This window comes from Streptomyces sp. NPDC007205, from assembly GCF_040634095.1.
Classification (GTDB): Bacteria; Actinomycetota; Actinomycetes; order Streptomycetales; family Streptomycetaceae; genus Streptomyces.
Map to the genome: position 1 here is coordinate 54,638 of NZ_JBEYEW010000005.1, position 113,395 is coordinate 168,032.

General features: G+C 72.1%; 99 protein-coding genes, 6 pseudogenes and 1 riboswitch (2 of these 106 cut by a window edge). Of the genes and pseudogenes, 50 read left to right on the forward strand and 55 right to left on the reverse strand.

The genetic code is table 11. From position 1 onward, the window contains the following. Positions 1-62 carry the start of a hypothetical protein gene (locus ABZ624_RS11255; RefSeq protein WP_360085385.1) on the reverse strand. It extends 118 nt beyond the left edge of the window, so the window shows 62 of its 180 coding nt (coding positions 1-62); the start codon lies at positions 60-62; its stop codon lies off the left edge, out of view. Positions 63-416: 354 nt separating this feature from the next. On the opposite strand from ABZ624_RS11255, the pseudogene ABZ624_RS11260 reads away from it, so the two are divergent. Beyond that, positions 417-761: pseudogene (locus ABZ624_RS11260) on the forward strand (DUF6807 family protein); the annotation flags it as partial. Beyond that, positions 758-1,006, forward strand: a pseudogene (locus ABZ624_RS11265) (cupin); the annotation flags it as partial. The pseudogenes ABZ624_RS11260 and ABZ624_RS11265, both read left to right, overlap by 4 nt. Positions 1,007-1,035: 29 nt before the next feature. Here the strand turns inward: ABZ624_RS11265 and ABZ624_RS11270 are convergent. Then, positions 1,036-1,506: a helix-turn-helix domain-containing protein gene (locus ABZ624_RS11270; protein ID WP_360085388.1), complete on the reverse strand. Its 471-nt coding sequence runs from the start codon at positions 1,504-1,506 to the stop codon at positions 1,036-1,038. A gap of 124 nt (positions 1,507-1,630) precedes the next feature. On the opposite strand from ABZ624_RS11270, the gene ABZ624_RS11275 reads away from it, so the two are divergent. Further along, positions 1,631-2,806: a thiolase family protein gene (locus ABZ624_RS11275; protein ID WP_360085391.1), complete on the forward strand. Its 1,176-nt coding sequence runs from the start codon at positions 1,631-1,633 to the stop codon at positions 2,804-2,806. A gap of 39 nt (positions 2,807-2,845) precedes the next feature. Here ABZ624_RS11275 and ABZ624_RS11280 read toward each other — a convergent pair whose 3' ends face one another. Then, entirely contained in the window at positions 2,846-3,613 is a 768-nt protein-coding gene (locus tag ABZ624_RS11280; RefSeq protein WP_360085394.1) for a TVP38/TMEM64 family protein, read from the reverse strand. A 98-nt stretch (positions 3,614-3,711) separates the two neighbouring features. Then, positions 3,712-4,863 (reverse strand): glutathione-independent formaldehyde dehydrogenase, encoded by a 1,152-nt coding sequence (locus ABZ624_RS11285; RefSeq protein WP_360085397.1) that lies wholly within the window; start codon positions 4,861-4,863, stop codon positions 3,712-3,714. Between the two features lie 126 nt (positions 4,864-4,989). Between ABZ624_RS11285 and ABZ624_RS11290 the strand changes: the two genes are divergently transcribed. From ABZ624_RS11290 to ABZ624_RS11310, 5 genes are all read left to right on the forward strand, one after another. Further along, the gene (locus ABZ624_RS11290; protein WP_360086075.1) at positions 4,990-5,157 is read left to right on the forward strand and encodes a hypothetical protein; all 168 of its coding nucleotides are present in this window, start codon (positions 4,990-4,992) and stop codon (positions 5,155-5,157) included. 100 nt (positions 5,158-5,257) lie between these two features. Then, complete coding sequence (tuf, locus tag ABZ624_RS11295) at positions 5,258-6,442, forward strand: elongation factor Tu (RefSeq protein ID WP_360085400.1); 1,185 nt, start codon at positions 5,258-5,260, stop codon at positions 6,440-6,442. 32 nt (positions 6,443-6,474) lie between these two features. After that, positions 6,475-7,320 carry a fused MFS/spermidine synthase gene (locus ABZ624_RS11300; RefSeq protein ID WP_360085403.1) on the forward strand — a complete coding sequence of 282 codons (846 nt, stop codon included), beginning with the start codon at positions 6,475-6,477 and terminating at the stop codon, positions 7,318-7,320. 156 nt (positions 7,321-7,476) lie between these two features. After that, positions 7,477-7,677 carry a hypothetical protein gene (locus ABZ624_RS11305; RefSeq protein WP_360085406.1) on the forward strand — a complete coding sequence of 67 codons (201 nt, stop codon included), beginning with the start codon at positions 7,477-7,479 and terminating at the stop codon, positions 7,675-7,677. Positions 7,678-7,799: 122 nt separating this feature from the next. Then, entirely contained in the window at positions 7,800-10,367 is a 2,568-nt protein-coding gene (locus ABZ624_RS11310) for a discoidin domain-containing protein (protein ID WP_360085409.1), read from the forward strand. 59 nt (positions 10,368-10,426) lie between these two features. Here the strand turns inward: ABZ624_RS11310 and ABZ624_RS11315 are convergent, their stop codons facing one another. Beyond that, positions 10,427-11,443, reverse strand: a complete 1,017-nt coding sequence (locus ABZ624_RS11315; RefSeq protein ID WP_360085412.1) for a hypothetical protein — start codon at positions 11,441-11,443, stop codon at positions 10,427-10,429. Between the two features lie 92 nt (positions 11,444-11,535). On the opposite strand from ABZ624_RS11315, the gene ABZ624_RS11320 reads away from it, so the two are divergent. The 8 genes from ABZ624_RS11320 to ABZ624_RS11355 all read left to right on the forward strand — a co-directional run bounded on the left by ABZ624_RS11320 (position 11,536) and on the right by ABZ624_RS11355 (position 31,043). After that, positions 11,536-11,994 carry a DUF4442 domain-containing protein gene (locus ABZ624_RS11320; RefSeq protein WP_360085415.1) on the forward strand — a complete coding sequence of 153 codons (459 nt, stop codon included), beginning with the start codon at positions 11,536-11,538 and terminating at the stop codon, positions 11,992-11,994. A gap of 393 nt (positions 11,995-12,387) precedes the next feature. Continuing rightward, positions 12,388-14,481: an RICIN domain-containing protein gene (locus ABZ624_RS11325; RefSeq protein WP_360085418.1), complete on the forward strand. Its 2,094-nt coding sequence runs from the start codon at positions 12,388-12,390 to the stop codon at positions 14,479-14,481. Positions 14,482-14,868: 387 nt separating this feature from the next. Further along, positions 14,869-22,050, forward strand: a complete 7,182-nt coding sequence (locus ABZ624_RS11330; protein ID WP_360085421.1) for an SDR family NAD(P)-dependent oxidoreductase — start codon at positions 14,869-14,871, stop codon at positions 22,048-22,050. A 2-nt stretch (positions 22,051-22,052) separates the two neighbouring features. Beyond that, a complete protein-coding gene (locus ABZ624_RS11335) occupies positions 22,053-27,596 on the forward strand; it encodes a beta-ketoacyl synthase N-terminal-like domain-containing protein (RefSeq protein WP_360085424.1) in 5,544 nt (1,847 codons plus the stop codon). A gap of 86 nt (positions 27,597-27,682) precedes the next feature. Beyond that, complete coding sequence (locus tag ABZ624_RS11340) at positions 27,683-27,997, forward strand: acyl carrier protein (RefSeq protein WP_360086037.1); 315 nt, start codon at positions 27,683-27,685, stop codon at positions 27,995-27,997. Between the two features lie 3 nt (positions 27,998-28,000). After that, on the forward strand, positions 28,001-28,801 hold the full coding sequence (locus ABZ624_RS11345) for an alpha/beta hydrolase (protein ID WP_360085427.1): 801 nt from the start codon (positions 28,001-28,003) through the stop codon (positions 28,799-28,801). Beyond that, positions 28,798-29,979: a glycosyltransferase gene (locus ABZ624_RS11350; protein WP_360085430.1), complete on the forward strand. Its 1,182-nt coding sequence runs from the start codon at positions 28,798-28,800 to the stop codon at positions 29,977-29,979. Before ABZ624_RS11345 ends, ABZ624_RS11350 begins: the two co-directional genes overlap by 4 nt. Beyond that, entirely contained in the window at positions 29,976-31,043 is a 1,068-nt protein-coding gene (locus ABZ624_RS11355) for a class I SAM-dependent methyltransferase (RefSeq protein ID WP_360085433.1), read from the forward strand. Before ABZ624_RS11350 ends, ABZ624_RS11355 begins: the two co-directional genes overlap by 4 nt. Before the next feature lie 8 nt (positions 31,044-31,051). Here the strand turns inward: ABZ624_RS11355 and ABZ624_RS11360 are convergent, their stop codons facing one another. Further along, a complete protein-coding gene (locus ABZ624_RS11360; protein ID WP_360086040.1) occupies positions 31,052-32,056 on the reverse strand; it encodes a lysylphosphatidylglycerol synthase transmembrane domain-containing protein in 1,005 nt (334 codons plus the stop codon). A gap of 260 nt (positions 32,057-32,316) precedes the next feature. On the opposite strand from ABZ624_RS11360, the gene ABZ624_RS11365 reads away from it, so the two are divergent. Further along, positions 32,317-32,961, forward strand: a complete 645-nt coding sequence (locus ABZ624_RS11365; RefSeq protein ID WP_360085436.1) for a DedA family protein — start codon at positions 32,317-32,319, stop codon at positions 32,959-32,961. 90 nt (positions 32,962-33,051) lie between these two features. Here the strand turns inward: ABZ624_RS11365 and ABZ624_RS11370 are convergent, their stop codons facing one another. Further along, the gene (locus ABZ624_RS11370) at positions 33,052-33,579 is read right to left on the reverse strand and encodes a gamma carbonic anhydrase family protein (RefSeq protein WP_360085439.1); all 528 of its coding nucleotides are present in this window, start codon (positions 33,577-33,579) and stop codon (positions 33,052-33,054) included. Between the two features lie 109 nt (positions 33,580-33,688). Between ABZ624_RS11370 and ABZ624_RS11375 the strand changes: the two genes are divergently transcribed. Then, the gene (locus tag ABZ624_RS11375; RefSeq protein WP_360085442.1) at positions 33,689-34,453 is read left to right on the forward strand and encodes an acyltransferase; all 765 of its coding nucleotides are present in this window, start codon (positions 33,689-33,691) and stop codon (positions 34,451-34,453) included. Position 34,454: 1 nt separating this feature from the next. On the opposite strand, the gene ABZ624_RS11380 is transcribed toward ABZ624_RS11375, so the two are convergent. Beyond that, on the reverse strand, positions 34,455-35,312 hold the full coding sequence (locus tag ABZ624_RS11380) for a DMT family transporter (protein ID WP_360085445.1): 858 nt from the start codon (positions 35,310-35,312) through the stop codon (positions 34,455-34,457). Positions 35,313-35,409: 97 nt separating this feature from the next. On the opposite strand from ABZ624_RS11380, the gene ABZ624_RS11385 reads away from it, so the two are divergent. After that, complete coding sequence (locus ABZ624_RS11385) at positions 35,410-35,982, forward strand: XRE family transcriptional regulator (RefSeq protein ID WP_360085447.1); 573 nt, start codon at positions 35,410-35,412, stop codon at positions 35,980-35,982. A 94-nt stretch (positions 35,983-36,076) separates the two neighbouring features. Here ABZ624_RS11385 and ABZ624_RS11390 read toward each other — a convergent pair whose 3' ends face one another. Further along, the gene (locus ABZ624_RS11390; protein ID WP_360086043.1) at positions 36,077-37,120 is read right to left on the reverse strand and encodes a cation diffusion facilitator family transporter; all 1,044 of its coding nucleotides are present in this window, start codon (positions 37,118-37,120) and stop codon (positions 36,077-36,079) included. Between the two features lie 124 nt (positions 37,121-37,244). Between ABZ624_RS11390 and ABZ624_RS11395 the strand changes: the two genes are divergently transcribed. Beyond that, positions 37,245-37,607, forward strand: a complete 363-nt coding sequence (locus tag ABZ624_RS11395; protein WP_360085450.1) for a metalloregulator ArsR/SmtB family transcription factor — start codon at positions 37,245-37,247, stop codon at positions 37,605-37,607. Here ABZ624_RS11395 and ABZ624_RS11400 read toward each other — a convergent pair. From ABZ624_RS11400 to ABZ624_RS11410, 3 genes are all read right to left on the reverse strand, one after another. Further along, the gene (locus tag ABZ624_RS11400; protein ID WP_360085453.1) at positions 37,601-38,824 is read right to left on the reverse strand and encodes a 4-hydroxybenzoate 3-monooxygenase; all 1,224 of its coding nucleotides are present in this window, start codon (positions 38,822-38,824) and stop codon (positions 37,601-37,603) included. The genes ABZ624_RS11395 and ABZ624_RS11400 overlap by 7 nt on opposite strands. A 66-nt stretch (positions 38,825-38,890) precedes the next feature. Continuing rightward, positions 38,891-40,531, reverse strand: a complete 1,641-nt coding sequence (locus tag ABZ624_RS11405) for an APC family permease (protein ID WP_360085456.1) — start codon at positions 40,529-40,531, stop codon at positions 38,891-38,893. Positions 40,532-40,746: 215 nt separating this feature from the next. Further along, positions 40,747-41,154: a CoA-binding protein gene (locus ABZ624_RS11410; RefSeq protein WP_360085459.1), complete on the reverse strand. Its 408-nt coding sequence runs from the start codon at positions 41,152-41,154 to the stop codon at positions 40,747-40,749. 143 nt (positions 41,155-41,297) lie between these two features. On the opposite strand from ABZ624_RS11410, the gene ABZ624_RS11415 reads away from it, so the two are divergent. From ABZ624_RS11415 to ABZ624_RS11435, 5 genes are all read left to right on the forward strand, one after another. After that, on the forward strand, positions 41,298-42,149 hold the full coding sequence (locus tag ABZ624_RS11415; RefSeq protein ID WP_360085462.1) for a hypothetical protein: 852 nt from the start codon (positions 41,298-41,300) through the stop codon (positions 42,147-42,149). Beyond that, complete coding sequence (locus ABZ624_RS11420; protein ID WP_360085465.1) at positions 42,146-42,688, forward strand: histidine phosphatase family protein; 543 nt, start codon at positions 42,146-42,148, stop codon at positions 42,686-42,688. The genes ABZ624_RS11415 and ABZ624_RS11420 overlap by 4 nt, the downstream gene beginning before the upstream one ends. A 149-nt stretch (positions 42,689-42,837) precedes the next feature. After that, on the forward strand, positions 42,838-43,464 hold the full coding sequence (locus ABZ624_RS11425; RefSeq protein ID WP_360085468.1) for a YigZ family protein: 627 nt from the start codon (positions 42,838-42,840) through the stop codon (positions 43,462-43,464). Between the two features lie 106 nt (positions 43,465-43,570). Continuing rightward, complete coding sequence (locus ABZ624_RS11430; RefSeq protein ID WP_360085471.1) at positions 43,571-44,734, forward strand: exonuclease SbcCD subunit D; 1,164 nt, start codon at positions 43,571-43,573, stop codon at positions 44,732-44,734. Next, entirely contained in the window at positions 44,731-47,730 is a 3,000-nt protein-coding gene (locus ABZ624_RS11435; protein ID WP_360085474.1) for an SMC family ATPase, read from the forward strand. The genes ABZ624_RS11430 and ABZ624_RS11435 overlap by 4 nt, the downstream gene beginning before the upstream one ends. A gap of 21 nt (positions 47,731-47,751) precedes the next feature. Here the strand turns inward: ABZ624_RS11435 and ABZ624_RS11440 are convergent, their stop codons facing one another. Both ABZ624_RS11440 and ABZ624_RS11445 read right to left on the reverse strand, forming a co-directional pair. Continuing rightward, positions 47,752-49,326 carry a S53 family peptidase gene (locus ABZ624_RS11440; protein WP_360085477.1) on the reverse strand — a complete coding sequence of 525 codons (1,575 nt, stop codon included), beginning with the start codon at positions 49,324-49,326 and terminating at the stop codon, positions 47,752-47,754. 46 nt (positions 49,327-49,372) lie between these two features. Further along, positions 49,373-50,701 carry an alkaline phosphatase family protein gene (locus tag ABZ624_RS11445; protein ID WP_360085480.1) on the reverse strand — a complete coding sequence of 443 codons (1,329 nt, stop codon included), beginning with the start codon at positions 50,699-50,701 and terminating at the stop codon, positions 49,373-49,375. Positions 50,702-51,049: 348 nt separating this feature from the next. Between ABZ624_RS11445 and ABZ624_RS11450 the strand changes: the two genes are divergently transcribed. Further along, positions 51,050-51,565, forward strand: coding sequence for an immunity 21 family protein (locus tag ABZ624_RS11450; protein ID WP_360085483.1), 516 nt, complete (start codon positions 51,050-51,052; stop codon positions 51,563-51,565). A gap of 17 nt (positions 51,566-51,582) precedes the next feature. Here ABZ624_RS11450 and ABZ624_RS11455 read toward each other — a convergent pair whose 3' ends face one another. The 6 genes from ABZ624_RS11455 to ABZ624_RS11480 form a co-directional block, all read right to left on the reverse strand. Next, positions 51,583-52,821 (reverse strand): cytochrome P450, encoded by a 1,239-nt coding sequence (locus ABZ624_RS11455; protein ID WP_360085486.1) that lies wholly within the window; start codon positions 52,819-52,821, stop codon positions 51,583-51,585. Between the two features lie 34 nt (positions 52,822-52,855). Beyond that, complete coding sequence (locus tag ABZ624_RS11460; protein WP_360085489.1) at positions 52,856-54,247, reverse strand: FAD/NAD(P)-binding oxidoreductase; 1,392 nt, start codon at positions 54,245-54,247, stop codon at positions 52,856-52,858. Then, positions 54,237-54,485, reverse strand: a complete 249-nt coding sequence (locus ABZ624_RS11465) for a ferredoxin (protein WP_360085492.1) — start codon at positions 54,483-54,485, stop codon at positions 54,237-54,239. Before ABZ624_RS11465 ends, ABZ624_RS11460 begins: the two co-directional genes overlap by 11 nt. 145 nt (positions 54,486-54,630) lie before the next feature. Continuing rightward, entirely contained in the window at positions 54,631-55,308 is a 678-nt protein-coding gene (locus ABZ624_RS11470) for a hypothetical protein (RefSeq protein WP_360085495.1), read from the reverse strand. Between the two features lie 741 nt (positions 55,309-56,049). Further along, entirely contained in the window at positions 56,050-57,741 is a 1,692-nt protein-coding gene (locus ABZ624_RS11475) for a DUF885 domain-containing protein (RefSeq protein ID WP_360085498.1), read from the reverse strand. Between the two features lie 52 nt (positions 57,742-57,793). Continuing rightward, a complete protein-coding gene (locus ABZ624_RS11480; RefSeq protein WP_360085500.1) occupies positions 57,794-58,279 on the reverse strand; it encodes an Lrp/AsnC family transcriptional regulator in 486 nt (161 codons plus the stop codon). A 60-nt stretch (positions 58,280-58,339) separates the two neighbouring features. Here ABZ624_RS11480 and ABZ624_RS11485 point away from each other — a divergent pair, with 60 nt between their 5' ends. Then, positions 58,340-59,539 (forward strand): PLP-dependent transferase, encoded by a 1,200-nt coding sequence (locus ABZ624_RS11485; protein ID WP_360085503.1) that lies wholly within the window; start codon positions 58,340-58,342, stop codon positions 59,537-59,539. A gap of 113 nt (positions 59,540-59,652) precedes the next feature. Here ABZ624_RS11485 and ABZ624_RS11490 read toward each other — a convergent pair whose 3' ends face one another. From ABZ624_RS11490 to ABZ624_RS11505, 4 genes are all read right to left on the reverse strand, one after another. Further along, on the reverse strand, positions 59,653-61,089 hold the full coding sequence (locus ABZ624_RS11490) for a GNAT family N-acetyltransferase (protein ID WP_360085506.1): 1,437 nt from the start codon (positions 61,087-61,089) through the stop codon (positions 59,653-59,655). 132 nt (positions 61,090-61,221) lie between these two features. Next, complete coding sequence (locus tag ABZ624_RS11495) at positions 61,222-62,805, reverse strand: alkaline phosphatase D family protein (protein WP_360085509.1); 1,584 nt, start codon at positions 62,803-62,805, stop codon at positions 61,222-61,224. Positions 62,806-63,359: 554 nt separating this feature from the next. Then, the gene (locus tag ABZ624_RS11500) at positions 63,360-64,190 is read right to left on the reverse strand and encodes an alpha/beta hydrolase (RefSeq protein WP_360085512.1); all 831 of its coding nucleotides are present in this window, start codon (positions 64,188-64,190) and stop codon (positions 63,360-63,362) included. Positions 64,191-64,294: 104 nt separating this feature from the next. Continuing rightward, complete coding sequence (locus ABZ624_RS11505; RefSeq protein WP_360085515.1) at positions 64,295-64,948, reverse strand: NAD(P)-binding domain-containing protein; 654 nt, start codon at positions 64,946-64,948, stop codon at positions 64,295-64,297. A 122-nt stretch (positions 64,949-65,070) separates the two neighbouring features. Between ABZ624_RS11505 and ABZ624_RS11510 the strand changes: the two genes are divergently transcribed. Both ABZ624_RS11510 and ABZ624_RS11515 read left to right on the forward strand, forming a co-directional pair. Next, positions 65,071-65,958, forward strand: coding sequence for an RNA polymerase sigma-70 factor (locus ABZ624_RS11510; RefSeq protein WP_360085517.1), 888 nt, complete (start codon positions 65,071-65,073; stop codon positions 65,956-65,958). A gap of 192 nt (positions 65,959-66,150) precedes the next feature. After that, positions 66,151-66,912 carry a GntR family transcriptional regulator gene (locus tag ABZ624_RS11515; RefSeq protein ID WP_360085520.1) on the forward strand — a complete coding sequence of 254 codons (762 nt, stop codon included), beginning with the start codon at positions 66,151-66,153 and terminating at the stop codon, positions 66,910-66,912. Between the two features lie 133 nt (positions 66,913-67,045). Here ABZ624_RS11515 and ABZ624_RS11520 read toward each other — a convergent pair whose 3' ends face one another. Next, positions 67,046-68,203: an ROK family transcriptional regulator gene (locus ABZ624_RS11520; protein WP_360086046.1), complete on the reverse strand. Its 1,158-nt coding sequence runs from the start codon at positions 68,201-68,203 to the stop codon at positions 67,046-67,048. Positions 68,204-68,732: 529 nt separating this feature from the next. Here ABZ624_RS11520 and ABZ624_RS11525 point away from each other — a divergent pair. After that, positions 68,733-69,173, forward strand: a complete 441-nt coding sequence (locus ABZ624_RS11525; protein ID WP_360085523.1) for a hypothetical protein — start codon at positions 68,733-68,735, stop codon at positions 69,171-69,173. On the opposite strand, the gene mug is transcribed toward ABZ624_RS11525, so the two are convergent. Both mug and purB read right to left on the reverse strand, forming a co-directional pair. Next, entirely contained in the window at positions 69,151-69,675 is a 525-nt protein-coding gene (mug, locus tag ABZ624_RS11530; protein ID WP_360085526.1) for a G/U mismatch-specific DNA glycosylase, read from the reverse strand. The two genes, ABZ624_RS11525 and mug, sit on opposite strands and share 23 nt — an antisense overlap. A gap of 44 nt (positions 69,676-69,719) precedes the next feature. Continuing rightward, positions 69,720-71,162: an adenylosuccinate lyase gene (purB, locus tag ABZ624_RS11535; RefSeq protein ID WP_360085529.1), complete on the reverse strand. Its 1,443-nt coding sequence runs from the start codon at positions 71,160-71,162 to the stop codon at positions 69,720-69,722. Between the two features lie 898 nt (positions 71,163-72,060). Between purB and ABZ624_RS11540 the strand changes: the two genes are divergently transcribed. Next, positions 72,061-72,384, forward strand: a complete 324-nt coding sequence (locus ABZ624_RS11540; protein ID WP_360085532.1) for a hypothetical protein — start codon at positions 72,061-72,063, stop codon at positions 72,382-72,384. 492 nt (positions 72,385-72,876) lie between these two features. Here ABZ624_RS11540 and ABZ624_RS11545 read toward each other — a convergent pair. The 3 genes and pseudogenes from ABZ624_RS11545 to ABZ624_RS11555 form a co-directional block, all read right to left on the reverse strand. Beyond that, positions 72,877-73,443, reverse strand: a pseudogene (locus ABZ624_RS11545) (ISKra4 family transposase); the annotation flags it as partial. Between the two features lie 445 nt (positions 73,444-73,888). Continuing rightward, on the reverse strand, positions 73,889-74,338 hold the full coding sequence (locus ABZ624_RS11550; protein ID WP_360085535.1) for a hypothetical protein: 450 nt from the start codon (positions 74,336-74,338) through the stop codon (positions 73,889-73,891). 69 nt (positions 74,339-74,407) lie between these two features. After that, positions 74,408-78,385 carry a nucleic acid/nucleotide deaminase domain-containing protein gene (locus tag ABZ624_RS11555; RefSeq protein WP_360085538.1) on the reverse strand — a complete coding sequence of 1,326 codons (3,978 nt, stop codon included), beginning with the start codon at positions 78,383-78,385 and terminating at the stop codon, positions 74,408-74,410. Between the two features lie 763 nt (positions 78,386-79,148). Here ABZ624_RS11555 and ABZ624_RS11560 point away from each other — a divergent pair. After that, a pseudogene (locus tag ABZ624_RS11560) lies at positions 79,149-79,376 on the forward strand (ISKra4 family transposase); the annotation flags it as partial. Positions 79,377-79,642: 266 nt separating this feature from the next. Here ABZ624_RS11560 and ABZ624_RS11565 read toward each other — a convergent pair. From ABZ624_RS11565 to ABZ624_RS11595, 7 genes are all read right to left on the reverse strand, one after another. Next, the gene (locus ABZ624_RS11565; protein ID WP_360085541.1) at positions 79,643-80,491 is read right to left on the reverse strand and encodes an SGNH/GDSL hydrolase family protein; all 849 of its coding nucleotides are present in this window, start codon (positions 80,489-80,491) and stop codon (positions 79,643-79,645) included. A 73-nt stretch (positions 80,492-80,564) separates the two neighbouring features. Beyond that, positions 80,565-81,584 (reverse strand): hemolysin family protein, encoded by a 1,020-nt coding sequence (locus ABZ624_RS11570; protein ID WP_360085544.1) that lies wholly within the window; start codon positions 81,582-81,584, stop codon positions 80,565-80,567. Beyond that, positions 81,581-82,924: a hemolysin family protein gene (locus ABZ624_RS11575; RefSeq protein ID WP_360085547.1), complete on the reverse strand. Its 1,344-nt coding sequence runs from the start codon at positions 82,922-82,924 to the stop codon at positions 81,581-81,583. Before ABZ624_RS11575 ends, ABZ624_RS11570 begins: the two co-directional genes overlap by 4 nt. Positions 82,925-83,076: 152 nt before the next feature. Further along, entirely contained in the window at positions 83,077-83,502 is a 426-nt protein-coding gene (locus ABZ624_RS11580; RefSeq protein ID WP_360085550.1) for a GNAT family N-acetyltransferase, read from the reverse strand. A 45-nt stretch (positions 83,503-83,547) separates the two neighbouring features. After that, positions 83,548-84,435 (reverse strand): LLM class F420-dependent oxidoreductase, encoded by an 888-nt coding sequence (locus ABZ624_RS11585; RefSeq protein WP_360085552.1) that lies wholly within the window; start codon positions 84,433-84,435, stop codon positions 83,548-83,550. A gap of 78 nt (positions 84,436-84,513) precedes the next feature. Further along, on the reverse strand, positions 84,514-87,081 hold the full coding sequence (locus ABZ624_RS11590; protein ID WP_360085555.1) for an ABC transporter permease: 2,568 nt from the start codon (positions 87,079-87,081) through the stop codon (positions 84,514-84,516). 4 nt (positions 87,082-87,085) lie between these two features. Next, positions 87,086-87,928, reverse strand: a complete 843-nt coding sequence (locus ABZ624_RS11595; protein ID WP_360085558.1) for an ABC transporter ATP-binding protein — start codon at positions 87,926-87,928, stop codon at positions 87,086-87,088. A 117-nt stretch (positions 87,929-88,045) separates the two neighbouring features. Between ABZ624_RS11595 and ABZ624_RS11600 the strand changes: the two genes are divergently transcribed. Together ABZ624_RS11600 and ABZ624_RS11605 are read left to right on the forward strand one after the other, a co-directional pair. Next, positions 88,046-88,288, forward strand: coding sequence for a toxin-antitoxin system HicB family antitoxin (locus ABZ624_RS11600; protein ID WP_360085561.1), 243 nt, complete (start codon positions 88,046-88,048; stop codon positions 88,286-88,288). Between the two features lie 4 nt (positions 88,289-88,292). After that, a complete protein-coding gene (locus tag ABZ624_RS11605; RefSeq protein ID WP_360085564.1) occupies positions 88,293-88,667 on the forward strand; it encodes a fic family toxin-antitoxin system, toxin component in 375 nt (124 codons plus the stop codon). Here ABZ624_RS11605 and ABZ624_RS11610 read toward each other — a convergent pair whose 3' ends face one another. The 4 genes from ABZ624_RS11610 to bioB form a co-directional block, all read right to left on the reverse strand. Beyond that, entirely contained in the window at positions 88,668-89,372 is a 705-nt protein-coding gene (locus ABZ624_RS11610) for a class I SAM-dependent methyltransferase (RefSeq protein ID WP_360085567.1), read from the reverse strand. A 76-nt stretch (positions 89,373-89,448) separates the two neighbouring features. After that, positions 89,449-90,165 carry a dethiobiotin synthase gene (gene bioD / locus ABZ624_RS11615; protein ID WP_360085570.1) on the reverse strand — a complete coding sequence of 239 codons (717 nt, stop codon included), beginning with the start codon at positions 90,163-90,165 and terminating at the stop codon, positions 89,449-89,451. A gap of 2 nt (positions 90,166-90,167) precedes the next feature. Further along, a complete protein-coding gene (locus ABZ624_RS11620) occupies positions 90,168-91,466 on the reverse strand; it encodes an adenosylmethionine--8-amino-7-oxononanoate transaminase (RefSeq protein ID WP_360085573.1) in 1,299 nt (432 codons plus the stop codon). Continuing rightward, complete coding sequence (bioB, locus tag ABZ624_RS11625; protein ID WP_360085576.1) at positions 91,459-92,688, reverse strand: biotin synthase BioB; 1,230 nt, start codon at positions 92,686-92,688, stop codon at positions 91,459-91,461. The genes ABZ624_RS11620 and bioB overlap by 8 nt, the downstream gene beginning before the upstream one ends. A 148-nt stretch (positions 92,689-92,836) precedes the next feature. Between bioB and ABZ624_RS11630 the strand changes: the two genes are divergently transcribed. Beyond that, positions 92,837-93,964: an 8-amino-7-oxononanoate synthase gene (locus ABZ624_RS11630; RefSeq protein ID WP_360085578.1), complete on the forward strand. Its 1,128-nt coding sequence runs from the start codon at positions 92,837-92,839 to the stop codon at positions 93,962-93,964. Between the two features lie 97 nt (positions 93,965-94,061). On the opposite strand, the gene ABZ624_RS11635 is transcribed toward ABZ624_RS11630, so the two are convergent. Beyond that, positions 94,062-94,283, reverse strand: coding sequence for a DUF397 domain-containing protein (locus tag ABZ624_RS11635; RefSeq protein WP_360085580.1), 222 nt, complete (start codon positions 94,281-94,283; stop codon positions 94,062-94,064). Between the two features lie 9 nt (positions 94,284-94,292). Further along, positions 94,293-95,153 carry a helix-turn-helix transcriptional regulator gene (locus ABZ624_RS11640; protein WP_360085583.1) on the reverse strand — a complete coding sequence of 287 codons (861 nt, stop codon included), beginning with the start codon at positions 95,151-95,153 and terminating at the stop codon, positions 94,293-94,295. A 213-nt stretch (positions 95,154-95,366) separates the two neighbouring features. Between ABZ624_RS11640 and ABZ624_RS11645 the strand changes: the two genes are divergently transcribed. After that, positions 95,367-95,825 (forward strand): ATP-binding protein, encoded by a 459-nt coding sequence (locus ABZ624_RS11645; RefSeq protein ID WP_360085586.1) that lies wholly within the window; start codon positions 95,367-95,369, stop codon positions 95,823-95,825. A gap of 233 nt (positions 95,826-96,058) precedes the next feature. Then, the gene (locus tag ABZ624_RS11650; RefSeq protein ID WP_360085589.1) at positions 96,059-96,292 is read left to right on the forward strand and encodes a hypothetical protein; all 234 of its coding nucleotides are present in this window, start codon (positions 96,059-96,061) and stop codon (positions 96,290-96,292) included. A 7-nt stretch (positions 96,293-96,299) separates the two neighbouring features. Here the strand turns inward: ABZ624_RS11650 and ABZ624_RS11655 are convergent, their stop codons facing one another. From ABZ624_RS11655 to ABZ624_RS11665, 3 genes and pseudogenes are all read right to left on the reverse strand, one after another. Beyond that, positions 96,300-96,773 (reverse strand): C40 family peptidase, encoded by a 474-nt coding sequence (locus ABZ624_RS11655; RefSeq protein WP_360085592.1) that lies wholly within the window; start codon positions 96,771-96,773, stop codon positions 96,300-96,302. 3 nt (positions 96,774-96,776) lie between these two features. Continuing rightward, a riboswitch (cyclic di-AMP (ydaO/yuaA leader) is annotated at positions 96,777-97,005 on the reverse strand. A 350-nt stretch (positions 97,006-97,355) separates the two neighbouring features. Beyond that, positions 97,356-97,568, reverse strand: a pseudogene (locus ABZ624_RS11660) (hypothetical protein); the annotation flags it as partial. 25 nt (positions 97,569-97,593) lie between these two features. After that, complete coding sequence (locus ABZ624_RS11665) at positions 97,594-97,722, reverse strand: hypothetical protein (RefSeq protein ID WP_360086077.1); 129 nt, start codon at positions 97,720-97,722, stop codon at positions 97,594-97,596. A gap of 65 nt (positions 97,723-97,787) precedes the next feature. On the opposite strand from ABZ624_RS11665, the gene ABZ624_RS11670 reads away from it, so the two are divergent. From ABZ624_RS11670 to ABZ624_RS11705, 8 genes are all read left to right on the forward strand, one after another. Further along, the gene (locus ABZ624_RS11670; RefSeq protein WP_360085595.1) at positions 97,788-98,102 is read left to right on the forward strand and encodes a type II toxin-antitoxin system Phd/YefM family antitoxin; all 315 of its coding nucleotides are present in this window, start codon (positions 97,788-97,790) and stop codon (positions 98,100-98,102) included. Between the two features lie 226 nt (positions 98,103-98,328). Further along, the gene (locus ABZ624_RS11675) at positions 98,329-98,631 is read left to right on the forward strand and encodes an urease subunit gamma (protein ID WP_031160134.1); all 303 of its coding nucleotides are present in this window, start codon (positions 98,329-98,331) and stop codon (positions 98,629-98,631) included. Positions 98,632-98,642: 11 nt separating this feature from the next. Beyond that, on the forward strand, positions 98,643-98,954 hold the full coding sequence (locus ABZ624_RS11680; protein WP_360085597.1) for an urease subunit beta: 312 nt from the start codon (positions 98,643-98,645) through the stop codon (positions 98,952-98,954). Beyond that, on the forward strand, positions 98,947-100,668 hold the full coding sequence (locus tag ABZ624_RS11685; RefSeq protein WP_360085600.1) for an urease subunit alpha: 1,722 nt from the start codon (positions 98,947-98,949) through the stop codon (positions 100,666-100,668). Before ABZ624_RS11680 ends, ABZ624_RS11685 begins: the two co-directional genes overlap by 8 nt. A 10-nt stretch (positions 100,669-100,678) precedes the next feature. Then, a complete protein-coding gene (locus ABZ624_RS11690; protein WP_360085603.1) occupies positions 100,679-101,353 on the forward strand; it encodes an urease accessory UreF family protein in 675 nt (224 codons plus the stop codon). A gap of 86 nt (positions 101,354-101,439) precedes the next feature. Next, on the forward strand, positions 101,440-102,117 hold the full coding sequence (gene ureG / locus ABZ624_RS11695) for an urease accessory protein UreG (protein WP_360085606.1): 678 nt from the start codon (positions 101,440-101,442) through the stop codon (positions 102,115-102,117). After that, positions 102,114-102,872, forward strand: a complete 759-nt coding sequence (locus ABZ624_RS11700) for an urease accessory protein UreD (protein WP_360085609.1) — start codon at positions 102,114-102,116, stop codon at positions 102,870-102,872. The genes ureG and ABZ624_RS11700 overlap by 4 nt, the downstream gene beginning before the upstream one ends. A gap of 150 nt (positions 102,873-103,022) precedes the next feature. Beyond that, complete coding sequence (locus tag ABZ624_RS11705) at positions 103,023-104,618, forward strand: alpha/beta hydrolase (RefSeq protein ID WP_360085612.1); 1,596 nt, start codon at positions 103,023-103,025, stop codon at positions 104,616-104,618. A gap of 91 nt (positions 104,619-104,709) precedes the next feature. Here the strand turns inward: ABZ624_RS11705 and ABZ624_RS11710 are convergent, their stop codons facing one another. The 4 genes and pseudogenes from ABZ624_RS11710 to ABZ624_RS11725 all read right to left on the reverse strand — a co-directional run. Further along, positions 104,710-105,732 carry an NAD(P)-dependent oxidoreductase gene (locus tag ABZ624_RS11710; RefSeq protein WP_360085615.1) on the reverse strand — a complete coding sequence of 341 codons (1,023 nt, stop codon included), beginning with the start codon at positions 105,730-105,732 and terminating at the stop codon, positions 104,710-104,712. Positions 105,733-105,790: 58 nt separating this feature from the next. Beyond that, positions 105,791-106,540: a lysophospholipid acyltransferase family protein gene (locus ABZ624_RS11715; RefSeq protein WP_360085618.1), complete on the reverse strand. Its 750-nt coding sequence runs from the start codon at positions 106,538-106,540 to the stop codon at positions 105,791-105,793. A gap of 403 nt (positions 106,541-106,943) precedes the next feature. Beyond that, complete coding sequence (locus ABZ624_RS11720; RefSeq protein WP_360086049.1) at positions 106,944-107,222, reverse strand: VOC family protein; 279 nt, start codon at positions 107,220-107,222, stop codon at positions 106,944-106,946. Between the two features lie 16 nt (positions 107,223-107,238). Further along, positions 107,239-107,577: pseudogene (locus ABZ624_RS11725) on the reverse strand (helix-turn-helix domain-containing protein); the annotation flags it as partial. Here ABZ624_RS11725 and ABZ624_RS11730 point away from each other — a divergent pair. Together ABZ624_RS11730 and ABZ624_RS11735 are read left to right on the forward strand one after the other, a co-directional pair. Then, positions 107,576-108,007: a DUF4267 domain-containing protein gene (locus ABZ624_RS11730; protein ID WP_360085621.1), complete on the forward strand. Its 432-nt coding sequence runs from the start codon at positions 107,576-107,578 to the stop codon at positions 108,005-108,007. The pseudogene ABZ624_RS11725 and the gene ABZ624_RS11730 overlap by 2 nt on opposite strands. A 416-nt stretch (positions 108,008-108,423) precedes the next feature. Next, on the forward strand, positions 108,424-108,600 hold the full coding sequence (locus ABZ624_RS11735; protein ID WP_360086052.1) for a recombinase family protein: 177 nt from the start codon (positions 108,424-108,426) through the stop codon (positions 108,598-108,600). A gap of 62 nt (positions 108,601-108,662) precedes the next feature. Here ABZ624_RS11735 and ABZ624_RS11740 read toward each other — a convergent pair whose 3' ends face one another. Together ABZ624_RS11740 and ABZ624_RS11745 are read right to left on the reverse strand one after the other, a co-directional pair. Next, entirely contained in the window at positions 108,663-109,592 is a 930-nt protein-coding gene (locus tag ABZ624_RS11740) for an ADP-ribosylglycohydrolase family protein (protein ID WP_360085624.1), read from the reverse strand. A 350-nt stretch (positions 109,593-109,942) separates the two neighbouring features. After that, the gene (locus tag ABZ624_RS11745) at positions 109,943-110,383 is read right to left on the reverse strand and encodes a VOC family protein (RefSeq protein WP_360085627.1); all 441 of its coding nucleotides are present in this window, start codon (positions 110,381-110,383) and stop codon (positions 109,943-109,945) included. Between ABZ624_RS11745 and ABZ624_RS11750 the strand changes: the two genes are divergently transcribed. Beyond that, positions 110,382-110,513 carry a hypothetical protein gene (locus ABZ624_RS11750; protein WP_360085630.1) on the forward strand — a complete coding sequence of 44 codons (132 nt, stop codon included), beginning with the start codon at positions 110,382-110,384 and terminating at the stop codon, positions 110,511-110,513. The genes ABZ624_RS11745 and ABZ624_RS11750 overlap by 2 nt on opposite strands. A 154-nt stretch (positions 110,514-110,667) precedes the next feature. On the opposite strand, the gene ABZ624_RS11755 is transcribed toward ABZ624_RS11750, so the two are convergent. Further along, a complete protein-coding gene (locus ABZ624_RS11755) occupies positions 110,668-110,868 on the reverse strand; it encodes a DUF1918 domain-containing protein (protein ID WP_360085633.1) in 201 nt (66 codons plus the stop codon). Between the two features lie 571 nt (positions 110,869-111,439). Further along, positions 111,440-111,919 (reverse strand): hypothetical protein, encoded by a 480-nt coding sequence (locus tag ABZ624_RS11760; protein WP_360085636.1) that lies wholly within the window; start codon positions 111,917-111,919, stop codon positions 111,440-111,442. Between the two features lie 189 nt (positions 111,920-112,108). Here ABZ624_RS11760 and ABZ624_RS11765 point away from each other — a divergent pair, with 189 nt between their 5' ends. Further along, positions 112,109-112,690, forward strand: a complete 582-nt coding sequence (locus tag ABZ624_RS11765; protein ID WP_360085639.1) for a hypothetical protein — start codon at positions 112,109-112,111, stop codon at positions 112,688-112,690. Between the two features lie 462 nt (positions 112,691-113,152). Further along, positions 113,153-113,341: a hypothetical protein gene (locus tag ABZ624_RS11770; protein ID WP_360085642.1), complete on the forward strand. Its 189-nt coding sequence runs from the start codon at positions 113,153-113,155 to the stop codon at positions 113,339-113,341. Positions 113,342-113,363: 22 nt separating this feature from the next. Here ABZ624_RS11770 and ABZ624_RS11775 read toward each other — a convergent pair whose 3' ends face one another. After that, a protein-coding gene (locus ABZ624_RS11775) for a glycosyltransferase (RefSeq protein ID WP_360085645.1) crosses the window boundary here: on the reverse strand, positions 113,364-113,395 show its end. It continues 724 nt past the right edge of the window; the window shows 32 of its 756 coding nt (coding positions 725-756); its start codon lies off the right edge, out of view; the stop codon is at positions 113,364-113,366.

A 113,395-nucleotide genomic window follows, 5' to 3' on the forward strand; every position in this document is an offset into this window, starting at 1 on the left:
ATCTGCTCGTTCACCTCGGCAGCAGAGCGCACGGAACCAGAGGGCAGGGAATGGGGGGACATGCGGACAGCCTAGGGGCGCACCCTGACAGTGCGCTACCACCCGGCTACAGGGAAGGTATGGGGTTGGTCACCGTCGCCCGCCCGCCGCGCCCTCAGTCGCTCCAGACCACGAGGCATATGCCTCGCCGGTGCCGAGCGGAAGAGGGTGCGAGTCGCGGTGAAGTGCCCGGCCGGGCGGCCCTCTACGTCACCGGTAACGGGATGGAATGCGCAGGTCGCGGCGGCTGCGGAGGAGCGGGGAGCGGCTGCGCGAGAAGAGCGGGCGGGTCGGGTTCGCACCGGGGCCGGGAGATGTCCGAAACAGCGGCGCCCGCCGCTCACTCGCGACTCCGCCGCGTGCGGGCTCAGAACGTCCGCCGAGACCCGGAGGTCCACGACGTCGACCTGGGCTCCGGCACCTGGGCGCTCACCTGGACCGGCGCCGTCACCAACCGCCGTGCCGAGCCGCTCCGCTTCGGCAGCCCGACCACCGCGGGGCGCGAACCGGCGGGCCACACCGGTCTGTTCTGGCGCGGCCCGCGCGCCTTCCGGGAGGGGCGGATCGTCGGCCCGTGGGGGAGGGGCCCTCCCTGATGGGCACCCAGGCGCCGTGGCTCGCGTACTGCGGCGAGCGCGACGGCAGCGACGGCCACGCCACGCTCGTCTCCGCCCGCCCCGGAGAACGACCACTCCGGCGCGGGCGGAACCCACCCCGCCCACAGGCCGAGCGGGAGCGGGCCGCCCGCGCTCGGCGGGACCTGGCCCTGGAGGGGTACCGGGCGCTGCGCGAGGCCTCCGGCCCCGAAGTGCCGGCTGCCTTCCATCGGGCCGCCGCCGCGCTGGTGAGGCCCCGGATCGCCGAGTGGCGTCAGCGGTGGGGGAGCGGTGCACTGGCGGCGGCCGAGGCCACCGGGCGGCATCCGGAGCGGCTGGCGGCGGGTGACCCCACCCATCTCGCTGAGGCCTTCTTCGTGGCTGGTCGCTCACCCAGGCGTCACGCCGCCGTTGGGCCCGTGATCGTCCACCCCGGCGCCTGCGGATGGGCCGTGAGGTCCTCGTGGCGTACCTCGTCGCCGCAGGCCCGGCAGGTGACGACCGGGACCAGTTCGTTGCCGCAGATGTGCTCGACGGCCATGGGCAGGTCGGTGCCCTTGCGGAGATGGCGGTCGCCCCACTCCTTGAGCGTCATCAGGACCGGCTCCAGCTCCAGTCCCGCCTGGGTGGCCCGGTACTCGAAGCGCTGCGGGCGCTCGCTGTAGACGCGCTTGGTGAGGATCCCGGCGTCCACGAGCCGGCGCAGCCGGGCGGCCAGGATGTCGCGCGGGGCGCCGATGTTGCGCACGAGCTGGTCGAAGCGGCCGTTGCCCAGGCACACCTCGCGCAGGACGAGCAGGGAGTACTTCTCGCCGACCAGCGCGAGGGCGTCGGCGATGGAGCAGGGGCGCGGATCTCTCGTGGCGGCCATGAAGGCCAGTCTAGATGAGGGTTTGATTTTCCAACCCGCAGGGCTATCGTGAGTTTGGATTTCCTACTCACTGGTAGCTGCCGTGGTCCGCCGCGGCAGCCAGGCGGCCAAGGAGGCCCCCGCCATGCGCGACGCAGTGATCGTCGAAGCCGTACGCACCCCCATCGGCAAGGGCAAGCCGAACGGCTCCCTCGCCCACGTCCACCCCGTCCAGCTGCTCGCCCACACCCTGCGCACCCTGGTCGAGCGCTCCGGTGTCGACCCGGCACTGATCGACGACGTCATCGGCGGCACCGTCGACCAGGTCGGCGAGCAGGCCATGAACACCACCCGGTACGCCGTCCTCGCCGCCGGCTTCCCCGAGACGGTCCCGGCGACCACGGTGGACCGCCAGTGCGGCTCCTCCCAGCAGGCCGTGCACTTCGCCGCGCAGGGCGTGATCTCGGGTGCGTACGACCTCGTGGTCGCCTGTGGCGTGGAGTCGATGAGCCGGGTGCCGATGTGGTCCAACGTGCCCGCCGGAAAGGACCCCTTCGGTCCGGGCGTCGCCGAGCGCTACCCGGAGGGCCTGGTCCCGCAGGGCATCAGCGCCGAGCTGATCGCCGCCAAGTGGTCCCTCACCCGCGCGAGGATGGACGAGTTCGCGGTCTCCTCGCACCGGAAGGCCGCCGCCGCGTGGCAGGCCGGTCTCTTCGACGCCGAGGTGGCGCCGCTGGACGGCGTCGCCCGCGACGAGTGCGTACGGCCCGGCAGCACCCCGGAGATCCTCGCCGGCCTCAAGCCCGCCTACCACGACCCCGGCTTCGGCGAGCGCTTCCCGCAGATCGAGTGGAACGTCACCGCGGGCAACGCCAGCCCCGTCAACGACGGCGCCTCCGCCGTGCTGATCACCTCCGGCGACATCGCGGCCCGTCTGGGCCTGCGGCCGCTCGCCCGTCTGCACAGCTTCGCCGTCACCGGCTCCGATCCGCTGCTGATGCTCACCGGGGTCATCCCGGCCACCGAGAAGGTGCTCCACCGGGCCGGACTGCGGCTGGACGACATCGACCTCTTCGAGGTCAACGAGGCGTTCTCCAGTGTGGTCCTGGCCTGGCAGCAGGAGACCGGCGCCGACCTGGCCAAGGTCAACGTGCACGGCGGCGCCATCGCCCTCGGCCACCCGCTCGGCGCCAGCGGCACCCGGCTGACCACCACCCTGGTCCACGCGATGCGGGAGCGCGGCGCTCGCTACGGGCTGCAGACCATGTGCGAGGCGGGCGGGCTGGCCAACGCGATGGTGCTGGAAGCCGTTCGCGGGTAGGGCCGCTTTGTACCGTCGGCCGGCTGCCGCGCCGTACGCCTACCGTGAACGCAGATGGTGCCGCTTGCGCCAGGCGACCACCGAGCCCGCCAGCGCCGGTACGGCGATACCGGCCATCGCGATCAGGAAGGCGGGGGACGTCGGCGCCGAGGCGCGGGCGCCGGCCACCGCGTAGGCGGCGGTGTTCGGGACCGACCCGAGGGCGGTGGCCAGCAGAAACGGCCACCATCGCATCCGGGAGACGGCGGCGCAGTAGTTCGCCGCCCAGAACGGCACGCCCGGGAAGAGCCGGGCCACCAGCATCGACCGGAATCCGTGCCGGCTCAGCTGCCCGTCGGCCGCCTTCAGCCAGCGGCCCCGCAGCAGCGGGCGCAGCGCGTCCTGTCCGAGCACCCGGCCCAGCCCGAACGCCACGCCCGCACCGAGCACCGTGCCCGCCAGCGCCGTCCACAGCCCCAGCTGCGAGCCGAACAGCGCGCCCGCCGCCAGGTTGAGCAAGGGCCGCGGTACGAACGCCACGGTGCACAGCCCGTACCCCCCGGTGAACACCACGGCCGCCGCGGCCCCGCCGAGCTGCGGCGGCGAGCCGTGTGCCAGCAGCCGCTGCGGCTCGAAGGCCAGCACACACGCGGCGGCACCGGCGAGCAGGGCGGCCAGCAGCGACAGCCGGACATACGGATGGACCAGCGCCCGCCCGCAACGCCCGGTGAACCCGACGCGGGACGGGGGCGGCACGGCAACGGCGAGCTCCGTGGCGGCGACCCGGGGAGAGGCCGTGGCGGTGCCAGAACGGTGGGCATCGAGCATCCGGTGACACTAACCGACCAGCGTGTGTGATCGCCGTCAAGAGCGTCGCATCGAAGCGGGCCCGGGCGCCCATGGCACCCGGACCCGTCGCTCATGCCTCACGCGGCGAGCGCGTGGCCGGGGTGGAGTACCACCTTGGTGTAGCCCTCGATCCGCTTGTCGAACTTCTCGTACGCCTGCGGTGCCTGGTCCAGCGGCAGCTCGTGCGAGACCACGAAGCTGGGCTTGGCCCGCCCGGCGATGATCATGTCGCGCAGCTGGCGGTTGTACCGCTTGACGTTGCACTGACCGGTGCCCATCTGCTGGCCCTTCTCGAACATCTTGCCGATGGAGACCAGCAGCTGGCCGTGCTTGGCGTGCTCGTCGGGGCCGCCGGGGTCCGAGGGCACGTACAGGCCCGGTATGCCGAGCATGCCGGTGGGACGTACCGTCATGACGAGCTCGTTGAGGACGATGGCCGGTTCCTCGTGGCTGGCGTCGTGTGCCTGGGCCTGGTAGCCGACGGCGTCGACGCCCTTGTCGGTTCCCTCACCTCCGGTCTGTTCCTTGATCTGTTCTGCCGGGTCGCCCTTGGTGAAGTCGATGGGGATGGCTCCGATCTCCTCCGCCTTGGCGAGCCGCTCGGGCACCCGGTCGACGGAGAAGACCTTCGCCGCACCGCGCAGCAGCGCCGAGTAGGCGGCCATCAGCCCCACCGGTCCGGCGCCGAAGACGGCCACGCTCTCACCGGGGGAGACCTGGGCGAGTTCGCACCCGTGGTAGCCGGTCGGGAAGATGTCGGCGAGCAGCACGAAATCGGTCTCGAACTCCTCGCCCGGCGGCAGCTTCAGGCAGTTGAAGTCGGCGAACGGCACGCGCAGCAGCTCGGCCTGGCCGCCCGTGTACGGGCCCATCGCCACATAGCCGTAGGCCCCGCCCGCGAATCCGGGATTGACCGTCAGGCAGAAGCCGGTCTTGCCGGCGAGACAGTTCTTGCAGAATCCGCAGGCGACGTTGAAGGGCATCACGACGCGGTCACCCTCGGACAGGGAGGTCACGCCGCTGCCGACCTCCTCGATGATGCCGAGGTTCTCGTGTCCGAAGACGATGCCCGACTCGGCCGCCGTGCGGCCCTCGTACATGTGCAGGTCCGAGCCGCATATGGCGGTCGAAGTGACCCGTACGAGCACATCGTTGGGATGCTGGATCTGAGGGTTCTGGACGTCCTTCACCGCCACACTGAAGGGCTCTTCGTAGACGACCGCTTTCACCTCTGTCACCTCCGCGTCGAGCGCTGGACGACGGCGGAGAGGAGGGGGCGGCCCACTTCACCGCCGGTACTTCCAGGTAACGCCCCCACGGGAACGGGTGCAACCCGCCGGGAGGGACGCCGCACCGTGGCGCACGGCCCTGCGGCGGAAAACCATTCGACGCCGGACATGCCGTCGACGATGATCGACGGTATGTCCCGGTACGCCTTCCTCCTCACAGCATCCGCCGTCGCGGATGCGCCGAAGGCTGCCGTCCCGATCCTCGTGGCCGCTGTCGACGGCGCCCGAAGCTGACCCTCTCCGGAACGTCCGGCGGACCCCGCAGGGGGAGGGTCGGCCCGTCACCTGGGGTCCCGCGTTCCGTCACGACCAGCAGAGGCTTCGAGGTACAGCCATGTCCAAAACGGCCTACGTGCGCACCAAGCCGCACCTGAACATCGGCACCATGGGTCACGTCGACCACGGCAAGACCACCCTGACCGCCGCCATCACCAAGGTCCTCGCCGAGCGCGGCAACGGCAGCACCACCCAGTACGTTCCGTTCGACCGTATCGACCGCGCCCCGGAGGAGGCCGCCCGCGGCATCACCATCAACATCGCGCACGTCGAGTACGAGACCGACACCCGGCACTACGCCCACGTGGACATGCCGGGCCATGCCGACTACGTCAAGAACATGGTCACCGGAGCCGCGCAGCTCGACGGGGCGATCCTCGTCGTCTCCGCGCTCGACGGGATCATGCCGCAGACCGCGGAACACGTGCTGCTCGCCCGGCAGGTGGGCGTCGACCACATCGTCGTCGCGCTCAACAAGGCCGACGGCACGGACGACGAGGAACTCATCGACCTCGTCGAGCTGGAGGTCCGCGACCTGCTCACGGCCCACGGCTACCCCGGTGACTCCGTCCCCGTCGTACGGGTCTCGGGCCTCAGGGCGCTGGAGGGCGACCCGCGCTGGACGGCGTCCGTCGAGGCGCTGCTCGACGCGGTGGACACCTACGTGCCCATGCCGGAGCGGTACCTGGACGCGCCGTTCCTGCTGCCGGTGGAGAACGTGCTCACCATCACCGGGCGGGGCACCGTCGTCACGGGCGCGGTGGAGCGGGGCACGCTCCGCCTGGGGGACCGGGTGTCCGTGCTGGGCACCGATGTGGAGACCGTGGTCACCGGTCTCGAGACCTTCGGCAAGCCGATGCAGGAGGCTCAGGCCGGGGACAACGTGGCGGTGCTGCTGCGGGGGGTGCCGCGGGACGCCGTGCGGCGCGGGCATGTCGTGGCGGCACCGGGGAGCGTGGTGCCGGCCCGGCGGTTCTCCGCGCGGGTGTATCTGCTCTCGGGGCGCGAGGGGGGTCGTACGACGCCGGTCGCGAGCGGGTACCGGCCGCAGTTCTACATCCGTACGGCGGATGTGGTGGGGGACGTCGACCTCGGGGAGGCGGGGGTCGCCCGGCCCGGGGAGACGGTGACCATGACCGTCGAGCTGGGGCGGGAGGTTCCGCTGGAGCCGGGGCTCGGGTTCGCCATCCGTGAGGGCGGCCGGACCGTGGGTGCGGGAACGGTTGACTCCGTCGGTTCGTAAGGGCTTCTTCCCGTACCGGCGACAATGGGCTCGTGAGTGAAGCCATCCCCGTCACCCGGAACACCGATCACGGCACCGCCAAGCTGATGCCCGACGTCGACCGGGCGCGGGCCTGGTTGCTGACGGTCGACGGGGCGCCGCAGTCGTACGTCGATCTCGACGAACCGGCGTACCTGGAGTTCGAGTACGCGCGGCGGCTCGGACATGTGCTGGACACCGTCGCCGAGGCGGGGCGGGCGCTGGACGTGGTGCATCTCGGCGGGGGTGCGCTCACGCTGCCCAGGTATGCGGCGGCCACCCGGCCGGGCTCACGGCAGGACGTCGTCGAGGCCGACCGGGGGCTGCTGGAGCTGGTCGCCGAGCATCTGCCGCTCCCACAGGGCTCGGGCATCGCGCTGCACGCGGCCGACGCCCGGGCCTGGCTGGAGACCACCCCGGACGATCATGCCGATGTGCTGATCGCCGACGTGTTCGGCGGGTCCCGGGTGCCGGCGCACCTCACCACGCTCGCCTACGCCCGTGAGGCCGAGCGGGTGCTGCGGCCCGGCGGGGTCTACCTGGCCAATCTCGCCGACGCGACGCCGTTCGCGTTCCTGCGCTCCCAACTCGCCACCTTCGCGGCCGTCTTCGAGGAGCTGGCCCTGATCGCCGAGCCCGCCGTGCTGCGCGGCCGGCGGTTCGGGAACGCGGTGCTCGTGGCCGCGCACCGGCCCCTCGACACCGCCGCCCTGGCCCGTCGCACCGCGGCGGACGCCTTCCCGGCCCGGGTCGAACACGGCGCTGCCGTGCGGGAGTTCACCGGCTCCGCGCGGCCGGTCGAGGACGCCGACGCCGTGCCGTCACCCGAGCCGCCCGACGGGGCGTTCGGCATCGGCTGACGCGGTCACCGAAACGGTGCTCCCCCAGTCGGCTGCGCTCCGCGGGAAACTGGCCCCGAGGGCGTGCATGGTGACTCCATGAACACTGCACAGCTGAACCCAGCCCAGCACCCCCGACTCCTTTCCCGCGTTCCGCGAATATGCGCGGTGAGTGCCGTGAGCGCCCTCCTGGGCGTTGCCTGCCTGGCAGGCACGGCGAACGCCGCAGCAGCCGCACCCCCCGCCCCGCACACCGCCGCACAGGCCACCGCCGCAACGGCGGTCCCGGCCGACGTCCACCGCGCCCCCGCCCGTCCTGCCGGCGGCGACTACGGCGACGACGAGTGCGACGGACTCATCGTCCTGCTCTGCCTCTGACGGATCCCAGCGGCAGTTCGTACCGCGTCCCGCCCCGCCGAGGACACCGACGGGGCGGGACGCCCTGCTTCCTCCCCGGGTCGACGGCCTGCGTCCCGTTTCCCAGCGTTCGGAGAGGCGTCATGGCAGATGCGCCAGGCAGACCGCGAGGGGTCACGGCACGGGCCACCGGGCTCGTTCTCCTGGTCTGTGCGGCAGTGGCCCTCGGGCTGATACAGCCCGAGTCCGCCCTCGCGCATCGCACGGCGGCCGTACGGGACACGGACCCGCACTCCGACGGGGACATGCCGATGCCCCCGGACGTCCATGGCGAGGTCGTTCCCGAGGAGGCCATGCGCCCCCCGGCTCCGACCCTGCCGCGAGAGGGGTGGACCGCCACCGCCGACAGCGAGGAGACGCAGGCGGGTGACGAGCGTGCCCAGAAGGCGCTGGACGGCGACCCCGGCACCCTGTGGCACACCAAGTGGTCCGGTGACGGGCCCCCGCAGCCGCACACCATCACCATCGACATGCACCGCACCGCCGTCGTCTCCGGCATGGTCTACCAGCCGCGTCAGGACGGCAGCCCCAACGGCCGGATCGGCGAGTACGCCGTCTCCCTCAGCGGCGACGGCACGGCGTGGGGGAAGCCCGTGGCCACGGGAATGCTGGCCGACGACGCGACCGTCAAGACGCTGCGTTTCGTGCCCGCCCGGGCCCGCTATGTGCGGCTGACCGCCATCTCCGAGGCCGGCGGGCGCGGACCATGGGCCTCGGCGGCCGAGATCAACCTGCTCGGGGATCCTGGCGGCCCCGCACCCGGCGCGGATCTGCCGCGCGACGGGTGGACCGCCACCGCCTCCAGCGAGGAGGCCCGGGACGCCGATGACCGCGCCCGGAACGTGCTGGACGGCGACTCCCGCACGCTGTGGCACACCCGGTGGACCGGTACCGTCCCGCCGCTGCCGCACAGCATCACCATCGACATGCACCGCACCGCGGTCGTCTCAGGTCTCAGCTACGAACCGCGTACGGACGACAGCCCCAACGGCCGGATAGGCCAGTATTCGATCACCACCAGCCTGAACGGCACCGCTTTCGGGCAGCCGGTGGCGACCGGGACCTGGAAGGACGACGACACCGTCAAGGGCGCCACGTTCAGCCAACCCGTCAGTGCCCGCTATGTCCGGCTGACCGCCCTCACCGAGGCCGGTGGGCGCGGACCGTGGGCCTCGGCGGCCGAACTGCGCCTGAGCGGCCCGGCCGACCCCGCCGTACACGGCCGGTGGAGCCCCGTGATCGGCTTCCCGCTGGTGCCGGTGGCCACCGCCGTACTGCCCGACAACAAACTTCTGGCCTGGTCCGCCTACGCACCCGACCGCTTCGGCGGAAGCAACGGCTACACCCAGACCGCCCTCATGGACCTGGACACCGGCAAGATCACTCAGCGCCGCGTGGACAACACCAAGCACGACATGTTCTGTCCGGGCATCGCGCTCCTCGCCGACGGCCGCGTCCTGGTGACCGGCGGCAGCAACGCCGAGCGTGCCAGCATCTACGACCCCGGCACCGACAAGTGGACCTCCACCAGCGACATGAACATCGCGCGCGGCTACCAGGGCATGACCCTGCTCCCGAACGGTGACGCGTTCGTCATCGGCGGCTCCTGGTCGCAGGACAACGCCCCGGACAAGGGCGGCGAGGTCTGGTCGGCCGCCACCGGCACCTGGCGCAAGCTGCCCGGTGTACCGGTCACCCCCATCCTGACCGCCGATCCGGCGGGCCCCTACCGGGCGGACAACCACGCATGGCTGTACGCCATGGCCAAGGGCCGGATCCTGCAGCTCGGCCCCAGCAAGCAGCTCAACTGGATATCCACCGCGGGTGACGGCAGCATCACCCCGGCCGGCACCCGCGCCGACAGCGTCGACGCGATGAACGGCGACGCCGTCGCCTACGACGTGGGCAAGCTCCTGACCCTGGGCGGCGCCACGGCGTACGAGAACGCGGCAGCCACCAACCGCGCCTACACCGTCGACGCGAACGGCAGCAACGGCAAGCCCGTCAGCGCCCGTACCGGCGACATGTCCTACGCCCGCTCCTTCGGCAACAGCGTCGTCCTGCCCGACGGCAAGGTCGCGGTCTTCGGCGGGCAGTCGTATGCCAAGCCCTTCAGCGACGGCCACTCCGCCCTGACCCCGGAGATCTGGGACCCCGCGACCGGCCGCTTCACAGCCCTGGCGTCCATGGCCGTCCCGCGCAACTACCACAGCGTCGCCAACCTGCTGCCAGACGGGCGGGTCTTCACCGGAGGCGGTGGTCTGTGCGGCGACTGCCAGACCAACCACGCCGACGGGGCGATCTTCACCCCGCCCTCCCTCCTCAACACCGACGGCACCGAAAAACCCCGGCCCCGCTTCGTCGGTGACATGCCCGCCAAGGTCGCCCACGGGCAGCAGCTGAAGGTGACGACCGACGTGCCCGTCGACAAGTTCGCCCTGATCCGGGCCGGAGCCTCCACACACTCCGTCGACAACGACCAGCGCCGCATACCGCTGACACCCCGTAAGACCGGAACCAGCACCTACGAACTGACCGTCCCGGCCGACTCCGGCGTGGCACTCCCCGGCACGTACATGCTCTTCGCCCTCGACGCACACGGCGTTCCCAGCAAAGCCGCGATCCTCACCGTCGACTCCGCCGGCACGTGAGGGGTCGACCGCGCCGACGGCCCGTACGGCCGCGCTTGCCGGCGCGGCCGTACCCACCGCTACTCGTGCGTCGGACTTCCGTGCAGCCGGACCGTGCTGAGAATCTTCAGGACGGTCGCCCTGGAGATCCCGTCCTTCACGCCCGTGGCCCCGAAGAAGTCGAACGAGACATAGTCGCTGGCCGAGTTCTTGAAGCCGAACGTCAGTGCCTGGCCGTCGGTCACACACTTGCCCTTGCGCGGAGTGTGGTGCGACTGGGCCCACGCGTAACTGCCCTCGATGCCCGAGGTCGTCTTGAAGGGGGTGGCCTTCTTGTCCCACGAGAGGCTCTTCTTGTCCGGCATGGTGTAGGCGCCGTAGACCCACCAGGCCGGCGTGTTGATCGCGATCTCGTCCGTGTTCTTGGCGCCGCTGGCGCCCTTGGCGCCCACGGCGGCCAGCTGGGTGTCCTCGGTGCGGCCGTCCTTGTCGTCGTCGGACGTGCACCAGGTGGGCTTGTACTCGGCGAGGCCCGACATGGTGATGCCCGTGTTGGCCTCGCCCTTCGGGAAGTCGAACATGATCGCGGTGCCCGGCTTGTCGACCTGCCAGTCCGCGGGCACGTCGTAGGCGATGCCCCACTTGGAGTTCACCACGACCCGCCAGCCGGCGATGGTCGGCTTCTCGGTCTCGGTGCCGCGCGGGTCGTCGGTCGCGGACGAGGTGGCCGAGGGCTGTACGGTCGGCTTGCTCGTGTGCTGACCGCCCTTGCCGTCGGCCTCCTTGTCCTTGCCGCCGTTCGGGCCGAGGACCAGATAGCCGGTCACGCCGGCGGCGACCACGACCGCCGTGGCCGCGAGGATCGCGACCAGTTTCGTGCGGCCGCCGCCCTGCGGGGCCTGCGGGACGGGTGTGGTGGGCGGCTGTTGCTGCCCCCACTGCGGCTGCTGACCGTACTGCCCAGCTTGCGGGTACTGCTGGTACCCGGGCTGCTGGTACGGGTTCGGGTTCTGGTACCCCGGCTGCTGGTACGGGTTGTGCTGCGGATTGTGCTGCGGGTTCGGCGCGCCCCCTGGCGGCTGCTGATCTGGCCACATGGCCAGTAACCCTAGTGCGGCCCGGGACACGATTCGGTCACTGGCCCTCGCCAGGGTCGTAGCGAAGCCCTACTCATGAGTAACATATCGGCATGAGCGCAGACCAGATGTCCATCGGCGAGATGCTCGCCGCCACCGTGCCCATGGCCCGGACCCTGAACCTGGAGTTCCTGGAGACCACTGCGGACAAGGCCGTCGTGGCCCTGCCGGACCAGGGCGCGTACCACAACCACGTGGGCGGGCCGCACGCCGGTGCGATGTTCACGCTCGGGGAGTCGGCCAGCGGGGCCATCGTGCTGGCCGCGTTCGGGGACCAGCTCTCCCGTGCGGTGCCCCTCGCCGTGCGTGCCGACATCGCCTACAAGAAGCTGGCGATGGGCGCCGTCACCGCGACCGCGACGCTGGGCCGCCCGGCCGCCGACGTCGTCGCCGAACTGGACGCGGGGCAGCGCCCCGAGTTCCCGGTGGCGATCGAGATCCGGCGCGCGGACGGCGCCGTCACGGGCGAGATGACCGTCCTCTGGACGCTGCGCCCCAACCAGCAGGGCTAGCGAGGCACTTGAGGAGGGGTCCCGGCGCGGGGCCCCTCTTCCTGTCTTCTCGGGCGGCCCGGCGGCCTCCCCGGGAGTCGCTTTTGCCGTCTTGGGGTCCCGCGTACCGCTCGCGCCCGTCCAGGCGCCCTCCTGAGTGCGCCCGGAGAAACACGGGAACCGGCTGTGGAAGTGATACCGCCGGTAACTTTTGTGGATTTCGCCGACGTTGATGCCGAGTCAATCGAACTTCTTGTTTCCTGTCAGCCGCGTGTGCGAAGGTGAGCCTCCCCGCGGGAGGGCAAAGGCAGGCGCCGAGCGTCAAGGCCGGCCCTTCAGGTATGCACCAATGCACTGCTTTCCGACAGGACGGCATTTCGGGTGCTGTCCTGCGGCTGGAAAGGACATGGTTCCGTGCAGTCCCCTCACCCCCCACGCCCGCCGTATCCACCGCTGCCCGGTTCGACCGGGGAGTCCGACCGTAATCTCGCCGCCCTGCTCGGCGGCCCGCACCCAGCCCGCCACCACGCCGTCGCCCTGCTGCTGGCCCGCCACTGGCGGGCCGCCCGGGACTACGCCGTCGTCTGTCTGACCTCCGCCTGTCCCACGGCCCACCTCGTGGCCACCGCCGCCTTCCACGAAGTCCTCGGCCGCGTGGCGGGCGGGGCGGTGGGCGGCGCCCTGCGCCCGCAACTGCTGGTCGCCGTCCGCGACCTCGTCCGCGCCTGGGCGGACGACGACGCGGCCTGTGCGACCCTGCCTGAATTGCGCAAACCCGCCGGCGGTCGCGGACTGCGCGCGACAAAGCCCGGAACGCCGGAAAGGCGGCAACTCGCGGAACGCGCATTCCAGGCCCTTCCCGGCGCCTCGCAATGCCTTCTGTGGCACACCGAGGTCGAAGCAGAGCCGATAAACATACCTGCCGGTCTGCTGGGGATCGACCACGCCACCGCGACGGTCGCCCTGGAGCAGGCGCGCGAGCAATTCCGCGCCGGTTGCGTCCGCGCCCACCGGGAACTCGCGCCCTCCCGGGAATGCCGCTTCTACAACCGGCTCCTCGACGTCCCGATACGCCGTGGCGGCGCCCTGCTGCCGGATGTGCGACAGCATCTGACGGTCTGCGCGTACTGCCGGCACGCCGCCGAAACCTTCGGGCTGATCGACGACGGTCTCGGGCTCCTGCTCGCCGAGACCGTCCTCGGCTGGGGAGCCCGCCGCTATCTCGACTCCCGCCCGGGGTACGACGCCGTCGAGGAGGTGCCGCCCGCACCGGCGCCCGGCCAGGAGGGAACGGGGAGCGGAGGCAGGCACCGCACCGGCACCGGCGGACGCCACCGCACCGCCCTGGCCGTCGGCGTCGGGCTGGCCTCGCTCGCGCTGCTCGCCACCGTGCTCGCGGCCAGAAGCTGGTCCGATGACAACGCTGTCCCGGCGCCCGGCGCCACCTGGGGCGCACCGGCCGGCCGCACCACGCGACCGGGCGGCACCGGCGCCCGGTCCGGCACCTCCCCCTCGGCCGCCTCCGTCGGCGCAACCGCCGAGATCGCCCACGGCAGCCTGCGCGGCCTCGCCTCCGGCCGCTGCCTCGACGTGCGCGGGAACGCCGTGGAGGCGGGCGCGGGTGTCGCGCTCGCGCCGTGCTCGTCCGCCGCCTCCCAGCAGTGGTCGTACCAGGACGACGGATTGCTGCGCAGCGCCGCCGATCCGGCGCTGTGCCTGGCCGCCGACCCCGGGACGAAGAACGTCGTGCTGGCCGGGTGCGTCGTGCACGCCGGAGAGGTGGCGTACGACTTCACCGTGCGGGGCGAGATCCTGCTCCGCCGGCCCACGGGCCTCGCGCTCACTGCGGACTCCGGTGGCACGTCCGCCCGTGTCGGGCTGGTCCCGCGCGACGGTTCGCCGGAACAGCGCTGGGTCGTGGACCCGGGTCCGGACGGACTGCGGCGGCCCGACGCGGCGCCGGGTGCGCCTGGCGGTCCGGACGGTCCCGGTGTACCCGGTGCGGCCGGGGGAACGGACGGTGCGGGCTCGCCCGGTGACCGTCAGCCGGGGTTCGCGAAGGGGGATGCCGGCCCGGCGCCGCACGGGGGCGCCTCACGGGGCAAGCCGGAGGGCGACGGCCGAGGGCCCGGTCGTTCAGGAGGGACAGGGCCGGGGGAGTCGGGCAAGCCGGGGGAGCCGGGGGAGGCGAACGAGACCCGGATCGCTCAGGTCCGCGCCGACCACGGCCGCCGACGCCACCGGGCGGTGACGCCCGGCGAGGCGCTACGCGCGGTCCAGGAGGCCCTTCCCTCGGTCCCGGTCCACGAGGCCCTTCCCTCGGGCGGGGTGCGTGAGGCTCTGCCGCCGGCCGCGGCCGGTGAGGCCCTGCCGGCGGTGCCGAGGCAGCGCGTCCATCCGCGCGTCCATCCGCCGGTGCCGGTGCCGGTGCCGGTGCGTGACGGCCTGCCGTCGATCGCCGGCCCGGTCGCCGCCGTCCCCACGGCCCCGGGGACCGGGCTCCGCTGACACGTCGCGGGCTGACACCCGACGCCGGCCGCGTTCGGGCCACGGCGCCGGCGGCATACGGAATTTACAGACTTCCCGCGAATGTCCCGGCGCATGGCGGACGGGTGAGCCCGCGGCGAAACAGGCGGGCACTTTGCCGGAGTTCATGGGGGTGTGGCGCGTGGATCCGGGTGGTCCCCGCGCCCGCACCCATGAGGGGAATGGCAGCGTTTTCCGGTTCTTGTGGGGAATTCATCCCGCTGGCCGAATCGATGTCACCGCACGCGAAAAGGGCGCAACGTTATTGACCCGTGAGTAGGCCGAGGCTAGGTTCCGGTGCCCTCGCACCAGAGCGTTCCGCCGCACACACCCCCCACCGTGCTGTCTCGCCGATCGTGCCGGAGCATCATGACCTCGCCTGTGCGCGCCCATGACCTCGTCCTGTGCCTCACTCCCTTCGGAGCCCCCGATGCCGGTCTCACCGCAGCCGCCTGTGCCGCCGGTGCGCTCGGCATCCTCGACCTGGGCACCGGCGACCGAAGATCCCGGGAGGAGCTGGCGCGGCTGAGACGAGCCGCTCCGGGACCCTTCGGCGTCCGGGTGACCGGCCGCTGCGCCCTGTCCCCGGCCGAGGTGGGCGACGCCCCCGACACCGTGGTCCTCACCCCGGACACCACCTGGAGCTCAGCTGAACTCGATGCGTCCTGCCGGGTGCTGACGGAGGTCACGGACATCGGCCAGGCACGCGCCGCCGTACACGCCGGTGCCCGGGGGCTGATCGCCCGGGGCGGCGAGAGCGGTGGCCGGGTCGGCGAGCTCAGCACCTTCGTGCTGCTGCAACAGCTGCTGGGCGACGACGAGTTGAGCGGTGTTCCGGTCTGGGCCTGCGGCGGCATCGGGCCGCGAACCGGGGCCGCCGCCGTGGCCGGGGGTGCCGCCGGGGTCGTCCTCGACAGCCAGTTGGCCCTGCTCGCCGAATCGGGCCTCCCCGAGACGGTCCGCTCGGTGTTGCGCTCCCTGGACGGTTCGGAGACGGTGCTGCTGGGCGGCCACCGGGTCCTGCGGCGCCGGGGACCGGACGCCCCGTGCCCGCCGGCCGACGACCCGGAGGCGGTCGCGTCCCTGCTGGATGCCGGCGATCTGCGCGGCCGGCTGCTGCCCGTGGGCCAGGACGGCTTCCTCGCGGCCCGCTTCGCCGAACGGTACGGGGACGTACGGCGGACGGTGCGGGCGGTGTCGGCGGCGCTGCGCGGTACGGCCGACGGCGATCCGGCGCTCGCCCTGTGCCCCGGGTCGGCCATGAGCAGGGCACTCGGCACCCGGCTCCCCGTCGCACAGGGGCCGATGACCCGGGTCAGCGACCAGGCCGGTTTCGCCGCCGCCGTCGCCGAGGACGGGGCGCTGCCGTTCCTGGCGCTGGCCCTCGCCGACGGCGCGCGCACCCGGTCGATGCTCACCGAGGCCCGGGCCGTGCTGGACGGGCGGCCCTGGGGCGTGGGCGTGCTCGGCTTCGCTCCCGAGGGCATCAGGAACGCCCAGCTCGACGCCGTACGGGAGCTGCGGCCCACGCACGCGATCATCGCCGGCGGACGGCCCGCCCAGGCCGAGACGCTGGAGCGGGCCGGGATCCGCACCTTCCTGCACGTGCCCTCACCGGGACTGCTGCGGCAGTTCCTGGACGCGGGTGTGCGGCGGTTCGTGTTCGAGGGCTCCGAGTGCGGTGGGCACGTGGGGCCGCGGGCCTCCTTCCCGCTGTGGGAAGCCCAACTCGCCGTACTGGAAGACTTCCTGGCGGACGCCGACGACGGCACCGCCCGTCGGCTGGAGGTGTTCTTCGCAGGCGGCGTCCACGACGAGCGGTCGGCGGCGATGGTCGCGGCCCTGGCCGCGCCGCTCACCGCCCGGGGCGCCGCCGTCGGCCTGCTCATGGGCACCGCCTACCTGTTCACCGAGGAGGCCGTCGCGCACGGCGCCATCCGGTCCCTCTTCCAGCGGCAGGTCCTCACCGCCACCACGACCGCCCTGCTGGAGACCGCCCCCGGCCACGCCACCCGCTGCGTCCCGAGCCCCTTCACCGGCGACTACCGCACCCGGGAGGCCGCCTTACGGGCGCGGGGCCTGCCCGACCGCGAGATCTGGGAGAGCCTGGAACGGCTCAACGTGGGCCGGCTGCGCCTCGCCAGCAAGGGCGTCGAGCGCGGCACCGACGGCGCGCTGACGGCCGTCGGCGAGGAACGCCAGCTCGCCGACGGGATGTTCATGGCCGGCGAGGTCGCCGTCCTGCGCTCGGCGACCACCACCCTGGCGGACCTGCACCGCTCGGTGACCGACGGCGCCGCCGACTTCCTGACCCGGCGGGCCGCGCGCCCGAGCCCGCCCACCCCGGCCGAACCGGTGCCGCTCGCCCCGCCCGCACCGCTGGACATCGCGATCGTCGGCATGGCCTGCATGTTCCCCGAGGCCCCCGACCTGGCCGCCTTCTGGGCCAACATCGTCACCGGACGCGACGCCGTCACGGAGGTACCGCCCGAACGCTGGGACCCGTCCGTGCACCACACCGCGGGCAGCACGGCCTCGAAGTGGGGCGGCTTCCTGCCCCGCATCCCCTTCGACCCGCTGCGCTACGGCATCCCGCCCGCGTCCCTCGGCAGCATCGAACCCGTCCAGCTGCTGTCCCTGGAGGCCGCCCGCCGGGCACTGGAGGACGCCGGACTCGGCGAACGGGGACGGGAGTTCGACCGCTCACGGACCTCCGTGGTCTTCGGCGCCGAGGCGGGCAGCGACCTGTCCAACGCCGTCACCCTGCGCGCCGTCCTCCCCTCCTACTACGGCAGGGTCCCCGACGGCGTCGAGGAGCAGCTGCCCCGCCTGACCGAGGACTCCTTCCCCGGCATGCTCGCCAACGTCATCTCCGGCCGGATCGCCAACCGGCTGGACCTGGGCGGCGCCAACTTCACCGTCGACGCCGCCTGCGCGTCCTCCCTCGCCGCCCTCGACGTGGCCTGCAAGGAACTCGTCTCCGGCACCAGCGACCTCGTGCTGTGCGGCGGCGCCGACCTGCACAACGGCATCAACGACTTCGTCCTGTTCTCCTCCGTCCACGCGCTCTCGCCGACCGGACGCTCCCGTGCCTTCGACGCCTCGGCCGACGGCATCGCCCTCGGCGAGGGGGTGGCCTGCGTAGTCCTCAAACGGCTCGCGGACGCCGAACGGGACGGCGACCGGATCTACGGCGTCGTCAAGGGCCTCGGCTCGGCCAGTGACGGCCGCTCACTCGGTCTGACCGCGCCCCGCCCCGAGGGCCAGCGGGCGGCGCTGGAGCGGGCCTACCGCCATGCCGGTGTCTCGCCCGCCGACGTCGGCCTCGTCGAGGCGCACGGCACCGGTACGGTCGTCGGCGACCGCACCGAACTCGCCGTACTGGCCGAGGTGTTCGCGGCGGCGGGGGCGGAGACCGGCAGCTGTGCGCTCGGCTCGGTCAAGTCGCAGATCGGGCACACCAAGTGCGCCGCAGGGCTCGCCGGCCTGATCAAGACCGCCCTCGCCCTCCACACCGGGATCACCCCGCCCACCCTGCACCTGGAGCGGCCCAGCCCGGCCTGGGCGGAGGACGACAGCCCGTTCGTCTTCCACACCCGCGCCCGGCCCTGGACGGCACCGCCCGCCGAACGCCTCGCCGGGGTCAGCGCGTTCGGCTTCGGCGGCACCAACTTCCACGCAGTCCTCGCCGGCCACGCCGGGCCCGTACCGCCCCGGCAGGCCCTGGACGCCTGGCCGGCCGAGCTGTTCCTCTTCCGGGGCAGGGACACGGCGGCGGCCCACCGCCAGGCCGCGGACCTCCTCCGAGCCGCCGAGACCGCCGGCCGCCCCTGGCGCCTGCGCGACCTCGCCCTCGCCGCGGCCCACCGCGCCGACACCTCGCACGAACCGGTACGGGCCGCGATCGTCGCCCGCGACACCGAGGAACTGATCGCCCAGCTGCACCGCCTCCTCACCGGCGACCGCGATCCGGCCGCCGGGATCCATGTCGCGGGGCCGGGAGAGGGCCGTGCCGTGGGGCTGTTGGGTGGGGAGGTCGCCGGGTCGATGGTGGGTGAGGTCGCCGGGTCGGTGGTGGGTGAGGTCGCGGGGTGGGCGTGCGGTGAGGTCGCAGGTCTGGCGGAGGGTGAGGTCGGGGGGCCCGGTCGTGGCGGGGTAGCTGGGTCAGCGGTGGGCGAGGTCGCTCGGCCGACGATGAGTGAGGATGCGGCGCCGGCGGTGGGTGAGGTCGCTGGGACGGGGGTGGGTGAGGTCGCTGGGCCGGCGCCGGGTGAGGTCACCAGGGTGGCACCGGGCGAGGTCGCCGGGCCGGTGGAAGGGGAGGGCGTGGGCGCGGCGTGCGGCAAGGTCGCCTTTCTCTTCCCCGGTCAGGGCAGCCAGCGCCCCGGCATGCTCGCCGACCTCCTCGTGCACCTCCCCGAGCTGCGGTACTACCTGGACCTCGGGCGTGCGTACGCCGACACCGTCCACCCGCCGGCCGCCTTCGACGACACCGCCCGCGAGCGGCGCCGGGCGGCCCTCACCGACACCCGGGCCGCGCAGCCCGCCCTCGGCATCGCGGGTCTGGCCGCCCACGCCTTCCTCACCTCGGCCGGGGTCCACCCCGACCAGGCCGCCGGGCACAGCTACGGCGAGCTGGTCGCCCTCGCCGCGGCCGGCGCCCTCGACCCCGAGACACTGCTGGAGCTGAGCACGGAGCGGGCCGGCGCGATCCTGGCGGCGGCGGGCGACGACTCGGGCACCATGGCCGCCGTCGGCGCACCCGCCGGGACCGTCGTACACACCCTGCGCACGACCGGGGCACCCGCCTCCGTCGTCGTCGCCAACCTCAACTCGCCCGACCAGACGGTGATCTCCGGACCGACGGCGGATGTCGAAACGGCCGTACGGCTGCTGCGCGACGCCGGGCTCGGCGCGCGGCGCATCCCGGTTGCCTGCGCCTTCCACAGCCCGCTCGTGGCCGGGGCGGGGGAACGGTTCGCCAAGGTGCTCGAGGACAAGACGGTACGGCCGCCCGAGTTCCCCGTCTGGGCCAACCGCACCGCCACGCCCTACCCGCACAACCCCGCCGAGGTGCGCGCCGAACTCGCCGCCCAGATCGGTGCCCCGGTCGCCTTCGCCGCCCAGATCGAGGCGATGTACGAGGCCGGCGCGCGGGTCTTCGTCGAGGCCGGCCCCGGCACGGTCCTCACCCGGCTGGTCGGACGGATCCTCGGCGACCGCCCGCACCGCACGGTCGCCTGCGAACCGACCGCCGACAGCGGCCTGCGCGGCTGGCTCGACGCCCTCGCCCGGCTCGCCGTCGCCGGGCAGCCGGTGCGCACCGCCTGGCTCCTGCGGGGCCGCGACGCCGTCGACGCGCTGCGCACCCCGGTGCCGCGACGGCCCGGCTGGACGGTCGACGGACACCTCGTCCGCACCGCCGACGGAGCCCTCCTGCCCGGTGCCCTCGCACCGGCCCGACGAGTCGTGGAGACGACCGTGACCACCGACCAGCCGTACGGCGCCCCGGCCGACCGGGACGCGCTCATCTCCGAATTCCTGCGCACCAGCCGGGAGATGATCGCCGCCCAGCGCGATGTCCTGCTCACCTACTTCGGCGCCCCGCCCGGCGCCGTACCGGCGGCACCCGTCGCACCCGTGCCGCCACCGCAGGCGGCGACACCCGAACTGCCATCCGTGGAAGCCGAGTTGCATGTCGAGCCGGGCATCGAGGAGACGGTGGACGACGTGGGGCGGGTCGTCCTGGAGATCATCAGCGAACGCACCGGCTACCCCGTCGACATGATCGAGCCCGACCTCGACCTGGAGGCGGACCTGAGCATCGACTCCATCAAGCGGGCCGAGATCGCCGGCGAACTCGCCAGACGCCTGGGCATCGCCGGCGGCTCCGCCGTCCTGGCCGACGCCGAACTGGAGGAGCTGGCCAAGGCGCGTACGGCGGCGGCGGTGACGGCCTGGCTGACGGCGCGGGCCGGCGCGCACACCGGTGAGGGGAGCGGGCGGGCCGAGGAGCGGTCCGAGCCGTCGCTCATCCCTGCCCTCGGCGTGCCGCCCCAGCGGTACGAGCTGCGCCCCGTGCCTCTTCCGGAGCCCGACCCGGCCGCCGGCCAAGCCTCCGACCCGGCCGCCGGCCAAGCCTCCGACCTGGTCGGCCGGCGGATCGCCCTTCTCGGGGACGGTCAGGGCGCGGCGGCCGAGGTCGCGGAGCGACTCGTGGCGCACGGCGCCGATGCCGTGATCCTCGAGCGAGGTCATCTCCTCGCCGCCGCGGACGGCCCGGTCGACGCGGTCGTGTACCTCGGCGCGCTGCCCGGCCCGGACCTCCCGGTGCTGCCGGACGCCTTCCCGGTGCTCCGGGCGGCGCTCGGATGCGGCCCGCGCCGGCTGCTCGCCGTCCGGGCCGCCGACCGCACCGCGGCGCTGCGGGCGGCCGGCCTGGACGGGTTGTTCCGCAGCGTCGCGCGCGAGTACCCGGATCTGCTCGCACGGGTCGTCGCCGTCGCCGACACCGCCCCGGCGGCCGTCGCCGACGCCGTGCTCGCCGAGCTGCGCGCACCCGAACCGGCCCCCGTCGTCCTGCGTACGGCGACCGGAGCCCGGCAGGGGCTCGCGCTGCTGCCCGCGCCCCTCGGCACCCTCGCCGCAACGGGTGCCGGGCCGGCCGGGGACGGCGCCGCCGAAGCCGCCGCGCTCGGCCTCGACCGGGACTCGGTCGTGCTGCTCGTCGGCGGCGCCCGGGGCATCACCGCGAGGTTCGCCGCCACGCTGGCCGGCGCCTGCCGGTGCCGGCTCGAGCTGCTGGGCCGTACGCCGGCGCCCACCGCGGCCGAGAACCCGCGCACGGCCGCCGCCCGCACCCCCGTCGAGCTGCGGGCCGCGCTCGCCGCCGAGCCCGGCGCGCCCGGCCCCGCCGGGATCAGCCGGGCCGCCGAACTGATCCTCGCCCAGCGGGAGATCGGCACGACCCTCGCGGAACTGCGCGCGCTCGGCAGCGAGGCCCGCTACCGCTCGGTGGACTTCCGGAGCCGGGACGCCGTCCTGCAGGCGGTCAAGGAGACCCACGCCGAACACGGCCGGCTCGACGGAGTCGTCTTCGCCGCCGGAGTGATCGAGGACCGGCTGATCGCCGACAAGACCCCCGAGTCCTTCCAGCGGGTGTACGGCACGAAGACGGCCGGGGCCACCGCGCTGTTCGCCGCCCTGGACGACCTGCCCGGCGCTCCCGCGTTCACCGTACTGTTCGGCAGCATCGCCGCCGTCCTCGGCAACCGCGGCCAGGCCGACTACGCCGCCGCCAACGACGCTCTCGAAGCGCTCGGCGCCGACCGGGCCGCCCGCACGGGCGCCCGCACGTTGACCGTCCACTGGGGGCCCTGGGCGCCGTCCGCCACGCACGGCGGCATGGTGGGCGCGGAACTCGGCCGCGCGTACGCCCGGCGCGGCATCCAGCTGATCGACCCGGACGAGGGCACCGCGGCCCTGCTGCGGGAACTCGCCTGGGGCGAACCGTCGGCCTGTGCCGTCGTCTACACCGCGTCGGCCTGGTGAATATGACAACAGGTCAGGCTCCTGTCCCCGTCCCCATCCCCGTCCCTGTCCCCGTCTCCGTCCCCGTCTCCGTCGCCGTCGTGGGGATGGCGGTGCTGCTGCCCGGCGCTCCCGGCCTCGACGCCTACTGGCGCAACCTGCGCGACGGTGTCGACGCGATCCGCGACGTCCCCGCGGACCGCTGGGACCCCGCCTACTACCGGCCCGGCTCGGCCGCCGGCCCCGCCGTCGCCGGCCAGGTGTACTGCCGGCGCGGCGGCTTCGTGGACGGCCTGGCCGAGGTGGACGTCACCCGGTACGGCATCATGCCCGCCTCGGTGCCCGGCACCGAGCCCGACCAGCTGATCGCCCTCGACGTGGCCGCCGCCGCGCTCGCCGACGCGGGCGGCGAGGACCGGCTCCCGGCCCGGGACCGGATCGGTGTGGCCCTGGGCCGCGGCGGCTACCTCACCCCTGGCCTGGCCCGACTCGACCAGCGCGTCCGCACCGCCGCACAGCTGACACGCACCCTGGGGGAGCTGCTACCGGACCTGTCGACCGCCCAACTCGACCGGATCCACGCAGCGTTCACCGAACGGCTCGGCCCCGACAGCCCTGAGTCCGCGATCGGCCTGGTCCCCAACCTCGCCGCCTCCCGCATCGCCAACCGGCTCGACCTGCGCGGCCCCGCCTACACCGTGGACGCGGCCTGCGCCTCCTCCCTGGTCGCCGTGGACCAGGCGGTCACCGAACTCACCACCGGCCGCTGCGACCTGATGCTGGCCGGGGGAGTGCACCACTGCCACGACATCACCCTCTGGAGCGTCTTCGCCCAGCTGCGCGCCCTGTCCCCGACCCAGCGCATCCGCCCCTTCCACCGCGACGCCGACGGCATCCTCGTCGGCGAGGGCACGGGCGTCGTCGTACTCAAGCGGCTCGCGGACGCCGAACGCGACGGCGACCGCGTGTACGCCGTGATCCGCGGCACGGGCGTGGCCGGTGACGGCCGCACGGCGGGGCTCCTCGCACCGGACCCGGGCGGGCAGGCCAGAGCCGTGCGGCAGGCCTGGCGGGCCGCCGGACTCGACCCCGCCGCACCGGACTCCGTCGGCCTCCTGGAGGCACACGGCACCGCCACGCCCGCCGGCGACGCGGCCGAACTCGCCACTCTGGCCGAGGTGTTCGGGCCGGGTGCGGGTTACGGCGACGATGGCGCCGCCCGCCCGGTCCTCGGCTCGGTGAAGTCGATGATCGGCCACACCATGCCGGCCGCCGGTGTCGCCGGCCTGGTCAAGGCCGCCCTCGCCCTCCACCACGGCACCCTCCTGCCGACCCTGCACTGCGACACCCCCCACCCCGCGCTCGCCGCCACCCGCTTCCGCACCCTGGACCGGGCCCGCCCCTGGGAGACCGGCCCACGGCAACCCGTCCGCCGAGCCGCCGTGAACGCCTTCGGCTTCGGCGGGATCAACGCCCACGTGGTGCTGGAGGAGGCACCGGGGGGCCGTGCGGCGCCGGCGGAGGTGTGGGGTGCCGCCGCCGGGCTGGAGGGGGCTGTGGGTGCTGGTTCGAAGCCGGTGGGGGCTGCGCCTGCGGGTTCGGTCGTGGTGGGGGCTGCGCCTGCTGGTTCCGGGCCGGTGGGGGCAGTGCCTGTGGGTTCGGTTCCGGAGGAGGCCACGGGTGTTCGTCCTGGGCTTGGAAAGGCGGTGCCGCCCGGTCCGCGCTCCGCGTCCGCTCCCGCCCGCGTCACCGAGCCCGAGCGGATCCTGCTGCTCGCCGCCGGCAGCGTGGCGGACCTCGCCGTCGCCCTCGCCGCCGACGACTCGGCCGTCCTCGGCGCCGGTCTCGATCCCGCCCGGCCGCACACCGGCGCCGGCCCGGTCCGGCTCGGGATCGTGGCCCCGACCGCCAAGCGGCTCGCCCTGGCCCGCCGCGCGGTCGCCAAGGGCGGTGCCTGGCAGGGCCGTAGCGACGTGTGGTTCCGGCCGGCCCCGCTGCTCGGGCGGCCCGGCGGCCGGCTCGCGTTCGTCTTCCCCGGCCTGGAAGGCGACTTCACGCCCCGCACCGACGACATCGCCGCCCACTTCGGCCTCACCCCGTCGCCCGGCACGGATGTCCGGGTCGGTGACGTAGGACGACACGGCTTCGGGGTCGTCGGCGTGGGCCGGCTGCTGGACCAGGCGCTGCGCCGTATGGGTGTCGTACCGGACGCGGTCGCCGGGCACAGCGTGGGCGAGTGGACGGCCATGGCGGCGGCCGGACTGTACGCGCCGGACCAAGTGGACGCGTTCATGGCCGGGTTCGACCCCGACGCGGTCACCGTCCCCGGCCTCGCCTTCGCCGCCCTCGGCACATCGGCCGCACACGTCCGCGCCGCGCTCGCCGAGTCCTGGGCAGGCTCTGGGATCGTGCTCTCCCACGACAACGCGCCCCGCCAGTCCATGGTCTGCGGACCCGGCAGGGCAGTCGAGGGGTTCGTGCGGACCCTGCGCGGGCAGGGGGTGATCTGCCAGGTGCTGCCCTTCCGCTCCGGCTTCCACACGCCGATGCTGGAGCCGTACCTCGCGCCCATCAAGGAGGCCGCCGACCGCTTCCGGCTGCACCCGCCGACCGTGCCGGTGTGGTCCGGGACGACCGCCGCGCCCTTCCCACGGGCGGAGCCGGCGGTACGCGAGCTGTTCGTACGGCACCTGCTGGAACCCGTCCGCTTCCGCGAGCTGACCGAGGCCCTCTACGCCGCCGGGCACCGCGTCTTCGTCCAGGCGGGGTCCGGCCGGCTCACCTCGCTGATCGGCGACACCCTCGGCGACCGCGACCACCTGACCATCGCAGCCAACGTGCCCGAGCGCGACGGCATGCCTCAACTCCGCCGGGTGGCAACGGCGTTGTGGGCGGCCGGGGCGCCGGTATCACCGACGGTGCCGCCATGCACCGCAGGGGCGCCGGTCTCACCGACGGTGCCACTGCGCTCGACGGCGGCGCCCGTGTCGCCGGCGGTGCCGGCGCGCCCCGCTGGGCCGCCGGTCTCGTCGGCGGTGCCGCCCCGCGCCGCGGCACCTGTTCCGGTACGCCGGCGCCCGCCCGTCCGGCTCGATCTCGGCGCCGCCCTGGTCTCGCTGGACGGGCCGGTACTCGACGCACTCCGCGCGGAACTGCGCGCGGGGTCCCGCACCGCGCACCCGGCATCTCCGGACCACCAGAACCCAGCCTCTGCGCATCCCACGCCCACGCACCACCAGCGACCGCTTGCCGCGCACCCGGCGCCCGCTGATCACCCAGGATCAGCGTCCGCGCAACCCGCCTCCACGCACGGCCCCGGACCGTCTGCGGCGCACCCGGCGCCCCCGAGCCACCCTGGACCGCCCATCGCGGACGTCACGCCGTCGCCCCGTCCGAGACCGACCGCCGCGGGCCTCCCGTCGTCGGGCCGCCCGGGACCGTCCGGTACGCAGCTCGCGCCCCGGGACCGCCCGGCACCGGCCGTCGCGGATGTCACGCCGCCGACCATTCCGAGACCGACCGCCGCACACCTCACGCCCCCGGCCCGCCGAGGGCCGACCGGCACACCCCCCACGCCGCCCCCGCCCCCGAACTCTCCGTGCGGGCCCGCCTTCGGTGAACTCGAAGGACTCGCCGCGCGCTTCCCGGCCGCCGCCGAGCTGGCCGCACTGCTGCGGGACACCGCCGAGACGGCAGCCCAGCTGATCAGCGCAGCCCGCCGCCCCGCCGCCGACGCCGCCCCCGCCGTGCCGACCCTCGCGGGCCCGACCCGCGCAGCACCAACCCTCACCGGGACCACCGGCGCCGCACCGTCCGTCTCCGCACCGTCCGTCTCCGCACCGTCCCTCTCCGCACCGTCCCTCTCCGCACCGTCCGTCTCCGCACCGTCCCCCTCCGCACCGTCCCTCTCCGAGCTGCCCCCCTCCGAGCTGCCCCTCTCCGAGCGCACCTCCACCGCGCCCCTCCTCGCGGTGCCCACCCCGGCCGCCACCACCGTCCACGTCTCCCCCCGGACCATGCCCCACCTCCTGGACCACTGCTTCTTCCCGCAGCGCCCCGGCTGGCCGGACGTCGAGGACCGCTGGCCGGTGGTTCCCGCCACCACGATCGTCCGGCACATGATGGACGCCGCGGAGACGGCGGCCGCCGGCCTGCGGGCGGTCGCCGTGCACGAGGCCCGTTTCGACCGCTGGCTCACCGCGACACCCTCGATCGACATCCAGGTCACCGTCACCCCGGCCCCCAGCCACCCCCACCGCGTCACCGTGGCCTTCGGCCCCACCGCCCGCGCCGTCGTCGAACTCGCCCCGCACCACCCCGCACCGCCCCCGCCCAGCTCCCTCCCGGAGGCGCCCGAACGCCGTCCCGAGCACACCGCGGCCCAGATCTACCGGGAGCGCTGGATGTTCCACGGCCCCGGGTTCCAGGGACTCACCGAACTCACCGCGATCGGCGAGCGGCACATTCGCGGAGTGATCACCGTGCCCCCCGGCCCCGGTGCCCTGCTCGACAACGTGGGGCAGCTCCTCGGCTACTGGATCATGGCGACCCGAACCGAGCGGACCGTCGTCTTCCCCGTGCGGATGCGGCACATACGGTTCCACGGACCGCACCCGGCGCCCGGGACCGAGGTCGGCTGCGTGCTGCGGATCACCTCCCTCACGGACACCGTCCTGGAGGCCGACGCGGAGCTGACCGTCGGCGGACGGGTGTGGGCGGTGATCGGCGGCTGGCAGGACCGCCGCTTCGACAACGACCCGACGACCCGCCCCGTCGAACGCTTCCCCGAGCGCCACACCCTGTCCGCGGCCATGCCCGGCGGCTGGGCACTGGTGCACGAACGCTGGCCGGACCTCGCCTCACGCGAGCTGATCATGCGCAACTCGCTCGGCGGCGCCGAACGCACCGAGTACGCCGAACGCCCGCCGCGCGGCCGTCGGCAGTGGCTGCTGGGCCGGATCGCCGTCAAGGACGCCGTACGGCAGTGGCTCTGGCAGCACGGCGAGGGACCCGTCTTCCCGGCGGAACTACGGGTCCGCAACGACGAGTCGGGGCGTCCGTACGTCACCGGAGTGCACGGCCGCGCCCTGCCCCCGCTGGACGTCTCGCTCGCCCACCGCGCCGAGGCAGGCGTGGCGATCGTCCGGCCGCACACCCCGCGGCCCGGCCCCGGCATCGACATCGAAGAGGTCACCGAGTGCGATCCGGCGACCCTCGCCACCGCGCTCGGCCGGACCGAACTGCGGCTCCTGCGGGCCCGGTCGGAGGACGGCCCCGATCCGCGGGCCCTGTGGTTCACCCGGTTCTGGGCCGCCAAGGAGGCGGTCGCCAAGGCCGAGGGAGTCGGATTCGCCGGCCGGCCACGGGACTTCACGGTGCTGGAGACCGCGCCGGACGGCAGCCGGCTGCTGGTCTCCGGGCGCCTGGAACGCGTCTACACCGTGCACTGCGCGGCGGTGGCCAGTCCGCCCGCCCTGCCGGACCGCGCCTATGTGACGGCCTGGACGACCGGTCCCGGCGCCGACGACGGACACCCCCACGAAGCAGCCGAGGAGCACTGTCGATGAACCCCACACATCCGTTCCCGTCGAACCCCGCGCATCCGGCGCGGACGCAGCCCACCGTCGACGCCGTGCTCGCCGACGTCACCGGCATGCTCCGCACGGTGCTGGCCGAGTACGGCGACGACGACGTGGTGATCGGCCTGTCCACCACCTTCAACCGCGACCTGGAACTGGAGAGCATCGACCTCGTCACCCTGGCCGGCCTGCTGGAGGAGCGGTACGGGCCCCGGGTCAACCTCGCCGAGTTCCTGGCCGGCATGGAGTTCGACGAGATCATCGAGCTGACCGTCGGCCGGCTGGTGGAGTACGTGGTGTGGAGCCTGAAGAGCACGCACCCCAGGACCACCCACCCGGAGACCACCTACCCCGAGACCACCCACCCCAAGACCACACAGGCGGGCTGAGCCATGGCGATGGTCGACGCCCGCGGCATCCGGCTGCACGTCCAGCGCATGGCCCCGGCCGGCGACAGCACCCCGCACGGCACGGTCGTGCTGGTGCACGGTCTGCTCACCGACAGCCTGGCCAGCTACTACTTCACCGTCGCGCCCGCCTTCGCCGCCGCCGGACTCGACGTGGTCATGTACGACCTGCGCGGGCACGGCCGCAGCGAGCGCCCGCCGGAGGGCTACACCCTCGACGACAACATCGACGATCTGGAGGCCCTCCTGGACCGGCTGGCCGTCACCGGGCCCGTCCACCTGGTCGGCAACTCCTACGGCGGCACCATCGCCTTCGGCTTCGCCGTACGGCACCCCGAGCGCGCGGCCAGCCTGACGCTGATCGAGTCCGAGCCCGCGACCGCCGCGTGGGCGGCGAAACTCGGCCGCATCCTCGACCGGGTCATGACCGAACTCGCGCACAACGAGCCCGACGCCGTCGCCTGGATCACCGCCCACCGGGGGCACAACACGGCCCGGCTGGCCAAGGGCGCGGCCCGGCTCGCCCGCGAGACCACCCTCGACCGGGACATCCCCGCCAGCCGGGTGCTGACCGAGGACGCCATCAGATCGGTACGCTGCCCGGTCCTCGGCGTGTACGGCGGCGAGTCGGATCTCGCCCGCCTGGTGCCCCAGAAGCAGGCGCTGCTGACGGACTACCGGGCGGTCGTGCTGCCCGGACACGAGCACTCGGTGCTGGTGGAGGCGCCCGCGGCCGTCGGCGGACACATCCTGGACCTGATCCGCGCGGGGGCGGGCGTCCGATGAGCGCCTTCCTCTTCGTCGTGCCGCCACTGACCGGGCACGTCAACCCGGCCGTCGGCGTGGCCGCCCGGCTCGCCGGGCGCGGGCACCGGGTGGCCTGGGTGTGCCCCGACCCGGCGCTGGTGCGGCGGCTCGCGGGCCCGGACGCCGAGGTGTCCGGGTGCGCGGGCCCCGTGCCGGGCGCCGAGGGTGTCGTACGACCTCCGGACCTGCGGGGCGCGGAGGCGCTGAAGTTCCTGTGGGAGGGGTACCTGCTGCCACTCGCCCATGCCATGGCGCCCGGTGTCCGCGCCGCGGCCCAGGCGTTCCGCCCGGACGTGGTCGTGGCCGACCAACAGGCTTTCGCCGGTGCCCTGGTGGCCGAACGCCTGCGGCTGCCCTGGGCCACCTCGGCCACCACCTCGGCCGAGTTCTCCGGCGCCTACGACGGCCTGCCGAAGGTCGCCGAGTGGGTGCGGCACCGCCTCACCGAGCTGCGCTCCCACATCGGCGCCCCGTCCGGCACCGCCGATCCACGGTTCTCGCCGCATCTCCTGCTGATCTTCAGCACACCCGAACTCATCGGCCCCCAGGCACCGTTGGCGCAGCACATCCACTACGTCGGTCCCTCGCTCGCCGGCCGCCCGGACGGCCCCGGCTTCCCCTGGGAACGACTGGATCACGGCCGGGCGAAGGTCCTGGTGACCCTGGGCACGGCGAACGCCGACGCGGGCGACCGGTTCCTCGCCGAGTGCCTCACCGCCGTGCGGGAACGCGCCGACCGCGTACAGGCGGTGATCACCGACCCGGGCGGCGCCCTCGCGGTGCCACCCGACGACAAGGACGTCCTGGTGCTGCCGTCCGTGCCCCAACTCGCCCTGCTGGAAAGGATGGACGCCGTCGTCTGCCACGCCGGGCACAACACCGTGTGCGAGGCCCTGTGGCACGGCGTCCCGCTGCTCGTCGCACCCATCAGGGACGATCAGCCCGTGGTGGCCGGACAGGTCGTGGACGCGGGCGCCGGTGTCCGCCTCCGCTTCGGCCGGGTCCGCGCGGACCGGCTGGGCGCCGCCCTCGACACCGTCCTCACCGACCCCGCCCACCGGGCCGCCGCCGCCCGGATCCGCACCGCGTTCCGCGCGGCGGGCGGCGCCCGGGCAGCGGCGGCCCACCTCCAACGACTGGCAGCGGAGGCCCGATGAGCGACAACGACGACAAGAAGTCCCGCATCGCCGCCCTGCGCCCCGCCTACCAGCGGGACCTGGCCGCGGGAACCGACCGTTTCTTCGCACCCCGGCGCGAGACCTGCCCCTGGTGCGGCTCGGACCGGCTCGCCACCCGCCTCCGCACCACCGACCTGCTCCAGCACAAGCCCGGCCGCTTCACCCTCGACCACTGCGCCGACTGCGGCCACACCTTCCAGAACCCCCAGCTGACCGACGAAGGCCTGGAGTTCTACTACCGGGACTTCTACGACGGCCTCGGCGAACAGCGCATGAGCGGTACCTTCGGCGGCCGTACCGCCATGTACCGGGGCCGCGCCGAGGCGATGCTCCCGCACGACCCCGCCCCGAAGACATGGCTGGACGTCGGCACCGGACACGGCCACTTCTGCGCCACCGCCCGCACCGTCCTGCCCGACACCTCCTTCGACGGGCTCGACTTCACCGACGGCGTCGAACTCGCCGCCCGCGAAGGCCGCGTGGACCACGCCTACCGCGGCGCCTTTCCCGCCCTCGCCCCCGAACTCGCCGCCCGCTACGACGTGGTGAGCATGTTCCACTACCTGGAGCACAGCACCGACCCGGACCGCGAACTGCGCGCCGCCCACGAGGCCGTACGCCCCGGTGGGCACCTCCTCATCGAGGTGCCGGACCCGCAGAGCCGTTACGCCCGGCTGCTCGGCCGCTGGTGGCTGCCCTGGCTGCAGCCGCAGCACCTGCACTTCATGCCCGTCGCGGGCCTGCGGCGGCGGCTGACCGAGCTGGGTTTCACGGTGGTCGCCGAGCAGCACGCCGAAGCGCACGACCCCGTCGACCTGCTCGCCGCCGTCTGGCTGGCCCTCGACCACACCGCTCCGCGCGAGGACGTCCCCTGGCTGCCCGAGCCGCCCGGTGCCCTGCGCCGCGCCGCGCGCACCGCCCTCCTCCTCGCGGGGGTGCCCGCGCTCATCACCGCCACGCTCCTGGACCGCTTCGCGCTACGGCCCCTGTCCCACCGCCTCGGCCTGTCCAACGCCTACCGCCTGGTGGCGCGCCGGGAGTGACCGGAACGTCAGAGCACCTTCGCCCGGATGAGTGCCGACAGCGTCAGGGCGCCCGGCAGCAGCGGCACCCAGTCGGTCAGCACCCGACAGCCGACGACCGTCGCGGTGGCGGGCGCCGGTGGGGAGCCGAAGGCGACCAGCGTCCACACCAGCGCGGCGTCGACCGCGAGCCCGCCCGGCGCCGGAACCGCCCCGACGGCCGTGCCCGCCGCGAGGTAGGCGAGCACCACGTGTGCCCAGGGCAGCCCCAGTCCGAGCGCGGCACCGACACAGGCGAGCGTGGTCCCCTGCACCAGCGGCATCGCGACCGCCCCGCCCCACAGCGCGATCACCCGGGACGGCCGGGTGTGCACCTCCCGCGCATCGGCGAGGGCGGAGCGCAGCAGCCCGGACACCGGCCGCCGGAGCGGCCGTACGACCGTCAGCAGCACTCCCGCCATCGCGACGGCCCCGCCCGCGACGGCGGCGACCGGAACCAGCAGCCGCCCGTCCGGTACCAGCTCACCGAGGCGCCGCCAGGCCGGTGACGCCGCCAGGAACACCAGCAGCACCAGCGTCTTCGCGCCGGACTTGGCCAGCGAGTACAGCCCGATCGACGCGGTGGCCCGGGCGGCCGGCACCCCGCGGCCCCGCAGAAAGCGCAGAGTGACGGCATGGGCGCCGAGCCCGCCGGGCAGCACGTGGTTGGCGGCACCGGCGGCGAACTGCGAGGCGAGCAGCAGACCCGGCGGCAGCCGGTCGGGCAGGGCGCCCTGTCGCACACACGAGGCCGCCACGCAGTTCAGGCAGGTGAAAGCGGCCCCGGCCAGCAGCCACCACGGGTCGGCCGCGACGAGCCGCCGGACGCCCTCGTCCATCACCGGCCGGTTGGCGACGGCCCAGCCGGCGGCCGGCAGCAGGGGAGCCAGGCACAGGACCAGCCGTATGTGCCGGGCCGCCAGGAGGGACGGGGGCCGGGCGGCGGCCTGCGGAGCGGTGCCCGGCGGAGCGGAGAGCGAGGGGGACTCGGACACTGAGGACACGGGGACGTCGTCCTTCCGCAGCGGCCCCCGCGTGCGGGGACCTGGGGGAGGCGGGTCGGGCTGAACCGCGGGGAGCCTTCCCCTCCCGTGTGACACCGGGATGTCCGAAAACCGAAGGAGTGAGGGCGGGACGGTGCCGCCGGGCAGGCGCGCAAGCCGCCGTTCGCCGCCGACCAGGTAGCCTTCCCTTGGGACGTCCTTTACATGCGGCGTCCCGGAAGACAGGGACGGCGACAGGGGAGGAACCGGCGGTGCACGTCCAGGAATGGCTCGACACGGTGCCCGCGGCCGCCGTCTACGCCGTGGTGGCCCTGGTGATCGGTCTGGAGAGCCTGGGCATCCCGCTGCCGGGCGAGATCGTGCTGGTCTCGGCGGCGCTCATGTCCTCCCAGCACTCCGGGATCAACCCGGTCGTCCTCGGCGCCTGCGCGACCGCCGGCGCCGTGATCGGCGACTCCATCGGCTACGCGATCGGCCGCAAGGGCGGCCGCCCGCTGCTCGCCTGGCTCGGCAGGAAGTTCCCGAGGCACTTCGGTGAGGGCCATGTGGCCACCGCCGAGCGGTCGTTCGAGAAATGGGGCATGTGGGCCGTCTTCTTCGGCCGCTTCATCGCCCTCCTGCGCATCTTCGCGGGCCCGCTCGCGGGCGTCCTCCACATGCCGTACTGGAAGTTCCTGACCGCCAACGTCCTCGGCGGCATCTGCTGGGCGGGCGGCACCACGGCCGTCATCTACTACGTGGGCATCGTCGCCGAGGACTGGCTGAAGAAGTTCTCGTACGTGGGGCTCGCAGCGGCGGTCCTGATCGGTCTGGCCTCCATGCTGATCATCAAGCGCAAGGCGAAGAAGGCTCAGCCGACGGAACGAGAGGCAGAACCCGTGAGCGCCGGGGATTGAGCCAACCCGAAGGGGCGCGGGGCTGTATCGACATGCGGCTCCGCCGCGTGGGCGCGAGCATCCTCCGCGCACCCGCACCCGCCGAACGGCCTACTCGTGCACCTCTCGATGCGCCTTCGCCAACTCCGCATACATCGTGCCGTTGAGGGTGACCCCCTGCCCCTCCTCCTCGCTCAACGGCCGCCTCACCTTCGCCGGCACCCCCGCCACCAGCGAGCCCGCCGGCACCACCATCCCCTGCGGCACCAGAGCCTGAGCCGCGACCAGCGACCCCGCCCCGATCACGGCCCCGTTCAGCACGGTCGCCCCCATCCCGATCAGGCAGTCGTCCTCGACCGTCGCCCCGTGCACCACCGCGTTGTGCCCGATCGACACCCGCTCACCCACGTGCACGGGAAACCCGGGATCCGCATGCAACGTGACGTTGTCCTGCACATTCGCCTGCGCCCCCACGGTGATCTTCTCGACGTCCCCGCGCACCACCGCGCCGTACCAGACACTGGCCCCCGCGTGCAGCGTGACATCGCCGATGACAGAGGCCGTGGGCGCCACGAACGCCTCCGGATCGATCTGCGGCTCCTTGCCCCCGATACCCACGATCAGCGCCCGCTGCGTCATCACCGTCTCCTCGTGTCCGTAAGTACTCCGCACGCTACGACACGGCGTGGGGCAAAGATCACAGCAGCCCACCCTCTCGCCGGAGACAACCGGTGAGTAACGTGACCCCGTGCCGAAGCGCAAGAACACGTTCTCATCCTGGCGACGCCGCGCAGCGCAACGCGTGGTGCACGCGGCCTGGGCCTGGGCGCAGCGCACGGGCTCCGTCACCGCCGACCACCCCGGCCGCCTGCGCTTCGGCTCGATCGGCGAAGCCACCCGGCTCGCCTTCCCGCTCGGCACCGTCTTCGGCGAACCCTGGATCCACCTCGGCTCCCACTGCATCATCGCCGAGCAGGTCACCCTGACCGCCGGCCTGATGCCGGACCTGGACCTCGGCCCGGACCCGATCCTGCGCATCGGCGACGGGGTGGTCCTCGGCCGCGGCAGCCATGTCATCGCGGACACGACGGTCACCATCGGCAGCGACTGCTACTTCGGCCCGTACGTCTACGTCACCTCCACCAACCACTCCTACGACGACCCGCACGAGCCCATCGGCAGGCAGTGGCCGCGCATGGAGCCGGTGGAGATCGGCACGGGCTGCTGGATCGGCACCGGCGCGGTGATCCTGCCGGGCGCGCGGATCGGCCGGAACGTGGTCGTCGCGGCCGGTGCCGTGGTCCGCGGCACGGTCCCCGATCACGCCGTGGTCGCCGGGGCGCCGGCCCGGGTCGTCCGGCGCTGGACGCCCGAACAGGGCTGGCAGCCGCCGCTCAGGACCCCGGCGCCGGTGCCGATCCCGGATGGGATGACGCCGGAGCAGTTGCGCGCGTTGGCGGAGCTGGACGAGGACGGGGTGGCCCGGCTGGCGGAACTGGAGCCCGAGGGCTGACTCAGCCGGTGGCCAGCAGCAGCGTGCCGACCAGCGCCAGGCCCGCGCCCGCCGCCTGGATCGCGCGCAGCCGCTCGCTGAGGAAGCCGCGCGCCGCCAGCGCGGTCACCACCGGATACAGCGAGGCGAGGACGGCCGCCACGGTGACCGGGCCGTGCTGGGCGGCGATGGCGTAGGTGCCGTTGGCGGCCACGTCGGCGACTCCGACCAGCGCCAGCCCGGGCAGCGAGGCGGAGGTCAGGCCGCCCTCCGGAACGGCGGTGGCGCCCCGCCGGACGGAGACGGCGAGTGCGGCCCCGCCCACCGCCGTGCTCAGCAGCCGCTGCACGAACAGCGCGAGGAACAGCCCGGCGACGCCGGTCGAGGCTTCCGTGAGCAGGGCGAACACCGAGCCGAAGCCCAGCGCCGAGACCAGCGTGAGCAGGATGACCCGCCGCTGCACGGACGCGCCGCCCCGCTGCGGACCGGCCGCGAGGACGACTCCGGTGACGGCGACCGCGATTCCGGCGACCTGGAGCAGCCCCGGGCGCTCGCCCAGGACGAGCCCCACTCCGATGGGCACGGCCACACTGAGGGTGGCGAGCGGTGAGACGACACCCATCGGGCCGAGCGCGAGGGCCTTGTAGAAGGCGAGTATTCCCACAGGTGAAACGAGGCCCGCGGCGACCGCGAACCACAGGCGCGGCCCAGTCTCGCTCCAGCCGCCGGCGGCGAGGACGATCACCCCCAGCACGGCCGTGGCGATCGCCTGCGAGACGACGACCACCGTCAGCGCGGGAGTGCGCCGGGTCAGCAGACCGCCGCCGAAATCAGCCAGCCCGAACAGGAGACTGGTGGTCAGAGCGAAGAATGCTGTCACGGCCGGCCTCGCAGTACAGTTCGATGGACGATCGGGTGCAGCCCACCGTAGTTCATTCAACTGAACCCTGTCATTGAATATATTGAACGGACGTGATGTGTCGGACCTCGACCTGCTGACCCAGTCCCTGGCGCGCAACGTCAAGCGCTGGCGCACCGAGCGGGGCTTCACCCTGGACGCGCTCGCCGCCCGCGCGGGAGTCAGTCGCGGCATGCTGATCCAGATCGAGCAGGCCCGGACGAACCCCAGCATCGGCACCGTCGTCAAGATCGGCGACGCGCTCGGCATCAGCATCACCACGCTGCTCGACTACGAGCAGGGCCCCGCCGTCCGCATCGTCCCCGCCGAGCAGGCCGTCCGGCTGTGGCACACCGACGCGGGCAGCTACAACCGCCTCCTCGCGGGCGCGGAGGCGCCCGGGCCCCTGGAGATGTGGGACTGGCGGCTGATGCCCGGCGAGCAGAGCCCCTCCGAGCCGCACCCGGCGGGCACGGTGGAACTCGTCCACGTCACCGCGGGCCAACTGACCCTGACCGTGGACGGCGTCAAGCACCTCGTGCCGACCGGCGCGAGCGCCACGTTCGAGGCGAGCACCTCCCACACGTACGGCAACGAGGGCGACGTCCCGATGGAGATGGTGATGGCCGTCTCGGTGCCGCCCGTGCGCTGAACCGCGCCGCAGCGGGCTGCCGCAGGGCGCGGTCCCCGCCGACGGCATCCTCTATGTCGAGACCGACCCGCGGTGGGCGCAACAGATCCGCCACTCACACCGTCAGATGGTGGGCCAGGGCGAGATGCGGATCCGTCTCGCCCGGCGCGGGTGCCGGGTCGGCGTGGACCAGGGCGGCCGTCAGCCTCGGTACGGCGTGCAGCAGGGCGTGTTCCGCCTCGACGGCGATCGCGTGCGCCTGCCGTAGCGTCGCCTCGCCGTCCACCACCACCGCGAGTTCCGCCCGCAGCCGGTGCCCGATCCAGCGCAGCCGCAGTTCACCCACCTCCCGCACGCCCGGCACCGCACGCACCGCCCGCTCGGCCCGGTCCACCAGCGCCGGGTCGACGGCGTCCAGCATCCGCCGGAACACCTCCCGCGCCGCGTCCCGCAGCACCAGCGCGATCGCGGCCGTGATCGCCAATCCGACGACCGGGTCGGCCAGGTGCACGCCGAGAGCCGATCCTCCGGCGCCCAGCAGCACCGCCAGCGAAGTGAAACCGTCGGTACGGGCGTGCAGCCCGTCGGCGACGAGCGCCGCCGAGCCGATCTCCCTGCCCACCCGGATCCGGTACCGGGCCACCCATTCGTTGCCCACGAACCCGGCCAGCGCGGCTGCCGCCACCGCCGGCAGGTGCGTCACCGGGCGCGGATCGAGCAGCCGGCCCACGGCGGCCCACGCGGCGAAGGCCGCCGAGGCGGCGATGGTCAGCACGATCACCAGCCCCGCGAGATCCTCGGCGCGCCCGTAGCCGTAGGTGAACCGCCGGGTCGCCGCCCGGCGCCCCAGCACGAAGGCGATACCGAGCGGTACAGCGGTCAGGGCGTCGGCGGCGTTGTGCACGCTGTCCCCGAGCAGCGCCACCGATCCGGACACGGCCACCACGGCTGCCTGCGTCAGTGCGGTCACCCCGAGGACGGCCAGCGACACCCACAGCGCCCGCATTCCATGCGCCGAGGCCTCCATGGCCGGGTCCAGCTTGTCGGCGGTGTCGTGGGAGTGCGGGGTGAGGAGGTGCGCGAGCCGGTGCCGGAGGCCGGGGGTACGGGCGGCGTGACCCTCACGGCGGTGGTCGTGGCTGTGGCTGTGACTGTGCACGTGCTGGTCATGGCCGTGTCCGCCGTGTCCGCCGTGTCCGTGGTGATCAGGGTGCCGGTCGTTCACGTGGGTCCCCTTCCGTGCGAGAGTGGACGGATGGCGCCCACGGGACCATTATGTGCGTATGAGCGCACGCATGCATCTGTCACCTGCACACCATGCGCACCCGCGCACCCCGGGCGAGGAGCAGTTCGCGCTCGCCGCCGAGCTGATGGCCCTGCTCGGCGACCGCACCCGCCTCACCCTGCTGCACGCCCTGTCGGCCGGCGAGGCCGACGTCACGACGCTCACCGAGGCGTGCGGCGCGGCCCGTCCCGCCGTCAGCCAGCATCTGGCCCGGCTGCGGCTCGCGGGCCTGGTGAAGACCCGCAAGGAGGGCCGCCGGGTGATCTACTCACTCCCGCACGGACACCTGCGCCGACTGGTGGAGGAGGCCCTGAAGACGGCGGACCACCACCTCGCCGATGGGCGCACCGGAAGTCAGTAGGCGGCTGCCATGCCGAGATACTGCTCGGCGAAGGCCGCCGCCGCGGCCGGCGAGGTGAACAGCCGGCGCAGCCGGGCCAGTGTGGTGCCGGCGCGGAACGGGTCGCCCGACGCCACACCGTGGTAGATGTCCGACAGCCACTGTGAGAACTCCTGGTAGTCCCACACCCTGCGCAGACAGGCCGCCGAGTAGCCCTCCAGGCCGCTGTCGTCCCCCTTCGTGACGTACGCCGCGAGCGCGTCGCCGAGCAGGAAGGCGTCGTGCAGGGCCAGGTTCATGCCCTTCGCGGCGATGGGCGCGACCAGGTGACCGGCGTCCCCGGCCAGGAACAGCCGCCCATGACGGAGCGGTTCGACGACGTAGTGGTGCATGTCCAGGACGCGCTTCTCGATCAGCCTGCCCTCGGTGAGCGGGGGCGCTCCCACCGCGCCGAGCCGCTCGCGCAGTTCGGTCCAGACCCGCTCGTGCGACCAGTTCGCCGGATCGTCGCCGGGCGGGCACTGCAGGTAGAACCGGGTCACCTCGGGGCTGCGGGGCATCTGCCCGGCGAAACCGCGCGGGTGGACGCCGAACAGGACGCAGTCCGTCGACGGCGGTGCCTCCGCGAGCAGCGCCAGCCAGCCGATACCGTCGTCCTGCCGGGCGATCTGCCTGCGCTGCGCGGGTATCGCGTCCCGCGTCACCCCGCGCGCCCCGTCGCAGCCCGCGACGAAGTCACAGCGCAGCAGCCGTCGCTCACCCGTCTCAGGACACCGGTACGACACCGCCGGCCGGTCCGAGTCCAGGTCGTGCAGCCGTACGTCACGCACCCCGAAGCGGATGTCTCCGCCGCGCATGTCGGCGTACTCCCGCACCAGGTCTGTCACCAGCAACGGCTGCGGATGGACGTAATGGTGCGCGCCGGTCAGCTCGGCGTAGGGAAAGCGGTACCGCTCGCCGCCGAAGCGGAACTCGCAGGTGCTGTGCGGCTCGGCCCGCTCGGGCAGCCGTCCGGCCAGTCCGCGCCGGCCGAGTTCGCGCACCGCCCACTCCTCGATGACACCGGCCCGGGGCCGCGTCTCGATGAACTGCCTGCTCTCGGTCTCCAGGACGACACAGTCGACGGAGGCGTCCCGCAGGATGTTGCCGACGGTGAGCCCGGCGGGCCCGGCGCCCACGACGACGACCGTACGGCGTTCCTCGGGCGGGGAGCCGAGGTGGGGGGAAGGGGAGATCATCCCCGCATTATGACGGTGTCCCGTCAGCCACGGCTCTGCTGACGGGACACCTGGTGGGGGAGTGGCTCAGTGGGCCGGGGCGTCGGTGATGACGACCTCGTCGATGCTGCGCTCGATCGCCTCGGGCTTCGAGGCGGTCGCCTTGGCCCAGTAGTAGATGACGATCGAGAACGCGGCGACGACGACCATGTCCCACCACAGCGGCAGGTCACCGGTACCACCGAAGGTGCTCAGGTAGGAGATCACGCCCAGGCCCGCCAGGTACGGCGGCAGCCACTGCGCGGCCTTGAAGTCCAGCCGGGGAGCGTCCGGCAGGCCCTTGCGGATCGCGTAGCCGGCGTAGGAGCCGAGCAGCAGGTAGCCGAGCAGGATCGCGCAGCCCAGGCGCCACAGGGTGTCCCAGCCGGACCAGAAGATGATCAGGTTGGCCACCACGAACGACAGCGGCGCGATGAACTTTCCGGCGGGCAGCTTGTACGGACGCTCGTGGTTCGGCAGCCGGTCCGCGAAGACGCCGTAGGCCAGCGGGGCGCCCGCGTACATCAGCACGCTCGCCGAGGTGATGAAGCTGACCAGCGTCTGCCAGCTCGGGAACGGCAGGAAGCAGATCACGCCGGTCACGAACGACATGGCGAGGCCGAACCACGGCACACCGCGCTTGTCCGTCTTGGCGAACACCTTCGGCGCGTAGCCGTTCTTCGCCAGGCCGTAGGAGATACGGGAGGTGGCGGTGGTGTAGATCAGGCCGGTGCCGCCGGGGGAGATGATGGCGTCGGCGTACAGGACCCAGGCCAGCCAGCTCAGGCCGACCAGCGAGGCGAGACCCGCCCAGGGGCCGCTGATGCCGGCGTAGGCCAGGTGCGCCCAGCCCTTGGCGAAGGAGGCGTGCGGCAGGGCGGCGATGAACACGACCTGGAGCAGCAGGTAGATCACGGAACCGATCGCCACCGAACCGAGCGTCGCGCGCGGCAGGTCACGCTTCGGGTTGCGGCTCTCACCGGCCAGCTGGATCGCCTGCTCGAAACCGAGCAGCGCGAAGATGATGCCGCTGGAGCTGATCGCGGTGAGGACGCCCTTGGCGCCGAACGGTGCGAAGCCCTCGGAGGTGAAGTTGCCCGGGTGGAAGTTGCCGATGGCGATGACGAAGATCGCCGCGAGCGGGACCGCGATCTTCCACCAGGTGGCGGCACTGTTGGTGTGGGCCAGGACGCGGACGCCGAGGAAGTTGACCGCGACGAACACGGCCATCAGGAGCACCGCGACGACGATGCCGCTGGTCGTGAGCGTGCCGTTGGTGTGCTGCAGCCCGTCGGCGAAGCGCCAGTGCTTGGCATAGCCGATCATGGCCTCGACCTCGATCGGGGCCACCGTCGCGGCTTGCAGCCAGGAGAACCAGCCGAACGACATGCCGGCCAGGCCGCCGAAGGCGTAGTGCGGGTAGCGCGCGGTGCCGCCCGCCACCGGGAACATGCCGCCGAGTTCGGCGTGCACGAGGGCGAGCAGCACGATGGCCACCGCGCCGATCACCCACGAGATGATCGCGGCGGGACCGGCCGCCACTACTGCTTTCTCGGCACCGAACAGCCAGCCGGAGCCGATGATGGAGCCAACCGAGGCCCACATCAGACCGATGAGTCCGACGTCGCGGCGCAGACCGCCACCGGTGTCGCTTGTGGCTACCGGTGCAGCCTGGTCGACATTCGCCATGTCAAGTGGCCTCTCAGATCGTAAACGCAGGATTAACGAGCAAGGAGGCCACAGGCTAGGGACGCTTTCCGAGTGAGCAAAAGAGTGTTAACCAAATTTTGACCCTGGATCTTAGCTGTCTTGAGCACACGCTCGGTCACAGCCTTGTCACAGCTCAGATGCCCACTGTGAATGTCAATATTCAGCGGAGAATTGTGAGTAGAAGGAAAGATTCGCTACTGCAGAAGGGGAATTTCGATCGCCGGGCAGCGGTCCATCACCATGTCCAGACCGGCTGCCCGGGTCCGCTCGTACGCGCTCTCGTCCACGACGCCGAGCTGGAACCACACCGCCCGCGCGCCCTTCGCCACGGCCTCGTCGGCCACCGCGCCGGCCAGCTCCCTGTTGACGAAGACGTCGACCACGTCGACGTCGAAGGGGATGTCCGCGAGGGAGGCGTACCCCTGCTCGCCGTGCACCGTCTCGGCCTTGGGGTGCACCGGCACGATCCGCTTGCCGAACCGCTGGAGCACCTGCGCCACCCCGTACGCGGCCCGGCTCCGGTTGGTGGACAGGCCGACCACCGCCCAGGTGTCGCCCAGCTGGGTCAGAATCCTGCGGATCGTCGCTTCGTCGCCGTACACGGCCGCCTCCTGGGTTGCTGCGGGTAACTGTTCGCCTGGGCAACGGCACCCGGCGGGTCCGGATTCCCTCCCGTAGCCGCCACCATGTCCGTAATCGGCGCAAGGTGCCTGCGCGCGGCCGCCCGCCCGCCTACGCTCGGCCCGTGCTGCGCTTCCTCGACGCCCGAACCGGTGAGCCCGTCCCCGCCGCGCCCGCCCGCCGCGGCCTGACCCGCATCGAGGCCTATGCCTCCGGCCTCGACCCGACCGCCCTGCGGGTGCTGCTCACCGCCGACCTCCTGGTCCGCGCCCTGGAACTGACCGGCACCCCCGTCTGGACGATCCTCACGGCCCCCCACCGCCACGCCGAACTCCGCACAGTCGCCACCACCCTCTCCATCCGCCCCTTCGAGGACGGCCGGGACCTGGCATCGGGGCTGGGAGAGGCCCAGGCGATCCACGTGACGTCCGACCCTGAGCACGTCCTCAACGCCGGTCCGGTGATGCGGGTGGCCCCGGTGGAGTGGACGGCGGACCCGACCGGTGCTCGGGCACCGGGATCTACGTCGGCTGGGGCCGGTGGGGTCGGTGGGGTCGGTGGGGCCAGTGGGGCCGGTGGGGGCGCTGGTGATGCGGGTGAGTCCGCTGTGCACCCCGCGCTCCCGGTGCTGCTCACCGATCCCGCTGCTCTGCGGCTCGCGCTGCTCTCCGTCCCGCGCGGTGACACCGTCCGGCTGGACTGCGTGGTCCTGGGTGAGGCTGCCGGGCGGTTGGCGCGGGTGCGGCGGGCCGTGGCCGGGTGGGCGCGGCAGCCGTCGCGGCCGGTGCCGGAGGGGGTGCGGACGCGGTTGCGCTCCGCGTGGGAGGACGACCTCGACCTGCCGGGCGTGCTGGACGTACTGCGGTCCGTGGAGACCGACCCGGACATCTCCGACGGTGCCCGGTTCGAGACGTACGTCTACGCCGACCGTCTGCTCGCCCTCGACCTCGCCCGCGATCTCGGGAGCCTCGCGTGATCGCGCGGGCGGGCACGGGCCCGCTGCGCCGGCTGGTGGTCCTGCGGCATGCCAAGTCCGCCTGGCCCGAGGGCGTCGAGGACCACCGCAGGCCGCTCGCGCCGCGCGGCCTGCGCGACGCCCCGGCCGCCGGACGCGCCCTCGCCGACGCCGACTGCCTGCCCGACCTCGCCCTGTGCTCCACGGCCGTACGCGCCCGGCGCACCTGGGAGCTGGCCTCCGCCGAGTGGGGCACCCCGCCGCCGGTGCGCTACGACCGGCGGCTGTACGCTGCGGAGGTGCCGGACCTGCTGGAGGTCGTACGCGGGGCGCCGCCCGAGGTGGAGACCCTGCTGCTCGTCGGGCACAACCCGGGGCTGGAGGAACTCGTCCTGGAGCTGGCCGGGGACGGCCTGGACGGCACCCTGGACCGGGTGCGGACCAAGTTCCCGACCTCCGCGATCGCCGTCCTCGACTGGCACGGCACCGGCTGGACCGCCCTCGCCCCGGGCACGGCCCTCCTGACGTCGTTCACGGTGCCACGCGGACGCAAGGGCTAGACCCTGCCGGCCTGGCGCCCCGAAGGGCCGCGAGGCTGTATCGGTATGCGGCTCCACCGCGCGGGCGCGACCGGCCACGACGACGCCGCAGACGAACGACGGCACGCCTCCCGTCCCGGCGCGACCAGCGGAGCGCATACGCTGACGGGATGCAGGACGAGTACCGCACAGTCGCCCGCGCGGGCGTCCACGAGACCGAGATCAACCGCTCCCGCTTCCTGTGCGCCCTCGCCCCGGCCGCCACCGAGCAGGAGGCGCAGGACTTCATCGCCTCTGTGCGCAAGGAGCACGCCGACGCCACCCACAACTGCTGGGCGTACGTCATCGGAGCCGACGCCTCCGTGCAGAAGGCCAGCGACGACGGCGAACCGGGCGGCACCGCCGGCGTCCCCATGCTCCAGATGCTGCTGCGCCGTGAGATGCGCTACGTCGTCGCGGTCGTCACCCGCTACTACGGCGGCGTCAAGCTCGGTGCCGGCGGACTCATCCGCGCCTACGGCGGCGCCGTGGGCGAGGCCCTCGACACGCTCGGCACGCTCACCCGGCGCCGCTTCCGGCTGGCCACGGTGACCGTCGACCACCAGCGCGCCGGCAAGGTGCAGAACGATCTGCGCGCCACCGGACGCGAGGTGCGGGACGTCCGTTACGGCGAGGCCGTGACCATCGAGATCGGGCTGCCGGACGCCGACGTGGACGCCTTCCGTGGATGGCTCGCCGATGTGACGGCGGGCACAGCGGGGTTCGAACTCGGCGGAGAAGCCTACGGAGATGCCTGACAGTTGGAGCAAATCGGGCAAAACTTATCAAAGTTGGCCGGTCGTCACGGGCTGATACGGGAGTAACCGCCCGTGATGTCAGACCCGGCCGTTAGTCTCGGGGATCATGCGACTCCTGCACACGTCCGACTGGCATCTCGGCCGGGCCTTCCACCGGGTGAACATGCTCGGGGCCCAGGCCGAGTTCATCGGTCACCTCGTCACCACCGTGCGTGAGCGCGAGGTGGACGCGGTGGTCGTCTCGGGCGATGTGTACGACCGCGCGGTGCCCCCGCTCGCCGCGGTCGAGCTGTTCGACGACGCCCTGCACCGCCTCGCGGACCTCGGCGTGCCCACGGTGATGATCTCCGGCAACCATGACTCGGCCCGCCGCCTCGGCGTCGGCGCCGGACTCATCGACCGCGCCGGCATCCACCTGCGCACCGAGCCGTCCGCCGCGGGCACCCCGGTCGTGCTGGCCGACGCCCACGGCGACGTCGCCTTCTACGGCCTGCCGTACCTCGAACCGGCCCTGGTGAAGGACGAGTTCGGGGTGGAGAAGGCCGGTCACGAGGCCGTGCTCGGCGCCGCCATGGACCGCGTCCGCGCCGACCTCGCCACCCGCGCGCCCGGCACCCGCTCGGTCGTCCTCGCCCACGCCTTCGTCACCGGCGGTGAGGCCAGCGACAGCGAGCGGGACATCACCGTCGGCGGGGTCGCCGCCGTACCGGCCGGGGTCTTCGGCGGCGTCGACTACGCGGCACTCGGTCATCTGCACGGCTGCCAGACCATCACCGAGCGCGTGCGCTACTCCGGCTCGCCGCTCGCCTACTCCTTCTCCGAGGCCGGTCACCGCAAGAGCATGTGGCTCGTCGACCTGGCCGCCGACGGCTCCGTCACCGCCGAGCGCCTCGACTGCCCGGTGCCGCGCCCGCTGGCCCGCCTCCGCGGCACCCTGGAGGACCTGCTTGCCGACCCGGAGCTGACCCGCCACGAGCACGCCTGGGTCGAGGCCACCCTCACCGACGCGCTCCGGCCCGCCGATCCCATGGCCCGCCTCACCGAGCGCTTCCCGCACACCCTCAGCCTGGTCTTCGCCCCCGAGCGCGCCCCGGACGACCCCCAGGTGTCGTACGCCCGGCGCCTCGCCGGCCGCAGCGACCAGCAGATCGCCCAGGACTTCGTCGCCCATGTACGCGGCGCCGGACCCGACGAGCGCGAGGCCGCCGTGCTCCGGGAGGCGTTCGACGCCGTGCGCGCCGACGCCGCCGTACGGGAGGTGGCCCGGTGAGGCTGCACCGGCTCGACATCACCGCCTTCGGGCCCTTCGGCGGCTCCCAGAGCGTCGCCTTCGACGCCCTGTCCGCCGCCGGGCTCTTCCTGCTGCACGGCCCCACCGGCGCCGGCAAGACCACCGTCCTGGACGCCGTCTGCTACGCCCTGTACGGCTCCGTCCCCGGCGCCCGGCAGAGCGGCCAGGGCATGCACCTGCGCAGCGACCACGCCGAGCCGCGCACCCGCACCGAGGTCCGCCTCGAGCTCACCGTCGCCGGCCGCCGCCTGGAGGTCACCCGGCAGCCGCCGTGGGAGCGGCCCAAACTGCGCGGCAAGGGCACGACCGTCGACAAGGCCCAGACCTGGCTGCGCGAGTACGACGCCGCGGCCGGCGCCTGGAAGGACCGCAGCCGCTCCCACCAGGAGATCGGCGAGGAGATCACCCAGCTGCTCGGCATGAGCCGCGAGCAGTTCTGCCAGGTCGTGCTGCTGCCCCAGGGTGACTTCGCCCGCTTTCTGCGCGCCGACGCGGAGGCCCGTGGCCGGCTGCTGGGCCGCCTCTTCGACACCCAGCGATTCGCCGACGTCGAGAAGCGCCTGGCCGAACGCCGCCGCGCCACCGAGGCACGCGTGCGTGAGGGCGACGCGGCTCTCCTCGCCGATGCCCACCGCATGCAGCAGGAGGCCGGCGACGCCATGGAGGTGCCGGAGCTGGCCCCGGGTGACCCGGGCCTGGCCGGGGCCGTGCTCGGCGCCGCCGCGGTCGCCCGCGCCACCGCCCGCGAACGCCTGACCGTCGCGCACTGCCGGTTCGCCGCCGCCGAGTCCGCCCACGCCGAGACCCGGCGCGCCCTGGACGACGTACGCGAACTCGCCCGCCTGCAGAGCCGGTTCGCCGAGGCCCGGCAGCGCGCCGAGCGGCTCCAGGAGCGGACCGGCACCCATCGCGAGGACCGGCAGCGCATGGAACGGGCCCGCAAGGCGGAGGCGGTCGCGCCCGCACTGGAGCTGCGTGAGGCCGCTGAGCAGGAGCACCACAGGGCGGTCCGGTCCGAGGCACGCGCGCGTGGCCTGCTCCCCGGCTCCTGCGCCGACGCGGGCGCCGGCGGACTCGCCTCCGCCGCCCGCCGGGCCGCCGAGGAACTGGGCGGCCTGGACGCGGCCCGGCGTGCCGAGCAGCGGCTCACCGAGCTGGCCGAGGAGCGGTCCGGGCTCGACCGCCAGGAGCGCGCCGACGAGGACGCGCTGCGCGAGGCCGAGGCCTGGCTCGCCGAGTGGGACACCATGCGCGCGGCGCTGCAGTCCCGCGTCGACTCCGCCCAGGAGGCCGCCATCCGCGCCGAACAGCTCGCCGTCCAGCGGGAACCGATGCGCACGCGCCTCGACGCGGCCCGTACCCGGGACCGGCTGGCCGCCGACCTGGAGCAGGCCCAGCAGCGCGCGCGTGCCTCCGAGGAGCACGCTCTCGACGCCCGCGCCCGCTGGCTCGACCTCAAGGAGCAGCGCCTGAACGGCATCGCCGCCGAGCTGGCCGCCCACCTCACCGAGGGCGAGCCCTGCGCCGTCTGCGGAGCCGTCGAACACCCCGCACCGGCCCGCAAGGTCGTGGGCCACGTCGACCGCGAGACCGAGGACCGTGCCCACCAAGCCTGGCAGCAGGCCGACGCCCGGCACACCGAGGACGAACGGGGCCTCGGTGTCGTCCGCGAGGCCCTGGCCGCCGCCACCGCCGAGGCAGGCGACCGGCCCACCGCCCAACTCGAAGCGTCACTCGCCGAGTTGGAGCAGGAGTACGCCCGAGCCCGGCGCGCCGCCTCCGCGCTGCACGCCGCCCACGAGGAGCTGCGGCGCGCCGAGCACGAGCGCGAGCAGCGCCTCGCCGACCGCCAGCAGGCCGCCGTACGGGCCGCCTCCCGGCTCACCCGGCGCGAGACCCTGGAGCGCGAACAGACCAAGCTGGAGGCGGAGTTGGCGACGGCGCGCGGCGGCTCGGGCAGCGTGGCCGCGCGCGCCGCAGAGCTGGAGCGTCAGGTGGCGCTGCTCACCGACGCCGCCGACGCCGCGCGCACCGCCGAGGACACCGCGCAGCGCCTGAAGGACGCCGACGCCCGCCTCGCCGACGCCGCCTACCGCGCCGGCTTCGACACCCCGCAGGCCGCGGCCGACGCCCTCCTGGACCCCGCCGCCCACCGCGAGCTGCAGCACCGCCTGGACGCCTGGCAGACGGAGGAGGCCGCCGTACGCGCGGCACTGGCGGAGGCCGACACCGCGGCCGCCGCCCAGCGCCCGCCCGCCGACCCGGCCACGGCCGAGCGCTCGGCGGCCACGGCCGAACACCGGCTGCGCGAGGCGGCGTCCGCGCGGGACGCGGCGGCCCGCTGCTGCGCCGAGCTCGACCGCCTCACCGCGCGCGCCACCGGGGCCGTACGAGGACTCGCCCCGCTCCGCGAGGAGTACGACCGGGTGGCCCGCCTCGCCGCCCTCACCGCGGGCACCTCCGCCGACAACGAACGCAGGATGCGCCTGGAGTCGTATGTGCTGGCGGCCCGCCTGGAGCAGGTCGCCGCCGCCGCGACCGCACGGCTGCAGCGCATGTCCTCGGGCCGCTACACCCTCGTCCACTCCGACGACCGCGCCGGACGCGGCCGTAGCGGACTCGGGCTGCACGTGGTCGACGCCTGGACCGGACGCGAACGCGACACCGCCACCCTGTCCGGCGGCGAGACCTTCTTCGCCTCGCTCGCCCTCGCCCTCGGCCTCGCGGACGTCGTCACCGACGAGGCCGGCGGCGTCCGCCTCGACACGCTGTTCATCGACGAGGGCTTCGGCAGCCTCGACGACCAGACCCTCGACGAGGTCCTCGACGTCCTCGACTCCCTGCGCGAACGCGACCGCAGCGTCGGCATCGTCAGCCATGTCGGCGATCTGCGCCGCCGTATCCACGCCCAGCTGGAGGTCGTGAAGGCAAGAGCGGGCTCCACGCTGCTCCAGCGGGGCGTGGACGGATCGTGAACCCGGAATCCGTCGTGCCGGTCAGGGGTGCGACGCTCCCACCACGGACCTCAGCCGCTGAAGGAGCTCTTCTCCGTCGGGTGTGCCCAGGCCGGTGCAGGCGTCCCAGCCGACCCCGGCCTGGTAGGAGCCGTTGTCTCCCTCGGTGACGTCGTGGAAGCCGGGGACAGGCGTATGGGCTGCCACGCCTTGGTAGACAAGGGGCTGAAGCAGCCCGAGCGGCCGGCCGAGGTCCTGGGCGAGGCGGCACACCAGGGCGGCCCACAGGGGTGCGACGGCGCTGGTGCCGCCGATGACCGCGGGCCGGCCGTCGACGCGGACCTGGTATCCGGTGGCGGGATCGGCGTCGGCGGAGACGTCGGGCAGGCCGCGTACCTGGCCGCTGCCGCCGGTGACGGCGTCGGCCTGCCATGCGGGCCGTTCGAAGACATCGCTGAAGCCGCCGCCGGTGCCCGCGCCGTTGGTGTGCCAGACCACCTCGGACGTGATCTGTCCGGTGCGGGGGTCGGCCTCCAGGCGGGTGCCACCGCAGGCGAGCGTGAGCGGGCTGGAGGCGGGGAAGTCGGCGTGCGGCCGACCGTCGCCTACGCCGTCACCGCTGCCCTCGTCGCCGGTGGCGGCACATACGGTGACACCGATGGCCGCCGCGTCGGCGAGAGCCTGCTCGAACACATTGCGGTTCTGCTCGGTCCAGGAGTCCTCGCTCTTGCCCCAGCTGATGCTCACCGCAGTGGGAGTGGGGGTGGCGTGGACGGCGGTGATCAGGGCGTCGGCGAAGGCCCGGTCGTTGTTGGGCGCGAAGTAGACGGTCTGCCGGGCGCCGGGCGCCAGGGCGCCGGCGACCTCGATGTCCAGCAGGACCTCTCCGTCGGGGCCGTCCGGATTTCCCTCCGGTGCGTTGCGGGCGCCGTGGATGCCACGGGCCGTGACGGTCGGCGTGGGGACGATGCCCAGGCCGGCGAAGTACGTGTCGAGGTCGTCCTGGGTGTACCCGCCGCTCAGTTCGAGGATCGCCAGGTTCTGGCCCGTCCCGTCGGCGTCCTTCGGGAAGTGGTACACATCGGCGAGTTGGGGCGGGGTGTACGAGTGGCCCGCGTGGGCCCGGTCGTGCAGGCGGAGGTGAGGACGGGCTTGTGGGCGGTCGTCGAACCCGAGGACGCCGGTGACGATGCCCTCCCACTCGGAGGGGATGTGCAGGACACCGGTCCGGTGCCGGTGACGCACCGGCCGCCCGGTGCGGGGGTCGGCGCTGTCGGCGTACTCCAGCGTGCCCGGATCGATCACCTCGCGCAGCTGGCCCAGCGTTCCCGACAGGAAGATCCGGCGGCCGGCCAGGTCGGTCTCCGCCTGCAGACCGTGCCGTTCGGCGACGCGCTGCACCTGGGCGGCATCCTCGGGGTCGGCTCCGTACTGGCGGGCCAGGTCTTCCGGCGTGAGGGTGCGCGGAGTGTCGACGTACTCTCTCGGCAACCCGCTGCGTCGGCGCAAGTACACGGTGAGGTCGATGCGCTGGGTGTCGGGTACGTCTGCGATCGGCTCGGCGCCGGGGGAAGGAGCGCGTTCGCTGCCGTGAAGGGGGACTTTCCGTAGGGTCATGACGATCTTGTCCTTCTGCGGTCACGGGACGGGAGGATGACGTCGCTCAGGTCGGTGGGATGAGCCGGCGCGCGACGAGGTCGGCGTGCACCTGCTCCAGGTGGGAGGTCTCGCTCCGGGCCGGGTTGGCTCCGATGGAGGTGGGGACGATGACGCCGTCGAGCGGGTCGTCGTCGCGCGGCTGTCCGAGTGTGAGAACGGCGCCGATGCCAGGGGCGTTTTGGTCACGAGCGGTCAGCGAGTCCAGCCCCCAGCGTTCCTCCACGGTCTTGAGCAACGACGTGTGATCCAGAGGCGTGGATCCGTTGGGGACACGGAAGACGGTGCCGGCCTCGATCAGCGGGGACACCAACACGGTGGGCACGCGCACGCCGAAGCGCGTGAAGTCGAAGCCGAACTCGCCCACCGCCTGGTCGGGCGGCTCCGCATCCGAGGGCGGCGGTATGTGGTCGTAACAGCCGCCGTGCTCGTCATAGGTGACGACGAGCAGCGTTGCGGCCCAGTCGGGACCGTTGCGCAGTGCGTAGTACACGTCGTGGATCAGCTGCTCGCCGAGAGCCACGTCGTAGTTGGGGTGCTGACTGTTGCCCGTGGACGACCAGGCGGGCTCGAGGAACGTGAAAGCCGGCAGGGCGCCTTGGGCAGCGGCCTGCTTGAAGTCGATGAACTGGCCGAAATGCGTCGCGGCGGCACCGGCGATGTCGGGGAAGTCACCACGGGTGAGCGGCTGGGCATGGTAGCCGTAGACGGTCCACTCGACGTTCTTCCGGGAGAGCTCGCCGAAGATGCTGGGCGTGGTGAAGGTGTGCGTGTGGTCGTCCATGTGGCCCTGACTCGTTCCGGCCAGTGTGAACGCCCGGTTGGGCAGGGTCTCGGTGGGCACCGAGCTGTACCAGTGGTCGCACACCGCGTAGCCGCGGGCCAGACCGGACAGCACCGGAAGTCCTCGCGGGGTGAAACACCCCATGATGTCAGCGGTCGTTGTGCCCGGATACACCGGATCGTGCCGCTCCTGGTGGCGTTCGAGGGTCATGGCGAAGTCGGTGACGAAGCCGTTGTTGGTCGGTTTCTGCCCCGCGGCGGGTGTGGCCGTACCGAACACCTGGTGGCTGGTGGCCCGGTACCCCTCCCCGGGGTTGGCGCCGGGCATGAAGTACGCACCCGCAACGGCCGGGTCGATCCGGAAGACGGTGACGTCTCTGCCGTTGTCATCGGGATTGGACTCGCCGCCGGTCAGTCCCTCATAGGGGGCACCGGACTTCGATCGGTTTCCGTCGTCGGTGTACAGGAATCCCAGCATGTGGTCGAACGAGCGGTTCTCCAGCATCAGGACCACAAGGTGGTCGATCTGGTCCAGGTGTGCGGATGCGGGCATGGGAAGCCTCCGGACAGACCGAGGGCAGATGAGACAGCTGTGAAGGTGAGACAGCTCTGCAGGAGACAGCTGTGAAGGTACGGCTGCTGGGGGGCGTCAGGCGGGATCCCCCTGCCGGTCACGGCGAATCCGCTTCTCACCCACAGCATTTCACCATCTGGTCGCACGCGCATCCCGGTGGAATTGCACAGCGCGCGGTGCTGTGCATCGACGTTCGGTGCGGAGGCCGACTGGTTGAACCGGAAAGGGCCCCCGCCGAACTCGGCTACCGGGTCGAGGAGATGCCGGTCCGATGCTGGGCGGCTCGGAGTACTGCCTGCCACCCCCGCCCGTGTAGGTTCTCTGCCCATGGCTCGATACGCGGATCCAGGCGCGCTGGAGTGGGTGGAATCGGGCGGCGGCCCGCTGATAGCCGTCCCGGAGACGGTGCTGCCGTTCTGGGCGGGCGCCGACAGCGAGGAACTCGACACCGACTACGACCGGGCCTGCGAGGTCGACGGATACGTCGGCCTGCTCCCGGTCGGCGACAGCGCGGCCCTGGTGTTCGGCGACGAACCCGCCTCCACCTCCTACCTGCCGGACCACGCCAGCTTCGTACGGTGGTCCGCCGCGAGCTCGGAGGCCGAACTGCTCGACAGCGTCCCCGCCGCCCTCGACGCGGCGGCGTGGGGGAGCGAGGTGCGCTGGCGGGTGCCCGGCCCGGTGCTGCTGTTCGACTCGGCCTGGCCGGGCGGCGCCGCGGCGAGCCAGGAGCATGTGCGGATCGAGCTGGAGCCGGGTTCGTACGCGGTGCGCGCCGCGTACGTCCAGCCCGGACCGGAGACCTGGGTCGGCCTGGTGCAGCTCAGACGGCTCGGCCACTGACCGGACCGCCGGCGCGGTCAACGCAGGCCGTCGAAGGCGATGTTCAGATGCCGGGGGCCGCGCAGCACCGCGTTGCGCCGGTACGGCGGCGGGTCCTCGACCAGGCGGGGGTTCTCCAGCCGCCGGGCCAGTTCGGACAGGGCGATCTGGGTCTCCAGCCGGGCCAGCGGAGCGCCGAAGCAGCTGTGGATGCCGCTGCCGAACCCCAGGTGCTGGAGGTCCTCGCGGTCCGGGTCGAAGCGCTCGGGATCCTTGAACCGATCGGGGTCGCGGTTGCCCGCGGCCAGCATCAGCCAGATACGTGAGCCCTTGGGGATGACGACCCCGCGCAGCTCGATGTCGGCGATACAGGTGCGCTGCGGCACGATCTGCACCGGCGGCTCGTAGCGCAGCAGCTCCTCCACGATCCGCACCGACAGATGCGGATCCTCGCGCAGCCGCTGCAGGACCTCCGGGTGCCGCAGCAGGGTGAGCATGCCGTTGGTGATGAGGTTGACCGTCGTCTCGTGACCGGCGATCAGCAGCAGCACCGCCGTGCTGAGCACCTCCATCATCGTCATGGCACCGTCCGGCCCCCGGCTGCCGACCAGGTCGGACAGCAGATCGTCCTGCGGCTCCTTGGTGCGCTGCTCGACCAGTCCGGCCAGGTACATCCCGAGCTGCATCCGTGCTTCCTGCGCCGTCTTCACGAACTCCGGGTCGGCGTTCTGGCGCGTCTCCGGGTCCAGGGTCGCGACCAGCGGGTCCACCCAGGCGCGAAAGCGCGGCTCGTCCTCCCGGGGCACGCCGAGCAGCCGGCAGATCACCGTCACGGGGAAGGGATAGGCGAAGTCGTCGACCAGGTCGATCTGCCGCTTGTCCTTCAGGCCGTCGAGCAGCCCGTCCACGATGGCGCCCAGCTCACCCCGCATGTTCTCCACCCGGCGCGGCCGGTGCGGCGGCCCGAAGCCCCGGTTGGCGATGCGCCTGAGCCGGTCGTGCTCCGGCGGGTCGAGCCGGATGAACGACGGCGGCAGCCCTCCCGTCTCCTCCGCCTGGCTCAGTTCGTCGTCCCCGGCGGCGGCCAGATGGGCGGCGTCCGAGCTGATCCGCGGATCGTGGAGCAGCGCCTCGATGTCCCAGTAGGAGCTGATGACGTAGGGGCCGCCGTCCTCTTCGTGCAGCACCGGTGTCCTGCGGAGTTCCGCGTACAGCGGATACGGGTCGGCGCGGTTGGCGAAGTCGGTGATCTGGCGGAACAGCGAGGCCTGCGTCATGACAAGTCCTTCGAGCGTCGGGGCCGGGCGGCGGTCAGTGGCGGGCGGGGTGGAAGACCAGCTGCTGGTCGGCCGGTGAGTAGCCACTGAGGGTCACGGTGGGGCCGTGGGTCGGCAGAGACGGGTCGGGGAAGTCGGCCGGCATCGGCTGCCGGCCCTCGGGACGTCGGTCCATCGTCGGGAACTCCACCGGGAACGGCGCGCCCCGCTCGATCTGCCGCGCGTAGAACTCCAGCCACCGGGTGTTGTCGAAGGTCACGGCGGCGACCATGCGGCCCTCGTAGCCGTACACGCCGACGAACCGGCGCTCGGCGAGCGAACCCTGAGTGATCATGATCTGGTCGCCCATGGGCGGCACTCCGACGGACTTGATGTTCACGCCGAACATCGAGGACCAGAAGGCGGGCAGCCACAGGTGCGGGCGGCGGTCGGCGCCGTGGCAGATCATGTTGTGCGCGGCAGTCTCCGCCTGGGCGACCGCGTTGCCCCAGTGTTCGAGCGACAGGAACTGGTAGCCGAACAGCGCGTGCGGCGAGCGCGCCACGTCACCGGCCACGAAGACGTCGTCCGTGACGATCCCCCGGAAGTCGAAGGCCCGGCAGCCCGCGTCACAGGCGATGCCCCGGGGCCCGGCGCCCAGCCCCGATCCGGTCAGCCAGTCGGTGTTGCGCACCGAGCCCAGCGACACCACGACCACGTCCGCCTCGACGACGCTCTCGTCGGACAGGTGGACGGCCCGCACCCTGCCCGTCGAGTCGCCCTCCAGCGAGGTCACCGTGACATGGGTGCGCAGATCCACGCCGTTCTCCAGCTGCAGGTCGGCGGCGACCGCGCCGATCACTCCGCCGAGCGCGCCCACCAGCGGCGCACCCGCGCGCTCCGCCATGGTGACCTGGAGGCCCATCTCCCGGCAGGCCGACGCGACCTCCGAACCGGCGAAGCCCGCGCCGATGATGAACACCCGGCGCGGCCCCGCCTTCAGCCGCTGGTACAGATCGGCCGCGTCGTCCCGGGTGCGCAGCAGACAGACGCCGTCCAGCCGGGCCTCCTCCTGCTTGGGCCAGGGCCGGGCGCGCACGCCGGTCGCGATGAGCAGCCGGTCGTACTCCACCTCGTCCCCGTCGGTCAGCCGCACCCGCTTGGCCGTCAGGTCCAGACCGGCCGCCGGGACGCCGAGCCGCCACTTCGCGTCGATCTCCCGGCGGTGCGGCAGCTCGGTGCGGCGCGGGGACGCCATGCCCAGCAGGACGGACTTGGACAGCGGCGGCCGGTCGTACGGCTCGTACGGCTCGTCACCGATCAGGGTCAGCTCGCCGGTGAAGCCCTCGGCGCGCAGCGTCTCGGCGGCCCGCAGCCCCGCCAGCGAGGCGCCGACGATGACGATACGGCCCTCACGCCTGAGCCATTCCACAGGGTCAGCGGCCATCGGAAGCCTCCCGGTCGGACCCGGCCCCCCGCTCGGACCCGGCGCCGTCCAGACCGTCCGCGGTGATCGCCTGTACCGGGCAGGCGGCGACGGCGCGGGCCAGCCGTTCCCGCTGCTCCTCGGGGGCGTGCGGGTTGTAGACCAGTGACTCCTCGCCGTGCATGGCGAAGACATCGGGAGCGAGGAAAGCGCACTGGGCGTACCCCTGGCATTTGTTGAGATCGACGACGAGCCTCATCGACGCTCCGCCCTTCCGGTGGCCAGGTCCGGTGGCGGCCGGCCGTGTCGCGCGGCATTCCCGGACGGCGGTCATGTCCCGTCTGCCAGCATGGGCGGGGTGCAGCGACCTCGCCCGCCGGGAAAGCCATTCGGGCTGCCGGCCGTCACGGGGCCGCCGTGGCAGGGGCCCCGCTGCGGCCGCCCGCCGCGATGACGTACAGGCTGAGCAGCAGCGACCACGCGGGGAAGACCAGCTCCGCCCAGGGGACGTTGGATGCGGCGAAGAGCAGCGTGAGGGCGGTCAGAAAGCCCAGGATCGAGAGCCAGCGGGGCAGGACACCCAGGCGGTGGCCGATCATCGACAGGGAGGAGACGAACACGGCCGCCATCCGCGTGGCGTACTCCGTCATCAGGGTGTACGCGAAATGACGGCCGAAGTCCCAGGTGGACAGGTCCGGCGCCGTGCCGGTGGGGTGCCCGACCGCGAGGACGGCCTGCACGACCGCGGCGGCGCCGAACATCGTGGCGGTGAAGACGAGGCCGCTGCCGAGGAAGACGGTGGCGAGGAACTTGTCCTCGGCCGCGCCGACGTACGCCCGTACCGCGCCGACGAACCACAGGAAGAAGATGCCGGCGAACGGCACCAGCACGAGGGCGGCATGCAGCGCGTCACGGCGCCCGGCGTCCGTGAACCCTCCGGCGGTGACCGCGTCGGCCCCTTCCGGAATGCCCAGCCGGAGCAGGACGATCGTCGCCGAGAGCAGCAGCGCGAACACCACTCCCGCCAGCCCGGCGACCCCCGGCGTCTCCAGCACCCGTCGCCGCTGTCCCTGCTGCCGCATTCCGGCCCGCCTCCTCCGCACCCGCCTCCGGCACCAGCTAGCCGCCGCCCGGCCGCCCGCGCCACCTGGGGGCGGCCGTACGGCCGAGGGCGCCGTCCGGCGGAACAGGCAGGGGGCGGACCCAGAGCCGCCGGCACCACCGGAGCCGGGACCCGGTACCGTCCGCGAGGCCGCCAAGCGCGTCCCCGGCCGGCGGCATGACGACGTGCACTCGCCCCCGCACCGGAAGCGCCCCCGGCGCCGCAGACCGGGCCCACCCGCCCGCCTGCGGGACGCTGCCCACGGCGGGGCGGTCTGAGGTCGGGCTCCGAGCCGGCGTCGCCCGTGTGCGTTGCCGGAGCGGGGGCGGCGGGTGGCGCTGCAGGCCGGGCCCATCCGTTCCGGCCTGCGGGACGCTGCCCACGGCGGGGCGGTCTGCGGTCGGGCTCCGAGCGGGCGTCGCCCGTGTGCGTTGCCGGAGCGGGGGCGGCGGGTGGCGCTGCAGGCCGGGCGGATCCGTTTCGGCCTGCGGGGCGCTGCCCACGGCGGGGCGGTCCGCGGTCGGGCCGGGCCCGGTTCCCACGTGGCCGTGCCCGCATCAGACCCGATGTGCCCGTGCCCGCCCCCGCACCTCGCACGTTCCCGGCCCGACACCCTCCCGTGGCCGCCCCCGCACGTTCCCGGCCCGGCACCCTCCCGTGGCCGTGCCCGCTCCGGGCCTGCGAGCCGTCCCGTTCCGGCAGCCGTGCTGGGCGCCGGGGGTCAGAGCCCGGCCAGCTCGTCCACCAGGTCGTCCAGTCCCAGCGAACCCTGCGACAGCGCCGCCATGTGCCAGGCCTTCAGGTCGAACGCGTCGCCGTGCCGCTCACGCGCCTTCTCCCGGCCCAGCAGCCACGCCCGCTCGCCGAGCTTGTAGCCGATCGCCTGGCCCGGAATCGTCAGGTACCGGGTCAGCTCGCTCTCCACGAAGTCCGCCGGCCGGCTGCTGTGCGCGCCGAAGAACTCCTGCGCCAGCTCCGGCGTCCACCGCTCCCCGGGGTGGAACGGCGAGTCGGCGGGGATCTCCAGCTCCAGGTGCATACCGATGTCCACGATCACCCGCGCCGCCCGCATCATCTGCGCGTCCAGATAGCCGAGCCGCTCCTCCGGACCCGTGAGGTAGCCGAGCTCGTCCATCAGCCGCTCCGCGTACAGCGCCCAGCCCTCGGCGTTGGCGCTGACGATGCCGACCGTCGCCTGGTAACGGGAGAGGTTCTCCGCGACGTGCGCCCACTGCGCGAGCTGGAGGTGGTGGCCGGGCACGCCCTCGTGGTACCAGGTCGAGACGAGGTCGTAGACCGGGAAGCGCGTCCGGCCCATCGTGGGCAGCCAGGTGCGGCCGGGACGGGAGAAGTCCTCCGTCGGTGGCGTGTAGTAGGGGGCCGCCGCGCCGCCGGGCGGAGCGATGCACGACTCCACCTTCCGCACCCGCTCGGCGAGTTCGAAGTGGGTGCCGTCCAGATCCTGGATGGCCTTGTCCATCAGGGCCTGCAGCCACTCACGGACCTCGTCCACGCCCTCGATGTGCCGGCCGTGCTCGTCGAGGTGCGCGAGCGCCACCCACGGCGTCCCGGCGCCGGGCAGGATCTTCTCCGCCTCCTGCTTCATCTCGCCGAGGATCCGGTGGAACTCCGACCAGCCGTACGCGTACGCCTCGTCCAGATCCAGATCGGTGCCGTTGAAGTAGCGGGACCAGCGCGCGTACCGCTCGCGGCCCACCGTGTTCGGGGTGCCCTCGATCGCCGGCGCGTACACGTCGCGCAGCCAGTCCCGCAGCTCTGTCAGGGCGCCGGTCGCCGCGCGGGCCGCCTCGTCCAGCTCGGTGCGCAGCGCCTCGGGCCCGGCGGCGGCGAAGTCCTCGTACCAGCCGCGGCCCTTGCCGTCCGTGTCCGTCCACTCGGTGAGCTGCTCGATGTATGTCGCGGTCGGCCGGGGCGCGGCGAACAGCTTGCGGTCCAGGCCCAGTCGCAGCGATTCCCGGTAGCCCGCGAGTGCGCCCGGCACCGCCCGCAGTCGCTCGGCGATCGCCGCCCAGTCCTCCTCCGTCTGTGCCGGCATGATCGTGAAGACATCCCGCACCGCGTGGCCGGGCGTGTCCATGTTGCCGACCCGGCGCAGGTGCTCCTCCGCGTCGTGGACGGCGAGTTCGGCGGTCAGCCGCTCCCGCAGCAGCCGCCCGCAGCGCCGCTCCACGTCACTGTCCGCGCCGGGCTGGCGCTCCGCCTCGTCCAGTTGCGCGAGGGTGGCCCGGGTCAGTGCCGCGAGGGACTCCCGGCCCGCGGGCGAGTAGTCGGGCAGCCGGCGCGAACTCTCCTCCACACCGAGGTAGGTACCGGTCACCGGGTCGAGGGCGATGAGGCCGTCCACGTACGCGTCGGCCACCTGACGGGGCAGTGGGCTCTTGGTCTCAGACATGCGGCCATCCTCGTACGCGGAGGATCACCGCGTCACCCACGTTCGGGGGGATTCAGCTCTGGGCGTGGCCGGGAGGCAGCAGTGGTCCGCACTCCCACTGCTGGAAGATCAACCGGGTCTCCACCCGGGCCACCTCCCGCCGTGCGGTGAACTCGTCGAGCACCAGTCGCTGCAGATCCGCCATGTCCGCGACGGCCACATGCACCAGATAGTCGTCCGGCCCGGTCAGATGGAACACCGACCGTGCCTCCGGCAGTGCCCGGATCCGCTCCACGAACGGCCCCACCAGCTCCCGCCGGTGCGGCCGCACCTGTACCGACAGCAGCGCCTGGAGTCCGCGCCCGAGTTTGGCCGGATCGAGCCGCAGCTGATGCCCGAGGATCACGCCCGAGCGGCGCAGCCGGGTGACCCGGTCCAGGCAGGTCGACGGTGCCACGCCCACCTGCACGGCGAGATCGCGGTAGGTGGTCCGGGCGTCGTTCTGCAGCAGCCGCAGCAGATGGAGGTCCACCGGATCCAGTACGACAGATTCGGCCATTGGCCGAACGTAGCACGGTGTTCGAATTTCGAGAACCGTTCGATGTTCACCCTTCCGCCCATGGAGACAGCGAGCACCGGTGCCTACGACGACGTACGCACCGCATCGAGAGCCCTGGCCACAGAAGCCGTACACGCCGGCCGCGACGATCTCGCCCGCCAGGGCCTGCACGCCCCGCCGATCGACCTGTCCACCACCTACCCCTCCCACGACAGCCGTGGTGAGGCCGCCCGCATCGACTCCTTCGCCACCGACGGCGCCGACCCGTCCGGTCCGCCGATCTACGGCCGTCTCGGCAACCCGACCGTCGCCCGCTTCGAGACCGCACTGGCCCGGCTGGAGGGCACCGAGTCCGCGGTCGCCTTCGCCAGCGGCATGGCGGCGCTCAGCGCGGTCCTGCTCGCCCGGTCCGCCATGGGCCTGCGCCATGTGGTCGCGGTCCGGCCCCTGTACGGCTGCAGCGACCACCTGCTCACCGCCGGGCTGCTCGGTACCGAGGTCACCTGGACCGATCCGGCCGGCATCACCGACGCGCTGCGCCCGGACACCGGGCTCGTGATGGTCGAGTCCCCGGCCAATCCGACCCTCGCCGAACTCGACCTGCGGGCCGTCGCGCACGCCTGTGGTTCGGTCCCGCTGCTCGCGGACAACACCTTCGCCACACCCGTGCTGCAACGCCCGGCCGAGCACGGCGCCCGGGTGGTGCTGCACAGTGCCACCAAGTACCTCGGCGGGCACGGCGATGTGCTGGCCGGAGTGGTCGCCTGCGACGAGGAGTTCGCCGGGCGGCTACGGCAGATACGGTTCGCCACCGGTGGAGTGCTGCATCCGCTGGCCGGCTATCTGCTGCTGAGGGGCCTGTCCACGCTCCCGGTCCGGGTGCGGGCCGCGTCCGCCAACGCGGCTGAACTGGTCCGCCGGCTCGCCGCCGACCCGCGGGTGGCCCGTGTCCACTATCCGCGGATCGGCGGCGCGATGATCGCCTTCGAGGTGCACGGTGACCCGCACGAGGTCATCTCCCGGGTCCGGCTCGTCACCCCGGCGGTGAGCCTCGGCAGCGTGGACACGCTCATCCAGCACCCCGCCTCCATCAGTCACCGCATCGTCGACGCCGACGACCGGCGCGGGTCGGGGGTGAGCGACCGGTTGCTGCGGCTGTCGGTGGGGCTGGAGGACGTGGACGACCTGTGGGCGGACCTCGACCAGGCGCTGGGGGAGCCTGTCCGGACGCCGGTGCCGCTGCGGGAAGCGGTGCGCTGAGGGGCGGCGGCCGGTGGTGAGTGCCGGTGAGCCGGGCACCGCCGTCGTGGCTGAGCGCCGTTGCGGCGGATCCACCGTGCGGCTGCTGTGACGGTGCACCGGCCCATCGCCGGTCAGTCGCGCTTGGCCGGGTCGCCGGCGCGGCGCAGACCGGTGCCGTACGGCGGGTGCTGCGCGGCCGGTGTGGGGCGCAGGCGGGCCGTGATGACCAGCGTGCCCTCCTCGATCTGGTAGTCCAGGGGCAGCCCGAGGCCGCGCATCGCGGCGACCATGCCGGTGTTGGACGCCTGCGTCACGGCGTACACGCTCTCGCAGCCGGCCTCCACGGCCATCGCCACCAGCCGGTCGAGCAGCTCACCGCCGATGCCGCGCTGCTGCCAGTCGTCCTCGATCAGCAGCGCGACCTCGGTCTCGTCGCCGTCCCAGAGCAGATGCCCGAGGCCGACGATGCGTCCGGAGGTGGTCTGCGCCGCCAGCGTCCGGCCGAAACGGGGGCTGAGCAGGTGGTTCAGATAGCGGGCCGCGTCGCCGACCGGGCCGTGGTAGCGCAGCCCGAGGGTACGCGGCGAGCACCGCTCGTGCATCTCCTTCGCGGCGGCCAGATCTCCGGTGTCGACCCGGCGGACGGTGATGTCGTTGCCCTCCGGCAGCGTCAGCACGTCCCTGCCGCCCGGGACCCGCGGACCGAGCCGGTTGTCCAGCTCCACCAGCGCCCGGGCCCGCGCGAACTCGGTCGGCGTGAACGGCAGATACGGCCGCTCCACGGTGAGTACCCCGCCCTCCGGGGCCGGCAGCCGCATCACGGTGTCCTCCAGCACTCCCTCGCCCGGCACCGGCTCCGGTCCGCGGCCACCGCCGACCGGTGTCCCGGGCAGTGAGCGGATCGTGCACCGGCCCAGCAACTGGCGCAGAGCCAGCGGTAGTTCGGCGGCGTCCAGCGCGGTGCGCGCGGCCAGGCCGAGCACCCGGGTGGGGGCGTCGACCAGGTCATGGGCGTCGGCCCGCTCGATCCAGGTGGACGCGCCGCCGGCCAGCGCGACCACCCGGGAGATCCCGGCCGCAGCCAGCGTGCCGGGCGCCCGCAGCAGGAACTCGTCCACGGTGCCGTCGGCCAGCGGGTGCGTCTGCAGGCTCAGGATGTCGACGCGCCGCTCGGCCAGCGCCGTGCACAACGCCGCCAGCGAGCCGGGCTCGTCCTTCACCGTGGTCCGCATCCGCCACAGCACGCCGGTGCCGGCCACGTCGTCCGCGGTGTCGTCCGGCCGCGCCGAGGGCCCGGCCGACCGCGTCTCGGCGGTCGGCCGGGCACCGGTATCACCGGTCGGCGGTGCGTGTCCGTGGCGCCGTGCCCACCAGGTGTGGAAGCCGGCCGTCGCGGCCAGCGCGAGCGCCGAGATCACCAGCAGCGCGGGACCGTCGGGACCGTGCCCGACCAGGTTCGCCACCGCGTCGGCGACCGCGACGGCCGTGAACAGGGCGGCGAGTTCCACGAGGTCCCGCCGCCAGTGGTGCACGGGGCGGCCGTGCTTCGCCCGGGTCACATTCGACATGTCTGGAGTCATGCAGCCACTGTGAAGGAAGGGTGTTGCGTGATCACGAACGGTTTGTGACCGATGAGTAAAGCATGCTCCGTCCCTTTTGTTGGATTTACATGGTCGGGTCGCCCCGCACCGCCGAGCTCCCTACTGGCCGACCCGGCCCGGCTGGAGCGTCTGCGTGAACAGCACGGTGCCGTCGTACTCGCGCAGCCGCACCGTCAGCTCGCCGCTGTCGCCGTCGATGTCGACCTCGCCGAAGAACTGATAGCCCTCGGCCGGAGACACGTTGGCGGCGGTGGGCGCCTTGACGAACACCCGGTCCGGACCGAACGTGCCGTCGAGCGCGCTGGCCGGGAAGGCACCGGCGTTGAGCGGTCCGGAGACGAACTCCCAGAACGGCTCGAAGTCCTTGAACGCGGCCCGCGACGGGTCGTAGTGCTGAGCGGAGGTGTGGTGCACGTCGGCCGTCAGCCACACCGTGCCGGTGATCCGCCGGTGCTTGATGAACCGCAGCAGCTCGGCGATCTGCAGCTCGCGGCCGAGCGGAGCCCCCGGGTCGCCCTGCGCGACGGCCTCGAAGTTCGGTTTGCCCTCCACCGGATCGGGCACGACGAGGCCGAGCGGCATGTCGTTGGCGATCACCTTCCAGACCGCACGGGACTTCGCGAGCTCCCGCTTGAGCCACTCCAGCTGCTCGCGGCCGAGGATGCCCACCGGGTCCACGGCCTGGTCGTCGGGGGAGTTCGCGTTGCGGTAGGTGCGCATGTCGAGCACGAACACGTCGAGCAGCGGACCGTGGTGAACGACCCGGTAGATCCGGCCGTCCGGGCGCTCGCTGATCGTCGGGATCGGGAAGTACTCGGAGAACGCCTGCCGGGAGCGCAGCGCCAGGTCGTCGAGCCTGGTGCCGGCCGGGTAGGGGGTGCCGGCGCCGATGACCTCGCCCGGGTACCAGTTGTTGCGGACCTCGTGGTCGTCCCACTGGATGATGTTCGGCACCTGGGCGTTGAACCGGCGCAGCGCCGTGTCCAGCAGGTTGTAGCGGAAGTTGCCCCGGTAGTCCTCCAGGGTGATCGCGACGTGCGACTTCTCCTCGGTGGTGACGTTCCGGTACACGCTGCCGTCGGGCAGGGGCGCGGTGGCCGCGATCGGACCGTCGGCGTAGATGTTGTCACCGCTGCACAGGAAGAAATCCGGGTCGACCTTCGCCATGGCGTCGAAGATGCGGTAACCGCCGATCGACTCGTTGATGCCCCAGCCCTGTCCGGCCAGGTCGCCGGACCACACGAACCGCACACCCTGGCGCCGCTCGGCGGGCGCGGTGCGGAAGGTGCCGGTCACCGGCTCGCCCGTGCGGCGCGGGTCGTCCGGGTCGGCGAGCAGCACGCGGTAGTGGATCTGCTCGCCCGGCGGCAGGCCGTGCAGCCGGGTGGTGCCGGTGAAGTCCGTGCCGGAGCCCAGCAGCGGGCCGTGCCATCTGCGCGGGTCGCGGAACGACTCGGTGGCCGAGGTCTCCACGATCATCCGGGCCGGCCGGTCCGAACGCACCCACACCAGACCGGAGTCGGCGGTCACATCGCCCGCCTGCACGCCCCAGTCCGCCCGGGGGCGCCCGGAGCGGGCGAACGCCGGGGCCGCGCCGAGGCCGACGGGCAGGGTGAGCGCCGCCGATGCGGCGAGGGAGCCGCGCAGAACGCTGCGGCGGCCGGGGAACGGACGGTCTGACATGGCTGCGCCTCCAGGGACGGGGTCCGGCCAGTGTGCAGAGCCACACCTACTGGGACGCTGCGGCGCGCACGGAAACCCGAAGTGAACAACGGGGCTTGAGGCCGTGTCCCCGGGCGGGGGCGCCCTGGTCCCGCCCGGCCCGGGGAGTGGGCAGAACAGGCCGGTGCGCGGCTAGTGGGGGGACGTCGTGTCCGGCCTGACGGAGGGATCCGCCGGATCCGCGCCCGCGCCCACAAGCGCAGACGTCGCACACAGCTCACACAGCGCATCATGCAGCGCGCCCGACGGCCGGGCCCAGCCCCTTCGGCGAGGCGACACCGGTGGCCGGCCCGGCCCTTCCGCCGAGGGACACCGGTGCCCAGCCCGGTCCCATCGCCGAGGCGACACCGGCGGCAGACCCGGCCCTTTCCGTGAGGCGGCAAGCCGGTGGCCGGCCCGGCCCTTTCGGTGAGGCGGCAGGCCGGTGGTCGGCCCGCGTCGTCAGCGACGGGCTCGACACCGGCGGCCCCGCTCGCCGCCCTCCGTGCGCCGACGCCCGGCCGCCGTGAGCCGGTTCAGCGGCTGCCGTCCAGGATGACCCGGGCGACCAGCGCCGGATCGTCGTTCATCGGGCAGTGTCCGCAGCCGGGCAGCCGTACCAGCCGGGCGTGCGGGATCAGCTGCTTGGCCCGTACGCCCTGACGGCGGACGAGGAGCCGGTCCCGGCTGCCCCAGGCCACCGTGACCGGCAGGCCCGGCAGCGCGTCGGTGAACCGCACGGTGGCGCCCGCCCGCAGTGTCGCCTCGAACCCGGTGGCGCCCACCAGCGCGAGCGTCTCGGCGACCACAGCCTCCGGGTCGCGGCGTGCCGGGCGGGCATAGATGGTGCTGGTCAGCGCGGTACGGCCGGCCGCGGTACGCGAGAGCCGCTCCACCAGCGGCAGCGGCAGCCGCTGGGCGATGCCCCGCATCGCGAGCAGCACCGCGAAGGCGTACCGGCGCTCGGCCTGCGTCCAGAACCCGGCCGGGGAGAGCGTCGTGACGGAGCGTACGAGCTTCTCCCGGCCCAGCTCCAGGGCGAGCAGGCCGCCCAGTGAGTTGCCCGCGATGTGCGGGCGGTCCAGTTCCAGCGCGTCGAACAGGGCGCGGAGGACGGAGTTGGTGGTCGGCAGGTCGTAGGCGAGGCCGTCCGGCAGCCCCGGGGACGCCCCGAAGCCCGGCAGGTCGACGGCGATGACGTCGCGCTCGGTGGCGAGGATGTCCACGACCGGGTCCCAGGCCTGCCGGTGATGGCCGATGCCGTGCAGCAGGACCAGCGGTTCACCGCGTCCCACGCGCGCGTAGGACACGGCCACGTCCTTCGGGCCATGGGGAGTGGGGACCTTGAAGGAGACGGTGGCGGACATGGGGGTGCTCCTCGTCTGGGTGCTGACGGACGCCGTAGACAGCTTGTCAGCAATTACTACCGGCCGGTAGCCCTCGGCCGGCGTACGTCCCGCTGCCGGGGCCGTCAACCCGCCCGGCGCACCTCGATGTTGAAGTCCGCGGTCCCGAACTGCCGCATCATCGTGAGCCACAGCGGCAGGTACATCTCCATCGCCCGCGCCGCGCGGATCCCGCCCAGGTCGAGCACCCGCTCCGCCGGCCACCCGAACTCCCCGAGCAGATCCGTCACGTGCCGCTTGGCCCCGGCGTCGTCCCCGCACACGAACAGGTGGTGGGCCCCCGGCACCCGCCCCGGATCCACCATCACCTGACAGTTGACCGTGTTCAGCGCCTTCACCACGCGCGCGTGCGGGAAGGCCCGCTGGATCTGCTCGCCGACGCTGTCCGACTCCACCGGGTCCAGACGCGCCTGGCCGTCCTCGAAGGCCAGGGGATTGGAGACGTCCACCACGACCTTGCCGTCGAGCTGCTCCGCACCGGCCGCCCGCAGGGCGTCGAGCGCCACCCGGCCGCCCACCGCGTTGATGACCACCTCGGCCGCGGCGGCCGCCTCCGCGAACGTGCCCGCGCGGGCACGCTCCGCCGCCGCCGTGGCCCACTCCAGCGCCACCGGGTTGTCCTTGACGCGGGAACCGAGGGTCACCTCGTGCCCCAGCTCCACCAGCCTGCCGCCCAGTGTGCGGCCCACCTCGCCCGTGCCCAGCACCGCGTACCGCATCGGCCACCTCCAGGTCACCGGCCGCCGACCCCCGGCGGTCCGCGGTCATTGTGATCCGGACCGGCGCCGGACGGGCCGATTCCGGGTGGACACACCCGGCGCGTGTCGGATGGGATGGAGCGGTGACCGCCGACGCCGCGACCGACCTCTTCGAAGCGCACCGCCCCCTGCTCACGGGGGTCGCCTACCGCATGCTCGGTCGGGTGGCCGACGCCGAGGACGTGGTCCAGGACGCCTGGCTGCGCTGGTCCCGCGCCGACCGTGCGGAGATCCGCGAACCACGCGCCTACCTGGTGCGCATCACCACCCGCCTGGCCATCGACCGGCTGCGCCAGGTACAGGCACGGGGTGAGGCGTACGTCGGCCCGTGGCTGCCCGAGCCGTACCTCACCGAGTTCGGCGACGCCGCCCCGGACGCGGCGGACCGCGCCCTGCTCGCCGACAGCGTCTCCCTCGCCGTCCTGGTCGTCATGGAGTCGCTGTCGCCGCTGGAGCGGGCCGTCTTCGTGCTCAGGGAGGCTTTCGGCTACCCGTACGCCGAGATCGCCGCCCTGCTCGACCGCGCTGAGACGGCGGTACGGCAACTCGCCGGGCGGGCGCGCCGGCACATCGACGAACGCCGGCCGCGCTACGAGGTCGACCCCGCCCGGCGGCGCGAGCTGACCGAACGTTTCCTCGCCGCAGCGGGCGGCGGAGACCTGGAAGGGCTCATGGCCCTGCTCGCCCCGGACGTCCGTCTGGTCGGCGACAGCGGCGGCAAGGCCAAGGCGCCGGTGCGCATCCTGCACACCGCCGACAAGGTCGGCCGCTTCCTCATCGCCGTCGCACAGCAGCAGCTCCAGGCGGAGCCGTCGTACCGCTTCCTGGAGACCAACGGCGGTCCGGCGCTGCTGATCCTGTCCGACGGCAAGCCCGACAGCCTGGTCCAGGTGGACGTCGCCGACGGCCGCGTCACGACCGTGTACGTCGTCCGCAACCCGGACAAGCTGCGGCATCTCGCCGACGGCTGAACCCCACGCGCCCCAGGAGCCCCCGTCCCGCGACGGGGGCTTTGCCGCGACGTCAGCCGCGCGTTGCCCAGGGGATCGAGGATTGGTCTTGACCAAGGGTGAAGGCCGCCCTATGGTCGCAGAGAAGTGCAACAACCTTTAATAAACAAGGGCGCTAAAAACCGCCGGACCACGGCTCTTGCGGAGGACAGGGTGGGGACCACGCAGCTGGAATCGGTACCGGAACCGAAGTACTGGCATCTCAAGACCGTGCTCACCGAGGCACTGGACTCCGAGTTCTCGGTCGGCGAGATCCTGCCCAACGAGCGCGACCTCGCCGCCCGCTTCGGCGTGGCCCGCGCCACGCTCCGCCAGGCCCTCGAACAGCTGGAGCTGGAAGGCCGGCTGCAGCGCCGCCGCGGCGTCGGTACGACCGTCGCACCCCCGCGCGTGGGCGTGGCCGTCGGCACCGAGCAGCACGCCTGGCCGGGCGCCGCCTCGGACGCCTGGCAGCCCCTCGACTGCGACCAGGCGGTGCCGCCCGCGGCCGTCGCCACGGCGCTGGAGACCGGCGCGGGCGAGCCCGTCCACACGGTGCGCCGCTCCCGGATGTCCCACGGCCAGCCGGTCGCCACCGAACTGCTCTACATCCCAGCGGCCTCGGTGCCCGACCTCACCGCGATCGACGCCCCGTCCGGCCCCGCACGCGCACGTGCGGTGCTGCGCGAACTCCAGCACCTGACGCTCGAGGGCCAGGACCGCGCCGTCGAGCTGGGCTCCGCCCGCGCGGACGACGCCAAGGAACTCGACCGGCTCCCCGGCTCGCCCGTCCTGGTCGTCACCACCCGCTTCTTCACCGAGGGCCGCACGGCAGCCCTCTCCCTGGCGACCTACCGCGCCGACACGTGCCGGCTCACCTTCGGTGAATCGGCCGGGGTGGAAATACACCACGACCCCCAGCGCCAGGCTTCCTGATGTCCGGGTGACTCCGCAGCGCCGGGGCGGAGGCACCGACCCAGGGGCGCGGGGCTGTATCCGGTGTGCGGCTCCGCCGCGCGGGCGCGACCAGCCACGACGGCGCCGCAGAAGCTGGATGGCCCGCGCCCCCTCAGCGCCGTGCAGTCGCCGTTCCGTCCAAGGCGAACAACTGCTCCTCCACATGGTCCAAAGCCAAGCGCAGTGCCCCCGTGGCCACGGCCGCCTCACCCAACAGTGACAACGCCACCCGCGGCGGCCGCAGGCAATAGCGGGCCAGTTCGCGGCGCAACGGCTCCAAGACGCCGTCGAGACCGGCCGCCCAGCCGCCGATCACGACCAGCTCCGGATCGAGTGCCAGCACCAGCGCGGCCACGTCGTGCACGAGCCGCTGGATGAACCGCTCCACGGCGTCCCGCGCCCGCTGGTCGCCCTGCCGGGCCAGCGCGAACACCTCGGCGACCGCCTGCTCGTCCAGCGGGTGCAGCGGCTCGTCGGTGGTGGACAGCAGCGTCTCCGGAGTCGCCTCCCGGCCCAGCAGATGCAGCGCGCCGATCTCCCCGGCCGCCCCGCCGAAGCCGCGGTGCAGCCGACCGCCGATCAGCGCACCCGCGCCCGGGCTCAGCCCGGCCAGCACGAACACCACGTCGTCCGACTCGGCCGCCGCGCCCTTCCAGTGCTCGGCGACGGCCGCCGCGTTGGCGTCGTTCTCCACCAGCACCGGGCACTTGAAGGAACGGCTCAGCCGCTCACCCAGCCTCAGCCCCGTCCACTGCGGCAGCGCCGTGCCCAGCCGTACCGTGCCGTCGGCCTCCACGATCCCCGGCGTGCCCACGCCCACGGCCCGCAACGAGCCGCGGGCGACCCCGGCCCGCCGCAGCAGCTCGGTGACCGCGCCGCGCAGCCTGTCGAGCCGCTCGTCCGCCGTGGCCGTCTCGCCGACCTCCTTGGCCTGCGCGCCCAGCACCCGGCCGTCCAGGTCGGACAGCAGCGCCGCGACCCGGTGCGGCCCGATCTCCAGACCCAGCAGATGCCCCGCCTCGGCCCGGAACCGGAACCGGCGTGCGGGCCGCCCCTGACGGCGCGCGGCGCTCTCGTCGGCGGCCGTCTCCACGACGAGGCCGCCCTCGATGAGCCCTTCGACGACCCCCTCCACCGTCGGCCGGGACAGCCCGGTGACCCGGGTGATCTCGGTGAGCGTCGCGCAGTCCGTGGCACGCAGCGCATGCAGCACCACCGCGGAATTGATCCTTCGCAGCAGCGAGGGATCGCCGCCGGTCAGCTGCCCCACCGTCCGTCCTTCCAGCTCGCGCGCGTGTTGGGCGGATCGTACTCGGCCCGGCGCACCCCGGCGAGTGCCGGGTTCCGCTTCAGCGGCCGCACACCGCGTCTCGACGAACCCGGCCCCCTCCGCCGCGATCACCGCCTGGGTACGGTCGCGCGCGCCGAGCTTGACCAGTACGGCGCTCACATGCGGCTTCCCCGTGTCCGTGGCCACCACCAGCGCGCGGCGATCTCCCCCTTCGACAGCCCCCGCCCCATCAGCCGCAGTACCTCCGCCTCCCCGCCATGGTCGCAGCCGGCACCGACAACGGGCCTCCCTCGCACAGGCGAGACGCTCCCCACCGGCGGGGGAGGCCCCCGACACCCCCGAACCACAAGGCTGTTGCCATGACCAGTATCGACATACGCGGAAGCGTCGCCGGCTTCCTCCCCGACCGAGTCGGCCAAGTCACCCTGCACAGCACCTGGTACGCCCTGCACTGCCAGGACGCCTGACGGCACGCCAATTGTCAGTGGTGCCCGCTTTACTGGATCGCATGGACATCGCGAACCACCTTGCTGTGATCGACCAGCTGTGCGACCGGGAGTTTCCGGCGGAGCACGGCAGGACGGACGTCGGCACGGGCGGGCCCGGGTACCTGATAGCCGAGTTACAGACCAGCGGCGACTTCTACGAGGACGATGGCACTGAGCGGCAGGAGACGGAGGAACAGTACGAGGCGGACCGGGACGCCCTCGGGGAGCGGCTCGCCGAGCGGTGGGGACCGGTCGACGCGTTCAGCCTGTCCAGCACCTTCGAGCGGGCCATGGAAGGGGAGGACGTCGACGAGCCATGGGCCACGCTCGCCTCGCACGTACCCGATGTGCACCTGTGGAAGGCGCCGACGGGCCGCTGGGTCGCCCTGGGCGTGTCCCAGTGGGACGACGAGCTGCCGTTCCAGCTGCTGGCGGTGGTCACGTCCGTCGACCCGCCGTGACCCGCCGAGCCTGCGCAGCGTCCCGCAGCCGGGCGAACTCCTCCGCCATGGTCGCCGTCGTCCAGTGCGCGTTCAGCCCGCTGGGGTTGGGCAGCACCCATACCCGGCTGTCCCCGATGGTCCGCTCCTGCGGTCCGACCTGCGCGGTACGGTCGCCGAAGGCGGCCCGGTACGCGGTCACCCCGACCACGGCCAGCCACCGCGGCTTCAGCCGGGTCACCTTCTCGGTCAACAGCCGCCCGCCCTCGACGTACTCCTCGGCGGTCAGCTCGTCGGCCCGCGCGGTCGCCCGTGCCACGACGTTCGTGATCCCGAGCCCGTACGACAGCAGTTCCCGCTGCTCGGCCGGCTCCAGCAGCCTCGGCGTGAAACCCGACAGGTGCAGCACCGGCCAGAACCGATTGCCGGGACGGGCGAAGTGGTGACCGGTCGCGGCCGTCATCAGTCCCGGGTTGATGCCGCAGAAGAGCACACGGAGGCCGTCCGCGACGACGTCCGGCACGAGACGGTCGCGGGCGGCCTCCAGATCCGCTTTCGTCAGGCGGGTCAGAGGATCGCTCCGGGGGCGTAACCGGCAGCCTCCGGGTGCTGCTTGACGATCTCCTCGATCCGGCCGACGACCACACCGACCTGGTCGGCGGCGGCGCCGGTGAAGGACAGCTTGTCGGCCATCAGCGCCGCGAGCTGCTCGCGGTCGAGGGGGAGCCGCTCGTCGGCGGCGAGCTTGTCGAGCAGGTCGTTGCGCTCCCCGCCCTGCTCGCGCATCGCCAGCGCGGTGGCCACGGCGTTCTCCTTGATCGCCTCGTGCGCGACCTCGCGGCCGACCCCGCCCCGCACCGCGCCCATGAGCACCTTGGTGGTGGCGAGGAACGGCAGATAGCGGTCCAGCTCGCGGGCGACGACGGCCGGGAAGGCACCGAACTCGTCGAGCACGGTCAGGAACGTCTCCAGCAGACCGTCCAGCGCGAAGAAGGCGTCCGGCAGCGCGACGCGGCGCACCACCGAACAGGACACGTCGCCCTCGTTCCACTGGTCACCCGCCAGCTCGCCGGTCATCGAGGCATAGCCGCGCAGGATGACCATGAGTCCGTTGACACGCTCGCAGGAGCGGGTGTTCATCTTGTGCGGCATCGCGGAGGAGCCGACCTGGCCCGGCTTGAAGCCCTCGGTGACCAGCTCGTGCCCGGCCATCAGCCGGATCGTCTTGGCCAGCGAGGACGGCGCCGCCGCCAGCTGCACCAGCGCGGTGAGGACCTCGTAGTCCAGGGAGCGCGGGTAGACCTGGCCGACCGAGGTGAACGCCTGCGAGAAGCCCAGGTGCCGGGCGATCCGGTGCTCCAGCTCGGCGAGCTTGGCCGCGTCGCCGCCGAGCAGGTCCAGCATGTCCTGCGCGGTGCCGACCGGGCCCTTGATGCCGCGCAGCGGGTAGCGGCCGAGCAGTTCCTCGACGCGTCCGTAGGCGACCAGCAGCTCGTCGGCGGCGGTCGCGAAACGCTTGCCGAGGGTGGTGGCCTGGGCGGCCACATTGTGCGAGCGGCCCGCCATGACCAGCTCGGCGTACTCGCCCGCCAGCTTGCCGAGGCGCGCCAGCACGGCCACCGTACGGTCGCGCATCAGCTCCAGCGACAGCCGGATCTGCAGCTGCTCGACGTTCTCCGTGAGGTCACGCGAGGTCATGCCCTTGTGCACGTGCTCGTGCCCGGCGAGGTCGTTGAACTCCTCGATCCGCGCCTTCACATCGTGCCGGGTGACCTTCTCGCGCTCGGCGATCGAAGCCAGGTCGACGGTGTCGAGGACACGCTCGTAGTCGGCGATCGCCTCGTCCGGCACCTCGATGCCCAGGTCCTTCTGGGCGCGCAGCACGGCGAGCCAGAGCTGCCGCTCCAGCTTCACCTTCTGCTCGGGGGACCAGAGCGTGGCGAGCTCGGCGGAGGCGTAGCGTCCGGCGAGGACGTTCGGGATGCGGGGCTTGGCGGGCGCAGAAGTCACGTGTCCAGAGTTTACAGTCCGTCCATACAGGGTTCGTACCGTCCAGGAGCCGTAGGAAACTACAGGTCAACGGGCCCTCCATGGGCCGTCGCGTGCCCGTCCGTGAGACGGATGTGAGACGGCGCCCGGCCCGGTCAGCGCGAGTCCGTGCGGGCGCCCTGACCGGGGTCGCCCGAAGCCGATGATCGTAGCGGGCTTCCATGCGGGGGAGGCCTGGTCGTGCGTCCTGCGGGCTGGTCGTTGTCCTGCCCTCCGACGGGCCGGCAGGTGGACGGCCGGTTCTGGCTGTGACGCCCTGACGGCTCAGGCCAGCCGCTGGAAGTCCTGCCGGATGCCCGGGCGCGCGGCGCCGAGTGCGTGTGGGGCGGTGAGCCGCTGGCCACCGCGACGGCCATTGACTTCGGCGAGCGCGAGACCGATCGCGGCCACTGGTTCCCGCGGGCCTGTCGGCCCTGGGCGCGGCGGGCAGTCCTCGCCGCGCGCAACGACCACCCCGGCCGGTGCGAGCAGTGCACGGACGGAGGAGCGGAAGGAGATCCATATCGACGGCGCGACCGATCAGTGACCAGGAGTGACGTGCCCCGGTCGGGAGGCAAACTCGTCGACCCCGCACGGAGTTTCGTCGGTGCCCTGGTCCAGGGCCGAATGGCCCACACCACCTCCCACTCGTGGCGCGGCCACACGGGTGGTTCTGCGCGGAGCGCCTACGCCGGCGTTCGGCCTCGTGATGCCTTGGCCCACAGGGGATTTGGGTCGGCCGCCGGGTCGGCGCCCCGCGCTCGTTGATCGGACGATCCGGCGTGCCGACGAGCGGATATCGGACATTTGCGCATTAACCTCTCGTCACCTTATGACGTGGCGGAACGCGTACGCGTCCGCTTCAACGCTCGGAGAAGACATGCGCAAGACTCGCAAGACCGCTGTCGTGGCCGTCCTTCTCGCCACCGTCGGCTTCCTCGGCACCGGCACTGCCTACGCCCACGGGCAGGGGCACGGGCAGCGGCACGGGCACGCACAGAAGGGTCAAGAGAGCGAGACGGTCCTCATCAGCCAGAGCACCTCGTGCACGACGGCCGAAGAGAACGTCGACGTACAGGGCGAGTCCGGGGTCGGGAACGGCCAGCAGGGCAATGAGTCCAACGGCAAGGGCTCGCCTGGCACGCAGACCACCAACGTCGGCTCGAGCCTGGGGTGCAACAACACCCTCGTCCTCGGCAAGTAGCTCAACGGGCCCCGGCGCCGAGCCACACGCCCGGCGCCGGGGCGACCGGTGTGAGGCCGCGTGTCGTGAACCGGAGCGCGCGCTCCGCGTCCGGAGCGGAGTCCGGACCGAATACGATGCCGGCGTCGCCCCGGGGGCCGCTGCCGCAACGGCGTCGGGAACCGCCGCGGCACTGTCGCCCACGGCTCGGATCGTGCCGATGGCCAGCGCTGCTGCTCGCAGCGGCTGTGCTCGTCATCGGCTTCACGGCGAGCCAGGTCACCGAGCAGCCGGCAGCAAGCGCGTCACGAGTGTGTCCGGGACAACATCGCCTTCGGCGCGGTCGAGGCGGCATGTGACATCGGAGAGACGTCCGTCACGTCGTCCGCGGCTCCGCGACTCGTCTGGTAGAAGGTCCTCCGGCATCCTGGACAGCGCGGAGGCGATCGACGACAACAACCTGGCCATGCCGGCCGCGAACGCACATGGGTGCGGCTGAAGTGAAGGTCTCGATCAGGCCGTCGGTCTGAATTCGGGCTGGTCGGGGCTGTTGTAGAGCCGTTCGTGCTCGCGTGTGGTGTGGTAGGCCCAGTAGGCATCGAGGTCGTTGTTGGCGGTGAGAGCGCGCAGGCGGAGGACTTCGGCTCCTTCGAGGCCCCAGCGGGCTCCGGTGATGTCGAGGCGGTCGCCGATGAGGTGGGGGCAGGCGCCTCCGACGGCGCCGGTGGCGATGGGCCAGCCGACTTCGAGTGCGGTGTCGTAGCGAAGGTGGCTGGTGAGCTAGCGATCACATGGGGTGACGGCCTCGCGGCGGGCCGGCCCAGGTCTCCGCCTCGTAGCTATCGGGTGGGTGAAAGGCATGGGCGGCGGTCTAGGTGTATTCGGCGACGTGGACGAAGTCGAGCAGGACGTGGACGGTGATGTTGCGGCGTCCGGCTTCGGCGTGGATGAGGCCGAGCTGGTGATGGGCGCCGTCGATGAGGACGATCCATGGACGGTGGTGGTGCGGATCGCGTGCGTGGGCTTGGTCGAAGGCGTCGGTGACCTGTCGGGCGGGCGATTCGCCGAAGCGGTGCACCATGTGTGTCAGGCCCCTCCGAAGCCGGAACAGCTCAGCTTCGGCGGGGCCCGCCGGGCGAGGTCAGTAGTGGGCCATGATCTGTCCACCGGCTACCCGAGGGCTTCGCCAACGCTGGTCAGCTCGCTGTCGGACAAGTCCGACCGTCCCGGATTCCGCACAGGAATCTCGAACCGGGCGAAACTCTATGATCACTCGTAGACGAGACCATTCAGGAACGCTTCACATCACCCGGATGTCGGCGTGTCCGCGGAAAGACGCCTTCGCGCCGCAATCGGAACCTTGACGGCCAGCAGTTCCGTCCAGGCCAGCTGGTCGGGCAGATCACCACGTCATGTCGAGAATGTTATCACACTGCGGTCAGCCCATAGGGCAGCCACGGCGCTCCTTGCGGCATCGCGGCCAGGCTGCCGCCATGGATCGGCCGGGATGATCTTCAGCATGTTGTCACTCACGAGTGTCCGCCCCATGAACGTACACGTCGCCCTCGGCGATGTCGTCGACTTCCTCGGCTCGCACGGCGGAGAAGCCGGCCAGCCGCAGGATCCCGATCAATGCCTTCTGCATGAGCAGAACGACCTCGGCGTAGCGATTCCACTCCGGCGCCGCCCGGTCCTGCCGTTCTGCCACTGCCTGTATACCGGCCTCTGCCAGTTCTGGCGCGTTCCAGCGGACATAGAGGCCCCCGGCGTACTCACCCTGGGTGTCGACTTCCACTCCGGCGCCAGGCTGTTTGGCTACTCCCGGACGCTCGATGTAGGCGGGAAGGCCGGCGCGCTGGAGTTCCTGACAGACCTGGGCTGCGAGGTCGTACCCAGCGGCGATGATTTCCTCCGATGCATACGGGTGACCGTGTGCCTTAGCTTTGGCGCGGATCTCGGGGTCTATGTAGGTCACCTGGCATCTCCTGGTGTGAAGTCATCTCTGTTGACGGGCTCCCCCCTTGAGGGGGGAGCACATCACGCGTCACTCAGACAGACTCGGTTGAGTGGAGCGTGCAAGCCTTCCACCCTCGAATGTGTCGAGCATGTGCTTGATCATTCCGCCTGCGCCGGGTCCGTCTGGGGTTGAGTAGGTTACCGGGATGCCTTCCACGAGAGGAGAGCACTTGGCATTGCAGGGGCTACGTTCGCTGTAGAGTTCCGAGATCTGGTTCTTGTTAAATCCTTTTTCTTCCAGCTTTTTTATGATCAATTCCTCGGAGTGAAGCCCCTGGGGGATATTCGCAAAGACGACAAAGTCGTTCTTCGCGCCGGTGGCCTTAGCCCATCCCGGTACCCTTGCAACCGCGACGTTCCGTCCGAACTTGTACCTGAGTCCGCTGGATACTCGGAACTCGTAGGCAACATGCGCCAATTCCGAACTGCCGTACGGAATTATGTTCTCACACGCGCCGCCGCCAGAGCGTAGCAACGGGGCCATCGCCCGCTTGGTGCACGTCTCGTACAGCTGCTTGAGGAGCCTGGCGCCGATTCCTTCCTTTGTCAGCGGCGACAGACCGTCCAGGCCACGTAGTGCCTTGAAGGCGTCTTCGAAGCCGATGCCTGTCCTGGCGGCAGCATCGAGGGCCTTGACTGCTTTGCTGATATCGCTGAGAGCGCCTCCTACTGGGAAGTAGGTCGCGTAGGCCCAGGCGCAGCCGCTGGCGCTGCCGTGGAAGCATTTCAGCATGTCTTCGGCGAAGAACGAGAACAGGAGCGAGCCTGCCTTTTCGCCGAAGAGGGTCTCCCATCCGGCGCGGGCGATGTCCTCGCCGGAGAAGTGGTGCTGCCAGTTGTCGATCTTGACGTTCTTCAGCGTGGAACGCTGGAGGTACTGCCATGAAGGCTTCGGGCAGCCGTCCGCCGTGGCCTGGGCGTTGTCATCCGTGCACAGGTAGAAGTCGGCCTCGTAGTCCACGACCAGGTTGTAGGTGGCGTCGCAGCCGACGAGCACCGCGTTGGATGGGCACTGCCCGATCTGCTGGGAGCTGACGATCTCCACGGTGGACTGGTCCGGCACGGCGAACACGCCGGGGATACCCGTAGTAGAGCCCTTGGACAGTTCCTGGTTGGCCTGCTCCTTCGCAGCGTTGTCGGCTGCTTCCTGGGCCTCTTGGGCGTATTTGTCGGCGTCCTTGGCGTACTGCTCGGCATCGGTGGCGTCCTTGTCGGCGCGGTCGGCGGCGGCGCGGGCGTCCTTGGCGTCCTGGGAGGCCTGGTCGGCTGCCTGGTGGGCTGCCTGGGCGTCGAGGGCGGCCTGGTCGGCGCTGTTGCGGGCGTCCTTCGCATACCCTTCGGCCCGTCCGGCTGCCGCATCAGCGGCGGCGGCGTCCTCTCCGGCCTGCCGGTCGTACTCCTTTGTCCGGTTCAGGGAGTCGACCGCTGCCGCTGCTGACTTGGCGGCGGCGGCCGAGTAGTCGAGTGCTTGGTTGGCGTAGTCACGGGCGTCCGAGGCGGACTGTGCTGCGTTCGCGGCCGACTGGAGGGCGGCTTTGGTGTCCGCGCCGGCCTTGTCCGCGAGCGCCTTGGCATCGGCGGCTTCCTGTTTGGCGTTCTTCGAATGCGCGTCAGCAACAGCCTTCAACTGCTCCGCAAGGGACTTGGACGCCTGACCGGTCAGGACCACCAGACTCGCGACACTGTCGGTGTCGACGTAGGGGGAGCCAAGTTCGATGGCGTCGTTGGCGGGTTTGACGACCTGCTTCGCCGACTTCCCCGCATCCACCGCCGCCTGCGCCGTGATGTGCGCGTACCCGGCGGCCTTGGCTGCTGCGAGGAGTGCGACCGCCAGGTCCTTCTTCGCCGCGTCCGCTTGGGTCTTGGCGTTATTGGCGTCGGTCTCGGCCTGGTCGGCGAGCCTGACCGCCGCACGGGACTCCGAGGCAGCGTGCTGGGAGGCGGCGATCGCGTCCGCGGTCGATGCGGTGGCGGTACGGACGTCGGCGTCGGCCTTCGCCTTCGCAGCCTGTGCGGCGTCGGAGTCCGCGCGTGCCCGCTTGGCCGCCGCTTCGGCACGGGTTGCTGCGGCGTCAGCGTCTTCGGCTGCCTGTGTGGCGGCGTCGGCGTCGGTCTGGGCTTTCTTCGCGGCTGCTTCGGAGTCGTCGGCGTGTTTGTCGGCGTCGTTCGCGGCCTGCCGTGCGGCGTCAGCATCGGCGCCGGCGTCAAGGGAGTCGGCGTAGGCGTTCTTGGAATCGGCCTTGGCACGGTCGGCATTGGCCTTCTGCTCGGCATCCCACGCGTCGTCCCGCATGGAACGGGCGTGGTCGGCGGCCTTCTTCGCCCCGTCCCGCTTGTCGGATGCGGTCTGCTCGGAGGCTTCGGCCTTGTCCTTAGCCGTCTTGGCCTTGTCCGCCTGGTCCCGGGCGGCCTGCTTGTACTGGTTAGCGTCGGCCTGGTGGGCGGCGGCGTTGGCCTTCTCCGCCTTCGCTGTCTTCTCCTGGGCCTCTGCGTCCACCCGGCGGTCGTGTGCGGTCTGGGCAGCGGCCTTCGCGTTGGCTTCGGCCTTCAGTGTCTCGCCGAGCTTCGTTTTCGCTGTGTCTGCGTCCTGCTTGGCGTTGTCACGGTGGATCTTCGCCGCATCGGCAGCCGCCTTGGCCTGCCACTCGGCTTCCGCGGCCGCCTGCCGGCGGAACTCCGTCTTGACCTGTGCGGCTTGGGCGATGGCCCGCTGGTTGATGGTGTCCGCATCCGACGCGGCGGCACGAGTGGCGGCCTCGGCGGTCTCACCGGCCTTGACCATCGCCGCCAGCGCGGCAGCCGCGCCCTTGGTGACCTGGGCCTTCTGCTGCCCCACCACAAGGCCCCGGCCGCGTGGGGCGCCCATCTTGTCGGCCTTGGCATACGCCTGGTTCAGGCTGGTGTCGGAGTCCTTCGCGGCCTGCTGGGTGATCGTGAGCTGGGCGCGCAGGGCGGCAAGCTGAGCCTTCGCCTCCTTCTGCGCACCAGGGATGTTGGCCTTGGCCTTGTTCACATCACTGGCTGAGGGGGCGGGCTTGCGTTTGGTGTAGTAGTCGAGCCAGCGGGTGGAGTAGTCCGCGATGTAGGACTGGCCGAGGATCTTGCCCAGGGCGAACGTACCCGCCTGCAACGCGTTCCCGGCCTTGTCGTTCGCGGCCAGGATCCCTGCGCGTTCCGGGGACTGGTCGGCAAACTCCTTCTGCCACTCATCCGACGCGGCAGCAACAGCCTTGCCCCACACCTGGTCGGGGTCGACCGGGTTGCGCCACGTGCACGAGGCGAAGCGTTCCTTCAAGTCCTCGACCAGGATCCGGAACTCCGGAGAGCCAGGATCCGGTTCGGTTTTGGGGAAACCGCCGGAGGAGAGGAAGATCCGGGAGTCATCCGCGTACGAGCGGGGCGGCACTTCGGTGGCCTTGGACTTCCAGTCCTTCCACGCGTCCGCTTCCGGCCCGCTGGTGTTGGCGTAGAACTGGTCGCCGAGCTTGATGACCGCAGTCGTGCTGGTCTTGTCGGCGAGCGGGGTGGTGTCGTTGAAGAAGAACGTCACCCCGCCCGTGTACGACTGCCACAGCCACGGCATGAGGCCGGTGTTCTCGAAGATCTTCTCCCGGCCGGTCGGGGCACCGGGATACGACTCCAGTGTCGCGACCGCGCTGGCCCAGGACTGCTTGACGGTGTCGACGTTCTTGCTGAGGGCGTCGCGTGCGTTCTCGTCCTTCTGGAACGCCTTCGCCATCGGCGAGTCCGGGTATCCCCGGTCGGCCATGGGATGAAGCTGAGCGGCGGGCAGATTGATCGACGACTCGGCCAGGTCGAACATGTTCTGGCCGCCCTTGCGCAACGCTTCGGCGGTGATGCACTGGTCCTGGCGGAACTGCTCGGCCGCCTTCCCGTCGAACCCGTCATACGTTCCGGCGACGGTCTTCATGCCGCCCGGATCGTCGGTGACGAGTTCAGGGTGAACGGCAAGGGTCGCGAGCAGGCCGAGCGACGCTATGGACACGACCGGCGTCGCCAGTCTCTTCGCCCATCTGCATCTGCGGAATGGTGGTCTGGGTGGTCTGCGCAGCACGCGCATCCCTCTCTGTGAAGGTGTGGCCCCGTTTTTTGCGGGTCACGCCCTGGGAGGGAAGCAGCCAGCCCCCTCGGGGGTCGGGGAGGCTGGTTGCGCGTGGCGCTTCCCCCACGACGCGCCGGCCCTTCTCCCAGAAACGGACTGGTCAAGTCCATTCGGGGAGCGGATCATCACCATATGCACGCGGCATGCACACGGAGCAAGACCCATACCTGCACAGGAAGTTACCGACAGTTACCGCAATGACGGCTTTCGGAGCAGTGAGCACCTGTGCATAACCTGTGAATGATCAGCTCTTTGCTGAAAACTGGCCCACCCCCCACCCCGTACACGTACTGTGACCATGAGATCAACATCACACAGTGGGAGTCGACTTGCCGCTCAGGCCGCTATGGCTTGCACGCCGGGTTCCCTATGTTTAAGGCAAGTTGACAGGATTGACCGGGACGAGCCGGAAATGCAGAACTGAACCCGCTTACCAGGCGCAGAAGTTCGTTCGGGACGGAAGGCCGGCAGTCGAGGCGACCGACCCGCAGACCTCTGACAGATCCTCCGGTGGCCGTGGGTGCAGTCTCGGCTGCCGACGAGCGATGGACCGGTACGTGCTACAAGCGGCGGTCATGACAGCAGCAGGAACAGACGTGATGCCGGCGCCAGCGTGTCCGCACTGAGAGGAGCCCGACCATCTGTCGGCCGGCCCATCGCCACCGGCGCCGTCGGAGGCGCCTGCCCCCACCTCATCGGCGACCGCCTCGACATCACCGGAGCCCGCTGGGGCCTCGAAGGAGCCGAAGTCCTCCGCCTGCGCGCTCTCACCGCCGACAACGACCTCGATGCCTACTGGGCCTACCACACCACACGCGAGCACGAACGGCTCTACAACAGCCCCGACCAGCCCGAATTCAGACCGACGGGCTGATCGAGACCTTCACTTCAGCCGCACCCCACGCACATCGTGACCGACACCCTCGGTCTGCGCCTCGTCGCCTGCGTCACCGCCGCAAACATCGGCGACCGGGACGCCGCGGCGGGCCTGCTGACCCGGCTGCGACGCCTGCACTGAACCCATAGACCCCTTCCTTGGACGCAACCATGACGTCCCGCAACAACAACAGCGGGTGATGGCGGGAAGGGGGCCGGCGCCCGGCGTTTAATCGGTGCATGGCAGCCGGGCGGGGCTCCGGGTTAGGGCTCCACCCGTCGCCAGTCCGTCACGGGGCCGGGGTCTGTGTGGTCCGAAGGGGTGACCCAGAAGGCTTTGCCCAGCTCAGCGCTAAACTGGGCGCCTGTCCGGCCGTCCCCCGAGGAGCGGCCGGTCAGGCGCCGGCCTATCCACGGCAGCAGGTGCCGGCGGGCGAAGCGCGCGTCCGCCATCCGGCGCGTCACCCAGCCCGGCGGGAGTGTGGCCGGCATCGGCACGTGCCACTCGGTGTCCTCCGGCTCGTACCCGAGCGTCTGCCACACCGCCTCGGTGACCCGGCGGTGTCCTTCGGCCGACAGGTGCAGCCGGTCCACGTCCCACAGCCGGGGATCGCTGAGTGAGCGCGCTCCGTACAGGTCGACGACGACCGCGCCGTGCTGTGCGGCCAGCTCGTCCACACAGGCGAACAGCTCCTCCATGCGCGGCCGGAACCGCTCCAGCACCGGGCCCTGGCGGCCGGGGCTGCGCATCAGCACCAGCTGCTTGCAGGACGGCGCCAGCCGCTCCACGGCCTCGGTCAGCAGGCCCTTCACCCGGCCCATGTCGCACTTGGGCCGCAGGGTGTCGTTGAGCCCGCCGACCAGCGTGACCACGTCGGCGTTCATGGCCGCCGCCGTGCCCACCTGCTCGTCGACGATCTGCCCGATCAGCTTCCCGCGCACGGCCAGATTGGCGTACCGGAAGCCCGGAGCGCGGTCCGCCATCCGCGTGGCGAGCAGGTCGGCCCAGCCCCGGTAGGAGCCGTCGGGCAGCAGGTCCGACATGCCCTCGGTGAAGGAGTCGCCGACCGCGACCAGGCTGTTGTACGGGGGAGGTGTGGGATTCGTCTGCATGGCGTCAGCGATGGTATCCCGGCTCCATACCTACCGGTCGGTCGCCCCGGGAACGCCCGGCAGGATCCCGGCGTCATCCCGGTGTCGGCTGCCCGAACAGCTGCCGCAGCACGTCCTCCATGGTCACCAGGCCGGCCAGCCGGCCGTCGTCGCCGAGCACCGCCGCCAGATGCGTACGGCTGCCGCGCATCGCGGTGAGCACGTCGTCCAGGGGGGTGCCCTCCCGCGCCCGTGCGATGGGCCGCACGTCCCGCAGCCGGAACGGCACGTCCCGCGGCGAGGCGTCCAGCGCGTCCTTGACGTGCAGATAGCCCACGATCCGCCGGCCCACGTCGACCACGGGGAACCGGGAGAAGCCCGACTCGGCCGACAGCCGCTCCAGCTGCTCCGGGGTGACGCCCACGCGCGCGTACACCACCCGTTCCAGCGGCACCACGACGTCCCGCACGGGCCGGCTGCCCAGCTCCAGGGCGTCGTGCAGCCGCTCCTGCGCCCGGTCGTCGATCAGGCCCGCCTCGCTGGCGTCCTTGACGATCTCGGCGAGTTCGGTGTCCGTGAAGGTCGCCGCGACCTCGCCCCTGGTCTCCACCCGGAGCAGCTTCAGCAGCCCGTTCGCGAAGGCGTTGACCGCGAAGATCACCGGGCGCAGGGCCCGGGACAGCGCGACGAGCGGCGGGCCGAGCAGCAGCGCGCTGCGCACCGGCTCGGCGAGCGCGATGTTCTTGGGCACCATCTCGCCGAGCAGCATGTGCAGATAGGTCGCGAGGGCCAGCGCGATCACGAAGGACACGGCGTGACCCGCGCTCACGGGCACACCGACCGCGCGGAACACCGGCTCCAGCAGATGCGCGATGGCCGGTTCGGCGACCACACCCAGGACCAGCGTGCACAGCGTGATGCCGAGCTGGGCGGCGGCCAGCAGCGCCGAGACGTGCTCCAGGCCCCACAGCACGGCCTTCGCACGCCGGTCCCCCTCCTGGGCCAGCGGCTCGACCTGCGAGCGGCGCACGGAGATCAGCGCGAACTCGGCGCCGACGAAGAAGGCGTTGACGACCAGGGTCGCCAGCCCGATCAGCAGCTGTACGGTGGTCATCGCGCCTCCTCCGGGGTCTCGTGGGCCTGTTCGTCGTCCAGTGGCGCGTGCAGCAGCACCCGCGCCGCCCGGCGGCCCGAGGCGTCCACCACGTCCAGCCGCCAGCCCGCGACCTCGACCTTGTCACCGGTCCGCGGTATCCGGCCCAGCAGGGTCGCGACCAGCCCGGCCAGGGTCTCGTACGGCCCCTCGGGCGCCCGCAGGCCGACGCGCGCGAGCTGGTCGGTGCGGGCGGCGCCGTCGGCCGAGTACAGGGCCCGCCCGTCCTCGTCCGCCCCGGCGGGGGCGAGGTCCGGCGTCTCGTGCGGGTCGTGTTCGTCCCGCACCTCGCCTACGACCTCCTCGACGATGTCCTCCAGGGTCGCCACGCCGGCCGTGCCGCCGTACTCGTCGATGACGACGGCCATGGTGCGCCTGCCGCCCAGCCGGTCCAGCAGCCGGTCGACGGTCAGGGACTCGGGCACGAGCAGCGGCTCGCGCATGAGCTGGGCGACCGTGCGGTGGCGCCGCTGGTCGGCGGGGACGGCCAGCACGTCCTTGATGTGGGCGGTGCCGACGACCGAGTCCAGGGTGCCCCGGTAGACCGGGAACCGGCTCAGCCCGGTGGCCCGGGTCGCGTTCGCCACGTCCTCGCAGGTGGCCTGGGTGTCGAGGGCGACGACCTGGACGCGCGGGGTCATCACGTTCTCCGCCGTCAGGTCGGCCAGGTTCAGCGTGCGCACGAACAGCTCGGCGGTGTCCGGCTCCAGTGCGCCTTTCTTGGCGGAGTGCCGGGCCAGCGCCGCCAGCTCCTGCGGTCCCCGCGCCGAGGCCAGCTCCTCGGCGGGCTCGATGCCGAGCCGGCGCACGAAACGGTTGGCCGTGTTGTTCAGGTGCGTGATGAAGGGCCGGAAGACGGCGCTGAACCAGCGCTGCGGATTGCCCACCCGCTTCGCCACGGCCAGCGGTGAGGAGATCGCCCAGTTCTTCGGCACCAGCTCGCCGACGACCATCAGGAACACCGTCGACAGGGCCGTACCGAGCACGAGGGCGGCCGAACCCGCCGTGCCGCCCGACAGCCCCATCGCCCGGAACGGACCGGCGAGCAGCCTGGCGATGGACGGCTCGGCGAGCATGCCGACCACCAGGTTGGTCACGGTGATGCCGAGCTGGGCGCCGGAGAGCTGGAAGGTCAGGTTCCGTGCGGCCTTCAGGGCGCCGGGGGCGCCGCGTTCGCCGCGCTCGGCGGCTCGCTCCAGTTCACCGCGCTCCACCGTGGTCAACGAGAACTCCGCCGCCACGAAGGCACCACAGGCGAGCGACAGCAGGATCGCCACCAGCAGCAGGAGCACTTCGGTCATCGGGTCACCCCCGTCCCATGCTCGGACAGGGCAGGACGGGGCGCGCGGCGGCGCGTACCGGGAGGCTCGCCCATGGGCGGACGCTCACAACCTTTCATAGAGGGCCGAGTGCTCCCTCAATGGTAAAGGATGGGCAAAGGAACCCGGGTGGCTCAGTCGGTGAGCGGCTTCACCCAGCGCCGCCAGCGCTCCTCCGGGCCGTAACCGGCCGCGCTCCAGGCCTGCTGCGCCCGCTCGTTGCGGACCAGCACCATCGCGTCCGCGCGCCGGCCGCCGAGCCGTACGAACCGCTCCTCGGCGGCGGCCAGCAGCGCCGAGCCGATGCCCTGCCGGCGCCGCTGCGGATGCACCGCGAGCCGGTACAGATGGCAGCGCCAGCCGTCGAAGCCCGCGATCACCGTGCCCACCAGCTCCCCGCCCTGCTCGGCGAGGATCAGGGCCTCCGGGTCGCGGGCCACCAGCCGCTCCACCCCGTCCCGGTCGTCGCTGATGCTGGTGCCCTCGGCGGCCGTCTTCCAGAAGGCGAGGACAGTGTCGAGGTCGGCGTGCGCCGCCGGGCGTATACGCGGGTCGGTCATGGGGTCATCGGATCACTGGGTGGGTGGCCCGTGTGCGGGTTTCCATCATGCGGACTCCTCGCGCAGCTGCTCCATCACCGGCGCGAAGGCCTCCATGTACGGCTCCAGGACGGTCAGGTACGAGAACCCGAACCGCTCGCGCTGCGCCCGCACCCGCTCGACGACGTCCTCCAGCGGGCCGGCCAGCACGATGGGCAGCGCCAGCGCGTCGTCGAGGGTCAGCTGCGACTGCCGCTCCAGCAGCGGCTTCAGCACCGGTCCGGGGTCGTCCGTGACCGCCACGAGCTGGAGGAGCAGGTTCAGTTCCGCCTCTTGCGCCCGGCCCGCCGCGACGCTCCGGTAGCGCGCCACCCGCTCGTCCAGCTCCTCGGCGGTGAGCGGCTCCAGCCCGCCCGGTGTCCTCCCCGGCCGGGCTCCGGTGAAGGCCGCGATGTCCGCGTGCTCGGCGGCCAGCCGCAGCATCCGGTCGCCGTTGGCGCCGATCAGCAGCGGCACCCGGGGCCGGGCGGGGCGCGGCTGGTGTTCGGGGGAGCCGAGCAGCCGGTCGAGTTCCGCCACCGTACGGCGGAGGTGGTCCACCCGCTCGCCCGGTGAGCCGTACGGCAGCCCCGCCGCCTCGTGTTCGGCCGGAACGTACCCGGTGCCCAGCCCGAGTTCGAGACGTCCGCCGGTGAGCGCGTCCGTGGTCGCCACCTCGCGGGCCAGCAGTGCGGGATTCCAGAACCCCGCGTTGAGCACGAACGTGCCCAGCCGGGGGCGCTCGGTCGCCTCGGCCGCCGCGACCAGCGCCGGGAACGGGGCGACCATGCCGAGGTGATCCGGGACGAGGATCACGTCGTACCCGAGCTCCTCGGCGCGCCGGCACTTGGCGCGCCACTCGGCGGCGGGCGCGGGCGTGAGCAGATTGACCCCGAAGCGGAACGGACGCGGCACGAACTCTCCTCTTGCGCAGGTGACTTGAGCCTGGACCTGCGATTCCATCACGTCCGTCGCACGCTCGGGAGGGTGCCCTCACTCGTGGGCGATCGCCGCCAGCACGTTCATCCGTGACGCCCGCAGCGCCGGCAGCAGAGCCGCCACCACGCCCACCACCGCCGCACCGACGACGACGGCGACGATCGTCGTCCAGGGGAACGCCAGCGCCGTCAGCCCGCGCAGGGCCAGCACCTGCTGCATGCACACGCCCCACACGAGTCCCAGCGCCAGCCCGAGCACCGCGCCGAACACCGCGATCACCACCGACTCCAGCCGGATCATCCGGCGCAACTGCCGCCGCCCCAGCCCGATCGCGCGCAGCAGCCCGATCTCACGGGTGCGCTCCACCACCGACAGGGCGAGGGTGTTGACCACACCGAGCACGGCGATGACGATGGCCAGTCCGAGCAGCGCGTACACCAGGTACAGCAGGACGGCGATCTGCTTGTGGACCAGGTTCTTGTAGTCGGTCTGATTGTGCACCTGCACCTGCGGGAACGGCGCGAGCACCCGTTCCAGCCGGGGCCGCAGGTCCTGCGGGTTCGTCCCGGTGGCCGCGTTGACGTAGAGCGCGGAGTCCTGGGCGCGGGGCGCGTACTTCGTGAGGGTCGCCAGGCCGAAGTACATGCCGCCCTGGGAGCCGAAGCCCTCCGTCGGAGCCTGGTCGGTGAGTGCCGCGACGGTCAGCTCGGTGTGCCGTCCGCCCGGGAACTCGACCGGGACGACGCTGCCGACACGCACGCCGTGGTCCCTGGCGAAGTCGGCGTCCATGGCGAGATGACCGTCCGCCAGCGCGGCCCGTGAACCGCCCTGCGCGTAGGTGAGGTGCAGGACGTCGTCGAGCCGGGGCCCGTACGCGGCGGCGGTCGTGCGGACTTCGTCTCCCTTCGGCAGGCGTACGGCGACCGGGGTGAGCCGCTGCCGTACGACGAGCCCGACGCCGCGCGTCGCGGCCACGGTGTCCCGCACCTGCTTGGTGAAGGGGGTGAAGTTGGTGTTCTGGATGATGAAGTCGGCACCCAGGTTCTTGTCGATCTGCTGGTCGAACGACGCGGACATCGAGGCGCTCGCCACCGACATCCCGCCGACCAGGGCGAGGCCCACCATGAGCGCGGCGGCCGTGGCGCCCGTACGACGCGGGTTGCGCAGGGCGTTGCGCTGGCTCATCCGGCCGACCGGGCCGAACAGCGCGGGAAACGCCCCGCCCAGCACCCGGATCACCGGCCGCACCAGCAGCGGACCGGCCACCACGGTCGCGATCAGCGTCAGGACCACGCCCAACCCCAGCAGCGGGGCCGCCTGGGCGACCTTCGTGGCCGCCGCGCACCCGGCCAGCGCCGCCGCGCCGGCCACCCCGACCACCGCACCGACGATCGCCCGCGCCCTCAACGGCTTGCCCACACCGGCGACCTCGGCGTCGGCGAGCGCCGCCATCGGCGACACGGCCGCCGCGCGCCGCGCGGGCAGATAGGCGGCCACGAAGGTGACGCCGAGACCGACGACGTACGCCGCGACGGGCGTGCCCCAGCCGATGACCATCTCCGTGGCCTTCAGGTTCATCCCGAACGCGCTCATCAGCCGGATCAGCCCCAGCGCCAGCCCGATACCGGCCAGGAGGCCGAGCGTCGAACCGACCAGCCCGAGCAGCAGCGCCTCCGTGAGCACCGAACGCCGCACCTGCCTGCGGTCCGCGCCGAGCGCCCGCAGCAGGCCCAGCTCGCGCGTGCGCTGGGCGATCAGCATGGAGAAGGTGTTGACGATGAGGAACACGCCCACGAGCAGGGCGACACCGGCGAAGCCCAGCATCACGTACTTGATCACGTCGAGGAAGGTGCCGAGGCCGGCCGCCGCCGACTTGGCCTGCTCACCCGCGGTCTTCAGGTCGTAGGTGCCGGTACCGATCGCCTGGCCGACACGCCGCTTGAGCTGCGCGTCGGTCACTCCCGGCGCCGCGTCCACCGAGATGCCGGTCGCCTGCGCGGCCGACCCGAGCAGTTCCCGGGCCGCGACCGCCGGGTCCAGGAAGACCAGGGCCGCGCCGGGGTTGGTGGTGGTGAACGTGGCGATGCCGACCACCCGCACCCGGAACGTGCCCGGCTGCGCCTGCACGGTCAGCGTGTCGCCGATCCGTACGTGCCTCTTGCCGGCCGTGTCGGCGTCCAGCAGTGCCTCGCCCGCACCCCGCGGCGCATGGCCGGAGGTGAGCTGCACCGGGCTGCGATGCGTGACGTACCAGGCCATCGCGAGGGTCGGGGCGCCCGTGGTCGGGCCGACGGACTTGTGGCGGGCGTCGACCACGACGGCGTTCTCCACGGACACCTCGGCGCGGGCCGCCGCGACCCCGTCGACCTTCGCCACGCGGTCCCGCAGCGCGGCGGGCAGGGTCTGCACCGCGCCGCTCAGCCGCGCCGACCGCAGATCCTGCTTCGGCTGGACCGTCACATCGGCGGCGGTGGAGGCGAACAGCCGGTCGAAGGTACGCGTCACGGTGTCGGAGAAGATCAGACTGCCCGAGACGAACGCCACGGAAAGGATCACGGCCAGCGCGGACAGCGCGAGCCGCCCCTTGTGCGCGAGGAAACTCCTCAGGGTCGCCTTGAGCACCGGCTCAGTCCTCCCGGGCGGTGACATCGTCGCCGAGCCGGCCCCGGACCACGCCGGCCCCGGGACTCCGGGGGTTTCCCGCGGGAAAGACACGCATGCGTTCCAGCACCGCCTCGGCCGTCGGCTGTGCCATCTCGTCCACGATCCGCCCGTCGGCGAGGAAGAGCACGAGGTCGGAGTGGGCGGCGGCACCCGGGTCGTGCGTGACCATGACGACCGTCTGCCCGAGCTCGTCCACCGCGCCGCGCAGGAAGCCCAGCACCTCCAGACCGGCCCGCGAGTCGAGGTTCCCGGTCGGCTCGTCGGCGAAGATCAGCTCCGGCCGGGAGGCCAGCGCCCGCGCACAGGCGACCCGCTGCTGCTGTCCGCCGGAGAGCTGGGCGGGCCGGTGCGTCAGCCGCCCGCGCAGCCCCAGCGCGTCGATGACCTGGTCCAGCCACCGCTGGTCGGGCTTCCGGCCCGCGATGTCCATCGGCAGGGTGATGTTCTCGGCCGCCGTCAGGGTCGGGATCAGGTTGAACGACTGGAACATGAACCCGACCCGGTCCCGCCTGAGCCTGGTCAGCTCCCGTTCCCTCAAACCGGTGATCTCGGTGTCGCCCAGCCACACCTGGCCGGCCGACACCGTGTCGAGGCCAGCCAGACAGTGCATGAGCGTGGACTTCCCCGACCCCGAGGGGCCCATCACGGCGGTGAAGCGGCCGCGCGCGATGTCCACGTCCACCGAGTCCAGGGCGATGACGGCCGTCTCGCCGGAGCCGTAGGCCTTGGTCAGTCCGCGGGCGCGGGCCGCGATTCCGCCGTTGGGCGTGCGGCCCGGGGCGTGCTGCGCAGCTGGTGTGGACAAGTCAGCCTCCCGGTCGTTCGAACCGCCCGTTCCGGGCGAGCGTAAGGGACAGGCCGACCCGGCGCAGCGTGTAGGCGCGCCCTTGTCTTGCTAGCGCCTCGGCGCTAGCGTCGAAGCATGGCGAAGACCCAGCTGAACGTGCGCGTGGACGAGGGCACCGCCCGCGCGGCCCGCGAACGCGCCCTGGCCCGTGGCATCAGCGTCAACCGCTATATCGAAGAGCTGGTCAGACAGGACACCGGGGAAGCGGGCCGTACGTTCGTCGAGGCCGCCGCCGACTTCATGAGGCAGTACGAGTCCGTGTTCGCGGAGGAGTTCACCGAGACCCCCCGCGGTGCCGGCACCGGGGACGGCCGCTGATCCCTTGAACGAGCTCAGTATCGACCTCGCCTGGCTCCTCATGCTCGCCGAACAGAAGACGCCCGGGGACCCGCAGGTCACCGACTGGGGCGCGCTGGTCGCCGCCGTCGCCCGGCACCGCGCCGAGATATTCGGCGTGCCGGTCTACGACACCCCGCACGCCCGTGCCGCCTCCCTGCTCCAGCTGCTGATCCACCTGCCGGCCCTGGAGCGCTCCAACGCGCTGTTCGCCTCGGCGGTCGCCTATGCCTACCTGGTCGCCAGCGGCGTGAAGGTGGGCACCACGCCCGAGCAGGTGCGCGACCTCGCCCGGCTGGTGAAGGAGGGCGCGGCCGACGTGGACGACATCGCGCGGGAGCTGCGGCGCTGGAGCCTGTGATCAGCGCGCGCCCGGCTCGTCCGGGAGCCACTCGTCCGGGCGCCAGGCGACGCCGAGCGCGCAGTACGACGCCGGCAGCGCCGGACCCTTCTCCGGCATCATCACGCGCCGGTGGGGACCGAGTGTGAACCCGGCCTCGCGCAGCGCGGCCACCGGCCGGCGGGCCACATGACACCCGCCGGTGAGCAGGGGCCACAGGGTCCGGTCCAGCGTGCGCTGGGTCACCGTCATCAGGGGTCCGCCGCCCCGGCCGTGCTCGAAGAACCGCACCTGGCCGCCCGGCCTGAGCACCCGCCGTACCTCGCTCAGCGCCCGCGGTACGTCCCGCACGCTGCACAGCACCAGGGACAGCACGGCCGCGTCGAAGGCCTCGCTCTTGACCGGCAGCGCCTCGGCGGCGCCCGGCACCACGTCGACCGGGACCTGGGCGCGCAGGGCCGCGTCGAGCGCCAGCTTCCTGAGCAGCGGCTCCGGTTCGATCGCCACGACCTCCGCGACGGTGCCCGGGTAGTGCGCGAAGTTCAGCCCGTTGCCGGCGCCGATCTCGATCACCCGCCCGGACAGCCCGGCGAGCAGCCGCTCACGCACGCCGGCCATGCCCAGCCGGGTCTCGGCGCTCACGCTGCACCGGGCGTAGCAGCGGGCAAACAGCGGATGGTGCACGGGACTCCGCGCGACCTGGTCGGAACCGGACAGCAGCCGCATGGCGAACCTCCCCGACGGACGGCCTAGGGGGAGTGTCCCCCGTACGACGCCTTCGCACCCACGAGTGCCGTTCCCGCTAGGGTGCCTCGCGGATCCGGAATGCTTCCGCATCCCAGGTCCCGTCCAGGCGGGGGGCCAGCCAGGTCGGTGCCGCTGTGCGGAAGTCGGCCGGTGGCAGCGCCCCCGCCCCGGAGGGGATCGCGCCGAGGAGGGGGGCCGCTGCGACCTCCGGCAGCTCGGTGACGTTGCAGCGGGTGGCGAGGTCGGGCGAGCCGGGCCAGCTGCCGATCACGATGCCGGCCAACTCCAGCCCCCGGCGCCGTAGTTCGAGCGCCGTGAGCTCCGTCATGTTGAGCGTGCCCAGACCGGCCTGGGCGACGACCAGCACCGGCGCGTCCAGCAGCCGTGCCGCGTCGGCCAGGGTGCCGCCGGCCGCGTCGAACCGGACGAGCAGTCCGCCCGCCCCCTCGACCAGTACGAGATCGTGCTCGGTGGCCAGCTTCGCCGCCCGGTCGGCCACCTCGTGCGGATGCACCGGCGCCATACCCGCCCGCCGGGCCGCCGTACCGGGTGCCAACGGCTCCGGATAGCGGGCCAGTTCGGTGGCCGTCACCGGGCCCGCGAGCCACGCGACCTCGTCGGCGTCCCCGCGCTCGTCCGGCCGTACCCCCGTCTGGGCGGCCTTCAGCACGGCCACCGAGCGTCCGGCCGCGAGCGCCGCGGCGGCGACGGCGGCGGTGGTGACGGTCTTGCCGATCTCCGTGCCCGTCCCCGAGATCATCAGTACCGGCATGTTCATCCCTCCCGCGCCGCGGCGCACACCGCGCGCGCGATTCTTGTCACGTCCTCGTCCGAGGTGATGTACGGCGGCATCGTGTAGACCAGGTCGCGGAACGGACGCAGCCACACGCCCTCCCGCACGGCCGCCGCGGTGGCCGCGGCCATGTCCACCTCGTGGTCGAGCTGGACGACGCCGATCGCCCCGAGGACGCGGACGTCCCGGACACCGGGCAGCTCCCGGGCCGGCGACAGGCCCTCCCACAGACCCGCCTCGATCCGCTTGACCTCCGCCCGCCAGTCCTGGCCCACGAGCAGTTCGATGGAGGCGCAGGCCACGGCCGCCGCCAGCGGGTTGCCCATGAACGTCGGGCCGTGCGCGAGCACCGGCACCTCGCCCCGCGAGATCCCGTCGGCGACCCGCGCGGTGCACAGCGTGGCCGCCAGCGTCAGATAGCCGCCGGTCAGCGCCTTGCCCAGGCACATCACATCCGGGGTGACGCCCGCGTGCTCCGCCGCGAACAGCGCACCGGTGCGGCCGAAGCCGGTGGCGATCTCGTCGAAGACGAGAAGCACGTCGTGCGCGTCGCACGCCTCGCGCAGCACCCGCAGATACGCGGGGGAGTGGAAGCGCATCCCGCCCGCGCCCTGCACGACCGGCTCCACGATCACCGCGGCCAGTTCGTCCGCGTGCCGGGCGATCAGTTCACACAGATGCTCGGCGTACGACTCCTCGTACTCCGCCGGCGGGGCGTCGGCGAACAGCTGGCGCGGCAGCACGCCCGACCACAGCGCGTGCATCCCGCCCTCGGGATCGCACACGGACATCGGGTTCCAGGTGTCGCCGTGGTAGCCGCCCCGCCAGGTCAGCAGCCGCTGCTTGCCGGGCCTGCCGAGCGAGCGCCAGTACTGCAGGCACATCTTCACCGCGACCTCGACCGACACCGAGCCGGAGTCGGCCAGGAAGACGTGCTCCAGGCCCTCTGGCGACATGTCGACAAGGTGCTTCGCGAGCCGTACGGCGGGCTCGTGCGTGAGCCCGCCGAACATCACATGGCTCATCCGTCCGAGCTGCTCGTGCGCCGCCTCGTTGAGGACCGGGTGGTTGTAGCCGTGGATCGCCGACCACCAGGAGGACATGCCGTCCACGACTTCGTCCTGGGCTCCATCGGCGAGCCGCAGTGTCAGACGGACCCCGCTCGCCGACTCCACCACCAGCGGTTCGACACGTCCGGGCATCGGGCCGTACGGGTGCCACACATGCCGTCGGTCCAGCTCCAGCAGGTCGGGCACGCTCAGGCCGGACAGGTCAGGCATTGGGCGCGAGGTCCGTTCCGGCGCCCCGGCGACGGACGGCCACGAGATCGGTGCGCGCCTCCTGCGGGGCCGGCGCGGTCGCCGTACCCGCCGTGCCGCACGCGGCAGCCGTCGTACCGCACACGTCCGCGCCCTCGTGCGAGCCGCAGCCCTCGTGCGAGCCGCAGACGGAGCCGGCGCCGGCGCTCTCGTGCGCGCCGCAGCCGCCCGCCGCGCCCACCCGGTGCTCCGGCAGCGTCACCTCGCCGGCGCCCTCCACCTCGAACCCGGCGTCCGCGATCATCTCCAGGTCGGCCTTGCCGGCCTGGCCCTCGCTGGTCAGGTAGTCACCGAGGAAGATCGAGTTGGCCAGGTGCAGCGCGAGCGGCTGCATCGTGCGCAGATGGACCTCGCGGCCGCCCGCGATCCGGACCTCCACGTCCGGGCAGACGAACCGGACCATGGCCAGAATGCGCAGGCAGCGCTGCGGGGTGAGGTTCCACTCCTTGGCCAGCGGGGTGCCCTCGAAGGGGATGAGGAAGTTCACCGGAACGGAGTCCGGGTCCAGCTCACGCAGCGAGAAGACCACGTCCACCAGGTCCTCGTCGCTCTCGCCCATACCGGCGATCAGACCGGAGCAGGCGGACAGGCCGGCCGCGTGCGCCTTGTTCACCGTGTCCACCCGGTCGGCGTAGGTGTGGGTGGTGGTGATGTCCCCGTAGGTGGACTCCGAGGTGTTGAGGTTGTGGTTGTAGGCGTCCGCGCCCGCCTCGCGCAGCCGCTCGGCCTGGCCGTCGGAGAGCAGCCCGAGACAGGCACACACCTCGACGGCCTCGTTCTGGTCCTTGATCGCCTTGATGGTCTCCGAGACCCGGTCCACGTCCCGGTCGGTCGGGCCGCGTCCGCTGGCCACCAGACACACCCGCTTGGCGCCTCCGGCCAGGCCCGCGGCGGCCGCCTGGGAGGCCTCGTCGGGCTTGAGCCAGGTGTACTTCAGGATCCCGGCCTTGGAGCCGAGCCGCTGGGAGCAGTAGGAGCAGTCCTCCGGGCACAAGCCGGACTTGAGGTTGACCAGGTAATTGAGTTTCACGCGGCGGCCGAACCAGTGCCGGCGCACCTTGCCGGCCGCGGCCACCACATCGAGCACGTCGTCGTCGGAGGTGGCCAGTACGGCGAGTGCTTCCTCGCGGGTCGGCAGCTCGCGCCGAAGCGCCTTGTCCACCAGCGTGTTCAACAGGTCCATGAGGTCCGATCCTGTCCTACGGGACCGCTCCGGGCCAAGGTAGAGACTGCACAACGGAGACGGATCACCGTGTGGGTATTGCCACACCCTGTGCGGCTGGTCCTGCCGCTAGTGTCTGTCCGCTACCTACAAAATCATCGGAGGAGCCATGGCGTTCGGCTGGATCGAGGGGCAGGCGGAGGCGCGCCGGCGCGCCGGACTCGTACGGACCCTGCGCCCGCGCCCGGCCGAGTCGCCGCTGCTGGATCTGGCGAGCAACGACTATCTGGGCCTCGCCCACCACCCCGAGGTCACCGAGGGGGCCGCGCAGGCCGCCCGGGTCTGGGGCGGCGGCTCGACCGGCTCCCGGCTGGTCACCGGCACCACCGAACTGCACACCGAACTGGAACGCGAGCTGGCCGTGTTCTGCGGCTTCGAGGCGGCGCTGGTCTTCTCCTCCGGCTACGCCGCCAACCTGGCCGCGGTCACCGCGCTCGGCCCGCACGGCTCGCTGATCGTCTCCGACGCCGGCAACCACGCCTCCCTCATCGACGGCTGCCGGCTCGCCCGGGGCGAGCGGCAGGTCGTCGGGCACGCCGACCCGGAGGCGGTACGCAAGGCCCTGGCCGGCCATCAGGGACCGGCGATCGTCGTCTCCGACACGGTGTTCTCGGTGGACGGCGACCGGGCGCCGCTGGCCGAGCTCGCCGAGGCGTGCCGGGAGTACGGCGCGGGGCTCGTCCTGGACGACGCGCACGGGCTCGGAGTGCTGGGCGACGGCGGCCGGGGCGCGCCGTACGCGGCCGGGCTGGCCGGAGCCCCGGACGTGGTGGCCACGGCCACCCTGTCCAAGTCGCTCGGCAGCCAGGGCGGAGCGGTGCTCGGCCCGGCGCGGGTGATCGACCATCTGGTCAACGCGGCCCGGACCTTCATCTTCGACACGGGTCTGGCCCCGGCGGCGGCCGGGGCCGCGCTCGCGGCACTGCGGCTGCTCGTGCGCGAACCGCAGCGCGCGGCGCGCGCCGGTGAGGTGGCCGCCGAACTCCACGCACGGCTGACCGCCGCGGGTCTGGAAGCGGTGCGTCCGGACGCCGCGGTGGTCTCCGTGCGGGCTCCGTCCCCGGAGCAGGCCGTGCGCTGGGCGGCCGACTGCCGTACGGCAGGGCTGGCCGTGGGCTGCTTCCGCCCTCCTTCCGTGCCCGACGGCATCTCACGGCTGCGGCTGACCGCCCGCGCGGACCTGTCCGGGGCCGAGATCGAACGCGCTGTACGGGTGATCGGCGAAACGCGACCATGAGTCGGCGTGACACGGCCGTGCTTCGCGCGTGGTCGTCTTCGGGGTCGGTGGCCGTCTTCGGATCAGTGCTCGTCTTCGGGTCGGTGCTCGTCTTCGGTCACAGGGCGGTGAGGAAACCGGTCCAGCTCCCGGCGGAGAAGAGCAGCGCGGGTCCGGCCGGGCTCTTGGAGTCGCGCACGGCGAGCAGTCCGGCCCCGGGGCCGGAGCGCGGCCGGGCCGTCTCCACGCAGTTGTTGGCTCCCGTGCTGTAGCTGCTGCGCAGCCAGCGCACGTGATGCAGGTCGGTACTGGCAGGGACGTTCCGAGGCAGTGCTGACATGGTGCCTCCTTACGCGCCGTCACCTATTCCGGCGATGTAATCCAACGTGTCCTCGGGCGAAAGGGCATACATCCGAAGGCTGTCGAAGGCCTCCGAGTAGGCCATGAGGTCTTCTTTCCGCTCCAGGTAGAGGCTACTCGTCAACTGGTCGAGAACAACAACATCCAGATCAGAAGTGCTCGGAAATGAGAAGATAACGAAAGGCCCGGTGAGGCCGACATGCGCTCCCGCCCCGAACGGCAGCACCTGCAGTTGTACTTGGGGCAGACGGGCGGCCTCCACCAGCCGCGCCAGCTGGCGGTTCATCACCTCGGGGCCGCCGACCTCGCGCCGCAGCACCGCCTCGTCCAGCACCGCGCACAGCTTCAGCGGCGGGTCGGCGCGGAGCACGTCCTGCCGGGCCAGCCGCACCTCCACCAGCGCGTCCAGGCCTTCGTCGTCCAGGTCCTTCACGGCCGCCCGGGTCACCGCGCGGGCGTACTCGGGCGTCTGCAGCAGGCCGGGTACGACCGTGGTCTCCAGGGTGCGCATCGCGCTCGCCTGCGACTCCAGGCTGATGAAATCCCGGTAGGTGGGTGGCAGCACCCCGCGGTAGGCATGCCACCAGCCGTGCCGGTCGCCCGCGCCCTCGGAACGCGCCAGCATCAGCAGCAACTCGCGCAGCTGCCCGTCCTCCACTCCGTAGGCGTCCAGGAGTAACCGCACATCGGCTGGTTTCACGCCGCTGGCACCGGTCTCGATACGGCTCACCTTCGACTGGTGCCAACCGACCAGCCGGGCCGCATCACCGCTCGTGAGCCCAGTACCGGTACGCAGCGTGCGCAGTTCGGCGCCCAATTTGCGACGGCGCACTGCCGGCCCGTTCTGCATGGGCTCCTCCTTACTCCTTCCGGGCCGCCCAAATACGGTCTCGCGTCGTAGAGTTCACCGCTTTGGGCGACAGATATATGCATATCTTGGTGGATCGCTCCCCGTGACCGGTCCGGTGGTGGCAGTCTGACGAGCAAGCACCAGTCCGGGACCGTACTCGAACCTTCCGCTCCGTGTCGGACTGCGGTCCCGTGGGAAAGGGACGACGTCGCCATGGCAGACCATCTGGAAGCATCCGTCACTCTGCCGAGCGATCCCGCCTCGGTCTCCGCCGCCCGCTCCTACGTCGTGGGCACGCTGGAGGAGTGGGGCCTGCCCTCGGACACCGACGTGGCCGACACCGTACGGCTCATCGTCTCCGAACTCGCCACGAACGCCGTACAGCACACCTTCGGTCAGTCACCCACCTTCACGGTTGACGTCGCCCTGGACTGCGACGAACACCTGCGCATCGGCGTCACGGACAGCCACCCCCGCTTCCCGAAGAGACTGCCCGCGGCGGTTCAGCAGGACAACGGCCGCGGCATGGTCATCGTCCGCTGGCTCACTGCCGAGTGCGGCGGCAAACTCCGTGTCCGGCCCACCCGTGAGGGCGGCAAGACGGTCTCCATCGAACTCCCCTGGACCATCCCGGTCGGGCCGGTCCCGGCGGGGGGCCAACAGGAACCGTAGCCCTCCGGGCGCGGGCGGTGGGCTGGTTCGCTTCGGGGCACTTCGGGGCGGGTCCGGGAGGCGCCAGGCCTTTGGCGACGAGGTCGGGCGGCGCCGCCCGGGTGGCGAGTCCGGCGGGCGACGGGCACGGCTCGGGCACGGCGGGCTCGGGCACGAGGGGATCGGTGGCGCGGGGACGGGGGTACGGGTGGCGAGGGGCTCGGAGGACGGGCACGGGGGTGTGGGGCGGGGAGTTGGGGACTGGGCTGCTGGGCGGCGACCATGTGCTGCAGCTCGGGGTGCGCGCCCTGCGGGCGCTGCCGAGGCCCGTACCGACGCCCGAGGAGGCCGCGGCCGAGGCCGCGCACCCGGTGAGGCAGGGCTTCGCTGCGCCGGCCCCGGTGCCCGCCCGTGGGCTCCAGGCGGGCATCGGGGCGGCACTGACGGCGCTCGGAGCGGCCCTGCTGCTGGAGCCGCTCCTGCCCTGACGCCGGGTCAGTTGACCCGGCCGTACCAGACGCTCCGGGTCCAGATCTTCTCCAGCCGCACCACGGCTCCGGTCCTCGGCGCGTGCCAGATCCTCCCGTGGCCTGCGTAGATGCCGACGTGGTAGACGCTGGAACCCGAGTGGAAGAACACCAGGTCACCGGCCTTACGGCTGAGGGCCGAGATGTGGTGCGTCTTGTTGTACTGCTGGGCTGCGGTGCGCGGCAGGGTCTTGCCCGCCTTCTTGAACGAGTAGAGCGTCAGCCCCGAGCAGTCGAACCGGTGCGGCCCGATGGCCCCCCACTGGTACGGAGATCCCTTCTTGGAGGCCGCGACCTGCAGTGCTTTGCTCGCGAGGGTGGCGGCCGAGGCGTCGGTGGCGAGACCAGGGACCGCGATCGAGCCGCCGACGGCGGCGAGGGTGAGGGCCGAGGCCGTGCCGGCCCGGGCCATGAGCGACGGGACACGATTCAGCGCAGTCATGCGCAACCCTTCGTCAGCCGCCTGTGAAGGATGACCTGTCGGATTCGGGCTGGCGAAGTTGCCCGGCCGCGTTGCGGCTTCACCCCAAGGGCTGCTCGGAGCGTCCGGCCGTCTGTGACGTACAGACGAACATCCGTTCCGGCGACCCGTCTTGCTTGGGTCCTCCACTCCTGCCGATCCACTCCTGTCGACCGGTCATCCGGGTGGCGGCAGGACTCGGCGTCCGCCCGGACCGCCCCGCCGTTGTGGCGGGGGCTTGTCGTCAGACAGGGATCTTCACTCACAGCTGTCTGAAAATCCCAACGGATCCGGGTATTTGTGGCGTTACTCACCACTCGCCCGTTCGAGTGGACAGGCCTCCGTTCGAGGCACCGTCACATCCCGGTCGTAGGCGCCGACCTGGGGCGGAACCTCGTCTTCCGCGCTGCCGGCCCGCGCGGTGCGCAAGTCGGAAGGCCCGTGGAACGATCTGGATGTACGTCGGTCGGCGGTAGGCCGTTCGGAGTGTTTCGAACCCCCTGAGCGGCGCGTGTCGACTTCCGGGTCCGTCCGGCTGGTCGGGCGTCCGGATCGGCCGACGCCGTCGGTCGGGAGCGTGACGCGAGCGGCGCGGCGTTCATCGTCCGGCACCCGCAGGGCCCGTGCCGGCGTGTCTTCGTGCAGCTCCGTCTCACCCCGTTGGTGCATCGACGCGAGGGCGCCACGCAGCGCTGCGGCCGTGCGCACCCGCGCCTGCGCCGCGCGCAGCCCGCGACAGGTGGGTGAGTCCCGCGCCGGACTGAGGCTGCCCAGCAGGCCGGCCGTCTCGGGTGACGGCCGATCAGATCTCCTGTGCGCCGGGCATGCTCCGGCGGCCGGGCGCGATGCGGTCCACCAGACCGTAGGCCAGTGCGGCGGGAGCGTCCAGGATCGCGCCCCGTTCCGGGTCGCCGTGTACTTCCTCCGCCATGCGCCCGGCGAACTGGAGGGGAACTGTAAAAAACGTACAATACGTACCTGACGTACGATGGCGGCATGGCCTACGAGATTCCGGTGACGCAAGCCAGGGCTGAGCTCGCCGACCTGATCAACCGCGTGGTGTACGGCGGTGAGCGCGTCGTCGTGACCCGGCACGGCAAGCCGCTGGTCGCGCTGGTCTCGGCCGCCGACCTGGAGCGGCTGGACGCGCTCGACGAGCCGGCCGAGGAGCGGATCGAGGAACAGAACGAGGAGCAGACCGGGGAGCGGGTCATCAGCTCGGTCTCGGGTGTCCGTGAGGCGGGTTCCGTCCCGCGTGAACAGCGGCGGTTCGGGATCGCCGCCGAGCATCGCGGTCCCGGCGGGTTGTGAACGGCACGGGTATCGGGGGTCCCATACCGCGGTCATCGGTGGATCAAGGTCTGGTTAACGTCACTGAAACTCCGGCGCTCTAGCCTGCCGATCCACGCCATCAGGGGTTTTTCTGCCCGGATTGACGACGATCCGGGGGTTTGTCTGTGTGTTACACCTATCCCCGTCGCGATGGCTGCGGCAGCCGGACCCCGCACGGTCCGGAGCAAGGACTGTGAGGTGGGACGTGCAACTGACCCCGCATGAGCAAGAGAGGCTGCTCATCCACGTGGCGGCCGACGTGGCCGAGAAGCGCCGGGCCCGCGGGCTCCGGCTCAACCACCCGGAAGCGGTCGCCCTCATCACGTCGCACATCCTCGAGGGCGCGCGTGACGGCCGTACGGTCGCCGAACTCATGTCCTCCGGTCGCAAGCTCCTCAGCAGGGACGACGTCATGGACGGGGTCCCCGAGATGATCCACGACGTCCAGGTCGAGGCCACCTTCCCGGACGGCACCAAGCTCGTCACCGTCCACGAGCCGATCATCTGAAGAGGGCCGCGATGATTCCCGGAGAGATCCTTTTCGCCGACGCCCCCGTCCTGGTCAACGAGGGCCGCGAGGTCACTCGCCTCACCGTCCTCAACGCCGCCGACCGGCCGGTCCAGGTCGGTTCCCACTACCACTTCGCCGAGGCCAACCCCGGCCTCGAGTTCGACCGTGCCGCGGCCCGCGGCAAGCGGCTGAACGTCGCCGCCGGCACCGCCGTGCGCTTCGAGCCCGGCATCCCCGTCGACGTCGAACTCGTGCCCCTCACCGGCGCCCGGATCGTGCCGGGGCTGCGCGGGGAGACCGGAGGTGCCCTCGATGCCTGAGCTCTCCCGAGGCGCCTACGCCGACCTGTTCGGCCCCACCACCGGGGACCGTGTCCGGCTCGCCGACACCGACCTGCTGATCGAGATCGAGGAGGACCGCTCGGGCGGACCCGGCGCCTCCGGCGACGAGGCCGTCTTCGGCGGCGGCAAGGTCATCCGCGAGTCCATGGGCCAGTCCCGCGCCACCCGTGCCGAGGGCACCCCCGACACGGTCATCACCGGCGTCGTCATCGTCGACCACTGGGGCATCGTCAAGGCCGACGTCGGCATTCGCGACGGCCGGATCACCGCGATCGGCAAGGCCGGTAACCCCGACACCATGGACGGCGTCCACCCCGACCTGGTCATCGGCCCCGAGACCGAGATCATCGCGGGCAACGGGCGGATCCTCACCGCCGGCGCCATCGACGCGCACGTCCACTTCATCTGTCCCCAGGTCGCCGACGAGGCGCTGGCCTCCGGCATCACCACCCTGGTCGGCGGCGGCACCGGCCCCGCCGAGGGCTCCAAGGCCACCACCGTCACGCCCGGCCCCTGGCACCTGGCCCGGATGCTGGAGGCGATGGAGGCCTACCCGGTCAACGTCGGCTTCCTCGGCAAGGGCAACACCGTCTCGCACGAGGCGATGCTCTCCCAGATCCGCGGCGGCGCCGTCGGCCTGAAGCTGCACGAGGACTGGGGCTCGACCCCGGCCGTCATCGACGCCGCGCTGACCGTGGCGGACCGGACCGGCATCCAGGTCGCCATCCACACGGACACACTCAACGAGGCGGGCTTCGTCGGCGACACCCTCGCCGCGATCGCGGGCCGGGGCATCCACTCGTACCACACCGAGGGCGCCGGCGGCGGGCACGCGCCGGACATCATGACCGTGGTCTCGCAGCCCAACGTGCTGCCCAGCTCCACCAACCCGACCCGGCCGTACACCGTCAACACCGCCGAGGAACACCTCGACATGCTGATGGTGTGCCACCACCTCAACCCGGCGGTCCCCGAGGACCTGGCCTTCGCCGAGTCCCGGATCCGGCCCTCCACCATCGGCGCGGAGGATGTCCTGCACGACCTCGGCGCGATCTCGATCATCTCCTCCGACTCCCAGGCCATGGGGCGCGTCGGCGAGGTCGTCCTGCGCACCTGGCAGACGGCCCATGTGATGAAGCGCCGGCGGGGCGCGCTGCCGGGTGACGGCCGCGCGGACAACCACCGCGTGCGGCGCTATGTCGCCAAGTACACGATCAACCCCGCGCTCGCGCAGGGTCTCGCCGCCGAGATCGGCTCCGTGGAGACCGGCAAGCTCGCCGACCTCGTGCTGTGGGAGCCCGCGTTCTTCGGGGTCAAGCCGCTGCTGGTGCTCAAGGGCGGGCAGATCGCCTACGCGCAGATGGGCGACGCCAACGCCTCCATCCCCACCCCGCAGCCCATCCTGCCCCGACCGATGTACGGCGCGATCGGCCGCGCCCCCGCCGCCAACTCGGTCAACTTCGTGGCCTCGTTGGCCATCGAGGACGGGCTGCCGCAGCGGCTGGGGCTCGGCAAGCGCTTCGTGGCGATCGAGTCCACGCGCGCGGTCACCAAGGCCGACATGCGCGAGAACGACGCCCGGCCCGACGTCCGGATCGACCCCGACAGCTTCGCCGTGCACATCGACGGCGAGCTGGTCGAGGCCACCCCGGCCGCCGAACTGCCCATGGCCCAGCGTTACTTCCTGTTCTGACGGGGGCGCGATGTCACGGGCAGCACTTCTCGTCCTGGCCGACGGCCGCTTCCCCGCCGGAGGGCACGCGCACTCCGGCGGGGCGGAGGCCGCCGTCAGAGCGGGCCGGATCACCTCCGCCGCGACCCTGGAGGACTTCTGCCGGGGCCGGCTGCACACCGCCGGGCTGGTCGCGGGCGCGCTCGCGGCGGCCGCCGTACTCGGAGCGGACCCGCGGGACCTGGACGCGGCGGCGGACGCCCGTACGCCGTCCCCCGCCCTGCGGACCGCTGCGCGCCGGCTCGGGCGGCAGCTGCTGCGGGCGGCTCGGGCCGCCTGGCCGTGCCACGAACTCGATGCGCTGGCAGGGCAGTTCCCCAAAGGCGCGCATCAACCGGTGGTCCTCGGGCTCGCCGCACGGGCGGCCGGCCTCGCTCCCGAGGACGCGGCCTACTGCGCGGCGTACGAGAGCGTGAGCGGTCCGGCGACGGCGACCGTGCGGTTGCTGAGCCTTGATCCCTTCGACGCGACCGGCGTACTGGCGCGCCTCGCACCGGAGTTGGACCGGGTGGCGGATACGGCCGTGGATGCGGCACGGAGGGTGCTCGACGAGGGTGTCGATGCGCTGCCGGCGTCGTCCGGTCCCCTGCTGGAAGTGGCGGCGGAGTGGCACGCGGCCTGGCCGGTCCGGCTGTTCGCGTCCTGACCTGACCTGACCTGACCTGACCCGCCCCCGCCGCCCCTGCCCCCAGAGGGGCTGAGAGAACGAGCCTCGTCCACTAGGAGCCGTCCATGCACCTCGACCACACACACCCCGGCCCCGCCGCCGTGAGCGCCGACGCGCACCGCCCCGACGGAGCCCGGCGCGCCCTGCGCATCGGGCTCGGCGGGCCCGTCGGGTCCGGAAAGACCGCGACCGTCGCCGCGCTCTGCCGGGCCCTGCGCGACGAGCTGTCGCTCGCCGTCGTCACCAACGACATCTACACCCGTGAGGACGCCGAGTTCCTGCTCCGCGAGGCCGTACTGCCGCCCGAGCGGATCACGGCCGTGGAGACGGGCGCTTGTCCGCACACCGCGATCCGCGACGACATCTCCGCCAACCTCGAAGCCGTGGAGGACCTGGAGGACGCGGTCGGCCCGCTCGACCTGATCCTCGTCGAGTCCGGCGGCGACAACCTCACCGCGACCTTCTCCAAGGGACTGGTGGACGCGCAGATCTTCGTGATCGACGTGGCCGGCGGCGACGACATCCCGCGCAAGGGCGGGCCCGGCGTCACCACGGCCGACCTGCTCGTCGTCAACAAGACCGACCTCGCCCCGTACGTCGGCTCCGACCTCGCCCGGATGGCCGCCGACGCCAAGGCACAGCGCGCCGAACTCCCGGTGGTCTTCCAGTCGTTGCGCGGCGGAACCGGTGTGACCGACGTGGCCGCCTGGGTGCGGGAGCGGCTCGCCGCGTGGACGGCATGACCACCACCGGGGTCCGGGCGGACGCGCGGATCGTCGCCCGCGCCGACGGCCGCGGCGGCACCGTGCTGCCCGTGCTGGACGGCGAGGGCCCACTGGCCCTGCGCCGCACCCGAGCCGGCGGCACCGAGGCGAAGGTCATGGTGGTCGGTGCGATGAGCGGCCCGCTCGGCGGGGACCGGTTCACGCTCACCGCCCGGGTGGAGGAGGGCGCCCGGCTGCATGTCGGCTCGGCCGCCGCCACCCTCGCCCTGCCGGGCCAGGCCAAGGGCGAAGCCCGCTACGACGTACGGCTCGACGTGGCCGACGGCGCCGAACTGCACTGGCTGCCCGAGCAGTTGATCTCGGCCCGGGGCAGCGACCTGTACGTCACCACGCGGGCCGAACTCACCGCTGGCGCCCGGCTCGTCCTGCGCGAGGAGCAGGTGCTCGGCCGGGCGGGAGAGGAGCCCGGGCGCCTCACCAGCCGGCTGACCGTCCGGGTCGCGGGCCGGACGGTACTGGACCAGGAACTGTCCTACGGGCCCGGCGCCCCGGGCGGCTGGGACGGCCCGGCCGTCCTTGCGGGACACCGCGCCGTGGGCCAACTGGTCGTCGTACGGCCCGAGTTCGCCGAGCGTCCGGTCGAGGCGCGGATGGTGGGCGAGTGCGCCGCACTGATACCGCTGGCGGGCCCCGCGGTCCTGGTCAGCGCTGTCGCGCCCGACGCGTTGCGGCTACGACGGGTCCTGGACGGGGCACTGACCAGCCTCGGCTGAGGCACGCTCCGCACGGCGCGCCCGAACATGATCGTCCGGTTATCGGATTGGTAAAGATACAGGGCCACCCCTGGTCTCAGGCGGCTCACAGCCGAAAGGATCCCCGCCTGACCACTCGCAGAGATGCAGATGTAGGGGGAGGGGCCCCACTTGAGGGAGAACAGACCGAAGAGCCGCCTGCTGGCGCTCGGTTCGGCCGGAGCACTCGTCACTGCCACCCTGATCGCCGGCGTCGTCTCGGCGCCCGCGGCCGGCGCTGCCGGACAGCCCGGCCAGGACCGTGAGGCCAAGGGCGCCGAGATGGCCGCCGCCCGCGCCGCCAAGGCCGGCATCGACTGGCAGGACTGCCCGGCCGACTGGGGATTCGCCAAGCCCATCCAGTGCGGCTGGGTCACCGTGCCCGTCGACTACGCCCACCCGTACGGCAAGCAGATCAAGCTCGCCGTCGACCGCATCGCCAACACGGGCACTCAGAGCGAGCGTCAGGGCTCGCTCGTCTACAACCCGGGCGGTCCCGGCGGTTCCGGGATGCGCTTCCCGACCCGGGTCACCAACAAGAACCCCGTCTGGGCGAACGTCGCCAAGGCCTACGACTTCGTCGGCTTCGACCCGCGCGGCGTCGGCCACTCCGCCCCCATCTCCTGCATCGACCCGCAGGAGTTCGTCAAGGCGCCCAAGATGGACCCGGTGCCGGACACCGAGGCGGACAAGACCGCACAGCGCAAGCTGGCGCGCGAGTACGCCGATGGCTGCGCCGAGCGCAGCGGCGCGATGCTGCCGCACATGACCACGCCGAACACCGCCCGCGACCTGGACGTCATCCGCGCCGCGCTGGGCGAGAAGAAGCTCAACTACCTCGGCGTCTCCTACGGCACCTACCTCGGCGCCGTGTACGGCACCCTCTTCCCGGGCCACCTGCGCCGCATGATCGTCGACAGCGTGGTCAACCCGGACCGCAAGAACATCTGGTACCAGGCCAACCTGAACCAGGACATTGCCTTCGAGGGCCGCTGGAAGGACTGGGAGGACTGGGTCGCGGCCAACGACGCCGCCTTCCACCTCGGCACCACCCGCGCCGCAGTCCAGGACAAGTGGCTCCAGCTGCGCGCCACCGCCAAGCAGAACCCCATCGGCGGGGTCGTCGGCCCGGCCGAGCTGATCTCCTTCTTCCAGAGCGCGCCGTACTACGACTCCTCGTGGGTGCCGGTCGCCACGGTGTTCAGCAAGTACGTCGCCGGTGACACCAAGGCGCTGGTCGACGCCGCCGCCCCCAACCTGTCGAACACGGCCGGCAACATCAGCGCCGAGAACAGCAACGCGGTCTACACGGCCGTCGAGTGCACCGACGCCAAGTGGCCCACCAGCTGGCAGAAGTGGGACCGGGACAACACCCGGCTCAACAAGGACTACCCGTTCATGACCTGGGCCAACGCCTGGATGAACCTGCCGTGCGCCACCTGGTCGGCCAAGCAGCAGACCCCGGTCCAGGTGAAGACCCACAAGAGCCTGCCGCAGGTGCTGATCGTGCAGTCCACCCGGGACGCCGCCACTCCTTATGAGGGCGCCGTCGAACTGCACAAGCGCTTCGCCGGATCCCGTCTGATCACCGAGAAGGACGCGGGCTCCCACGGTGTGACCGGCCTGGTCAACCCCTGCATCAACCAGCGCGTCGACGCCTACCTGCTCGACGGCAAGCTGGACACCGCGGACGTGACCTGCACCCCGCACGCCACGCCCAAGCCGTAACAGTGTTCACACGGTGACGAGGGGCGGCCGGAACCACCGGTCGCCCCTCGCTCACGCCGAAGCTCATGCCGCGATGCTCATGCCGCGAAGCTCACGCTCCGGACCAGGCGTCCTCCGCCGCGTAGTCGAACAGATCCGGATACCCTCGGGCGAGCAGCGGGAAGCACTCCCGCCAGTCCCGCCCGGCCAGCACACCGGTCAGCCACTCGACCGTCTCCGGCAGGCTCTCGGCGTACGACACCACCGGCCGGTAGTCCAACTCCCGCTCAGCAACGGCCATATCGAAGACCACCGGGCGCGGAACGGACCACGGCGTCCCGCCGACCGAGCCCTCGGGGGGCCCGTCGATCAGCGTCGTCCGGGTCTCCACGTCCATCACCGCGTCGACCGCCGCGCCGATCCCGGCGACCGTCGGCGCCTCGCCGTCACAGGCGTTGAGCACCCGGGTACCGGGCCGGGCCGCCGCCAGTCGCACCAGTTCGGCGATGTTCCGCGCGCCAGACGGATGGAACCGGCTCCCGCCCCCGTAGGAGAGCACCCGACCGCGCCGGCCGTCCAGATTCCGCTTCACGAAGTACAGCTCGCGGGGGAGCGGGCTGTACGGGCCGTGCACCGCGGCCGGCCGCAGCACCGTGACCGGCAACTCACCGCCGACAGAGAGGAGTTCACGCTCCAGCGCGACTTTCCGGGTGCTGTACGACGCCTCGCCCGGTGCGACCGTCGGCTGCGTCTCGGGGACCGGCACCGGGTAGGCGGGAAAGCCGCCCGGCTCGTGCAGCGTGTCGAAGTTCCGGCCCGAGCCGTCGTCGTACACCGACACGCTCGAAACCACGACGGCCGAGCCGATCCGGCCGGCCAGGGACGTCAGCTGCCGTGCGTGCGCGCCGTCGTAGGCGACCATGTCGACCAGCAGATCGCAGCCGTCGCCGACCACCGCGGCCAGGGCCGCCTCGTCGGTGCGGTCCAGCCGCACCGTCCGTACCCCGGCGTCCCACGCCGCGTCCCGACCGCCGCCCTGCGAGGCGGCCGTCACCTCCCACCCGTCCCGCACCAGCGCGGCCACCGTCGGACGGCCGATCTGCCCGCTCGCCCCTATCACCACAGCCCTCTTCATACGGCGAGCCTAGGCACGCGGGCAGGCCCGGGCGCCTTCCTTCTGCCGACGGCAGAGGTCAGCTCAGCGGCGCCCGCGGGAACCTGCGTGCCTTCTTCTCGGCTGCCTGCGTCTGCGTCTGCGTCTGCGCCTGTGCCTGTGCCGCCTTGGCGACCGCCGCGTACTCGTCGACGTACTCCTGCCCGGACAGTGTCAGGATCGCGTACATGATCTCGTCGGTGACGGCGCGCAGGACGGCCTTCTCCTGCTCCAGGCCGGCGTAGCGGGAGAAGTCGAGGGGCTTGCCGAAACGGATGGTGACAGGGTGGATGTTCGGGACGACCTTCCCGGGCGGCTGGGCCTCGAACGTGCCGATCATCGCGCACGGCACCACCGGCACCCCGGCCTTCAGCGCCATCACGGCGACGCCGACCTTGCCCTTGTAGAGCCTGCCGTCGTGCGAACGGGTGCCCTCCGGATAGATCCCGAGCAGTTCGCCCCTGCCCAGCACGCCGAGGCCCTCGCGGATCGCGGCCTGACCCGCCTCCTTGCCCGAGCGGTCCACCGGGATCTGCCCGGCACTGCGGAAGAAGAACGCGGTGAGCCGGCCCTTGAGCCCCGGGCCGGTGAAGTACTCCGCCTTGGCGAGGAAGGTGATGCGTCGCTTCAGCATCGCCGGCATCAGGAAGTGGTCCGAGAACGACAGATGGTTCCCGGCGACGATCGCGGGGCCGGACGCCGGCACGTTCTCCAGCCCCTCGATCCGGGGCCGGAAGACGAGTCTCAGCAGGGGGCCCAGCAGCACGTGCTTGAGCAGGTAGTAGAACACGGCTCGCTCCTCACTCGACCAGCTCCGTTGGAACCGGTGTTTTCCCAGGTCACCGCACGAATCATGGATGCGGGCTGATGCGCACCTGCCGTCATCTGTAGCCATGTTCGGGCGGTCTCATGCTGACCCTTTGCCGAGTTAGCTGATGGTTAGTCAGAACTTGGGTCGCACGGTTCCGCCGCCCGTGTGCGGTGGCACGGCGCTTCACCGGGGCGAAGTGCAGCATCGAAGTCTGCGAGGTGATCCTGGCGTGCATTGGCGGTCGAGAACGTCGAGTCCGGTATGGGCTCGGTGATGGAGGTGTGACAAGCTCGCGGTCCGCTAGGAAGCGACCGTGCTGGTCGCAGCCATCAACGAGTGGCTGTGACCAACCAGCACCTTCCCAGGTCGTGCGGGGAAGGTGTCAGCGGTGGCCCAGCACGTTGACCACTCGGCCGCTGGGGTCGCGGACGAAGAACCGCCGCACGCCCCACTCCTCGTCCTGCAAGGGGTGAACGATCTCCGCGCCGCTGTCCCGCATGACCGCATAGGCCGCGTCCACGTCGTCGACTTCGACACTCATGTCGGGGGTGACCGGGGCGGTCTTGTCGCTGGTCATGACGCTGACTTGCGCTGCCGGAGCGGACGGGGAAGCGAGCGTCATGATCCAGCCATGGTTCATGACCTCCTCGAAGCCCAGCAGGCCATAGAACTCCCGGCTCTAGAGGTTCCGGGGTGTCCTCCTGCGCGTACGCCAGACCGCCGTCGAGCTGGAACAGGGCGTCGTAGACCGCCGGGTTGCGCTCGGCGAAGTCGAGGTAGCCGCGGGCGAGGGCGGTGACCCGGGCGCGCGGACCGTCCGCGGCGGCGGTCGCGGCCCGCAGCGCCGCGGCCATCTCGGCAGCGCCCTCGAGGGCGACGGCGCCGATGATCTCGCGCTTGCCACGGAAGTGGCTGTAGAGGACGGGTTGGCTGTACTCGATGCGCTCGGCGAGCCGGCGCGTGGTGACCGTGTCCCAGCCCTGGTGCTCGGCTAGTTCGCGGGCCGTCGCCACGATGAGGCGCTCACGGGCCGCCCGCGGTGTGGCAGGCCACGGGAGTCACCGCGGTCACGTTCATGGGTTCGGGGCGGAGTTCATCCTGAGCCCGGAGACGACGGCGCCGGGCTTCGGCCTGCCGAGTTGGCCGTCCGGCGACGGCGGCGGCTTCCTGATCATCAAGGGAATCCGCGACGTCGTCTTGGCCCTGGTCCTGGGCGTCCTGCTGGTGACGGGCCACCGCCGGGCGCTGGGCTGGGTGCTGCTGGTGGAAGCCCTCGCCGCATACGGCGACATGACCACCGTGCTGGCCCACCACGGCTCCGTGGCCAGCGCGCTCGGCGTCCACGGCCTGACCGCGACACTGATGGTGGTCAACGGCCTGCTGATAATGCGCGAGACCCGCAAGGTCGCGGCCGCTCCGACAACGCCCGCCCCGCAGCCTGCCTGAACGTCACCTTGGCGCGTGCCGGGATTCGCCTGTCAGCGCGCGCCGGTAAAGGCGAGGTACACGGTCTTCTCCAGTGGGCGGCGGCCTGGTCTCGTTTCCCGGGACGGCGCAGCGCGGCCCCTTGCTCCGATTCTCATAAACGGTCCTTTGCGCGAGCAAGATCAATCATAGGCCGCTGGACCCTCGCCGAACCCGGTTTCGTTCTCAGAACCCGCTCTCACTCAAAAGCGGGACGGACCCACTTTTGAGACTTGCATTGTGCGAGAGTCCTGGCCCATGACGGACCCTCAGCAGCCTTCCCCGAGTGACCGCCGCTTCAGGGTGCCCCGGCTGAAGAAGACGCTGCGGGTGCCGACCCCGGCCGGCCCGGGCGGCCGGCGCCGACCGACCCGGACCTGACGAGCGCGGACATCCGCATCGGGTACGCGCGCTGCTCGACCCTCGGTCAGGAACTCGACTCCCAGCTCGACGCGCTCAGCAAGCACGGCATCCCGAGGGACAAGATCTTCAGCGAGAAGATCAGCACCCGGGGGCGGGTCCGCCCCCGGTTCGAGGAGGCGCTGCGAACGGCGCGGGAGGTCAGGAGCCACTGATCAGGTGGCTGCGGCTGAGGGCTGGTGTTCGTGGAGAGTGCCATCGCGGAGCAGGAGCCGGTTCAGCCTCCGAGGCGGTGTGCAAGGTGGAGCAGATCTGCCAGATGCAGCACCCGTCCGTCGAAGCCCGGGAGGGGGATATGGAGCGGCTGGGTCCAGTGGGCGGGGATTGCATCCAGCCCGTAGTACGCCCCCGCGAGGCCTCCGGTCACCGCAGCCACGGTGTCCGTGTCACCGCCGAGGTCGATCGCCGCGCGTATCGCGTCTTCGAAGCCGGCGGTGGTGCGCAGGGCCCAGACGGCGGAGCCCAGGCAGGGCCAGACGGCACCGTTGAACTCGGTCGCCTGATCGGGGTGCCAGTCAGTCGCGAGGACGGTGGCGTAACGGCCGCGGTGGTCAGGGTGGACAAGAGCCAGGATGTCCGGGAGCGCGGTGAGGGGGTCGGTGCCCTCGAACGTGACGCGGATGAGTTCGTGGAAGATCGCGGTGCCTTCCCAGGCCGCGCGGTCACCGTGGGTCAGGGCAGCGATCCGGCGGGCCGCGTCCATGGTGGCTTCTTGGCCGGCGGCAGCGAAGTGGACCGCGGAGGTCGATGCCCGCATCAAGGAGCCGTTTCCCGCTGCTCGCTGGTTGACCTGGAAATGGAGCGCGGCGGCGAGGTCCCAGGGCCTGCCGTTGGTGAGGACGTCTTCGGTCTGCAAGCCGATGTCCTTCGGTTCTGATGCCGCCCACCGCTGGAAGCGGGCAAAGATGTCCGGCAGATCCAGTCCGCCCCGCTCCAGCAGCGACTCCGCGACCAGGACGGCCATCTGCGTGTCGTCGGTCGCCTCGCCGGGATCCCAGCCACCGCCTCCGCACATCTCGCCACCGGCGCCAGGCACGGAAAACCGCGCGGAGAACGCTCCCTGGGGACCGAACTCGAAGGGACCACCCAGCGCGTCACCCACCGCAGAGCCGACGACCACGCCGGCGGCCCGCTGAATCCGCTTCATTCGCGCGGGTTATCTGTGCCGCGCAGACAGCCGCGCGGCCCTACTTCCTCCCTCGGCTCCCGAACCATCGGCGGCGAACGCGTCTCGTCCACGGAGGTGCGCCGCCTGAGACATCCAGGGTCTGAGACACCGGTACAGGTCACATAACGGCGTCGAGGACAAAGCCATCGGGCAGGCTCACGGCGGCTCGGACTGGGTCGGGGAACCGGGCCTGGATCAAGACACCCCGTCGGGACTGGATCAACACGGGCCAGGCGCGGGGCTCGGCGTATGGATCAATGTCCGGTACCCGTCCTTCTCCAGACTTCGCCGTTTCTCGTGAGACACGGCGGTGGGGGGGGGGGGTGCCGCTAGCTGATCTGTTCGGCCAGGGCGAGGATGATTCCTGAGGGGCCGCGGAGGTAGCAGAGGCGGTAGATGTCCTTGTACTGCGCCACCTCGCCGATGAGTTCGGCGCCATGGGGGCGCAGGCGGGCGAGGGTGTCGTCGATGTCGTCGACGGCGAACATGACCCGGTGCAGGCCCAGCGTGTTCGGCGGCGGGTTGTGCGATCCGTCGCCGATCGCCGCGGGGGTGTGGTACTGCGCGAGCTCGAGCTTGCTGTGGCCGTCCGGGGTCCGCATCATCGCGATGTCGCTGCGGACTCCGTCGAGTCCGACGGCCTGATCCGCGAAGACGCCCTCGATATGCGCCTTGCCTTCGACCTCCATGCCCAGTTCGGTGAAGAAGGCGACGGCGGCGTCCAGGTCTTCGACGACGATGCCGACGTTGTCCATCCGCTGAAGCGTCATGACGGTTCTCCCTCTGCGTTGCGCGGCCCTGGCCCCGCCCTGGGGTGCCCCCATGCTCGTCGAGTGCGGCGACGAGGCAGCGCAGGAAGCTGACGACGCGCTGGCGGGCCTGCCGGAGGAGGGCCGCTAGGAGGTGATGGCGACGATCCCAGGCATAGGGCGCCGGGCGCCGAAGTCGGCGACGAGTCCTGAGCGGTCGGGCCCGCAGGGCGAGATTGCCCACGACGGCCCGACCGCTGAGCGCGTACGGCTAGGAAGCGCGTGGTACGGAGTGCCCTGCTACCTCAGCCCGGATCCGAGGCCTTGCGGTGGTCGACCACAGAGTCCGGACCAGGGCTCATGATCGTTTCGTGGCCATTCTCTGCGCGCACGCGGTAGGGCGGTGATCCGTTGGGCCCCAGCACCTCGACGATCTCCACTACGTGGTCTTCGTTGCCGACGGTCCTGCCGTGCACCACAAGGCGGTCACCCTTGCTCGCGTGCATAGTCAACTCCTCTTCAGTGGATGGCCCACCTACGCGGTCGCAGGCGCACCACACCGGTGCGGGGGCCAGAAGTGGCCTACCCACCAAGGAGCACCAACTAGCGTTCGCGCTGCCTGTCTCCAACCAGATGGCTGAAGAGGTGGGCGGCATGCCTCCCTCGGCCGCCGACTACGGCGTGCTCAGGCACACCCTGCGGGGACCGACCCGGCCCAGGACCGGGCAACGGTCCACGTCATCGCCGTGACCGGTCGGCTTGGGAAGAGCGGGTCGGATCATCATCGCCGTAGTCGTATGAGGTTGCTGTTTCCAAGAAGAGAGAGCCGTTGATTAGGGTGAACGTGTAGTCGAGGGCGTCGCGACCGTGCTCATCCATGAAAATGACTGAGGCGTAACCGGTTTCCAGGCACACCCCGGCCTCCGCGCAGGCGGCCGCACGAGCGGCCCGCGCCGATCGCGGCGCGGTGACGGAGCGGGGGTCAGTGTCGCCGGTCGGCGGCCACGAGGTCGGGTTGTGCTTCGATCAGGCTGCCCGCCCCGATGGCGAACCAGATTCCATGCCACCACTGCTCCATCACCCGAGCCGCAATGGCCGTGCCGTAGTCCTGTGAGAAGCCGGCCAGGTGACCGCTCTGCATGACCTGGCGAAATGATCGCAGTAGACCCGGTCCATGTACCGCAGAAACGCCTCTGCCGTGATCCGGCCGTCGCGGAGCAGCAGCGGGACAACCAGGCCGAACTCGGCCGGCATCACCGGCAGGTCACCCTCGTCGATCGCGTGGCACAGGACCTCGTGCACGTTGACCTCACCGCGGTAGCGGGTGCCGTCGACGTACACGTCGTACGGGAGCGGCCGGCGCGGCACCGTGATGCGTTCGGCCGCCGGTACCGTCACCGGGTCGAGGGAGGGCGTACAGCAGTCGGCGAGCTGACCGGTCGCGTACAGGTCCCGTTCGGTGGCCGCGTTGCACAGGTCGTGCGCGAACGTGAAGTACCGCCAGAGGTCCTGTCGGTGGTTGCACATCTGCCAGACACAGGTACCGAGTGTCTTCATGTACGCACAGTCGGAAGACGACCCGACCGCGCACGGGGGTCGACTGCTGCAGGCCGGGCGCCGGGGCATCATGACGGTGGGCACCCAATGACACCGAGGAGGCGCAGCGCGGTGGATGATGGCTTGAAGTGGATAGGGCGGCACACGTTCGATAAACCGGTGTCCGAGGGGATGCGCGGTGGCATCTCCATGACCGCTGCGCGCGGGGTCACGGTCAGGGATCTGTTGCTCAGGCTGGGCGCGGACGAGGAGGAGGTGTCGCGCGCCGTGCCGTACCGGGACTTCCACCCGACCCGGGACGCAGCCTGCATGTACGGCACGTCCGGTGAGTGGGCGTACGTCCTGGAAGACCGGGGAGCGTGCACCTGGTGCGAGTGGTTCTTCGAGGACGAGGTCAAGGTAACTCCGGCGGTCGGGGAGGAACTGATCTGCCTGAACGCCAATGTGGCGGTCAACCCGAGTTACCTGGCCTATGCACCCGGCGACGGGAACGTGTACCTGAACAACTTCGGCGACGATCTGACGGACCACCCGCATGCAGTGGAGGGCAGCAAGCCGGCCGTCCTGGGCGAGGGTCTGAAAGCCGCCGGGGCCACCTGTCCCGCCGGCTACGGCATTCCGCAGTGGCACGACCTTCTCGACGCGCGGGAGGGTGGGCTGCACGGCGTGGTGTGGCAGGCCGTCGGCGACATCCTGGGCATCCGCATCCCCCGGGCCGACGTCGAGCAGGGCCGCTTGCCCGCAGCCAGGCTGACCGGCCCTTACGCGTAACAGAGCGGGGCGGCGCGTATGGGTTCCGTGCCGCCCCGCTGCGCCTGTGTGTTACTTGAGGGTCATGGTGCAGCGGCCGTTGGTGTTGGTTTCCAGCCAGTAGGCGTCCCTGTCCATCAGCCGCATGTTGTTCACGAAGCCGGCCGAGAACGCGTCCATCGATCCCCGGTTCTGGCTGCCGGAGACAGCGGATCGCCCGCAGACCTCCTTGAAGGCGAAGTCGAGAAGCTCATGGCGCGGTCGTCCTGTGCGAGGCGGTCGCGGAAGGACACAGACGGTGGCGAGTTGGCCGGGTGATACCCCGGGCGTCCCTCGTACGGGTACCAGGCTTCGAAGTCCTCGTCCCACCCCAGTCCGTCCAGCCGGTCGCGCACCCCATCGCCGTCGTCGGGGATTGTGGTGAGCTGGGCGGTCGCGAGAGCCGGCACTCCTGACGCCTCCGAGGAGAGGAGGAGCGAAGCGGTGCCCAGGATCGCCCCTGCCGACGATCCATGGTTGCCGACCGCGCAGGGGATGCAGGAAGCGGTCGGACAGCCAAGCGACGAGCAGATTGGTCAACAGGGCCACGGTGGCTCCATGACCGGTGCGAAGGCGGCCGTGGTGCCGCCGATGTTGGCAGTGACGACCGCAGCCACCGCCGCCTGGGAGTAGCCGGCCGTGTACCCGGCCGGCTTCATGAGCTGCCCTCTGCCTGGTCGTAGCGTT

What these genes read in the sequence shown, in the direction of transcription:
- ABZ624_RS11270 (WP_360085388.1), bottom strand. Translation starts at nt 1,506, where the DNA reads ATGGCCGCCACGAGAGATCCGCGCCCCTGCTCCATCGCCGACGCCCTC.
- ABZ624_RS11275 (WP_360085391.1), top strand. Translation starts at nt 1,631, where the DNA reads ATGCGCGACGCAGTGATCGTCGAAGCCGTACGCACCCCCATCGGCAAG.
- ABZ624_RS11280 (WP_360085394.1), bottom strand. Translation starts at nt 3,613, where the DNA reads ATGCTCGATGCCCACCGTTCTGGCACCGCCACGGCCTCTCCCCGGGTC.
- tuf (WP_360085400.1), top strand. Translation starts at nt 5,258, where the DNA reads ATGTCCAAAACGGCCTACGTGCGCACCAAGCCGCACCTGAACATCGGC.
- ABZ624_RS11310 (WP_360085409.1), top strand. Translation starts at nt 7,800, where the DNA reads ATGGCAGATGCGCCAGGCAGACCGCGAGGGGTCACGGCACGGGCCACC.
- ABZ624_RS11315 (WP_360085412.1), bottom strand. Translation starts at nt 11,443, where the DNA reads ATGTGGCCAGATCAGCAGCCGCCAGGGGGCGCGCCGAACCCGCAGCAC.
- ABZ624_RS11320 (WP_360085415.1), top strand. Translation starts at nt 11,536, where the DNA reads ATGAGCGCAGACCAGATGTCCATCGGCGAGATGCTCGCCGCCACCGTG.
- ABZ624_RS11330 (WP_360085421.1), top strand. Translation starts at nt 14,869, where the DNA reads ATGACCTCGCCTGTGCGCGCCCATGACCTCGTCCTGTGCCTCACTCCC.
- ABZ624_RS11335 (WP_360085424.1), top strand. Translation starts at nt 22,053, where the DNA reads ATGACAACAGGTCAGGCTCCTGTCCCCGTCCCCATCCCCGTCCCTGTC.
- ABZ624_RS11340 (WP_360086037.1), top strand. Translation starts at nt 27,683, where the DNA reads ATGCTCCGCACGGTGCTGGCCGAGTACGGCGACGACGACGTGGTGATC.
- ABZ624_RS11345 (WP_360085427.1), top strand. Translation starts at nt 28,001, where the DNA reads ATGGCGATGGTCGACGCCCGCGGCATCCGGCTGCACGTCCAGCGCATG.
- ABZ624_RS11350 (WP_360085430.1), top strand. Translation starts at nt 28,798, where the DNA reads ATGAGCGCCTTCCTCTTCGTCGTGCCGCCACTGACCGGGCACGTCAAC.
- ABZ624_RS11355 (WP_360085433.1), top strand. Translation starts at nt 29,976, where the DNA reads ATGAGCGACAACGACGACAAGAAGTCCCGCATCGCCGCCCTGCGCCCC.
- ABZ624_RS11370 (WP_360085439.1), bottom strand. Translation starts at nt 33,579, where the DNA reads ATGACGCAGCGGGCGCTGATCGTGGGTATCGGGGGCAAGGAGCCGCAG.
- ABZ624_RS11395 (WP_360085450.1), top strand. Translation starts at nt 37,245, where the DNA reads ATGAGCGCACGCATGCATCTGTCACCTGCACACCATGCGCACCCGCGC.
- ABZ624_RS11400 (WP_360085453.1), bottom strand. Translation starts at nt 38,824, where the DNA reads ATGATCTCCCCTTCCCCCCACCTCGGCTCCCCGCCCGAGGAACGCCGT.
- ABZ624_RS11405 (WP_360085456.1), bottom strand. Translation starts at nt 40,531, where the DNA reads ATGGCGAATGTCGACCAGGCTGCACCGGTAGCCACAAGCGACACCGGT.
- ABZ624_RS11425 (WP_360085468.1), top strand. Translation starts at nt 42,838, where the DNA reads ATGCAGGACGAGTACCGCACAGTCGCCCGCGCGGGCGTCCACGAGACC.
- ABZ624_RS11430 (WP_360085471.1), top strand. Translation starts at nt 43,571, where the DNA reads ATGCGACTCCTGCACACGTCCGACTGGCATCTCGGCCGGGCCTTCCAC.
- ABZ624_RS11440 (WP_360085477.1), bottom strand. Translation starts at nt 49,326, where the DNA reads ATGACCCTACGGAAAGTCCCCCTTCACGGCAGCGAACGCGCTCCTTCC.
- ABZ624_RS11445 (WP_360085480.1), bottom strand. Translation starts at nt 50,701, where the DNA reads ATGCCCGCATCCGCACACCTGGACCAGATCGACCACCTTGTGGTCCTG.
- ABZ624_RS11450 (WP_360085483.1), top strand. Translation starts at nt 51,050, where the DNA reads ATGGCTCGATACGCGGATCCAGGCGCGCTGGAGTGGGTGGAATCGGGC.
- ABZ624_RS11455 (WP_360085486.1), bottom strand. Translation starts at nt 52,821, where the DNA reads ATGACGCAGGCCTCGCTGTTCCGCCAGATCACCGACTTCGCCAACCGC.
- ABZ624_RS11460 (WP_360085489.1), bottom strand. Translation starts at nt 54,247, where the DNA reads ATGGCCGCTGACCCTGTGGAATGGCTCAGGCGTGAGGGCCGTATCGTC.
- ABZ624_RS11465 (WP_360085492.1), bottom strand. Translation starts at nt 54,485, where the DNA reads ATGAGGCTCGTCGTCGATCTCAACAAATGCCAGGGGTACGCCCAGTGC.
- ABZ624_RS11470 (WP_360085495.1), bottom strand. Translation starts at nt 55,308, where the DNA reads ATGCGGCAGCAGGGACAGCGGCGACGGGTGCTGGAGACGCCGGGGGTC.
- ABZ624_RS11475 (WP_360085498.1), bottom strand. Translation starts at nt 57,741, where the DNA reads ATGTCTGAGACCAAGAGCCCACTGCCCCGTCAGGTGGCCGACGCGTAC.
- ABZ624_RS11480 (WP_360085500.1), bottom strand. Translation starts at nt 58,279, where the DNA reads ATGGCCGAATCTGTCGTACTGGATCCGGTGGACCTCCATCTGCTGCGG.
- ABZ624_RS11485 (WP_360085503.1), top strand. Translation starts at nt 58,340, where the DNA reads ATGGAGACAGCGAGCACCGGTGCCTACGACGACGTACGCACCGCATCG.
- ABZ624_RS11490 (WP_360085506.1), bottom strand. Translation starts at nt 61,089, where the DNA reads ATGTCGAATGTGACCCGGGCGAAGCACGGCCGCCCCGTGCACCACTGG.
- ABZ624_RS11495 (WP_360085509.1), bottom strand. Translation starts at nt 62,805, where the DNA reads ATGTCAGACCGTCCGTTCCCCGGCCGCCGCAGCGTTCTGCGCGGCTCC.
- ABZ624_RS11500 (WP_360085512.1), bottom strand. Translation starts at nt 64,190, where the DNA reads ATGTCCGCCACCGTCTCCTTCAAGGTCCCCACTCCCCATGGCCCGAAG.
- ABZ624_RS11505 (WP_360085515.1), bottom strand. Translation starts at nt 64,948, where the DNA reads ATGCGGTACGCGGTGCTGGGCACGGGCGAGGTGGGCCGCACACTGGGC.
- ABZ624_RS11525 (WP_360085523.1), top strand. Translation starts at nt 68,733, where the DNA reads ATGGACATCGCGAACCACCTTGCTGTGATCGACCAGCTGTGCGACCGG.
- ABZ624_RS11540 (WP_360085532.1), top strand. Translation starts at nt 72,061, where the DNA reads ATGCGCAAGACTCGCAAGACCGCTGTCGTGGCCGTCCTTCTCGCCACC.
- ABZ624_RS11565 (WP_360085541.1), bottom strand. Translation starts at nt 80,491, where the DNA reads ATGCAGACGAATCCCACACCTCCCCCGTACAACAGCCTGGTCGCGGTC.
- ABZ624_RS11570 (WP_360085544.1), bottom strand. Translation starts at nt 81,584, where the DNA reads ATGACCACCGTACAGCTGCTGATCGGGCTGGCGACCCTGGTCGTCAAC.
- ABZ624_RS11575 (WP_360085547.1), bottom strand. Translation starts at nt 82,924, where the DNA reads ATGACCGAAGTGCTCCTGCTGCTGGTGGCGATCCTGCTGTCGCTCGCC.
- ABZ624_RS11580 (WP_360085550.1), bottom strand. Translation starts at nt 83,502, where the DNA reads ATGACCGACCCGCGTATACGCCCGGCGGCGCACGCCGACCTCGACACT.
- ABZ624_RS11600 (WP_360085561.1), top strand. Translation starts at nt 88,046, where the DNA reads ATGGCGAAGACCCAGCTGAACGTGCGCGTGGACGAGGGCACCGCCCGC.
- ABZ624_RS11610 (WP_360085567.1), bottom strand. Translation starts at nt 89,372, where the DNA reads ATGCGGCTGCTGTCCGGTTCCGACCAGGTCGCGCGGAGTCCCGTGCAC.
- bioD (WP_360085570.1), bottom strand. Translation starts at nt 90,165, where the DNA reads ATGCCGGTACTGATGATCTCGGGGACGGGCACGGAGATCGGCAAGACC.
- ABZ624_RS11620 (WP_360085573.1), bottom strand. Translation starts at nt 91,466, where the DNA reads ATGCCTGACCTGTCCGGCCTGAGCGTGCCCGACCTGCTGGAGCTGGAC.
- bioB (WP_360085576.1), bottom strand. Translation starts at nt 92,688, where the DNA reads ATGGACCTGTTGAACACGCTGGTGGACAAGGCGCTTCGGCGCGAGCTG.
- ABZ624_RS11630 (WP_360085578.1), top strand. Translation starts at nt 92,837, where the DNA reads ATGGCGTTCGGCTGGATCGAGGGGCAGGCGGAGGCGCGCCGGCGCGCC.
- ABZ624_RS11635 (WP_360085580.1), bottom strand. Translation starts at nt 94,283, where the DNA reads ATGTCAGCACTGCCTCGGAACGTCCCTGCCAGTACCGACCTGCATCAC.
- ABZ624_RS11640 (WP_360085583.1), bottom strand. Translation starts at nt 95,153, where the DNA reads ATGCAGAACGGGCCGGCAGTGCGCCGTCGCAAATTGGGCGCCGAACTG.
- ABZ624_RS11645 (WP_360085586.1), top strand. Translation starts at nt 95,367, where the DNA reads ATGGCAGACCATCTGGAAGCATCCGTCACTCTGCCGAGCGATCCCGCC.
- ABZ624_RS11655 (WP_360085592.1), bottom strand. Translation starts at nt 96,773, where the DNA reads ATGACTGCGCTGAATCGTGTCCCGTCGCTCATGGCCCGGGCCGGCACG.
- ABZ624_RS11665 (WP_360086077.1), bottom strand. Translation starts at nt 97,722, where the DNA reads ATGGCGGAGGAAGTACACGGCGACCCGGAACGGGGCGCGATCCTGGAC.
- ABZ624_RS11670 (WP_360085595.1), top strand. Translation starts at nt 97,788, where the DNA reads ATGGCCTACGAGATTCCGGTGACGCAAGCCAGGGCTGAGCTCGCCGAC.
- ABZ624_RS11680 (WP_360085597.1), top strand. Translation starts at nt 98,643, where the DNA reads ATGATTCCCGGAGAGATCCTTTTCGCCGACGCCCCCGTCCTGGTCAAC.
- ABZ624_RS11685 (WP_360085600.1), top strand. Translation starts at nt 98,947, where the DNA reads ATGCCTGAGCTCTCCCGAGGCGCCTACGCCGACCTGTTCGGCCCCACC.
- ABZ624_RS11690 (WP_360085603.1), top strand. Translation starts at nt 100,679, where the DNA reads ATGTCACGGGCAGCACTTCTCGTCCTGGCCGACGGCCGCTTCCCCGCC.
- ureG (WP_360085606.1), top strand. Translation starts at nt 101,440, where the DNA reads ATGCACCTCGACCACACACACCCCGGCCCCGCCGCCGTGAGCGCCGAC.
- ABZ624_RS11700 (WP_360085609.1), top strand. Translation starts at nt 102,114, where the DNA reads ATGACCACCACCGGGGTCCGGGCGGACGCGCGGATCGTCGCCCGCGCC.
- ABZ624_RS11710 (WP_360085615.1), bottom strand. Translation starts at nt 105,732, where the DNA reads ATGAAGAGGGCTGTGGTGATAGGGGCGAGCGGGCAGATCGGCCGTCCG.
- ABZ624_RS11730 (WP_360085621.1), top strand. Translation starts at nt 107,576, where the DNA reads ATGAGGCGCTCACGGGCCGCCCGCGGTGTGGCAGGCCACGGGAGTCAC.
- ABZ624_RS11740 (WP_360085624.1), bottom strand. Translation starts at nt 109,592, where the DNA reads ATGAAGCGGATTCAGCGGGCCGCCGGCGTGGTCGTCGGCTCTGCGGTG.
- ABZ624_RS11750 (WP_360085630.1), top strand. Translation starts at nt 110,382, where the DNA reads ATGACGGTTCTCCCTCTGCGTTGCGCGGCCCTGGCCCCGCCCTGGGGT.
- ABZ624_RS11745 (WP_360085627.1), bottom strand. Translation starts at nt 110,383, where the DNA reads ATGACGCTTCAGCGGATGGACAACGTCGGCATCGTCGTCGAAGACCTG.
- ABZ624_RS11755 (WP_360085633.1), bottom strand. Translation starts at nt 110,868, where the DNA reads ATGCACGCGAGCAAGGGTGACCGCCTTGTGGTGCACGGCAGGACCGTC.
- ABZ624_RS11760 (WP_360085636.1), bottom strand. Translation starts at nt 111,919, where the DNA reads ATGAAGACACTCGGTACCTGTGTCTGGCAGATGTGCAACCACCGACAG.
- ABZ624_RS11765 (WP_360085639.1), top strand. Translation starts at nt 112,109, where the DNA reads ATGACCGCTGCGCGCGGGGTCACGGTCAGGGATCTGTTGCTCAGGCTG.